The 114,865-nt window shown below is 52.1% G+C and carries 109 protein-coding genes, 2 tRNA genes, 3 rRNA genes and 1 other RNA gene (2 of these 115 running past the window's edge); 61 read left to right on the plus strand and 54 right to left on the minus strand.

Annotated elements, in window-relative coordinates; genetic code table 11:
- From hemE to E2566_RS01330, 5 genes are all read left to right on the plus strand, one after another.
- Nucleotides 1-382: the 3' portion of a uroporphyrinogen decarboxylase gene (hemE, locus tag E2566_RS01310; protein ID WP_107170974.1), read on the plus strand. It extends 683 nt beyond the left edge of the window; 382 of the gene's 1,065 nt are visible here — the last part of the coding sequence; its start codon lies off the left edge, out of view; its stop codon occupies nt 380-382.
- A gap of 15 nt (nt 383-397) precedes the next feature.
- Entirely contained in the window at nt 398-1,087 is a 690-nt protein-coding gene (gene nfi / locus E2566_RS01315) for a deoxyribonuclease V (RefSeq protein ID WP_107170975.1), read from the plus strand.
- 77 nt (nt 1,088-1,164) lie between these two features.
- A complete protein-coding gene (locus E2566_RS01320) occupies nt 1,165-1,755 on the plus strand; it encodes a YjaG family protein (protein ID WP_107170976.1) in 591 nt (196 codons plus the stop codon).
- Between the two features lie 204 nt (nt 1,756-1,959).
- A complete protein-coding gene (gene hupA, locus E2566_RS01325) occupies nt 1,960-2,232 on the plus strand; it encodes a nucleoid-associated protein HU-alpha (RefSeq protein ID WP_005970302.1) in 273 nt (90 codons plus the stop codon).
- 4 nt (nt 2,233-2,236) lie between these two features.
- A complete protein-coding gene (locus E2566_RS01330; RefSeq protein ID WP_107170977.1) occupies nt 2,237-2,923 on the plus strand; it encodes a DUF1481 domain-containing protein in 687 nt (228 codons plus the stop codon).
- Between the two features lie 204 nt (nt 2,924-3,127).
- On the opposite strand, the gene purD is transcribed toward E2566_RS01330, so the two are convergent.
- Nucleotides 3,128-4,414 carry a phosphoribosylamine--glycine ligase gene (gene purD, locus E2566_RS01335; protein WP_107170980.1) on the minus strand — a complete coding sequence of 429 codons (1,287 nt, stop codon included), beginning with the start codon at nt 4,412-4,414 and terminating at the stop codon, nt 3,128-3,130.
- A gap of 17 nt (nt 4,415-4,431) precedes the next feature.
- Nucleotides 4,432-6,021 carry a bifunctional phosphoribosylaminoimidazolecarboxamide formyltransferase/IMP cyclohydrolase gene (purH, locus tag E2566_RS01340; RefSeq protein ID WP_107170979.1) on the minus strand — a complete coding sequence of 530 codons (1,590 nt, stop codon included), beginning with the start codon at nt 6,019-6,021 and terminating at the stop codon, nt 4,432-4,434.
- Nucleotides 6,022-6,626: 605 nt separating this feature from the next.
- Here purH and E2566_RS01345 point away from each other — a divergent pair.
- From E2566_RS01345 to rrf, 5 genes are all read left to right on the plus strand, one after another.
- Nucleotides 6,627-8,164, plus strand: a 16S ribosomal RNA gene (locus tag E2566_RS01345).
- A gap of 73 nt (nt 8,165-8,237) precedes the next feature.
- A tRNA-Ile gene (locus E2566_RS01350) sits at nt 8,238-8,314 on the plus strand.
- Nucleotides 8,315-8,356: 42 nt separating this feature from the next.
- A tRNA-Ala gene (locus E2566_RS01355) sits at nt 8,357-8,432 on the plus strand.
- A 217-nt stretch (nt 8,433-8,649) separates the two neighbouring features.
- Nucleotides 8,650-11,553: ribosomal RNA gene (locus tag E2566_RS01360) — 23S ribosomal RNA — on the plus strand.
- A gap of 133 nt (nt 11,554-11,686) precedes the next feature.
- Nucleotides 11,687-11,802: ribosomal RNA gene (rrf, locus tag E2566_RS01365) — 5S ribosomal RNA — on the plus strand.
- The 16S, 23S and 5S rRNA genes sit together here with 2 tRNA genes alongside, the layout of an rRNA operon.
- 275 nt (nt 11,803-12,077) lie before the next feature.
- Here the strand turns inward: rrf and E2566_RS01370 are convergent.
- The 6 genes from E2566_RS01370 to E2566_RS01395 form a co-directional block, all read right to left on the minus strand.
- Nucleotides 12,078-12,839, minus strand: a complete 762-nt coding sequence (locus E2566_RS01370; protein WP_107170691.1) for an amino acid ABC transporter ATP-binding protein — start codon at nt 12,837-12,839, stop codon at nt 12,078-12,080.
- An 8-nt stretch (nt 12,840-12,847) separates the two neighbouring features.
- The gene (locus E2566_RS01375; protein WP_107170692.1) at nt 12,848-13,942 is read right to left on the minus strand and encodes an amino acid ABC transporter permease; all 1,095 of its coding nucleotides are present in this window, start codon (nt 13,940-13,942) and stop codon (nt 12,848-12,850) included.
- A gap of 9 nt (nt 13,943-13,951) precedes the next feature.
- A complete protein-coding gene (locus tag E2566_RS01380) occupies nt 13,952-15,130 on the minus strand; it encodes an amino acid ABC transporter permease (RefSeq protein WP_107170693.1) in 1,179 nt (392 codons plus the stop codon).
- A gap of 66 nt (nt 15,131-15,196) precedes the next feature.
- The gene (locus E2566_RS01385) at nt 15,197-16,222 is read right to left on the minus strand and encodes an amino acid ABC transporter substrate-binding protein (protein WP_005975324.1); all 1,026 of its coding nucleotides are present in this window, start codon (nt 16,220-16,222) and stop codon (nt 15,197-15,199) included.
- A gap of 344 nt (nt 16,223-16,566) precedes the next feature.
- Nucleotides 16,567-17,232, minus strand: a complete 666-nt coding sequence (locus E2566_RS01390; RefSeq protein ID WP_039498201.1) for an amino acid ABC transporter permease — start codon at nt 17,230-17,232, stop codon at nt 16,567-16,569.
- 89 nt (nt 17,233-17,321) lie between these two features.
- A complete protein-coding gene (locus E2566_RS01395) occupies nt 17,322-18,089 on the minus strand; it encodes an amino acid ABC transporter substrate-binding protein (protein ID WP_107170694.1) in 768 nt (255 codons plus the stop codon).
- 294 nt (nt 18,090-18,383) lie between these two features.
- Between E2566_RS01395 and E2566_RS01400 the strand changes: the two genes are divergently transcribed.
- Together E2566_RS01400 and E2566_RS01405 are read left to right on the plus strand one after the other, a co-directional pair.
- Nucleotides 18,384-19,529 (plus strand): endonuclease/exonuclease/phosphatase family protein, encoded by a 1,146-nt coding sequence (locus tag E2566_RS01400; RefSeq protein ID WP_107170695.1) that lies wholly within the window; start codon nt 18,384-18,386, stop codon nt 19,527-19,529.
- A gap of 67 nt (nt 19,530-19,596) precedes the next feature.
- Nucleotides 19,597-19,998 (plus strand): ASCH domain-containing protein, encoded by a 402-nt coding sequence (locus E2566_RS01405; RefSeq protein ID WP_107170696.1) that lies wholly within the window; start codon nt 19,597-19,599, stop codon nt 19,996-19,998.
- Nucleotides 19,999-20,234: 236 nt separating this feature from the next.
- Here E2566_RS01405 and E2566_RS01410 read toward each other — a convergent pair whose 3' ends face one another.
- Both E2566_RS01410 and E2566_RS01415 read right to left on the minus strand, forming a co-directional pair.
- Nucleotides 20,235-20,705 carry a type II toxin-antitoxin system death-on-curing family toxin gene (locus E2566_RS01410; protein WP_107170697.1) on the minus strand — a complete coding sequence of 157 codons (471 nt, stop codon included), beginning with the start codon at nt 20,703-20,705 and terminating at the stop codon, nt 20,235-20,237.
- Nucleotides 20,705-21,100, minus strand: a complete 396-nt coding sequence (locus E2566_RS01415; protein ID WP_107170698.1) for a type II toxin-antitoxin system Phd/YefM family antitoxin — start codon at nt 21,098-21,100, stop codon at nt 20,705-20,707. The genes E2566_RS01410 and E2566_RS01415 overlap by 1 nt, the downstream gene beginning before the upstream one ends.
- Before the next feature lie 58 nt (nt 21,101-21,158).
- Here E2566_RS01415 and E2566_RS21750 point away from each other — a divergent pair, with 58 nt between their 5' ends.
- On the plus strand, nt 21,159-21,344 hold the full coding sequence (locus E2566_RS21750) for a hypothetical protein (RefSeq protein ID WP_107170699.1): 186 nt from the start codon (nt 21,159-21,161) through the stop codon (nt 21,342-21,344).
- A 120-nt stretch (nt 21,345-21,464) separates the two neighbouring features.
- Here E2566_RS21750 and fis read toward each other — a convergent pair whose 3' ends face one another.
- From fis to E2566_RS01445, 6 genes are all read right to left on the minus strand, one after another.
- A complete protein-coding gene (gene fis / locus E2566_RS01420; RefSeq protein ID WP_005975342.1) occupies nt 21,465-21,761 on the minus strand; it encodes a DNA-binding transcriptional regulator Fis in 297 nt (98 codons plus the stop codon).
- A 23-nt stretch (nt 21,762-21,784) separates the two neighbouring features.
- Nucleotides 21,785-22,750, minus strand: a complete 966-nt coding sequence (dusB, locus tag E2566_RS01425) for a tRNA dihydrouridine synthase DusB (protein ID WP_107170700.1) — start codon at nt 22,748-22,750, stop codon at nt 21,785-21,787.
- Between the two features lie 357 nt (nt 22,751-23,107).
- A complete protein-coding gene (locus tag E2566_RS01430; RefSeq protein ID WP_107170701.1) occupies nt 23,108-23,842 on the minus strand; it encodes a carbonic anhydrase in 735 nt (244 codons plus the stop codon).
- 184 nt (nt 23,843-24,026) lie between these two features.
- Complete coding sequence (gene prmA, locus E2566_RS01435; RefSeq protein ID WP_107170702.1) at nt 24,027-24,911, minus strand: 50S ribosomal protein L11 methyltransferase; 885 nt, start codon at nt 24,909-24,911, stop codon at nt 24,027-24,029.
- Nucleotides 24,912-24,928: 17 nt separating this feature from the next.
- Nucleotides 24,929-26,380: a sodium/pantothenate symporter gene (panF, locus tag E2566_RS01440; protein ID WP_107170703.1), complete on the minus strand. Its 1,452-nt coding sequence runs from the start codon at nt 26,378-26,380 to the stop codon at nt 24,929-24,931.
- Nucleotides 26,370-26,612: a YhdT family protein gene (locus E2566_RS01445; protein WP_010681541.1), complete on the minus strand. Its 243-nt coding sequence runs from the start codon at nt 26,610-26,612 to the stop codon at nt 26,370-26,372. The genes panF and E2566_RS01445 overlap by 11 nt, the downstream gene beginning before the upstream one ends.
- Before the next feature lie 675 nt (nt 26,613-27,287).
- Between E2566_RS01445 and E2566_RS01450 the strand changes: the two genes are divergently transcribed.
- The 7 genes from E2566_RS01450 (at nt 27,288) to E2566_RS01480 (ending at nt 34,580) form a co-directional block, all read left to right on the plus strand.
- Nucleotides 27,288-27,716: a TOBE domain-containing protein gene (locus tag E2566_RS01450; protein WP_107170704.1), complete on the plus strand. Its 429-nt coding sequence runs from the start codon at nt 27,288-27,290 to the stop codon at nt 27,714-27,716.
- A gap of 269 nt (nt 27,717-27,985) precedes the next feature.
- Nucleotides 27,986-29,023: an ABC transporter substrate-binding protein gene (locus tag E2566_RS01455; RefSeq protein ID WP_107170705.1), complete on the plus strand. Its 1,038-nt coding sequence runs from the start codon at nt 27,986-27,988 to the stop codon at nt 29,021-29,023.
- Nucleotides 29,020-30,015 (plus strand): FecCD family ABC transporter permease, encoded by a 996-nt coding sequence (locus tag E2566_RS01460; RefSeq protein ID WP_107170706.1) that lies wholly within the window; start codon nt 29,020-29,022, stop codon nt 30,013-30,015. The genes E2566_RS01455 and E2566_RS01460 overlap by 4 nt, the downstream gene beginning before the upstream one ends.
- Complete coding sequence (locus tag E2566_RS01465; protein WP_107170707.1) at nt 30,012-30,770, plus strand: ABC transporter ATP-binding protein; 759 nt, start codon at nt 30,012-30,014, stop codon at nt 30,768-30,770. Before E2566_RS01460 ends, E2566_RS01465 begins: the two co-directional genes overlap by 4 nt.
- A 55-nt stretch (nt 30,771-30,825) precedes the next feature.
- The gene (locus E2566_RS01470) at nt 30,826-31,647 is read left to right on the plus strand and encodes a class I SAM-dependent methyltransferase (RefSeq protein ID WP_107170708.1); all 822 of its coding nucleotides are present in this window, start codon (nt 30,826-30,828) and stop codon (nt 31,645-31,647) included.
- Complete coding sequence (gene modD, locus E2566_RS01475; RefSeq protein WP_107170709.1) at nt 31,644-32,492, plus strand: ModD protein; 849 nt, start codon at nt 31,644-31,646, stop codon at nt 32,490-32,492. Before E2566_RS01470 ends, modD begins: the two co-directional genes overlap by 4 nt.
- A 96-nt stretch (nt 32,493-32,588) precedes the next feature.
- Entirely contained in the window at nt 32,589-34,580 is a 1,992-nt protein-coding gene (locus tag E2566_RS01480; RefSeq protein ID WP_107170710.1) for a TonB-dependent receptor plug domain-containing protein, read from the plus strand.
- 73 nt (nt 34,581-34,653) lie between these two features.
- On the opposite strand, the gene accC is transcribed toward E2566_RS01480, so the two are convergent.
- The 6 genes from accC to acuI form a co-directional block, all read right to left on the minus strand.
- Nucleotides 34,654-35,997 (minus strand): acetyl-CoA carboxylase biotin carboxylase subunit, encoded by a 1,344-nt coding sequence (gene accC, locus E2566_RS01485; protein ID WP_095701277.1) that lies wholly within the window; start codon nt 35,995-35,997, stop codon nt 34,654-34,656.
- An 11-nt stretch (nt 35,998-36,008) separates the two neighbouring features.
- Entirely contained in the window at nt 36,009-36,476 is a 468-nt protein-coding gene (accB, locus tag E2566_RS01490) for an acetyl-CoA carboxylase biotin carboxyl carrier protein (protein ID WP_107170711.1), read from the minus strand.
- Between the two features lie 24 nt (nt 36,477-36,500).
- Entirely contained in the window at nt 36,501-36,953 is a 453-nt protein-coding gene (gene aroQ, locus E2566_RS01495) for a type II 3-dehydroquinate dehydratase (protein ID WP_107170712.1), read from the minus strand.
- 254 nt (nt 36,954-37,207) lie between these two features.
- Nucleotides 37,208-37,807: a protein-methionine-sulfoxide reductase heme-binding subunit MsrQ gene (gene msrQ, locus E2566_RS01500; RefSeq protein WP_107170713.1), complete on the minus strand. Its 600-nt coding sequence runs from the start codon at nt 37,805-37,807 to the stop codon at nt 37,208-37,210.
- A gap of 36 nt (nt 37,808-37,843) precedes the next feature.
- The gene (gene msrP / locus E2566_RS01505; protein ID WP_107170714.1) at nt 37,844-38,845 is read right to left on the minus strand and encodes a protein-methionine-sulfoxide reductase catalytic subunit MsrP; all 1,002 of its coding nucleotides are present in this window, start codon (nt 38,843-38,845) and stop codon (nt 37,844-37,846) included.
- A gap of 504 nt (nt 38,846-39,349) precedes the next feature.
- A complete protein-coding gene (gene acuI / locus E2566_RS01510) occupies nt 39,350-40,327 on the minus strand; it encodes an acrylyl-CoA reductase (NADPH) (protein WP_107170715.1) in 978 nt (325 codons plus the stop codon).
- Nucleotides 40,328-40,612: 285 nt separating this feature from the next.
- On the opposite strand from acuI, the gene csrD reads away from it, so the two are divergent.
- From csrD to tldD, 8 genes are all read left to right on the plus strand, one after another.
- A complete protein-coding gene (gene csrD, locus E2566_RS01515) occupies nt 40,613-42,550 on the plus strand; it encodes an RNase E specificity factor CsrD (RefSeq protein WP_107170716.1) in 1,938 nt (645 codons plus the stop codon).
- A 316-nt stretch (nt 42,551-42,866) separates the two neighbouring features.
- Nucleotides 42,867-43,910 carry a rod shape-determining protein MreB gene (mreB, locus tag E2566_RS01520; RefSeq protein ID WP_107170717.1) on the plus strand — a complete coding sequence of 348 codons (1,044 nt, stop codon included), beginning with the start codon at nt 42,867-42,869 and terminating at the stop codon, nt 43,908-43,910.
- A gap of 163 nt (nt 43,911-44,073) precedes the next feature.
- Nucleotides 44,074-45,057 carry a rod shape-determining protein MreC gene (mreC, locus tag E2566_RS01525; protein ID WP_107170718.1) on the plus strand — a complete coding sequence of 328 codons (984 nt, stop codon included), beginning with the start codon at nt 44,074-44,076 and terminating at the stop codon, nt 45,055-45,057.
- Nucleotides 45,054-45,542: a rod shape-determining protein MreD gene (gene mreD, locus E2566_RS01530; protein ID WP_107170719.1), complete on the plus strand. Its 489-nt coding sequence runs from the start codon at nt 45,054-45,056 to the stop codon at nt 45,540-45,542. The genes mreC and mreD overlap by 4 nt, the downstream gene beginning before the upstream one ends.
- A gap of 8 nt (nt 45,543-45,550) precedes the next feature.
- Nucleotides 45,551-46,144, plus strand: a complete 594-nt coding sequence (locus E2566_RS01535) for a Maf family protein (RefSeq protein WP_107170720.1) — start codon at nt 45,551-45,553, stop codon at nt 46,142-46,144.
- Complete coding sequence (gene rng / locus E2566_RS01540; RefSeq protein ID WP_005975412.1) at nt 46,134-47,603, plus strand: ribonuclease G; 1,470 nt, start codon at nt 46,134-46,136, stop codon at nt 47,601-47,603. The genes E2566_RS01535 and rng overlap by 11 nt, the downstream gene beginning before the upstream one ends.
- A gap of 41 nt (nt 47,604-47,644) precedes the next feature.
- Entirely contained in the window at nt 47,645-51,475 is a 3,831-nt protein-coding gene (gene yhdP / locus E2566_RS01545; protein ID WP_107170721.1) for an AsmA2 domain-containing protein YhdP, read from the plus strand.
- A gap of 56 nt (nt 51,476-51,531) precedes the next feature.
- Nucleotides 51,532-52,977, plus strand: coding sequence for a metalloprotease TldD (tldD, locus tag E2566_RS01550; protein WP_107170722.1), 1,446 nt, complete (start codon nt 51,532-51,534; stop codon nt 52,975-52,977).
- 78 nt (nt 52,978-53,055) lie between these two features.
- Here the strand turns inward: tldD and E2566_RS01555 are convergent, their stop codons facing one another.
- From E2566_RS01555 to aaeR, 3 genes are all read right to left on the minus strand, one after another.
- On the minus strand, nt 53,056-53,649 hold the full coding sequence (locus E2566_RS01555; RefSeq protein WP_107170723.1) for a hypothetical protein: 594 nt from the start codon (nt 53,647-53,649) through the stop codon (nt 53,056-53,058).
- A 9-nt stretch (nt 53,650-53,658) separates the two neighbouring features.
- Entirely contained in the window at nt 53,659-53,997 is a 339-nt protein-coding gene (locus E2566_RS01560; RefSeq protein WP_107170724.1) for a hypothetical protein, read from the minus strand.
- 111 nt (nt 53,998-54,108) lie between these two features.
- A complete protein-coding gene (aaeR, locus tag E2566_RS01565) occupies nt 54,109-55,044 on the minus strand; it encodes an HTH-type transcriptional activator AaeR (protein WP_107170725.1) in 936 nt (311 codons plus the stop codon).
- A gap of 332 nt (nt 55,045-55,376) precedes the next feature.
- Between aaeR and aaeX the strand changes: the two genes are divergently transcribed.
- The 3 genes from aaeX to aaeB are packed head-to-tail and all read left to right on the plus strand — an operon-like array spanning nt 55,377 to nt 58,553.
- Nucleotides 55,377-55,580 (plus strand): p-hydroxybenzoic acid efflux pump operon protein AaeX, encoded by a 204-nt coding sequence (gene aaeX / locus E2566_RS01570; RefSeq protein WP_005975424.1) that lies wholly within the window; start codon nt 55,377-55,379, stop codon nt 55,578-55,580.
- Between the two features lie 7 nt (nt 55,581-55,587).
- Nucleotides 55,588-56,553, plus strand: a complete 966-nt coding sequence (gene aaeA / locus E2566_RS01575) for a p-hydroxybenzoic acid efflux pump subunit AaeA (protein WP_107170726.1) — start codon at nt 55,588-55,590, stop codon at nt 56,551-56,553.
- Nucleotides 56,554-56,564: 11 nt separating this feature from the next.
- Nucleotides 56,565-58,553: a p-hydroxybenzoic acid efflux pump subunit AaeB gene (aaeB, locus tag E2566_RS01580; RefSeq protein WP_107170727.1), complete on the plus strand. Its 1,989-nt coding sequence runs from the start codon at nt 56,565-56,567 to the stop codon at nt 58,551-58,553.
- Between the two features lie 67 nt (nt 58,554-58,620).
- On the opposite strand, the gene E2566_RS01585 is transcribed toward aaeB, so the two are convergent.
- From E2566_RS01585 to yjgA, 3 genes are all read right to left on the minus strand, one after another.
- The gene (locus E2566_RS01585; RefSeq protein WP_107170728.1) at nt 58,621-58,944 is read right to left on the minus strand and encodes a type II toxin-antitoxin system RelE/ParE family toxin; all 324 of its coding nucleotides are present in this window, start codon (nt 58,942-58,944) and stop codon (nt 58,621-58,623) included.
- A gap of 5 nt (nt 58,945-58,949) precedes the next feature.
- The gene (locus E2566_RS01590) at nt 58,950-59,210 is read right to left on the minus strand and encodes a type II toxin-antitoxin system Phd/YefM family antitoxin (protein WP_107170729.1); all 261 of its coding nucleotides are present in this window, start codon (nt 59,208-59,210) and stop codon (nt 58,950-58,952) included.
- A 171-nt stretch (nt 59,211-59,381) separates the two neighbouring features.
- Nucleotides 59,382-59,933 (minus strand): ribosome biogenesis factor YjgA, encoded by a 552-nt coding sequence (gene yjgA / locus E2566_RS01595; RefSeq protein WP_107170730.1) that lies wholly within the window; start codon nt 59,931-59,933, stop codon nt 59,382-59,384.
- 296 nt (nt 59,934-60,229) lie between these two features.
- On the opposite strand from yjgA, the gene pmbA reads away from it, so the two are divergent.
- The gene (gene pmbA / locus E2566_RS01600; RefSeq protein ID WP_107170731.1) at nt 60,230-61,570 is read left to right on the plus strand and encodes a metalloprotease PmbA; all 1,341 of its coding nucleotides are present in this window, start codon (nt 60,230-60,232) and stop codon (nt 61,568-61,570) included.
- A 101-nt stretch (nt 61,571-61,671) separates the two neighbouring features.
- Here pmbA and rnk read toward each other — a convergent pair whose 3' ends face one another.
- The 12 genes from rnk to E2566_RS01660 form a co-directional block, all read right to left on the minus strand.
- The gene (rnk, locus tag E2566_RS01605; RefSeq protein WP_107170732.1) at nt 61,672-62,082 is read right to left on the minus strand and encodes a nucleoside diphosphate kinase regulator; all 411 of its coding nucleotides are present in this window, start codon (nt 62,080-62,082) and stop codon (nt 61,672-61,674) included.
- A gap of 162 nt (nt 62,083-62,244) precedes the next feature.
- Complete coding sequence (gene npr / locus E2566_RS01610; RefSeq protein ID WP_107170733.1) at nt 62,245-62,517, minus strand: PTS phosphocarrier protein NPr; 273 nt, start codon at nt 62,515-62,517, stop codon at nt 62,245-62,247.
- A gap of 31 nt (nt 62,518-62,548) precedes the next feature.
- A complete protein-coding gene (gene rapZ / locus E2566_RS01615) occupies nt 62,549-63,406 on the minus strand; it encodes an RNase adapter RapZ (RefSeq protein WP_012822088.1) in 858 nt (285 codons plus the stop codon).
- Between the two features lie 154 nt (nt 63,407-63,560).
- Nucleotides 63,561-64,034, minus strand: a complete 474-nt coding sequence (gene ptsN / locus E2566_RS01620) for a PTS IIA-like nitrogen regulatory protein PtsN (RefSeq protein WP_107170762.1) — start codon at nt 64,032-64,034, stop codon at nt 63,561-63,563.
- A gap of 96 nt (nt 64,035-64,130) precedes the next feature.
- Entirely contained in the window at nt 64,131-64,418 is a 288-nt protein-coding gene (gene hpf, locus E2566_RS01625; protein WP_005975449.1) for a ribosome hibernation promoting factor, read from the minus strand.
- A 23-nt stretch (nt 64,419-64,441) separates the two neighbouring features.
- Entirely contained in the window at nt 64,442-65,875 is a 1,434-nt protein-coding gene (gene rpoN / locus E2566_RS01630) for an RNA polymerase factor sigma-54 (protein WP_107170734.1), read from the minus strand.
- Nucleotides 65,876-65,924: 49 nt separating this feature from the next.
- Complete coding sequence (lptB, locus tag E2566_RS01635; RefSeq protein ID WP_107170735.1) at nt 65,925-66,650, minus strand: LPS export ABC transporter ATP-binding protein; 726 nt, start codon at nt 66,648-66,650, stop codon at nt 65,925-65,927.
- A 3-nt stretch (nt 66,651-66,653) separates the two neighbouring features.
- Nucleotides 66,654-67,226 carry a lipopolysaccharide ABC transporter substrate-binding protein LptA gene (gene lptA / locus E2566_RS01640; RefSeq protein ID WP_107170736.1) on the minus strand — a complete coding sequence of 191 codons (573 nt, stop codon included), beginning with the start codon at nt 67,224-67,226 and terminating at the stop codon, nt 66,654-66,656.
- The gene (lptC, locus tag E2566_RS01645; RefSeq protein ID WP_107170737.1) at nt 67,207-67,773 is read right to left on the minus strand and encodes an LPS export ABC transporter periplasmic protein LptC; all 567 of its coding nucleotides are present in this window, start codon (nt 67,771-67,773) and stop codon (nt 67,207-67,209) included. Before lptC ends, lptA begins: the two co-directional genes overlap by 20 nt.
- Complete coding sequence (gene kdsC / locus E2566_RS01650) at nt 67,770-68,336, minus strand: 3-deoxy-manno-octulosonate-8-phosphatase KdsC (protein WP_107170738.1); 567 nt, start codon at nt 68,334-68,336, stop codon at nt 67,770-67,772. Before kdsC ends, lptC begins: the two co-directional genes overlap by 4 nt.
- A gap of 19 nt (nt 68,337-68,355) precedes the next feature.
- Entirely contained in the window at nt 68,356-69,447 is a 1,092-nt protein-coding gene (gene kdsD / locus E2566_RS01655; protein ID WP_240618661.1) for an arabinose-5-phosphate isomerase KdsD, read from the minus strand.
- A gap of 57 nt (nt 69,448-69,504) precedes the next feature.
- On the minus strand, nt 69,505-70,470 hold the full coding sequence (locus E2566_RS01660; RefSeq protein WP_107170739.1) for a calcium/sodium antiporter: 966 nt from the start codon (nt 70,468-70,470) through the stop codon (nt 69,505-69,507).
- Between the two features lie 393 nt (nt 70,471-70,863).
- Between E2566_RS01660 and mlaF the strand changes: the two genes are divergently transcribed.
- The 7 genes from mlaF to murA all read left to right on the plus strand — a co-directional run bounded on the left by mlaF (nt 70,864) and on the right by murA (nt 75,715).
- On the plus strand, nt 70,864-71,676 hold the full coding sequence (gene mlaF, locus E2566_RS01665) for a phospholipid ABC transporter ATP-binding protein MlaF (protein ID WP_107170740.1): 813 nt from the start codon (nt 70,864-70,866) through the stop codon (nt 71,674-71,676).
- A 7-nt stretch (nt 71,677-71,683) separates the two neighbouring features.
- Entirely contained in the window at nt 71,684-72,466 is a 783-nt protein-coding gene (gene mlaE, locus E2566_RS01670) for a lipid asymmetry maintenance ABC transporter permease subunit MlaE (RefSeq protein ID WP_107170741.1), read from the plus strand.
- Nucleotides 72,467-72,470: 4 nt separating this feature from the next.
- Entirely contained in the window at nt 72,471-73,037 is a 567-nt protein-coding gene (gene mlaD / locus E2566_RS01675; protein ID WP_107170742.1) for an outer membrane lipid asymmetry maintenance protein MlaD, read from the plus strand.
- A gap of 12 nt (nt 73,038-73,049) precedes the next feature.
- Entirely contained in the window at nt 73,050-73,679 is a 630-nt protein-coding gene (gene mlaC / locus E2566_RS01680; RefSeq protein WP_107170743.1) for a phospholipid-binding protein MlaC, read from the plus strand.
- A gap of 13 nt (nt 73,680-73,692) precedes the next feature.
- Nucleotides 73,693-73,983, plus strand: a complete 291-nt coding sequence (gene mlaB / locus E2566_RS01685; RefSeq protein ID WP_104212728.1) for a lipid asymmetry maintenance protein MlaB — start codon at nt 73,693-73,695, stop codon at nt 73,981-73,983.
- Nucleotides 73,984-74,117: 134 nt separating this feature from the next.
- Nucleotides 74,118-74,372: a BolA family iron metabolism protein IbaG gene (gene ibaG, locus E2566_RS01690; protein WP_039304057.1), complete on the plus strand. Its 255-nt coding sequence runs from the start codon at nt 74,118-74,120 to the stop codon at nt 74,370-74,372.
- A gap of 80 nt (nt 74,373-74,452) precedes the next feature.
- Nucleotides 74,453-75,715, plus strand: coding sequence for a UDP-N-acetylglucosamine 1-carboxyvinyltransferase (murA, locus tag E2566_RS01695; protein ID WP_107170744.1), 1,263 nt, complete (start codon nt 74,453-74,455; stop codon nt 75,713-75,715).
- 107 nt (nt 75,716-75,822) lie between these two features.
- Here the strand turns inward: murA and degS are convergent, their stop codons facing one another.
- The 3 genes from degS to zapG form a co-directional block, all read right to left on the minus strand.
- Nucleotides 75,823-76,920, minus strand: a complete 1,098-nt coding sequence (gene degS, locus E2566_RS01700) for an outer membrane-stress sensor serine endopeptidase DegS (RefSeq protein ID WP_107170745.1) — start codon at nt 76,918-76,920, stop codon at nt 75,823-75,825.
- Between the two features lie 133 nt (nt 76,921-77,053).
- Entirely contained in the window at nt 77,054-78,424 is a 1,371-nt protein-coding gene (degQ, locus tag E2566_RS01705) for a serine endoprotease DegQ (protein ID WP_107170746.1), read from the minus strand.
- Nucleotides 78,425-78,672: 248 nt separating this feature from the next.
- On the minus strand, nt 78,673-79,077 hold the full coding sequence (zapG, locus tag E2566_RS01710; protein ID WP_005975485.1) for a Z-ring associated protein ZapG: 405 nt from the start codon (nt 79,075-79,077) through the stop codon (nt 78,673-78,675).
- Nucleotides 79,078-79,292: 215 nt separating this feature from the next.
- Here zapG and zapE point away from each other — a divergent pair, with 215 nt between their 5' ends.
- The 5 genes from zapE to sspB all read left to right on the plus strand — a co-directional run bounded on the left by zapE (nt 79,293) and on the right by sspB (nt 83,010).
- Nucleotides 79,293-80,459, plus strand: coding sequence for a cell division protein ZapE (zapE, locus tag E2566_RS01715; protein WP_107170747.1), 1,167 nt, complete (start codon nt 79,293-79,295; stop codon nt 80,457-80,459).
- Between the two features lie 236 nt (nt 80,460-80,695).
- Nucleotides 80,696-81,124, plus strand: coding sequence for a 50S ribosomal protein L13 (gene rplM, locus E2566_RS01720; protein WP_005975488.1), 429 nt, complete (start codon nt 80,696-80,698; stop codon nt 81,122-81,124).
- Nucleotides 81,125-81,139: 15 nt separating this feature from the next.
- Nucleotides 81,140-81,532, plus strand: coding sequence for a 30S ribosomal protein S9 (gene rpsI / locus E2566_RS01725; RefSeq protein WP_107170748.1), 393 nt, complete (start codon nt 81,140-81,142; stop codon nt 81,530-81,532).
- A 327-nt stretch (nt 81,533-81,859) separates the two neighbouring features.
- Entirely contained in the window at nt 81,860-82,501 is a 642-nt protein-coding gene (sspA, locus tag E2566_RS01730) for a stringent starvation protein SspA (RefSeq protein WP_005975503.1), read from the plus strand.
- A 5-nt stretch (nt 82,502-82,506) separates the two neighbouring features.
- Complete coding sequence (gene sspB, locus E2566_RS01735) at nt 82,507-83,010, plus strand: ClpXP protease specificity-enhancing factor (protein ID WP_107170749.1); 504 nt, start codon at nt 82,507-82,509, stop codon at nt 83,008-83,010.
- Between the two features lie 74 nt (nt 83,011-83,084).
- On the opposite strand, the gene E2566_RS01740 is transcribed toward sspB, so the two are convergent.
- Nucleotides 83,085-83,858 (minus strand): (S)-acetoin forming diacetyl reductase, encoded by a 774-nt coding sequence (locus E2566_RS01740; RefSeq protein ID WP_012822108.1) that lies wholly within the window; start codon nt 83,856-83,858, stop codon nt 83,085-83,087.
- Between the two features lie 373 nt (nt 83,859-84,231).
- On the opposite strand from E2566_RS01740, the gene E2566_RS01745 reads away from it, so the two are divergent.
- The gene (locus tag E2566_RS01745) at nt 84,232-84,645 is read left to right on the plus strand and encodes a GFA family protein (protein ID WP_107170750.1); all 414 of its coding nucleotides are present in this window, start codon (nt 84,232-84,234) and stop codon (nt 84,643-84,645) included.
- Nucleotides 84,646-84,712: 67 nt separating this feature from the next.
- On the opposite strand, the gene E2566_RS01750 is transcribed toward E2566_RS01745, so the two are convergent.
- Nucleotides 84,713-86,131, minus strand: a complete 1,419-nt coding sequence (locus E2566_RS01750) for a glutamate synthase small subunit (protein ID WP_107170751.1) — start codon at nt 86,129-86,131, stop codon at nt 84,713-84,715.
- Nucleotides 86,132-86,140: 9 nt separating this feature from the next.
- The gene (gene gltB / locus E2566_RS01755) at nt 86,141-90,601 is read right to left on the minus strand and encodes a glutamate synthase large subunit (protein WP_107170752.1); all 4,461 of its coding nucleotides are present in this window, start codon (nt 90,599-90,601) and stop codon (nt 86,141-86,143) included.
- Between the two features lie 651 nt (nt 90,602-91,252).
- Between gltB and mnmL the strand changes: the two genes are divergently transcribed.
- The 5 genes from mnmL (at nt 91,253) to E2566_RS01780 (ending at nt 97,910) form a co-directional block, all read left to right on the plus strand.
- Nucleotides 91,253-92,182: a tRNA modification radical SAM protein MnmL/YtqA gene (gene mnmL, locus E2566_RS01760; protein WP_107170753.1), complete on the plus strand. Its 930-nt coding sequence runs from the start codon at nt 91,253-91,255 to the stop codon at nt 92,180-92,182.
- A 119-nt stretch (nt 92,183-92,301) separates the two neighbouring features.
- Nucleotides 92,302-94,671 (plus strand): aerobic respiration two-component sensor histidine kinase ArcB, encoded by a 2,370-nt coding sequence (gene arcB / locus E2566_RS01765; RefSeq protein ID WP_107170754.1) that lies wholly within the window; start codon nt 92,302-92,304, stop codon nt 94,669-94,671.
- Nucleotides 94,672-95,158: 487 nt separating this feature from the next.
- The gene (gene elbB, locus E2566_RS01770) at nt 95,159-95,812 is read left to right on the plus strand and encodes an isoprenoid biosynthesis glyoxalase ElbB (RefSeq protein WP_107170755.1); all 654 of its coding nucleotides are present in this window, start codon (nt 95,159-95,161) and stop codon (nt 95,810-95,812) included.
- Complete coding sequence (gene mtgA, locus E2566_RS01775) at nt 95,809-96,543, plus strand: monofunctional biosynthetic peptidoglycan transglycosylase (protein ID WP_107170756.1); 735 nt, start codon at nt 95,809-95,811, stop codon at nt 96,541-96,543. The genes elbB and mtgA overlap by 4 nt, the downstream gene beginning before the upstream one ends.
- A gap of 71 nt (nt 96,544-96,614) precedes the next feature.
- Nucleotides 96,615-97,910, plus strand: coding sequence for an alginate lyase family protein (locus tag E2566_RS01780; protein WP_107170757.1), 1,296 nt, complete (start codon nt 96,615-96,617; stop codon nt 97,908-97,910).
- Nucleotides 97,911-98,016: 106 nt separating this feature from the next.
- Here E2566_RS01780 and dolP read toward each other — a convergent pair whose 3' ends face one another.
- The 4 genes from dolP to E2566_RS01800 are packed head-to-tail and all read right to left on the minus strand — an operon-like array spanning nt 98,017 to nt 101,604.
- A complete protein-coding gene (gene dolP / locus E2566_RS01785; protein ID WP_107170758.1) occupies nt 98,017-98,589 on the minus strand; it encodes a division/outer membrane stress-associated lipid-binding lipoprotein in 573 nt (190 codons plus the stop codon).
- A gap of 11 nt (nt 98,590-98,600) precedes the next feature.
- Nucleotides 98,601-99,191 carry a DnaA initiator-associating protein DiaA gene (gene diaA / locus E2566_RS01790; protein WP_005975525.1) on the minus strand — a complete coding sequence of 197 codons (591 nt, stop codon included), beginning with the start codon at nt 99,189-99,191 and terminating at the stop codon, nt 98,601-98,603.
- Between the two features lie 41 nt (nt 99,192-99,232).
- Nucleotides 99,233-99,589 (minus strand): YraN family protein, encoded by a 357-nt coding sequence (locus tag E2566_RS01795; protein ID WP_205543243.1) that lies wholly within the window; start codon nt 99,587-99,589, stop codon nt 99,233-99,235.
- On the minus strand, nt 99,586-101,604 hold the full coding sequence (locus tag E2566_RS01800) for a penicillin-binding protein activator (protein ID WP_107170760.1): 2,019 nt from the start codon (nt 101,602-101,604) through the stop codon (nt 99,586-99,588). Before E2566_RS01800 ends, E2566_RS01795 begins: the two co-directional genes overlap by 4 nt.
- A gap of 62 nt (nt 101,605-101,666) precedes the next feature.
- Between E2566_RS01800 and rsmI the strand changes: the two genes are divergently transcribed.
- The 5 genes from rsmI to ygiD all read left to right on the plus strand — a co-directional run bounded on the left by rsmI (nt 101,667) and on the right by ygiD (nt 104,985).
- Complete coding sequence (gene rsmI, locus E2566_RS01805) at nt 101,667-102,554, plus strand: 16S rRNA (cytidine(1402)-2'-O)-methyltransferase (protein WP_107170761.1); 888 nt, start codon at nt 101,667-101,669, stop codon at nt 102,552-102,554.
- Between the two features lie 25 nt (nt 102,555-102,579).
- Nucleotides 102,580-102,958, plus strand: an RNA gene (gene rnpB / locus E2566_RS01810) — RNase P RNA component class A.
- Nucleotides 102,959-103,488: 530 nt separating this feature from the next.
- Entirely contained in the window at nt 103,489-103,743 is a 255-nt protein-coding gene (locus tag E2566_RS01815) for a type II toxin-antitoxin system Phd/YefM family antitoxin (protein WP_039282788.1), read from the plus strand.
- On the plus strand, nt 103,733-104,020 hold the full coding sequence (locus E2566_RS01820) for a type II toxin-antitoxin system RelE family toxin (RefSeq protein ID WP_107170910.1): 288 nt from the start codon (nt 103,733-103,735) through the stop codon (nt 104,018-104,020). Before E2566_RS01815 ends, E2566_RS01820 begins: the two co-directional genes overlap by 11 nt.
- A gap of 179 nt (nt 104,021-104,199) precedes the next feature.
- Nucleotides 104,200-104,985 carry a 4,5-DOPA-extradiol-dioxygenase gene (ygiD, locus tag E2566_RS01825; RefSeq protein WP_107170911.1) on the plus strand — a complete coding sequence of 262 codons (786 nt, stop codon included), beginning with the start codon at nt 104,200-104,202 and terminating at the stop codon, nt 104,983-104,985.
- Nucleotides 104,986-105,191: 206 nt separating this feature from the next.
- Here the strand turns inward: ygiD and E2566_RS01830 are convergent, their stop codons facing one another.
- The 3 genes from E2566_RS01830 to tolC form a co-directional block, all read right to left on the minus strand.
- Nucleotides 105,192-106,352 (minus strand): glutathionylspermidine synthase family protein, encoded by a 1,161-nt coding sequence (locus E2566_RS01830; protein WP_107170912.1) that lies wholly within the window; start codon nt 106,350-106,352, stop codon nt 105,192-105,194.
- 11 nt (nt 106,353-106,363) lie between these two features.
- Entirely contained in the window at nt 106,364-107,032 is a 669-nt protein-coding gene (locus E2566_RS01835) for a DUF1190 family protein (protein WP_107170913.1), read from the minus strand.
- A gap of 281 nt (nt 107,033-107,313) precedes the next feature.
- Nucleotides 107,314-108,708, minus strand: a complete 1,395-nt coding sequence (tolC, locus tag E2566_RS01840) for an outer membrane channel protein TolC (protein ID WP_107170914.1) — start codon at nt 108,706-108,708, stop codon at nt 107,314-107,316.
- A gap of 338 nt (nt 108,709-109,046) precedes the next feature.
- Between tolC and nudF the strand changes: the two genes are divergently transcribed.
- From nudF to E2566_RS01870, 6 genes are all read left to right on the plus strand, one after another.
- Nucleotides 109,047-109,679, plus strand: a complete 633-nt coding sequence (nudF, locus tag E2566_RS01845; protein ID WP_107170915.1) for an ADP-ribose diphosphatase — start codon at nt 109,047-109,049, stop codon at nt 109,677-109,679.
- Nucleotide 109,680: 1 nt separating this feature from the next.
- Complete coding sequence (locus E2566_RS01850) at nt 109,681-110,115, plus strand: DUF1249 family protein (RefSeq protein ID WP_069704158.1); 435 nt, start codon at nt 109,681-109,683, stop codon at nt 110,113-110,115.
- Nucleotides 110,116-110,221: 106 nt separating this feature from the next.
- Entirely contained in the window at nt 110,222-111,049 is an 828-nt protein-coding gene (cpdA, locus tag E2566_RS01855) for a 3',5'-cyclic-AMP phosphodiesterase (RefSeq protein WP_107170916.1), read from the plus strand.
- Entirely contained in the window at nt 111,049-111,630 is a 582-nt protein-coding gene (gene yqiA / locus E2566_RS01860; protein ID WP_010297435.1) for an esterase YqiA, read from the plus strand. Before cpdA ends, yqiA begins: the two co-directional genes overlap by 1 nt.
- Before the next feature lie 84 nt (nt 111,631-111,714).
- Nucleotides 111,715-113,610 carry a DNA topoisomerase IV subunit B gene (parE, locus tag E2566_RS01865; protein ID WP_107170917.1) on the plus strand — a complete coding sequence of 632 codons (1,896 nt, stop codon included), beginning with the start codon at nt 111,715-111,717 and terminating at the stop codon, nt 113,608-113,610.
- Between the two features lie 42 nt (nt 113,611-113,652).
- Nucleotides 113,653-114,549 carry a LysR family transcriptional regulator gene (locus E2566_RS01870; RefSeq protein ID WP_107170918.1) on the plus strand — a complete coding sequence of 299 codons (897 nt, stop codon included), beginning with the start codon at nt 113,653-113,655 and terminating at the stop codon, nt 114,547-114,549.
- A 40-nt stretch (nt 114,550-114,589) separates the two neighbouring features.
- Here E2566_RS01870 and E2566_RS01875 read toward each other — a convergent pair whose 3' ends face one another.
- Nucleotides 114,590-114,865 carry the 3' portion of an NAD(P)H-dependent oxidoreductase gene (locus tag E2566_RS01875; RefSeq protein WP_107170919.1) on the minus strand. 306 nt of this gene lie beyond the right edge of the window, so the window shows 276 of its 582 coding nt (coding positions 307-582); its start codon lies beyond the right edge, outside the window; its stop codon occupies nt 114,590-114,592.

Raw genomic sequence — 114,865 nt, forward strand, 5'->3', positions numbered from 1 at the left:
TAAGATTGTTGATGGTTTACTGCGTGAGAATGAAGGTCGCCGTGTGCCAGTGACGCTCTTCACCAAGGGCGGAGGGCAGTGGCTAGAGGCGATGGCTGAAACAGGTTGTGATGCGCTGGGGCTGGACTGGACGAGTGACATTGCTGATGCACGCCGTCGTGTAGGCGATAAAGTCGCGCTACAGGGAAATATGGACCCCTCAATGTTATATGCCGATCCGGCACGGATCGAACAGGAAGTGGCATCGATCCTCTCTGGGTTTGGACAAGGTAACGGACATGTTTTCAATCTGGGCCATGGTATCCATCAAGACGTGCCGCCAGAGCATGCGGGCGTTTTTGTTGAGGCGGTACATCGGTTATCTCGCCCTTATCACGCATGATTCACGGGAGGTGGTGTGATTGATACACAAAAGTTGCGGGCTGAACAGTTGGCTCGCGCTTCTGATGTGATTCGGCACGACGATTTACCTTTTGAGCAGCCCGCGTTTATCGCGGGTGCGGATGTTGGTTTTGAGCAAGAAGGTTCGGTAACTCGCGCCGCCATTGCGGTAATGCGTTATCCTTCGTTGGAGCTGGTAGAATATAAGATTGCGCGTATCAGTACGACGATGCCCTATATCCCCGGTTTTCTTTCGTTTCGTGAATGCCCAGGGCTGCTTGCCGCGTGGGCGTTGCTTGAACAGAAACCGGATCTGCTGTTTGTTGATGGGCATGGGATTTCCCACCCGCGTCGTCTCGGCGTTGCCAGCCATTTTGGCCTGCTTGTTGACGTTCCCACGATTGGCGTAGCGAAAAGTCGGCTTTGTGGCCGGTTTGAGCCGCTGGCGGAGGGCGTCGGTAGCCAACAGCCGTTACTGGATAAGGGCGAGCAAATTGGTTGGGTATGGCGCAGCAAAGCGCGCTGTAATCCACTGTTTGTGGCAACAGGGCATCGGGTCAGTCAGGATAGTGCATTGCACTGGGTACAATGTTGTATGCGCGGCTACCGTTTACCGGAGCCGACCCGTTGGGCTGATGCTGTCGCATCGAATCGTCCCGCATTTGTGCGTTGGCAGCGGCTGCAAGCGGCTAGCGTATTGTCGTAAAACTTTAGGAATTCAGGCATAGGGCGTCACTGTGATTTCAGGTACACTGCCGTCCGTCGCCGTTAATGAGCATAAAAATGTTACGTAACCCCATTCATTTACGTCTGGAAAAGCTGGCGAGCTGGCAACATGTCACTTTCATGGCATGTCTTTGTGAACGTATGTATCCAAATTACCACGAGTTTTGTCGTCAAACAGAATTCGGAGACGCGATGGTTTACCGCCGCATTCTCGATTTGGTATGGGAAACATTGGTTGTTAAAGATGCGAAGGTTAACTTCGATAACCAGTTGGAAAAGCTGGAAGAAGCGGTTCCCACCGCGGAGGATTACGATCTTTACGGCGTTTATCCGGCTATCGATGCCTGTATCGCACTGGGCGAACTGATTCATTCGCGTTTAAGCGGTGAAACGCTGGAACATGCGATAGCTATCAGTGAAGCGTCTATCCGTACGGTTGCTATGTTGGAAATGACGCAGGCTGGCAAAGAAATGACCGACGACGAGCTAAAGGTTTTGCCTGCGATTGAAGAAGAATGGGACATCCAATGGGAGATTTTTCGCCTGTTGGCGGCCTGTGAAGAACGCGATATTGAGTTGATCAAAGGGCTCCGTTCCGATCTGCGCGAGGCCGGAAGTAGTAACATCGGGATAAATTTGCATCAATAACGCGATAAAACGTGATTTAAGGCCTGAAATGGCCTGTCTTAAGGCTTCACATTCGCACCCTGTCTGGTCTACATTTGGGGGGCGTAAAAAAAGTGGCTGTCGGTGCGTGTATGCAGGAGAGTGCTACTACACCCTAAAATGGGAAAGGGCATATCCGTCGCACTCGATGCTTAGCAAGCGATAAACACACTGTAAGGATAACTTATGAATAAGACTCAACTGATTGATGTAATTGCGGACAAAGCTGATCTGTCAAAAGCACAGGCTAAAGCAGCTCTGGAATCAACTTTGGCGGCAATTACCGAGTCTCTGAAAGAAGGTGATGCAGTACAATTAGTTGGTTTTGGTACGTTTAAAGTCAACCATCGTAATGAGCGCACTGGCCGCAACCCACAAACCGGTAAAGAAATCAAAATTGCTGCTGCCAACGTGCCAGCGTTTGTTTCTGGCAAGGCTCTGAAAGACGCTGTTAAATAAGCTCATGCCGGTTAAAAGTTTAAGCAGAGGGGCGGTTTCGCCCCTTTTGCTTTTACGCCGTTTATGTGGCGCAGGCCTCGTAATTACCGCTGTGGTGGCCTGCAGTAACCGCGCCGCGCCGCCGGAAGAGTTCTCCAGCGGTTACGTTGCCGATCGCGGTATTGTGCGTATCTGGCGTAAGGATGATGCGCAGAATACGACGGCGCTGGCCACCGTATACAACCCGCTTCAGGGCAATGCTCTGGTAGTGACCCGCTATACGTTCCAGCAGGATAAGCTACGCGAGATTCAGCGTAATCAGCTCGGGACGCAAAAAGAAGATATGCGCTTACGCTTTGCTGAAGATGGAACTGTCAGCTTTATGCAGCGGCAACTTGCCGAAAGGCGTGAATCAGTTTCCGATGATGATGTTGCGCTCTACCAGTTTGATGCTAAGCGCATGCTGGAATTGAGCGATGTCCTGCGTGCAGGCAAGGTGATGCTAAAGCAAGGGAAATGGCTGGAAGGGCAGGTTCAGTCCTGTGATGGCACTGTGGTACGCCCTGACTTTGACAACGATTCGCGTGAATGGATTGCGCAGCAAAAATCTCATGCCACGCGTCCGCTCAATGTAGCGTGGTTGGAAGCACCCGAAGGAACGCAGCTATTGCTGGTGGTGGAGGATGATGTCTGCCAATGGCAGCCTAAATAGCTATACCCGTCATACTTCAAGTTGCATGTGCGTTGGCTGCGTTCACTCACCCGAATCACTTACTTGAGTAAGCTCATCGGGATTCCCTCTCTCGCCGCCTTCCTGAAACTCGAATTATTTAGGGTATATAAAACTGACTATAAAAAACCCGGATTTCTCCGGGCTTCAGTATTTATCCGATAATCGTTATCGGATCATCGTTTATCAGGCTTGCTCGCGCTCAATGGCACGGTAGCCGATGTCTTTGCGACAGAATACGCCTTGCCACTGAATACCTGCGGCTATTTCATAAGCACGTTGTTGCGCTTCTGCAACGGTATTACCCAATGCAGTGACGCACAGTACTCGCCCGCCGTTGGTAACGACATTAATACCATTCAGTTTGGTACCAGCATGGAAGACTTTGCCATCTTCAGCATCCTGCTGCGGTAAACCAGAAATCACATCGCCTGTATTGTAGTCAGCCGGGTAACCTCCTGCGGCCAATACCACCCCCAGAGACGGACGCTCATCCCAGACTGAATCTTTCTGATCCAATGTGCCGTCACAGGCTGCCAGACACAGTTCCACCAAATCGGAGCGCAGGCGCAGCATGATTGGCTGTGTTTCTGGATCGCCAAAGCGACAGTTGAATTCGATCACTTTTGGTTGACCATCGGCAGAAATCATCAGGCCGGCATACAAGAAACCCACATAGGTATTTCCCTCAGCAGCCATGCCGTTCACGGTCGGCCAAATCACCTGATCCATTACACGCTGGTGGATCTCATCGGTCACGACGGGGGCTGGTGAATAAGCGCCCATTCCACCGGTGTTCGGGCCCGTATCTTTATCCCCAACGCGTTTATGATCCTGACTGGTTGCCATCGGCAGCACGTTCTTGCCGTCCACCATAACGATGAAGCTGGCTTCTTCACCATCAAGGAACTCTTCCACCACGATACGGTGTCCAGCATCGCCGAATGCATTACCTGCCAGCATATCCTGAACGGCGTTTTCCGCTTCCTGCAACGTCATTGCGACAATCACGCCTTTGCCCGCGGCTAATCCGTCTGCCTTGATGACGATAGGTGCACCTTTGCTGCGTACATAGGCCAGTGCCGGTTCCACTTCGGTGAAGTTCTGGTATTCCGCTGATGGGATGTTATGGCGTGCCAGAAAATCTTTAGTAAAAGCTTTCGAGCCTTCTAGCTGTGCTGCACCTTGCGTTGGGCCAAAGATTTTTAGGCCTGCACTCTGGAACGCATCCACAACACCGATAACTAATGGTGTTTCTGGACCAACGATAGTTAAATCGATGTGGTTTTCCTGTGCAAAGGCGACTAATGCTGGAATATCGGTTGCGGCGATATCAACGTTGGTCAGTGCTGGTTCAAGTGCAGTGCCCGCGTTTCCTGGAGCAACATAAACCTGTTTCACCAGCGGTGACTGTGCCGCTTTCCAGGCCAGCGCGTGTTCGCGCCCACCATTACCAATTACTAAAATATTCATTTCGGTCAGCTCCAGAATTAATGGCGGAAGTGGCGCATGTCGGTAAAGATCATCGCAATGCCGTGTTCGTTGGCGGCAGCAATAACTTCATCATCACGAATAGACCCGCCCGGTTGGATCACACAGGTAATGCCAACGGCTGCGGCAGCATCAATACCATCACGGAATGGGAAGAACGCATCAGAGGCCATAGCAGAACCTTTTACTTCTAGCCCTTCATCGCCCGCTTTGATTCCGGCAATTTTCGCTGAGTAAACGCGGCTCATCTGACCGGCACCTATCCCGATGGTCATGTTGTCGCGTGCGTATACAATTGCATTAGATTTAACGAATTTAGCCACTTTCCAGCAGAAAAGGGCATCGCGTAACTCCTGTTCGCTTGGCTGGCGCTCGGTCACGATACGCAGCTGAGATGCATCGACCATACCCAGATCGCGATCCTGTACCAGCAAACCACCGTTGACGCGTTTGAAATCCAGAGCCGGAACGCGTTGCTGCCAGCTACCGCTGGTCAGGACGCGTACGTTTTGTTTGGCTGCGGTAACCTTCAGTGCGGCATCACTGGCAGATGGCGCAATAATGACTTCGACAAACTGACGGCTGATGATGGCCTGTGCCGTTTCTTCATCTAGTTCGCGGTTGAAGGCGATAATGCCGCCGAATGCAGATGTCGGGTCGGTTTTATAGGCGCGTTCGTAGGCATCAAGAATTGAGCCGCCAATCGCTACGCCACACGGGTTCGCGTGTTTAACGATAACGCAGGCTGGTTCGGCAAATTCCTTCACGCACTCCAGCGCCGCATCGGTATCGGCGATGTTGTTATAAGACAGCGCCTTGCCTTGTAACTGTATAGAAGTGGCGACCGAGGCCTCATGAATATTCTCTTCTATATAGAAGGCTGCTTGCTGATGACTATTCTCACCGTAGCGCATGTCCTGCTTTTTGATGTAGTTCAGGTTCAGCGTACGTGGGAAGTGGCCCGATGGTTTATCGGTTTCACCGTGGTAAGGCGGAACCAGTGCGCCAAAGTAGTTGGCAATCATACTGTCGTAAGCGGCGGTGTGTTCGAAGGCTTTAATCGCTAAATCGAAACGGGTTTCGTAGGTCAATGAGCCTTCGTTGGCGTCGATTTCATTAATAATAGCGCTGTAGTCGCTGCTCTTGACCACGATAGCCACATCTTTATGGTTCTTGGCGGCGGAGCGGACCATCGTCGGGCCGCCGATATCGATGTTCTCAACGGCATCTTCTAATGTGCAGTTCTCACGGGCGACGGTCTGAGCGAACGGATACAGATTCACAACGACGATATCAATCGGCTCGATGTCGTGCTGCGCCATGATCGCATCATCCCGATCGCGTCGTCCCAGAATGCCACCATGCACTTTCGGGTGCAGGGTCTTTACTCGCCCATCCATCATTTCCGGGAAACCGGTGTAGTCGGAGACTTCTGTCACGGCTAAGCCAGCATCAGCCAGCAAACGGGCGGTTCCACCAGTAGAAAGGAGCTCAACGCCACGATGGGACAGAGCTTGAGCAAATTCGACAATACCTGCTTTGTCAGAAACGCTGAGCAGAGCGCGGCGAATTGGACGACGTTGTTGCATGATGATGTTATCCCCTGGATTTGGGTAGTCAGTAAAGAACGGTATGTGAATATCGTCTTTGTTAGAGCAATGATTGCGGAATAAAGAGAAATATTCAGTTAGCGTTCGCCAAAACACGACGATTTTGAACGCGGTGAATTGTAGCGAAAACGTTTGCGTGATGCTCGTCAATTTTTGAGTTGAATGCTTTCTGTGGATAAGTTTGTGCAAAAATAGGTATAAGGCGGGGTTTTGCTGTGGAATGCAGCAAACAGTCATTTTTCTTTAAAATACCTATTGCGGCAGGTCGAGAAGTCCCTATAATGCGCCTCCATCGACACGGCGCTGTGAACACACAACCGGGTCGATAAAGAAAGAGAAAACGCTTTAAAATAAACGTTGACTCTGAAGGTGGAAAGCGTAAAATACGCCACCTCGCGAAGCGGTTAAGGCCGCAACGCACTGCTCTTTAACAATATAATCAGACAATCTGTGTGGGCACTCACAAGACCGTATCTTAACGATATAAAAAAGTCTTGAAGAGTGAACAACAGTAAATTCATTACGAATAAACAGTTTTAATTCTTTGAGCATCGCTGACGAGTTCAGCAAATCAAACAAATCTTAAATTGAAGAGTTTGATCATGGCTCAGATTGAACGCTGGCGGCAGGCCTAACACATGCAAGTCGAGCGGTAGCACAGGGGAGCTTGCTCCCTGGGTGACGAGCGGCGGACGGGTGAGTAATGTCTGGGAAACTGCCTGATGGAGGGGGATAACTACTGGAAACGGTAGCTAATACCGCATAACGTCTTCGGACCAAAGAGGGGGACCTTCGGGCCTCTTGCCATCGGATGTGCCCAGATGGGATTAGCTAGTAGGTGAGGTAATGGCTCACCTAGGCGACGATCCCTAGCTGGTCTGAGAGGATGACCAGCCACACTGGAACTGAGACACGGTCCAGACTCCTACGGGAGGCAGCAGTGGGGAATATTGCACAATGGGCGCAAGCCTGATGCAGCCATGCCGCGGTGTGAAGAAGGCCTTCGGGTTGTAAAGCACTTTCAGCGGGGAGGAAGGCGGTGAGATTAATACTCTCATCGATTGACGTTACCCGCAGAAGAAGCACCGGCTAACTCCGTGCCAGCAGCCGCGTAATACGGAGGGTGCAAGCGTTAATCGGAATGACTGGGCGTAAAGCGCACGCAGGCGGTCTGTTAAGTTGGATGTGAAATCCCGGGCTTAACCTGGGAACTGCATTCAAAACTGACAGGCTAGAGTCTTGTAGAGGGGTAGAATTCCAGGTGTAGCGGTGAAATGCGTAGAGATCTGGAGGAATACCGGTGGCGAAGGCGGCCCCCTGGACAAAGACTGACGCTCAGGTGCGAAAGCGTGGGGAGCAAACAGGATTAGATACCCTGGTAGTCCACGCTGTAAACGATGTCGATTTGGAGGTTGTGCCCTTGAGGCGTGGCTTCCGGAGCTAACGCGTTAAATCGACCGCCTGGGGAGTACGGCCGCAAGGTTAAAACTCAAATGAATTGACGGGGGCCCGCACAAGCGGTGGAGCATGTGGTTTAATTCGATGCAACGCGAAGAACCTTACCTACTCTTGACATCCAGAGAATTTGCTAGAGATAGCTTAGTGCCTTCGGGAACTCTGAGACAGGTGCTGCATGGCTGTCGTCAGCTCGTGTTGTGAAATGTTGGGTTAAGTCCCGCAACGAGCGCAACCCTTATCCTTTGTTGCCAGCGAGTAATGTCGGGAACTCAAAGGAGACTGCCGGTGATAAACCGGAGGAAGGTGGGGATGACGTCAAGTCATCATGGCCCTTACGAGTAGGGCTACACACGTGCTACAATGGCGTATACAAAGAGAAGCGACCTCGCGAGAGCAAGCGGACCTCATAAAGTACGTCGTAGTCCGGATTGGAGTCTGCAACTCGACTCCATGAAGTCGGAATCGCTAGTAATCGTAGATCAGAATGCTACGGTGAATACGTTCCCGGGCCTTGTACACACCGCCCGTCACACCATGGGAGTGGGTTGCAAAAGAAGTAGGTAGCTTAACCTTCGGGAGGGCGCTTACCACTTTGTGATTCATGACTGGGGTGAAGTCGTAACAAGGTAACCGTAGGGGAACCTGCGGTTGGATCACCTCCTTACCAAGAAGATGTGCGTTAAGTGAAGTGCTCACACAGATTGTCTGATGAAAATAACGAGCAGAAATACCTTAATAGGCTTGTAGCTCAGGTGGTTAGAGCGCACCCCTGATAAGGGTGAGGTCGGTGGTTCAAGTCCACTCAGGCCTACCAACTCTTCCATGAGTGGTATCTAAGGTAACTGTAAGTAGCGATGGGGTTATAGCTCAGCTGGGAGAGCGCCTGCCTTGCACGCAGGAGGTCTGCGGTTCGATCCCGCATAGCTCCACCATAACTACTCGTTATGATAAAAAAACATCAGAGTGTACCTGTTTGGGTGCACTGCGATGTTTTGCTCTTTAACAATCTGGAACAAGCTGAAAATTGAAACATGACAGCTGAACATGCATGACGGCCTTCGGGTGTGTCGTGGTGAATCAGTCTGTCAATGAGTCTCTCAAATAATCGCAGCGCGATGATGAATCGAAAGAGACATCTTCGGGTTGTGAGGTTAAGCGACTAAGCGTACACGGTGGATGCCTAGGCAGTCAGAGGCGATGAAGGGCGTGCTAATCTGCGATAAGCGTCGGTAAGCTGATATGAAGCGTTATACCCGACGATACCCGAATGGGGAAACCCAGTGTGTTTCGACACACTATCATTATGTGAATACATAGCGTAATGAGGCGAACCGGGGGAACTGAAACATCTCAGTACCCCGAGGAAAAGAAATCAACCGAGATTCCCCTAGTAGCGGCGAGCGAACGGGGAGGAGCCCAGAACCTGAATCAGTTTGTGTGTTAGTGGAAGCGTCTGGAAAGTCGCACAGTAAAGGGTGATAGTCCCGTACACAAAAATGCACAAGTTGTGAGTTCGATGAGTAGGGCGGGACACGTGACATCCTGTCTGAATATGGGGGGACCATCCTCCAAGGCTAAATACTCCTGACTGACCGATAGTGAACCAGTACCGTGAGGGAAAGGCGAAAAGAACCCCGGCGAGGGGAGTGAAATAGAACCTGAAACCGTGTACGTACAAGCAGTGGGAGCCTACTTGTTAGGTGACTGCGTACCTTTTGTATAATGGGTCAGCGACTTATATTCTGTAGCAAGGTTAACCGAATAGGGGAGCCGCAGGGAAACCGAGTCTTAACTGGGCGTTAAGTTGCAGGGTATAGACCCGAAACCCGGTGATTCAGCCATGGGCAGGTTGAAGGTTGGGTAACACTAACTGGAGGACCGAACCGACTAATGTTGAAAAATTAGCGGATGACTTGTGGCTGGGGGTGAAAGGCCAATCAAACCGGGAGATAGCTGGTTCTCCCCGAAAGCTATTTAGGTAGCGCCTCGTGAATTCATCTTCGGGGGTAGAGCACTGTTTCGGCTAGGGGGTCATCCCGACTTACCAACCCGATGCAAACTACGAATACCGAAGAATGTTATCACGGGAGACACACGGCGGGTGCTAACGTTCGTCGTGAAGAGGGAAACAACCCAGACCGCCAGCTAAGGTCCCAAAGTCATGGTTAAGTGGGAAACGATGTGGGAAGGCATAGACAGCCAGGATGTTGGCTTAGAAGCAGCCATCATTTAAAGAAAGCGTAATAGCTCACTGGTCGAGTCGGCCTGCGCGGAAGATGTAACGGGGCTAAACCATGCACCGAAGCTGCGGCAGCGACGCTTAGGCGTTGTTGGGTAGGGGAGCGTTCTGTAAGCCGTTGAAGGTGGCCTGTGAGGGTTGCTGGAGGTATCAGAAGTGCGAATGCTGACATAAGTAACGATAATGCGGGTGAAAAACCCGCACGCCGGAAGACCAAGGGTTCCTGTCCAACGTTAATCGGGGCAGGGTGAGTCGACCCCTAAGGCGAGGCTGAAAAGCGTAGTCGATGGGAAACAGGTTAATATTCCTGTACTCGGTGTTACTGCGAAGGGGGGACGGAGAAAGCTAGGTTATCCGGGCGACGGTTGTCCCGGTTTAAGCGTGAAGGTGGATGACTTTGGTAAATCCGGGTCATCGTTAACACTGAGGCGTGATGACGAGTCACTACGGTGATGAAGTAACCGATGCTACGCTTCCAGGAAAAGCCTCTAAGCTCCAGGTAACATCAAATCGTACCCCAAACCGACACAGGTGGTCAGGTAGAGAATACTCAGGCGCTTGAGAGAACTCGGGTGAAGGAACTAGGCAAAATGGTGCCGTAACTTCGGGAGAAGGCACGCTGATGGTAGGTGAAGTGACTTGCTCATGGAGCTGAAATCAGTCGAAGATACCAGCTGGCTGCAACTGTTTAATAAAAACACAGCACTGTGCAAACACGAAAGTGGACGTATACGGTGTGACGCCTGCCCGGTGCCGGAAGGTTAATTGATGGGGTCAGCCGCAAGGCGAAGCTCTTGATCGAAGCCCCGGTAAACGGCGGCCGTAACTATAACGGTCCTAAGGTAGCGAAATTCCTTGTCGGGTAAGTTCCGACCTGCACGAATGGCGTAATGATGGCCAGGCTGTCTCCACCCGAGACTCAGTGAAATTGAACTCGCTGTGAAGATGCAGTGTACCCGCGGCAAGACGGAAAGACCCCGTGAACCTTTACTATAGCTTGACACTGAACCTTGAGCCTTGATGTGTAGGATAGGTGGGAGGCTTTGAAGCGTGGACGCCAGTCTGCGTGGAGCCAACCTTGAAATACCACCCTTTAATGTTTGATGTTCTAACGTGGACCCGTAATCCGGGTTGCGGACAGTGTCTGGTGGGTAGTTTGACTGGGGCGGTCTCCTCCCAAAGCGTAACGGAGGAGCACGAAGGTTAGCTAATCCTGGTCGGACATCAGGAGGTTAGTGCAAAGGCATAAGCTAGCTTGACTGCGAGTGACAGCTCGAGCAGGTGCGAAAGCAGGTCTTAGTGATCCGGTGGTTCTGAATGGAAGGGCCATCGCTCAACGGATAAAAGGTACCCGGGGATAACAGGCTGATACCGCCCAAGAGTTCATATCGACGGCGGTGTTTGGCACCTCGATGTCGGCTCATCACATCCTGGGGCTGAAGTAGGTCCCAAGGGTATGGCTGTTCGCCATTTAAAGTGGTACGCGAGCTGGGTTTAGAACGTCGTGAGACAGTTCGGTCCCTATCTGCCGTGGGCGTTGGAAGATTGAGAGGGGTTGCTCCTAGTACGAGAGGACCGGAGTGAACGCACCACTGGTGTACGGGTTGTGATGCCAATTGCATTGCCCGGTAGCTAAGTGCGGAAGAGATAACCGCTGAAAGCATCTAAGCGGGAAACTTGCCTCGAGATGAGTCTTCCCTGGGCACTTGATGCCCCTGAAGGGCCGTTGAAGACGACGACGTAGATAGGCTGGGTGTGTAAGCGTAGCGATACGTTGAGCTGACCAGTACTAATGACCCGAGAGGCTTAACCTTACAACACCGAAGGTGTTTTGGTGTGATGAAAGACTCATAGAGAACGATATTCAGCTTGTTCGAAGATTGGTTCTGATGGTTGTGCGATACAAAAGAAAAGTAGAGCATAACGGTTGGAATGAAACAGAATTTGCCTGGCGGCGATAGCGCGGTGGTCCCACCTGACCCCATGCCGAACTCAGAAGTGAAACGCCGTAGCGCCGATGGTAGTGTGGGGCTTCCCCATGTGAGAGTAGGGAACTGCCAGGCATCAAACAAGTGGAAAGCCCTCGTCGAAAGACGAGGGCTTTTTGCTATGGGAGTTTTGGGTGCTTAGGAGATCGTATTTACGTATCTCTGTCGCTATCCGCTGATAGTCTGATGCATGCGACTATGCAAAGACGGTTTTTGGGGAAGTAGAAAGCTGTTTTCTCTCCAATGATTCGGTATGAATGACCGTCTGCCTCGCACAGTGTAACCGTGAGAACTATCATAATGCGATGAAGGGGAAAACCTGCGCAGATACGCAGGCTGATTGTTCTGGATTAGTGCAGGATCTGCGAGAGAAATGACTGTGTGCGTTCTGATCGAGGGCTAGAAAAGAAGATATCCGGCGGCGCTTGTTCCACGATCTCGCCCTGATCCATAAAGATCACCCGGTCAGCGACGGTTTTCGCGAACCCCATTTCGTGCGTTACACACAGCATCGTCATTCCATCTTGTGCCAGTCCCAGCATGGTATCTAGCACTTCTTTCACCATCTCAGGGTCCAGTGCGGACGTCGGTTCGTCGAACAGCATAATCTTGGGCTTCATGCATAGAGAACGCGCAATTGCCACGCGCTGCTGTTGGCCTCCAGATAGCTGTCCCGGAAATTTATGGGCATGCACTGCTATGCGTACTCGTTCCAGATAGTGCATTGCTATTTCTTCCGCTTCTTTCTTCGGCATATGTCGTACCCAGCATGGCGCAAGTGTGCAGTTCTGCAATACGGTTAAGTGTGGGAATAGATTAAAGTGCTGAAACACCATGCCGACTTCAGTACGAATTTTTTCGACATTGCGTAAATCGTTATTCAATTCAATACCATCAACAACAATCCGCCCTTGCTGATGTTCTTCGAGATGATTAATACAGCGTATGGTGGTTGATTTCCCCGAGCCGGAAGGACCGCACAGCACAATGCGTTCCCCTTGTCTGACCTGAAGATTAATGTCTTTAAGCACATGAAATTGCCCGTACCACTTATTCACATTTTCTAAGGTAATCATGTGATCGGTTGATTGAGTTAATGCAGTCTGATTCATGGATGGCCTCAGTGTGACTTGTGTCCGGTGTTAAAACGACTTTCCAGATATTGGCTATAGCGCGACATGCTGAAACAGAAAATCCAGTAGACCATGGCAGCAAAAACGTAACCTTCTGTAGACATCCCCAGCCAGGTGGGGTCGACCGTCGCCTGTTGGATGCTGCTGAATAGATCGAAAAGGCCGATGATGATCACCAGACTCGTGTCTTTAAAGAGAGAAATAATGGTATTCACCAGACCTGGGATAACCATTTTCAGCGCTTGCGGGAGGATGACCAGCCCCTGCATGCGCCAATAGCCTAAGCCCAGGGATTCAGCGGCTTCGTACTGCCCTTTAGGGAGCGCCTGCAAGCCACCGCGAACCACCTCGGCGACATAAGCAGATTGGAATAAAATCACGCCAACTAATGCCCTTAGCAGCTTGTCGATTGTGGTGCCTTCCGTTAAAAACAGCGGCAGCATCACGGATGACATAAAAAGCACGGTGATGAGCGGTACGCCACGCCAAAATTCGATGAACACGACGGAAAGCATACGAACAATCGGCAGTGTGGAACGGCGACCTAATGCGAGCAATATGCCAAGTGGTAACGCACCGGCGATACCCACGGCGGCGATGATCAACGTCAACGTTAAGCCGCCCCACTGATAGGTTTCTACTCTGCTGAGCCCACCAAAACCACCGTAAAGCAGCCACCAGGCGATGAGTGGGTAAGCCACTGTCCAGACGGCAATGTAACGCCCGCGATAGGGAATGGTTTTCAGGAACATCGGTAGGATACTGAGCAGCCCGATAGCGAGTGCAAAGTTAATGCGCCAGACTTCCGTTGCCGGATACAGTCCATACATGAAATGACCAAATCTGGCATGAATGAAGACCCAACAGGCGCCATCACGCGTACAGTCATTACGAGTTGTGCCAATCCAGTTAGCCTGAAAGATTGCCCAGTTGAGCAGCGGTGGTATGGCAACCCACAATAGCCAGAGGCAAAACAGTGTTAACAGGCTATTGCCAATACTGGAGAAGAGATTATGCCGCGCCCACTGCATGGCTCTGAACAGAGGCGACTGACGGTCTTGCGTATAATGTTTTATCGTCATTACGTCCTCTTAGCGTTCGACTAACGCGATTCTTCGGTTATATAGATTCATCAGCAGCGAAATCAGCAGGCTGATAATGAGGTAGACCGACATGGTAATGGCGATGGTCTCAATGGCCTGACCGGTCTGATTCAGCACCGTTCCCGCGAACAGCGACACCATATCGGGATAGCCAATCGCGGCAGCCAGCGACGAATTCTTCACAATATTGAGGTACTGGCTGGTTAGTGGCGGAATGATGACCCGCAGCGCCTGCGGAAGGATGACTTTGCGCAGCGTAACGGGATTCGGTAAGCCGAGAGAACGTGCCGCCTCATGTTGACCGTGGGAAACCGATTGGATACCAGAACGAATAATCTCGGCGATAAACGATGAGGTGTAGACCGACAGGGCGACAGTCAATGCGGCTAGTTCAGGGATCAACACCATACCACCGCGGAAATTAAACCCTTTTAATTCCGGCACATCCCAGTGAAAAGCGGGGCCGGAAATCAGATGGCTGAGTGTACACAGGACAAGCAACAAACCCAACGTCAGCGGCCAGGTTCTACGCACCTGACCAGTTAACGCGTGATAGCGCTGATTACGCCGAAAGACAACCCATGTCACCACGAGCGTGATCAACAGAGAAAGCAAAAACGCAGCGGTGCCTGGCCCCATCTCAGGGGATGGCAGATAAAAACCTCGGTTGCTGAGAAACGCGATATCAAATGCACTGATGGACTGGCGCGGGCCCGGTAGATTTCGCAGTACGGCAAAATACCAGAAAAAGATTTGCAATAGCGGCGGGATATTACGAAATATCTCGATGTAAATGTTGGATATTTTCCGTAGTAGCCAGTTGTCGGATAGTCGTGCGAGACCAATGGTAAAGCCGAGAATAGAAGCGAATACGATGCACAATGCCGAAACCAAAAGCGTGTTGAATAGACCGACAAGAAACACGCGGGCGTAGGTATCGCCTTGTTGATAGTCAATCAGGTGCTGGACGATGCCAAAGCCGGCGCTTTTATTCAGGAAATCGAAGCCAGAGGTGATGCCCCTCTGTGCCAGATTGGTCACGGTGTTGTGCAACAGGTAAGCCGCGACAGCCAATACCGCGATAACAACGATAATTTGATACAGCCAGGCGCGCACCGCTGGATTAGTCAGTGATAAATCACCTTTTACGGTTGGGCGTTGTAGCATGCTGAAACCTCGAAACGGGGGTACTGAGGGGCGCAGCGATCTACTGCGCCCAGGTTTTTCTGATAATTAACGTACCGCTGGCGCGTACTGGATACCGCCTTTGTTCCACAGTTCGTTCAGGCCGCGCTTAATTTTCAACTCGCTGCCCATACCGACATTACGCTCGAAGATTTCGCCGTAGTTGCCGACCTGTTTGATGATTTTGAACGCCCAGTCGTTTGGTAATTTAAGATCTTTGCCGTAGCTGCCTTCATGACCCAGTAGATGAGACATATCTGGCGTGGTAGGTTTTGCTGCCAGCTGGTCGACGTTTTTCGAGGTCACACCCATTTCTTCGGCATTCAACATAGCGAACAGCGTCCAGCGGACGATAGAGAACCACTCTTCATCGCCACGGCGTACTACCGGGCCCAGCGGCTCTTTAGAGATGACTTCTGGCAGGACGATGAATTCGGCAGGTTTGCTCAGCTTGATGCGCAGTGCGTACAGCTGTGACTGATCTGATGCCAGCGTATCGCAACGGCCAGACTCCAGCGCTTTGGCACTTTCATCAGAGCGATCGAACGTGACGGGGGTGTACTGCATCTTATGAGTCTTGAAGTAGTCTGCGACGTTCAGCTCAGTATCGGTTCCAGCCTGAATACAAACGGTTGCACCATCCAGTTCTTTGGCGCTGGTTAAGCCCGCTTTGTTATGCGTCAGGAAGCCAATACCGTCGTAGTAGGTGACGCCAGTAAAGAGCATACCCATGCCGCCATCACGAGAAGAGGTCCAGGTGGTGTTGCGCGACAGCACATCCACTTCACCGGATTGCAGTGCGGTGAAGCGTTCTTTCGCCGTCAGCGGCGTGTATTTAACTTTATTGGCATCACCGAATACGGCGGCAGCAAGGCCGCGGCACACGTCAACATCAATACCGGAGTATTTGCCGCTGGCGTCTGCATAGGAAAAACCGGGTAAGCCATCACTGATACCGCATTGTACAAATCCTTTCTTCTGAATCGCATCTAGCGTTGCACCAGCATGGGCTTGATTGATTGCGGCAAAGAGCGACGCGCCAGCAACCAGAGTAGAAATCACTATTCTTTTCATAATCATCCTAGCGTCTAAAGTTATTTGCTGTTTTTGAAGTACACAATAAAGGTGCACCTTACCTGTCTGTCGGGATGCCGACGTGAGCAGAGCGAAGCAAATAAAATGCCAATTTTTTATTTGCTTGATAATGAAGACGAAAAGGAAGGGTTATTGATCTAAGTGGGTAATTCTAATTGGGTATGTGCGCACCGTAATAAATGCAAAGAGGCCGGTGCGCCCTCTTTTAGTGCGTCAAAATGGAGATCGTGAAGCGTCTTCAGGTTTGCCTGTTGAGCAGGGAGAGTCTGGGAACACGGTAATGTCATCAGCCCAGCGGATGGCGTGGGCTGATGCGGGAGGTGTTAGTGCGTGATGTGACGCTGATAATACTTTTCGAGCTTAACCTGTAGCTGGCTCAGCACGGTGCTGAACATCAGATAAATTAGCGCAGCCTCGACATACAGAATCAGAGGTTCGTAGGTCACGGAAACGATGCGCTGAGCGGATAAGAACATCTCCGGCACGGTAATGACAGCGGCCAGCGACGTATCCTTGATTAAGGAAATAAACGTATTGGAGAGAGGAGGCAGCGACACGAAAACGGACTGCGGGAAGATGACCCAGCGAATCGCCTGTCTGCCATTCATGCCGAGAGAATAGGCGGCATTCCATTGGCCTTTCGGGACAGACAAAATGGCCCCGCGGACGATCTCCGAGCTATAGGCTCCCACGCTGATGGTGAAACCAATGAGTGCAGCAGGGAAGGCATCCAGCGTAATCCCCGCACTGGGCAGCCCATAAAAAATCAGGAAAAGCTGCACCAGCAACGGTGTGCCACGGATAACCCAAACGTAGAAATCACCCAGCCATTTCAGCGGCTTGGGGCCATAGAGGCGAACCAGCGCGATGAGAATGCCGAGAGCTAGGCCAAAGATAAAAGACAGGATAGCCAGAGGGACGGTAAATTTCAGTCCCGCAGAGAGCAGGCTCCAAAAGGAGTCTGCCATGAGTTGTAGCCAAGGCGGCATGAAAACGAGCTCCGATAACGGTATGCGCTAACCACAGAGCGCGCCAGTGATCATCATCTTGATGGCAGCGCGCTCTGATAACAGTGCGATTATTGAGAAACATCCTCCCCGAAGTATCGCACAGATATCGTTTTATAGGTGCCGTCCGCTTTGATTTCATCCAGAGCTTTATTCAATGCTTCCACCAGTGTTGCCTGGTTTTTGCGCACCAGAATCGCGGAAGGTTCGCCGTCTTTTGAGGTCGCGGCAATCTTCACGTTGGCATCCGGCTTATGCTTTTTGAAATCCAGAAATGACAGGTTGTCGTTTAACGTGGCGTCAGCACGGCCGCTGAGTACCAGATCCAGAGACTGGTTAAAACCGTCCGTCGGCACAATGTCTGCACCGTAGCTGGTGGCTTGCTTAGAGTAATTACTGGTCAGGCTCTGAGCCGCTTTTTTGCCTTTCAGATCGCTGAAATCTTTGAGGGTGGTGTTATCGCCACGGACAACCAGCACCGCCTTGGAATCGATATACGGCTTGGAGAAATCATACTTGGCCTGACGCTCTTTGGTTACGCCAACCTGATTGATGACGGCATCGTAGCGCTTGGCATCGATACCGGCGATTAACCCGTCCCAACGCCCTTCAATAAACTGGGCTTTCACGCCGAGCTTTTCTGCCACTGCACGGCCAATATCCACATCGAAACCAACCAACTGGCCTGACTTATCATGATAGGTGTAAGGCGCATAGGTGCCTTCTGTGCCGATCTTGAGAACGCCTGCGGACTTGATGGCGCTAAGGTCATCGGCATGAGCGAATACGCTGGTAGCAAGCAGGGCGCTGGTCAGTAAAGCAAAACGTATTTTTTTCATTATGAATTCCTGTGAGTGGTATGCAGCGATGTGCTTATAACTTTTGTTAATAATGAATCTACGCGACAACACATCTGTTTATAAATCACGTTGTGTGATGATTTATATCAGAAGTGAATATAGTCCTGAACGTAGTTTGTAGTGAATATAGTGCTCTTGCTCGGTTTTAACCATCTTGTGCGAGAGAACGATAGAAAAAGTCTGCTGCTGCCGTAAATGTTACCCTGCTGTCACAATCGGCTTCTATCCTCAAAGGACATCATTGCTTTTGCCACTACCCAGCAGGAGATAACAATGAAGATCCGTATCGCCAGCTATAACGTCGAGAACCTGTTCCACCGTAGCGCGATTCTCAACCTCCCCGATTCCCGGCAGATTGACGCTTTATTGCAGCAGGTCAGGCAGCTTCAGCATCTTCTTGAACAGCCCCAATACGACGATGCGCTGAAAGATCAGGTGTTCCGCCTTTCTATCGCACTGCGCCCTTATATTGATATTCGCACCGACGCGGGCACGCTGGGGCGATGGAAAAAGGAGGGCGCCGGCACAGGATTCCAGATTAATAAAAGCTGCCGGGGACGCGGGGATTGGATCGGCGAAATCGTGTTTAAGGCGCAGGAGTTCAGCAGTCAGCAGCGTAAGAATACGGGCAAGATTATCACCCTGCTTAACGCCGACATCCTGTGCGCCGTTGAAGTTGAAAACATGGATGTCCTGCGTGATTTCAACAATCAGGTGCTGAGGGACGATAAATTCAGCCAGTTCGTGATGATCGACAGCCCGAACGATCCGCGCGGTATTGATGTCGCTTGCCTGACGCGCTATCGGATTGCCCAGCTCCGCACGCATATTTTTGATGCCGGGAAGCGTTTCGATCCCGTCTTTAGTCGAGATTGTCTCGAAGTGACGCTGGATGCTGGCCTCAAACAGCCGATTTATATTCTGTGTAACCATTTCAAAAGCCAGAGCGGTCAAACTGAAGAAGAACGACAGCGTGGGGCGGAGAAGCGCCGCGATCAGGCCGAACGCGTCGCGGAGATTGTGCAACAGACTTACGATCTCAAGAAGGATTACGTGGTCATTCTCGGCGATTTGAACGAGGATTCGTCAAACCTCTGGCACAGCTTGGCTCCGCTGTTTTCCCTGTCAGATTTGCATCCCGTTATTGACCCTGAACGCCCGGAAAAAGAGCGCTACACCTACTATTTCGCTGGTGGCAAGAAGGGCGCGCGGTTAAATCAGCTGGACTACATTTTCCTTTCTGCACCGCTGCATCAGGCGGTTGTGGAGTGGGGCGTCGAGCGTCGGGGGATTTATAATATCGATAAGATTGCCGCCAAAGAGGGCGCGGAACCCGTTACGCCGCTACCGGAAGTCACCTCATGGGACACGGCGGCGTCCGACCATGCCGCGCTCTGGGTAGACGTGGATATTACCTGATGGCCGCTTTATGGCTATCATGGCGTGAGAACACAGAGCAATCATAGCCATATAACAGAGGAAGATGATGAGTAAGCAAGGATTAGAGCAATACCCAGACGCGCTACGCTGGTCATTTGGCGACAGCCCCGCGCTGGCGGATGAGCTGCTGCAACTGGTACTCGAAGGGCATAAAACCGCAACCTGTAGCTCGTATCACGCGTTTAAAAACGAGGAAACGCCACAGGTCGGCGATTACAACATCGTTCTGGACGGTGCCGGACAGCCTTCCTGCGTGATTCGAACGCGTTCGTTAACGCTCGTGCGCTACTGCGATATTACCGCTGAGATGGCAGCGAAAGAAGGCGAAGGGGATAAAAGCCTGGCTTTCTGGCGCGAAGGCCATCAGAGGTATTTTGAAAGAGAAGGCACCTTCGCCCCGGATATGCTGCTGGTGTTCGAAGAGTTTGAGCTGGTCGAGGTGTTTTGATTCTGGGTCGGCGACTGCTTAGTCTGGCTGTGTTTTATTGATACATCTAGACTACCCGTGACAAACGACATATTAGGGGCGGTTCAGGCGTTTAATGGGTTAGCTAGCCAACATTGTATCAATCAAACGAAGTGTCTTTACACGCTTCGCTGCAACGTTCAAACAGAGAAGTACGCCGACTCAACAAACCGCCTAGGGGTAGTTGAGTCGGTGTGTTTCGTGAATTTTTGCGTACACTATTCTTCAGATAGTGGAGACTGTAAGGGAAGCAGGTAGTCAGAATCATAATCATCCATGAGATCATTTCTGTAGGACGATAATAATCGTAATGCGAAACTGGTCTGTTCAAGGTTTGCTTCATCCATCGCGGCAAATACCGTGAGTTTTACCAGTTCATAAGACTGATTCAGATCGTACGATCTGGCTTCAGGATCGTCAGCAATTTCAGGATCTATGTTCATCAGCAAAAAAATAGCTGCGGCCTGAAATGCGGTCCTTTTGTTTGCATCATTAAAAGCATGAGCTTTAGCAATGGCTATTAGGTAAAGAGCCGCAAGTTTAAAAATATCGTTGCATGACTCGTAGAAATGTAAGTTCTCGACTCTTGAAAGTGCTCCACCCAACCTGTTTCTGTCAGGAGGACCGCTACTAGCCAATGTATCTTGTTGAATTTCAATTACCTGGTCCATAGTGAGAAATTCAAACATTATTTGTCTCCGAGTATTTTTATGACACCCGCATGTCGTTTTTGTGTTCTCGTTTTTGCCTCGACAAAACTTAATTTTTTGGGCTGCGATACTGTTTGTCTTTTTTCATAATGCTCAGTACTGCTACCTCGGCGGGTACTTCCACTTGTAGATACAAAGAGAGTCCTGGGCGTTGGGAATACCGGCACCTCTTCGCCAGTCTTAACTCGGCTACTCCCTCTGGGAGTAGAAGAATACGCACCAGCGCTTTCCTCTGGGAAGCCTGCGATCTGGTTCCCCTGCAACTCGAGATCGGGTTTACCTCGCTGAGTAACAATAAAATCTACACCATTACGAAGTTCATCAAGAACCTCGGTCAGATGTTCACGCATGTAGGTATAGGTTATCGATTTCATAAAAATTCCGACGCAGCAAATTTGTACATGTACAGATTAGCAAAAGGAATGCTCTTGCATAAGCTTGTGCCACCCAAAACGCACATTTACTACATTGAAATGGCCGCTGGCTTACGCCATTGTTGAATTGGACAACCCAGAATCGAAAGAGATTTTAACGTTCGTGTTAGCGGAACGGCTAGATAACTTGCACAGGCTCTTTCATGCGTCGGAAACCGATAAAGCAGAAGGGATGAGTCATTAACAACGAATTCCTCATCTCGCAGACGAAATAGCTCAGGTTGCCACGCAAATAGACGGCAAAGAAAAAGGCGCTTAACCCAAGAGGTAAAGCGCCTTTTTTCAAATGCTTAACTGATTAGTATCAGTTCATGCCGTATTTTTTCAATTTCTTACGCAGAGTACCGCGGTTGATGCCCATCATCAGGGCAGCGCGGGTTTGGTTACCGCGGGTGTATTGCATCACCATGTCCAACAGTGGCTGTTCAACTTCAGCCAATACCAGCTCATACAGGTCACTTACATCCTGACCGTTCAATTGAGCAAAATAGTTCTTCAGTGCCTGTTTAACCGAGTCGCGCAGGGGTTTTTGGGTTACCTGAGCCTGAGAGTTTACAGTGGAAACGGTCAGTACGTCAGAATTCACGCGTTGTTCGAACATAGTTCTGTCAGCTCTTTTTCTGTTTACGCAAGATTTTCAAAATATGCCTTCAACGCCTCCAGCTGCTCGCTGGCATCCTCAATGGCGTTGAATGTGCGCCTAAACTGGTCGTTTGGGGCATGCTCCTGGAGATACCAGGATACGTGCTTACGAGCAATACGAAATCCCTTGCCTGGACCATAAAAGTCGTGCAATTCCCGTATATGCTCGATCAACAAGCGCTTGACCTCTGCCAACGGCAGTGGTGCCAGCAACTCCCCTGTGTCCAGATAATGCTGGATTTCCCGAAAGATCCAGGGTCTTCCCTGAGCGGCTCGTCCTATCATCAGGGCGTCAGCCCCGGTGTAGTCAAGAACCGCTCTGGCTTTATGCGGGTCTGTAATGTCGCCATTCGCAATAATAGGAATGGAAACGGCCTGCTTAACTGCCCGAATGCTGTCGTATTCCGCGGAACCATTGAACAGGCACGCACGGGTGCGTCCGTGAATAGTTAACGCCTGAATGCCACAGTCTTCAGCCAGTTTGGCAATTTCTACACAGTTGCGGTGCTCTGGTGCCCAACCGGTACGGATCTTCAGTGTCACCGGTACGTCTACCGCTTTCACCACCGAAGAGAGGATCTGTTTGACCAAATCCGGATACTGCAACAATGCAGATCCTGCCATCTTGCGGTTCACCTTCTTCGCCGGGCAGCCCATATTGATGTCAATGATCTGCGCGCCGGAATCAGCGTTGATTCTCGCTGCCGCCGCCATCTCATCGGGGTCACAACCGGCAATCTGCACGGCCCTGATACCCGGTTCATCGCTATGAACCATTCGCAAACGCGACTTGTCTGAACGCCACACTTCCGGGTTGGAAGAAAGCATTTCAGACACGGTCATTCCAGCGCCCATCGCATGACAGAGTGCTCTAAATGGGCGATCGCTAATACCAGCCATTGGGGCTGCTATCAAACGATTGGTAAGCTGAAATTGTCCAATGTGCATAGACAAAAATTGACCATACTGTGCCTGCAAGGGCGCGTATATTACGCATTTTTTACGTCAGATGAAAGGCCAAACTTTGACCAATTTACAGCTATCGATCAATGAAAATGCAGTTCGTAGAAGCATATGAAAATATTATTCATATTTAACAGTATGTTATGTTTTTGTGTCGATTTTTTGCTCTGTAAAATATTCATCTGCTTACAGAATTTTATCTGTAAGCGTGGTCGTTTTTACTGGAGATACAACAGGCTAGCAATGCTTTATCAGTGAAATACGTTGGTGAATGCGGCAAAAAAGGGCATCAATTTAACCGAGGCTGGCCAGTAGATGCTCTGACCAGCCTCGCGGAATCGTTTAATGGATGATGATTCGGCCATTAAGCGGCTGTATGGGGCGGTTATTGGCGTGATGCATGACTGAGCTGAACTGATTTATTTGTTCAGCAGAGGCGGTGACGGGATTCTCCAGCACCAGCCAGCGGATGCCTTCTGAGCACGGTGGCGTAGTGAGTGACCCACTGAACCGATAGTAGTTTAATGAGGTCGGTAACAGGGCCTGAATTGCAATCGGCGTTTGCACGTCCTCTGCCTGATCGACGTGAGAAGGAATCTGCTGCCATGCCGTGGCTAGCGGTAGATTGGCTGCTCCTTCCTGAAACATCAGCGCAATAACGGTGAGTGCGCCATCTGCGTTTTTATAGACAAAATGGCCTTCCAGTGGAAATTGCTTACCATCAATTTCATTTTCACTCGGTGCGTGAAAGTGGAATTGCTGCAAGGTGAATGTCTCGTTATCCAGCAGCAGCGTATTCCCCGGACCGACGTTCACCTGAATGGTGTGCCCGTTGTTGATAATCTGCTGGGTTCCAGACTGGAAAGCCAACTGTAGGGGATCGTGTTGGGCGTTGAGCGCTTGCCGGATATTGATAGGAGATTGATTTTTCCCCGTCTCACACAGCGAGAAGTCTGGGGAGAGTTTTCCCCAGTGCGCCGGATCGCCGTCGCCTTCGTAGCCCCAGTGAACCGAATCGGCCGCCGATGCGGAAAAGCAGACCGACAGCATCAATGCGATAAAGAGTTTACCTTTCATTTTTCATCCCTTGAAAATAATGATACGGCGTTGTTGAGTGCCGGGCGTAGGTGCGTCCGGTCGCGAGCATCATACGCCAGTTTATTGGGATCAATCGTGAGATATGGCAGGAAGAAACGCGCCCACCGTTGTATAGACGGTGGGCGGGGCTAAAAGGGACGGCTATTAAAAGAGAACGTTATTACTATGCGCGGCGTTGGCCGGTAATGCGGCACCACTCTTCGCGTTCAGCCACCGGATCGAGCGTGAACTTGTCTGCGTAGGCTTCTGTGACGCCTTCAGCTTGTGTCGCCAGTACGCCGGACAGGCCGAGGTGACCACCCGCTTTAGGTAAATCGCTAATCAGCGGTGCCAGTTCGCGCAGCGGGCCTGCAAGGATGTTGGCGACGACGATATCGGCAGACAGGTCGGCAGGTTGGTCTTTCGGCAGATACAGTTCAAGACGCTCGGAGACGCCGTTACGCTGCGCGTTGTCGCGGCTGGCCTGAATCGCCTGCGGATCGATATCAATCCCGATGGCGCGTGCTGCACCCAGTTTTAGGGCGGCAATCGCCAGAATGCCGGAGCCGCAGCCGAAATCGATGATGGTTTTCCCTTCCAGATCCAGCCCGTCGAGCCATTGCAGGCACAGCGCGGTCGTTGGATGGGTACCGGTGCCGAACGCCAAGCCGGGATCGAGCATCACGTTGACGGCGTTCGGGTCAGGAATTTCACGCCAGCTTGGGCAAATCCACAAACGTTTGCCGAACTGCATCGGGTGGAAGTTGTCCATCCACTCGCGTTCCCAGTCTTTGTCTTCCAGTTGTTCGATTTTGTGTTTAAAACCGACGCCCAGCAGCGGTTCTTGCTCTAGCATGGCGATAACGTCATTCATGTCGGTTTCGGCATCGTACAGCGCAATCGCGTCGGTATCGCCCCACAGACGGGTCTCGCCCGGCAGCGGTTCAAACACGGGAGTATCGTGCGTATCCTGAAACGTAACGGATACCGCACCGCTTTCCATCATGGTGTCACCCAGTTGTTCAGCAACTTTTCCTGAGGTGTTTATTTTTAATTGAATCCACGGCATAGCAGTCTCTATTACATTTAAAGTGAAGATGAAGCGGCAACCGGCGCGGGTGGGTTATGACCAAAGCGGTTGCCAATAATAAACGCCATCAGGCTGAGTAACAGCGATGGCACAATCGGGTGATACCCGGCCAGATGAAGATTGAAGCTGGCCAGTAAGGTATAGCAAATAGCGCCGGTGAACATGGCGCTAAGCGCACCCGCAGCGTTCGCGCGTTCCCAATACAGGCCCAGCACCAGCGGCCACAGGAACACCGCTTCCAGCCCGCCAAACGCCAGCAGGTTCAGCCAGATAATCATCTCCGGCGGCCGTAAGGAGGCCAACAGCACCAGTAGCCCCAATAACAAGGTTGTCATGCTGGACAGGATCTTGATGCGACGTTCGTTATGGATCTGCTCAGGACGGACGCTGAGATAGAGATCCTTGATGATCGTGGCAGACGCCTGAAGCAAATGCGCATTAATGTTGGACATGATAGCGGCCATTGGCGCAGCGAGAAAGATCCCAGCGGCCAGCGGCGGTAGTACGGTGACCATTAGCGCCGGTAACACCTGATCGGGAATCGTCAGATTTGGCATCACGGCACGACCCAGCGCCCCAGCCAGATGCATGCCGAGCATCAGGATGCCGATGACGATTGTGCCGATGATAATCCCTCGGTGCAGCGCTTTGCTGTCGCGATAAGAGATGCAGCGAACGGCGGTGTTCGGCAGGCCAATAACACCGAAGCAGACCAGCACCCAGAATGAAGCCATAAATGGCATCGACAGAATCCCGCCGCTGCCCTGCGGCGAGACCAGCATTGGGTCGATCTGTTGCAGCTTATCCACTGCGCTGTGCAGGCCGCCAGCGGCATAGATTACGCCGACCAGCAGGATGACGGTGCCGATCAGCATCACAATGCCCTGCATCGCATCATTCAGCACGCTGGCGCGGAAGCCGCCAAACGTGGTGTACAACGCAATAGTGACGCCGAAAATCAGCAGGCCGATGTCGTAAGGAATGTTAGCCGCGGTTTCCAGCAGGCGTGCGCCGCCGATGAATTGCACGGCCATGGCACCGATAAACGCAACCAGCAGGCTGATACTTGCAAACCACACCAGCAGCGGACTGTTGTAGCGGGCGTACAGCATGTCATTCAGCGTGATGGCATTGTAGCGCCGCGCCAGAATGGCGAATTTTTTCCCCAGAATGCCCAGTGACAGCAGCATGGTGGGAAGCTGGATCATCGACAGCAGCACCCAGCCCAGCCCGTATTTATACGCGGCACCCGGCCCGCCGATAAAGGAGCTGGCGCTGACGTAAGTACCGATCAACGTCATTGCCAGAACAAACCCACCCATTGAACGGCCGCCGAGGAAGTATTCGTTAAGAAAGTTGCCCGCCTGACGGCGACGGTATGCATAGACCGACAGTCCGAAGACCAGCAGTAAATAGCCAATCAGCGGCAATAAAATTTCAATTTGCATCATCACTCTCCAGTGAGATATCGCGGAAAATGACGCGCACCATTAGCCAGCACAGCAGCGTAAACACGAGCGGCAGCAGCAGGCAGGCCATCTCAAACCAGTGTGGAAGGCCGGTGATCCCTTGTGTGTTGTCTGGCAAATAGGCGGCAAGCACCCAGGCCACTAAATAAACCAGCGTCAGGCCAAAAGCCCAGCGGGCCTCTTTGTGCGCCTGAGGAAAGCGTGTATCCATGTTCTGCTCCACCGTGAATGGGAGAATGGGTATCGTTATGAACGTCGTGATGACGAAAGCGGGAATTTTACGGCATGTGGGCCAATTGACTAGTAAGAATTACGCCATACGCGTAAAAGTCAGTTGCAGAGTACTCAGCATTTGGTGAAAAAAATGCTTTATCAGGATGAGCCAAAAAGCAGTGCGGCATGGCATATCATCGTTTAAGCATTGAGATGCACGGGGTGACCACAGGGGGGAGGCGACCTCCCCCTGTGTTTCCCCTAACAACGGACTTAAGTGACTCATATTAGGAATACCGCTTCCTTATTTCGGCAATATCACCGATCGATAAGAGCGGAAATAGAAGATGTCTCGCCACAGAATAATACTAAGGGAGTATGTGATTTGTTGATATTGAGGTAATTGGCGAATGATGGAAGTAGCATCGCATAATTTTCTCAGGGGAAAGCATACTATGCCGCTATTATTTCCCCTTCTGGTACGACAACGCTGAATATTGGTGATGTGAAAGCGAAATAATAGCCGAATCAACCCCATCGACGATGCTGCACATTATGTTGCTTATGTATCGGTGGATATAAAAATCAGGTGATTCATCATGTCGTGGCTTCCCGCTATCTGTGCGGCATGGTGTCTGCCGTCTATGTTAAAGATGAACCAAAAGGAGTCGTTATGTCAGTTTCAGCAAGAAATCAGCTTTCGGGTGTTGTGTCTTCTATTGTTGAAGGTGCAGTAAACAATGAAGTCGCATTGACGCTGGAGAGCGGAGATAAGTTAACGACAGTCATTACACGGACCAGCTGTGATTCGATGGCGTTGGCTGTCGGCAAGCCCGCCATTGCGTTGGTGAAAGCGCCTTGGGTTATTTTGGCATCAGCCGAATGTGGCTTGAATTTTTCTGCTCGCAACCAGTTTCACGGTAAGGTGAGTTCTGTCACTAAAGGTGCCGTAAACTCAACGGTACAACTGGTTACCAGTGGTGGTTTGACGCTGACCTCAACCGTGACCAATGAAAGTCTGGAAGAGATGAACATTGAGGTGGGCAGTGAATTGATCGCATTGGTGAAGGCTTCCAGCATTATTCTGGCTACCCGGAAATAATTACTGCTTTCTTTAGCGAAGCATATCGTGCTTAGCCGATAAACAACCGACGGATACGGATTTATCGGCTTATTCTTCCCCTCAGATTATTTACCCCTTCTTGCCTGTTCCCTTTATATCTTGATAAAACGCACCGTATTTATCGTTCTGATTATCAACATTGGGTAGCGCTGGAAATGTGATCCGGGTGATTGACCCTGAATTTAGTGTGTGGATAATATCGATATATAAAAAAATATATAACGTTGTTGTTTAACACAGGGATCATCATGGGAATGAACAGACGGACTTTCTTGTCGTATCTGGCGACACTTTCTGCTTTGCCTCTTTTACCTGCCTCTTTTGCATATGCGTTTGACCGGATTGCTGGGCGGTTTGGCCCGGTTCCTGAACCTTCTGATATTCAGCGTGTAATCAGCGCTGGGCCTCCTGCGGATCTGCTGTTACTGGCGTTGGCACCGGAAAAACTGCTGGGTTTTTCATCGTTTGATTTGTCGGGTGAGACGGGGGCTCTGTTTTCTGAAACTGTGCGTCGATTGCCGCGTTTGGGGCGCTTATCGGGTCGAGCGAGTACGTTATCGCTGGAAAAATTATTAACGCTGAACCCCGATATTATTATTGATTGTGGAAGTGCCGATGAAACGTATCGCTCATTGGCACAGAGAACCTCGCAGCAGACCGGTGTGCCTTACGTGCTGGTGGATGGCGGCCTTCAGGATACGCCTACACAGCTCAGGCAGGTGGGGCAGCTATTGAATGTCACGACGCGGGCGGGACTGCAGGCGCAGTTTGCCGATGCTATTTTGCAGCGTGCAAATGCTTACCGTACCAATGCTCAAACTGAGAAGCCGCGCTTCTATTTCGCTCGTGGGGCTATGGGGCTGGAAACCGGATTGCGTGGCTCTCTCCACACCGAAGCGGTGGAACTGCTGGGTTTTGAGAACGTCGCTACCGCAGGAGAATTAAAAACGCTGACTCAGGTGTCGATGGAGCACATTCTGCGGTGGAACCCGGATCTTATCATCACGCAGGATGTGCAGAGCTATCAGAATATTACGCACTCGGAGCAATGGCAGAGCGTGCAGGCGGTTGCACAGCAGCGCGTCATCCTGATGTCCGGCCTGCCGTTTGGCTGGCTGGATGCGCCGCCTGGACTAAACCGACTGCTGGGGCTGTGCCGCTTACAAAGCCATTTTGATCCTGTGGCCGCTCAGCAGCTCAAAAGCGATACCCGAACGTTTTTCCATCTGTTTTACCATACTGATCTGGATGATGCGCAGCTTGAGTTGTTGCTGAGAGTGGCATGAAAAGCCATACCATTACTCTGGTACTGGGGGTTTTGCTCATCGGCAGTGCGCTGCTCGCGTTAGCGGTGGGGCACTATTCCCTCTCAGTGCATGAAATCCTGCAAATTATCGCTGCTCCACAGGGAACGGTGTCGATCGATCCACGTAAAGTGACCGTGTTCTGGAACATTCGCGTGCCGCGCATGCTGGCGGCGCTGCTGATTGGTGCCGGGTTAGCCGCAGCGGGGGCGGCCTATCAGGGGATGTTTCGTAATCCGCTGGTTTCCCCCGATATTCTTGGCGTCTCTGCGGGGGCTGGCGTAGGGGCAACATGTGGGATTTTCCTTGGCTTACCGATGCTGTTTATTCAGCTTCTGGCGTTTGCTGGCGGGCTGGGAGCGGTGACGCTGGTCTGCCTAATTGCTCGTATGGCGAAGCGGCACGATCCCATATTGGCACTGGTTTTAGTGGGAATGGCGATCGGCGCATTAGGCGGCGCGGCGATCGCGCTGATCAAGATCCTAGCCGATCCCTATACTCAGTTACCGTCGATTACCTTCTGGCTATTGGGCGGACTCTCTGCCACCACCGTTCAAGATTTGAAGGTTGCAGCGATATTGATTGTGCTTGGTCTGGCTCCGCTTATTTTACTGCGCTGGCGCATGAATCTGTTGAGCCTGCCGGATGAAGAAGCCCGCACGCTGGGAGTGAATATCCTTTATACGCGGCTGTTATTCATTTTTGCGGCGACGTTAATTACCGCCAGCGCGGTGTCAATTGCGGGAATCATCGGGTGGATAGGGCTGGTGGTGCCGCACATCTGCCGTTTGATCGTCGGAGACAATTTCAATCGGCTATTGCCAGTTTCTATTGCCGTTGGGGCACTGCTGCTGTTATTCACCGATACGCTGGCACGTACGCTGGCTGCGATTGAACTGCCGCTAGGCATTCTGACATCGTCCATCGGTGCGCCCTTCTTCCTGCTCCTGCTGTTGAGGGGGGAAAGAGCATGACGGGCAGCAGCCTCGCTACGCTTCAGGCGGTTAGCGTCGGATATGGTCGCACCGTTGTGAACCGCGACATCTCTTTTTCACTGCCATCCGGGCAGATTACCTGTTTGCTGGGCACCAATGGCAGCGGCAAAACCACCCTGATGCGCACCCTGTTGGGCTTGATTCCTGCCTTTTCCGGCCAGATACACATCGCCGAAAAACCCATTGGCGCATGGTCTGCCAAAGCGCTCGCACAGGTCGCGGCCTATGTGCCTCAGGCGCATGACTCCCCTTTTGCCTTTCGCGTGCTGGATATGGTGCTGATGGGATGTCACCCCCGTTTGTCGCTCTTCTCCACGCCCGGAAAACGTGAGATAGCGAGTGCTGAAGCGGTGTTATCACAGCTCGGTATTTTGTCGCTGAGCCAGCGTTCATACGCGACGCTGAGCGGGGGAGAGCGGCAGCGCGTAATGATTGCCCGTGCGTTAGTACAGCAGCCTGCGCTGATGGTGATGGACGAACCGGCGGCCAGTCTGGATTTTGGCAATCAGATTCGATTATTGGCACACATCAAGCGGCTTAAAGAAAGCGGTATCGCGGTGCTGATGTCTACGCACCATCCTCAGCATGCGCGAGCCGTGGCGGATAACGTGGTCTTGCTGCACCCCGGTGCGGGTACAGAACAGGGAACCCCGGACGCTCTGCTGACGCCAACGAGGCTCGCGGCACTGTACGGCGTAAAAGAAGCGGATATTCACGCCCATTTCCGTACCTGATGTCCTGCACATGCAGGCAAATGACATCGAATAAAAGAGAAGTCAGGAAGAAAATATGATTATTGATGAGATTGATTTTTCAGCACTTTATCAGGCACATATGGCACGAGCCGCCAGAACGGCTAAGACCCCTGAACATTGGGATAAGCGTGCAGAAAACATGGCAATAGAATGTGCGGGGCCACGCGATCCGTATCTGGATCGGTTCATCGCCAACATGGATTTTTCGGAGGCTACAACGCTACTGGATGTGGGATGCGGGCCGGGGTCGGTATGCCTGAATGTGGCGTCGCGATTTGAACAGGTTTACGGCATTGATTACAGCGAGGGCATGCTGGACGTGGCGCGTCGTCGGGCAGAGGCGATGGGGATCGGGAATGCGTCATTTGCTCACCGTGCTTGGGAAGATGATTGGGCGGATTTGCCCGACTGCGACATTGTGGTGGCGTCGCGATCGACGCTGGTCATGGATCTGGCGGCCGCACTCTACAAGCTGAATCAGAAAGCCCGCTTGCGGGTGTATACCACCCACACGGTTTCCCCTACGTTTGTCGATCCTCGCATCTCGGCGGCTATCGGGCGAACGTCGACATCGCTACCGAACTACATCTATGCCGTAAATATGCTCTATCGCATGGGTATTCACGCCAATGTGAGCTTTATTCGCGGGCAGAATTGCCAAAGGCATGCCGAAACATTTGAACGTTTTGCGGAAGGTGTGGCTTGGTCATTAGGCAAGCTGAATGAAGAGGAAATACAGCGCCTGAGAATCTATTACGATAAGCACCAACATGATGATATTCCGCTCGTTTCGCCGACAAGGGATTGGGCGTTTGTCTATTGGGATGTCGTGCCACATGCGGAGTTTACGCGATGATTTACATCCCGGATTCGTACCTTGACCAACTCCTGCTGGAAGATCTTCAGTATGGCGATTTAACTACCCGTGCGTTGGGAATTGGGCAAGAGGAAGGGGAAATCACGTTTTTCCATCGTCAGGGGGGATGTGTCAGCGGAATGCCGGTGGCGGAACGTTTACTGCAGCGGTTGGGATTAAGAGTGACGTATGGCGTTCAGGAAGGCGCTCGCGTGCAGCCCGGCGAAGCGGTGCTTGCCGCAACGGGAAAAGCTGCCGCGTTACATCAAGGGTGGAAGGTCACGCAGAACGTGCTGGAATGGTGCTGCGGCGTCAGCGAGTATCTGTATCAAATGAAGGCCATTTATACCCGCGAGGTTCCATCTGGGCAGATTGCCTGTACGCGTAAACTTATTCCGGGCACGAAACAGCTCTCGGTCTTGGCCGTGCTAGCTGGGGGCGGGATTGTGCACCGTTTGGGCTGTGCAGAAACGGTGCTGTTATTTACGAACCATCGTCGTTTTTTGCCGAATCAGGACGATTGGGCTGTCCATGTTGCCCAACTACGCCACGCGGCACCGGAGAAAGCCATCATCGTGGAAGTGGATCATCCCGATGAGGCGATACTGGCGCTCAGCGCCGAGCCCGACATTCTACAGCTTGATAAGTTTACGCCTGAACAGGTGATCGCCACGCTGTCTTACGCTGCCGACCATGCGCCCGCATGTAAGGTGTCTGCGGCGGGAGGAATCAACCTGCAAACGGTTCAACGCTATGCTGAAACCGGTGTTGCTCTGCTGGTCACGTCTGCGCCTTACCACGCACCCTCTGCCGATATTCGTGTCGTTTTAACGCCAAAACGTTAACGCCATCTTCCTGAAAGCCCGGATGACGGGAAGTTGCGACACCTATCGTTATGTAAATTTTTATACAGCAATATGTTTTTTTAAGGGAACAATGTCATGCAAATAAAAAAATTAAGTTGGTTGTTGTCCGCCAGTTTATTACCTATCTCTTGTGCGTACGCCGTCTCTGGTGGTGCGGTTGAGAAGACGAAGGATAAAGACGTGATGACGGTGTGGAGCAGTCCGGTTGCGGCGACTAACGATATCGTGAATCAGGAACAGATTAACCAGCTAAATCGACGCAATGTGGCGGAAGCGCTGAATATCGTGCCGGGCGTGACGCTACAAAAGTCAGGCGGGCGCAGTGAGCAACAGGTGAAAGTTCGTGGCTTTGATAGCCGGCAGGTGCCGGTTTTTCTCGACGGCGTGCCGATTTATGTTCCCTACGACGGGAACCTGGATCTTGGCCGTTTTCAGGCTTCCGATCTGGCGGCGGTGGAAGTGTCTAAAGGATATACCTCACTGTTGCAGGGTCCGAATCAAATGGGGGGCGCGATTAACCTGACGACGCTGCGGCCGAAAAAAGAGCTGGAAGCGAACGTGCGTTTGAATCAGGGCTGGGCGCGCGGGCGTGACAATGCGCATAACATGGATGCGTCGTTTGGCGGAAAAAACGATATGGGATTCTTCCAGATTAGCGGCAGTCGTCAGAAGCAGCGGTTTACCGGATTGCCTCACGGGGTTGATAACCCGATTGCCGGTAGCGAAGGTCAGCGGATGAATTCTGGCAACGATGACAAACGCGGCATGCTTAAGGTCGGGTTTACGCCGCGAGAATCCGATGAATATACGTTTACCTACATCAATCAGGAAGGTGAGAAGAATACGCCACCTTATGCAGGCAACAGCGGTCAGTCAGGACGCTATTGGCAATGGCCGGACTACAACAAAGAAAGCTATTACTATCAGGGCACCACAACGCTAAGCGACAGAATGACGCTGAAAAGCCGCTTCTATCACGATGAATTTGAAAATACCTTGCTGATGTATAAAACGCTGGCGGATTTCAAAAATAAGAGTGGTAACTATAGCCACTATGCCGATTTCAGTAATGGTGCGGGGCTGCAATTAGGGATTGATATGCGCGAACTGGATTTGCTGTCGTTCGCCGTACACTGGAAAGATGACGTGCATCGTGAGAAAGGGGCGATTAACGCGCCATACGATCGCTATAAGGACCGTACCTGGTCGATGGCCAGCGAATACCAATGGAATGTGTCCGATAAGCTGGATGCAGTATTTGGCGTCAGTTATGACTGGCGTGACAGCAAACAGGGATTGAAGCATGAGAAAAACGGTGCACTAACAAATTATGACCAAAACAATCAGGATGCCTTTAACTGGCAGATGATGACGAAATACCGCTTCGATAATCGCGATGAGCTACAATTATCGCTGTCTGAACGCAGCCGTTTCCCTACGCTGAAAGAGCGTTATACCACCTCTAAGCCAGCCAAAAATCAGACCGCATTGGTTAATCCAAACTTAACGCCAGAGCGTGCGCAAAACCTTGAGCTGAACTATCGCGGGGGCTTGACCGAGGGCTGGGGCTACGATGCCAGCGTGTACTACAACCGGGTATCAAATGCGATTCTGTCACATAACATTACGCCGAGTTTGATCCAAAACCGTAACAGCGGCCGGGTGGATTATTACGGCATGGATCTGGGTATTCACGGCGATGTCAAAGATTGGCTAACTGTCGGGGTTAACTATGGGCTGATTCATAGCGATGTGAAACGTAAAGAAATCGGCAACATTGTGGATCTGCCGAAGCATAAGATATTTGCCTGGGCAACGATCACGCCTTTCGAGCCGCTTAGTATTACGGTGATGGAAGAAGCGCGTAGCTGGGGATTCAATAATTCAGATAATAACGATAAAACGCGAGGATTTGCGGTGACCAATGTGCGTGTGGATTATCGGCTGGGTGCTGGTTTTAGCGTGAATGCATCGGTCAATAATCTGTTTGATTCGGCTTACGCTTATCAGGAAGGCTATGTTGAGGAAGGGCGTAACTACTGGTTAGGCGTTGCTTACCAGTATTAATTCCCGAAGGCATATATACCCTAAATAACAAAAGGCCAGCATAAGCTGGCCTTTTGACTCGATTGCGCAGTATTTACTGCAAGCCGAGTTTCTTCTCCAGATAGTGGATGTTCGTGCCACCTCTCTGGAAGTTTTCGTCGCTCATGATCTTCATCTGAAGTTCGATGTTGGTTTTGATGCCATCGATGATCAGTTCAGCCAGCGCGTTCTTCATACGGGAAATTGCGATTTCGCGCGTTTCACCGTATGTGATCAGCTTGCCGATCATGGAATCGTAATACGGCGGTACGGTATAACCCGCGTAAATATGTGATTCCCAACGGACACCAAAGCCACCCGGCGCGTGGAAACGCGTGATTTTACCCGGGCTTGGCAGGAACGTATTCGGGTCTTCCGCGTTGATACGGCATTCTACCGCATGGCCGCGAACCTTAACGTCTTTCTGCTTGATCGACAGCGGCTGACCGGCAGCAATACGCAGCTGCTCTTTGATCAGGTCCACGCCGGTAATCATTTCGGTGACCGGATGCTCTACCTGAATACGGGTGTTCATTTCAATGAAGTAGAACTCACCGTTTTCGTACAGGAACTCAAACGTACCCGCACCGCGATAGTTGATATCGATACAGGCTTTGGCACAGCGATCGCCGATATTGCGGCGCAGCTCGTCCGTAATGCCCGGTGCTGGCGCTTCTTCCACCACTTTCTGGTGGCGACGTTGCATGGAGCAGTCACGTTCGGCCAGATAGACGGCGTGTCCCTGACCATCGGCCAGAATCTGAATTTCCACGTGGCGTGGGTTTTCCAGATATTTTTCCATGTAAACCATGTCGTTGTTGAAAGCCGCTTTGGCTTCAGCACGGGTCATGTTGATGGATTGTTCCAGCTCTTTGTCGCTGCGCACGACGCGCATACCACGACCACCGCCGCCGCCAGAGGCTTTGATGATGACCGGATAGCCGATGCGTTTTGCATGAACACGGTTAGCGTCCATGTCGTCGGTCAGAGGGCCATCAGAACCTGGTACGGTTGGAACACCCGCTTTTTTCATGGCGGTGATGGCTGACACTTTGTCGCCCATCAAGCGAATCGTGTCGGCTTTCGGGCCGATGAAGATAAAGCCAGAGCGTTCAACCTGCTCGGCAAAATCCGCATTTTCGGACAGGAAACCGTAACCAGGGTGAATCGCGACGGCACCCGTGATTTCCGCAGCGGAAATAATCGCTGGGATATTCAGATAGCTTTTTGTTGACGGTGCCGGGCCGATACACACGGTTTCGTCCGCCAGCAATACGTGTTTCAAATCGCGATCCGCACTGGAGTGAACGGCGACGGTTTTGATGCCCAGTTCTTTACAGGCACGCAAAATACGCAGCGCAATCTCTCCGCGGTTAGCGATAACGATTTTATCTAGCATGATAAGCCTCGTTATTCGATGACAACCAGTGGCTCGTCAAATTCAACCGGCTGACCGCTTTCGACCAGAATGGCTTTAACCACGCCTGATTTGTCGGCTTCGATCTGGTTCATCATTTTCATGGCTTCGACGATGCACAGGGTATCGCCAACGTTGACGTGCTGACCCACTTCCACAAATGCTTTAGCATCCGGGCTTGGGGTGCGATAGAAGGTTCCAACCATTGGAGAACGAACGATGTGTCCACTGATGGCAGCCGGTGCGGCAACAGCTTCCACTGGCGCTGGTGCAACGGCGGCGGCCAGAGCAGGCTGTGGCTGCATCATTGGCGTAGCATAGGCCTGTTGCATCATCGGGTAGTTAACCGCTGCTGGGGCACGACTGATACGTACTGATTCTTCACCTTCAGAAATTTCCAGTTCGGCGATGCCGGACTCTTCAACCAGTTCGATCAGTTTTTTGATTTTACGAATATCCATGGATGTGGTTCCGTACTCTTTTGTTTAATTGGAAGTTGACAGGCGTTTTACCGCCGTCTGTAAAGCATACTGATAACCATCTGCCCCCAGGCCACATATCACGCCGACCGCAACATCAGAAAGATAGGAGTGATGACGGAAAGGCTCACGTGCATGCACGTTGGACAGATGAATTTCGATAAACGGAATCGAGACCGCCAGCAAGGCATCACGCAGCGCAACGCTGGTGTGGGTGAATGCCGCCGGGTTAATCAGAATGAAGTCTGTGTTTCCTCTGGCCTGATGGATGGTATCGATCAGAACATGTTCCGCGTTGGATTGCAGATGGGAAAACTTCACGTTCAATGCCTGCGCCTGAGTTTCCAGTTCGCGGACAATGTCTGCTAGCGTCGTCTTACCGTATTTGTCGGGCTCTCGGGTTCCTAGCAGATTCAGGTTTGGACCGTTCAAGAGCAAAATGTGAAACTTTTCTGCCATTGTGCTGCTATCTCCCGCGATTGACCAAGATTGCCAAAACCGTGTCGCACAAAATAGCGCGAAGCTATTCGTTTGTCACCTTTCGTGATGCAAATTGTCCGACCCGAGAAAGTAAAGTCGTGCATTATAACCATATCGTGGCAATTCGCAGCTAAATACTGGTCTTATCTGCGGAGATATTCCTGCACCAAGGCGTGAAACAGCGTCAGTTTTACTGCGGCTCACAATCGGCTTTTCCTGTGCTAGCGCGGCGTTTAGCGCCACCATTGGCGAAATTTCTTATAACGGAACAGCAGCAATATCAGCGCCGCGAGCGCATACAAAATAGGCTGCGGTGAGAGCGTTTTAACTGACCAAAGATAGTGGATAGGCGCAAGGATGGCGACTAAATAGACGCAATTATGCAATTTTTGCCATTGCGATCCCAACTTGCGCATCATTATCTGTGGCGACGTCACGGCCAGCGCCAGCAAAATCAGCCAGCTTATGACCCCCAGTGTTAAATACGGGCGGGATATCAGTTCTTTACCCAACAACGCCAGATGGTTCAGACCCAGTTCCAGCAACGCATAACTTACCAGATGTAACGTCGCCCAGAAAAAACACCATAGTCCGAGGAGACGGCGGCAGCGAATCAATAGCGGCTGCTTGCCGTAGCGTGCCAGTGGCGTGACTAACAGCGTCGCCAGCAGCAACTTTAGCGCCATTCTGCCGGTAAAGTGCTGGATATCTTTGGCAGGGTCGGCGCTGAACCACCCCTGATCGACCGACAATATCAACCACAGCAGCGGCAGAAAACCTGCCAGATGGAGTAGCACTTTTAGCCGATTAATATGTTGTAAAGTCAGTCTCATACTGAGGTGAGTTCCTATCCCGGCAAGATGTTATGGCTAAAAATTGTCGCGCAAATTCAGGCCGCGATACAGCGAAGCGACCTGTTCTGCGTAGCCGTTAAACAGCAGCGTGGGTTGACGCTCAACGTTAAGTAAGCCACCGGAACCGATGACGCGCTCTGTGGCCTGCGACCAGCGCGGGTGATCCACATGGGGGTTAACGTTGGCATAGAAACCATATTCGTCCGAGGCCGCCAGATTCCATGTGCAAGGGGGGCGCTCACGAGTGAACCGGATATGTACGATGGATTTGATGTTTTTGAAGCCGTATTTCCACGGCGTGACTAAGCGGATGGGGGCACCGTTTTGCGGCGGCAGTGTCTTGCCATAAACCCCAACGGCCAGCAGCGCCAAGGGGTTCATGGCCTCATCCAGCCGCAGCCCTTCTACATAGGGATAATCCAGCCCGCCGCCCATGAAGCGATCTTTTTGCCCTGGCATCTGTTCCGGGTCGTAAAGCGTCTGAAACGCCACGTAGCGCGCATTGCTGGTGGGGTCGGCGAATTTAATCAGCTTAGCCAGCTCAAACCCAACCCATGGAATAACCATTGACCACGCTTCTACGCAGCGAAAACGGTAGATTCGCTCTTCCAGCGGGAAGCGTTTTAGCAAATCGTCGATATCCAACGTGAGTGGTTTGGCGACATCGCCGTCTATTTTGATGGTCCAGCCTTCTGTTTTTAGCCCGCCAGCATTGGCTGCGGGATCGGCTTTATCCAAGCCGAATTCATAGAAGTTGTTATAGCCCGTGACCTTATCTTCCGGTGTGAGCGGCAGATCGAGTTTCCAGTCGGCAGGTTGGCTAAATGTGAGCGGTTTACCCGGCGGTGCTTTGGGTTTATCACTGCCTTTAAACCAGGCCAGCAGGTCAGCCTGTGCGGAAAGCGGCAATGCGAGCGCTGCCGCAGAAATACCCAGCGCTTTTAAGACGCGCCGACGCTGATAGAAGAGGGATTCCGGGGTAACGTCGGCTTCCGTGAACTTGCGATGTTTTTGCATGTGAACTCCCGCCAGTCATTATTATTGTTGACGCAAAGTGGCGTTTTTACTGCTTGCCGTTCACTTAGTTACATACTCTAAATAATTCGAGTTGCAGGAAGGCGGCAAGCGAGGGAATCCCGATGAGCTTACTTAAGTAATTGATTCGGGTGAGTGAACGCAGCCAACGCACATGCAGCTTGAAGTATGACGAGTATAGATGAATTGCGGTAGAAACCGCGGTAGGAGAGAGGAAATACTTTTTTGCAGGGTGTAACAGCGCTCGAGATTACTGATAATGCGTTGAGCGATGATAATGGATAGATCGTAAAGACGCTGTAAATACATCCATGTACGCTCGAGCCGCGCAGATATGAATCTCATCCCTGAGATTCACCCTTTCAGGGCCGTCGCAAGCGACGTTCAAAGGCGTTCCTGACACCTTTGTCCCTGTCGCGGACGCTTTACTCTTCTATTCCATTATCACCGTTTTCGTTCCGCAAATTAATACGTCAACGAAATGCGTTAGCTGATTTTCACCAGCGTGCGGCCAGTGACTTTGTTTTCCAGCAGCGCAGCGGCGGTGGCTGGTACGTCTTCCAGCCCGATTTCCTGCGTGACTTGCTGATAAAACGACTCAGGCAGGATGGTAGCCAGACGCTCCCACGCTTGCTGGCGGCGAGCAAGCGGTGCCATTACGGAATCCACGCCTTGCAGGCGAACATTGCGTAAAATAAATGGCATCACGGTCGTTGGCAGCGCAATACCGCCAGCCAGACCACATGCAGCAACTGTTGCGTTGTAGTCCATCTGTGCCAGCAGCGTTGCCAGCACGTTGTCGCCGACGGTATCAATTGCGCCAGCCCAGCGTTGTTTTTCCAATGGGCGAGGCGTTCCACTGAATTCACTGCGATCCAGCACCTGTTTGGCGCCCAGTTTTTTCAGATAATCGGTATTATCAGCACGGCCGCTGACGGCGGTTACCTGATAACCTAGCTCTGCAAGCAGGGCGACAGCGGTACTGCCAACGCCGCCGCTGGCACCCGTCACAATAATGTCGCCGCTTTCTGGTGTCACGCCGCCATCTTCTAGCGCCATCACGCACAGCATCGCGGTAAAGCCTGCTGTGCCAAGGATCATGGCATTACGCGCATCCAGAGAAGCAGGGAGCGGCACCAGCCAATCACTTTTCACACGTGCTTGCTGTGCCAAACCACCCCAGTGGTTTTCACCCACGCCCCAACCGGTCAGGATGACAGGCTGGCCGACGGTAAACCGATCGCTGTCGCTGTGCCCTACAGTACCGACAAAATCGATCCCTGGAACCATCGGGAAATTACGAATAATTTTGCCTTTGCCTGTAATGGCAAGCGCATCTTTATAATTAATGCTGGACCAACTTATATCGACCGTCACGTCCCCGGCGGGAAGCTGCTCTGCGTCAATCTCGCGAATCTGAGCGTGGGTCAGTCCGTCTGACTGTTCAAGAACTAAAGCCTGCATGGGCTATCTCCTGTGGCAGGATTAAAATGGGGAAGTCATTAACGACTATATACCCGTCATACTTCAAGCTGCATGTGCGTTGGCGTCGCTTAGTTACCCGAATCACTTACTTGAGTAAGCTCATCGGGATGCCCTCGCTCGCCGCCTTCCTGCAACTCGAATTATTTAGGGTATAGTTATTACAGGTACTCTTTGTTAATAAAGGTACTATGTTGCTTGCCTATGCGAACTGATAAAAAACAACAAACTCGCAGAAATGACAATTATTTGGAATAGGACGCAGGGATGGGATTTACGACCAGATTCTCGATACTCGTGGTATTGCTGACGGCGCTCGCCATTTTTCTTATGCTTTTCAGTAGCATATTTAGCCTCTGTTACTATAGCCAGTCGCGAACGGAGCAACAGCTGCGTGAGGTCACGGCCAGTATCGATCAGGCGTTATTAGTGCAATCGCCTGAAAATATCCAGTATTGGTTGCCGGGGATGATGAAAACGGCGGGTATTGTCGTGCTGGAGATCCAGGATAACGACGCTACCCTCTATTCAATACAGTTGCCTGAGGCCAGTTGGGAACGCACGCATCTCTATCATGAAGTCGAATTCCCGCTGATGCATCATTTGAACATGACGATCGCCTTAAAATATGTCGACCCACTGATTGGTTTACCGCGCTTTGTGGTGTCTACCCTGTCGGTTTTGTTGGCCGCTGGCGTGATGCTCCTGATGCTGTACTTCTCCATCCGCTGGCTCCGCCAGCAGACTGCCGGACAGGAAGAGTTGGAAAAGCGTGCGCAGCGTATTCTCAAAGGCGAACGTGAATCAGTGATGCAGGGGTCGGTACGTGAATGGCCCGTCAATACTAGCGGGGCTCTCGATCAGCTGTTGTCCGATTTAGTGGAAGCGCGTGAGGAACGCGGGCGGGTCGATACCTTAATCCGCGCCTTTGCCGCACAGGATGCTGAAACCGGACTGAGTAATCGTCTGTTTTTTGACAACCAACTGACCACGCAGTTGGAAGATGGTGAAGAAGTGGGGACTCACGGTATTGTAATGATGATCCGCGTGCCAGATTTTGAAACGTTGCAGGAGACGCATGGTGATAACAATCTCCTTCAGGAATACCGCTTTACGTTAGTCAACCTGCTGTCGACGTTTGTCATGCGTTATCCCTCCGCACTGCTGGCACGTTATTTCAGCAGCGATTTCACCGTATTACTCCCTCACAGTACGTTAAAGGAAGCCAATGCGATTGCCACGCAACTGGTGAAAGCTATTGATATTCTCCCTGCTTGTCCACTTATCGATCGGGAGGAGGTTCTTCACATTGGTATTTGCGCCTATCGCGGTGGGCAAAGTGCTGAGCAGGTCATGGAAAGTGTGGAGGACGCGACGCGTAATGCGGTATTGCAGGGCGGTAACAGCTGGTGCGTGTTTGACAGGCAGGTGCCGGATAAAGGGCGTGGCAGCGTGAAATGGCGAACCTTGCTGGAACAAACGTTGGCGCGTGGCGGGCCGCGGCTGTATCAGAAGCCTGCTGTCACCAAAGAAGGGGTTGTGCATCATCGTGAAATGATGAGTCGGATTTATGACGGAGAACAGGAACTGCTCGCCGCAGAGTACATGCCTTTGGTTCAACAGTTGGGGTTGGCGACCAGCTATGATCGCCAACTTGTCGCTCGTATTGTTGATTTGTCGGCGAACTGGCCCGGAGAAACGCTGGCTTTACCGGTAAGTGTGGACTCACTTTTGCAAAAGCCTTTCTTGCGCTGGCTGAAAGAAATATTGCTGCAATGTCCGAAAACGCAGCGGCAGCGCATTTTATTTGAACTTGCTGAGGCCGATGTTTGTCAATATATCGGTCGCCTGCGCCCGGTTCTTACTGTAATCCTGGGATTAGGCTGTCGCCTGGCGGTAACGCAGGCGGGTCTGACACTGGTTAGCACGACGTATATTAAGTCGCTGCCCGTGGAGGTCATCAAGCTTCATCCCGGTTTGGTACGCAGTCTTGAGCGTCGCCCGGAAAATCAGCTTTTTGTGCAAAGTTTGACCGAGGCCTGTAAAGGCACGCAAACCCGTGTGTTTGCTGCTGGTGTGCGTACCAAAGAGGAGTGGCGGATGCTGCTGGGCAAGGGGGTTTATGGCGGGCAAGGCGATTTTTTTGCCGCATCAGTCCCCGTAACGGATGAGCTGAAAAAATATTCACCGCAGCATCGTGTTTAGTATAAACGTCCTGTTCAAATTGACGTAGAATGAGGCGTTTGTTAAATCGGTTAGTGTGTGCTTACGTTAGCGCCAATCCGATTAAATGTTAGATTTTATGTCCTGTGTTAGTGCAATTCTGTCGGGTAGACAGGGGTAAAATGCCTTGCTGCCTGAGGAGACGGCATTCTGTGTCTTCTCCCTGATGCCGACGTGCGCAACGCAGACTTATTTTTCACCGAAGCAGAGCCTTTTCGTGCCTTGTCGCTGCTTCGTGTGGTTGGTAAAGTAGGCGGATTTATTTTTCGCCCCCAGCTTGCAGGATTATCCTTTAGTTATGTTTAAGAAATTTCGTGGCATGTTTTCCAACGACTTGTCCATCGACCTGGGTACCGCCAATACCCTAATTTATGTTAAAGGGCAGGGCATCATACTGAATGAACCCTCTGTGGTTGCGATCCGTCAGGATCGTGCTGGTTCCCAAAAAAGCGTGGCAGCAGTAGGCCATGATGCCAAGCAGATGCTGGGCAGAACACCTGGGAATATCGTGGCGATTCGCCCGATGAAAGATGGCGTTATTGCCGATTTCCAGGTCACGGAAAAAATGTTGCAGCACTTCATCAAGCAAGTGCATAACGACAGCTTTATGCGTCCAAGCCCGCGTGTATTGGTGTGTGTGCCGGTCGGTGCGACACAGGTTGAGCGCCGCGCCATTCGCGAATCTGCGCTGGGTGCAGGTGCCCGTGAAGTGTTCCTGATCGAAGAGCCGATGGCGGCTGCGATCGGTGCTGGTATGCCAGTATCTGAAGCGACGGGTTCCATGGTAGTGGATATTGGTGGTGGTACGACGGAAGTTGCGGTGATCTCGCTGAACGGCGTGGTGTACTCCTCTTCAGTGCGTATTGGCGGTGACCGCTTTGATGAAGCGATCATCAACTACGTTCGTCGTAACTATGGTTCACTGATCGGTGAAGCGACGGCAGAACGTATCAAGCATGAAATTGGCTCTGCTTATCCGGGCGACGAAGTGCTTGAGATTGAAGTGCGCGGCCGTAACCTTGCAGAAGGTGTTCCACGTGGGTTCACGCTGAACTCCAATGAAATTCTGGAAGCGTTGCAAGAGCCGTTGACGGGTATCGTCAGCGCAGTCATGGCCGCGTTGGAACAGTGTCCGCCAGAACTGGCTTCCGACATTTCCGAGCGCGGTATGGTGTTAACCGGCGGCGGTGCGCTACTGCGTAACCTGGATCGTTTGCTGATGGAAGAAACTGGCATTCCGGTTGTGGTGGCTGAAGATCCGCTGACCTGTGTTGCCCGTGGTGGCGGCAAAGCGCTGGAAATGATCGACATGCACGGTGGCGATTTGTTCAGCGAGGAGTAATCCTGTCTGGAAAAAGGGGGGACCGGATGGATGAACGCCTGCGTTTTTCATCTCTCGTGGTTACCCCTTTTTTATTTGCCTGTAGCCCTATGGGGCGCTGCTTTGTGACGTTAAAAATCGCCAGGAGCGATTTGAGGTTGCTGTCGAGGAATACGCAAACTTTATGAAGCCGCTTTTTAGCAGGGGGCCTTCCCTGCAATTACGACTTTTTCTTACTGTCGTTACCGCGATTGTCGTGATCGTTGCGGACAGTCGGCTCGGTTCGTTCGCCAAAATCAGAACGTACATGGATACCGCCGTCAGCCCATTCTACTTTCTGGCAAATGGGCCGCGTCAGGCTCTAGACAATATGTCTGCGTCGCTGGCCACTCGTGAGCAATTAGGCCTTGAAAATACCGCGCTGCGTCAGGAACTGTTGATGAAAAACAGTGACCTTTTGCTGCTAGGCCAGCTCAAGCAGGAAAATGCACGGCTACGCGAACTGCTGGGCTCTCCGTTGCGTCAGGATGAGCAGAAGATGGTCACGCAGGTGATGTCCGCCGGAACCGACCCTTACAGCGATCAGGTCGTGATTGATAAAGGTCAGACGAACGGCGTGTATGAAGGGCAACCGGTCATTAGCGATAAAGGCGTGGTGGGTCAGGTTGTGGCGGTTGGCCAGTTTACCAGCCGGGTTTTATTGATTTGTGATGTTTCCCACGCGTTGCCGATTCAGGTGCTACGCAATGATATCCGCGTGATTGCCGCTGGTAATGGTTGTACCGATGATCTGCAACTGGAGCATCTGCCTAATAATACCGATATCCGAGTGGGCGACGTGTTAGTCACATCGGGTCTGGGCGGGCGTTTCCCTGAAGGGTATCCGGTCGCGGTGGTGTCATCGGTCAAAGCGGATACGCAGCGAGCTTATACGATAATTCAGGCTCGCCCGACGGCAGGGTTACAGCGTCTACGTTATCTATTGCTGCTGTGGGGCGTGGAAAATAACGCCAATACGTCGCTGCCGCCAGCGGAAGTGCATCGGGTTGCCAATGAGCGCCTGATGCAGATGATGCCGCAGGTGTTACCTTCACCTGATGAAATGGGGCCGCCGCTTCCACCTGATATCGCTGCGCCCACTGCCGAGTCGCCGAGAGGTCGCCAATGAACCGTTATCGCAGGCATGGCAACTGGATTATCTGGCTGTCTTTTCTGATCGCTATGGTGTTGCAGATTATGCCGTGGCCGGATGAAATCTACATGTTTCGCCCCTCTTGGCTGACGCTGTTTCTTATTTACTGGGTTATGGCATTGCCGCATCGGGTCAATGTCGGGACAGGATTTATATTGGGTCTGATTATGGACCTGATTCTTGGGTCTACACTGGGAGTACGGGCGCTGGCGTTGAGCATTGTTGCTTATCTGGTGGCCTTTAAATTCCAGCTGTTCCGTAATATGGCGTTATGGCAGCAGGCATTAATTGTCATGCTACTGTCGCTGTTGATGGATCTCACGGTGTTCTGGGCGGAATTTTTAGTTATTAATGTCTCTTTCCGACCGGAAACGCTCTGGAACAGCGTCGTTGATGGGGTACTCTGGCCGTGGCTGTTCCTGCTGATGCGTAAAATTCGTCGTCAGTTTACTGTGCAATAAGGTGATTCATGACCCTGCTTTATCTGGCTTCCGCTTCTCCCCGTCGTCGCGAACTGCTTACGCAGCTCGACATTCCTTTTGCTGTGCTGAATGCGGCGGTGGAAGAACAGCGTTTACCGGAGGAAGCGGCGGACGTTTACGTTCGGCGTCTGGCGCATGAGAAAGCGGCCGCAGGCGTCGCGATTGCACCGTTAGATTTGCCCGTGCTGGGGGCAGATACCATCGTAGTGCTGAACGGTCAGGTATTGGAAAAACCGCACGACGAAACCCACGCGGCAGAGATGCTGAGCCAGCTGTCTGGGAAACAACATCAGGTGATGACTGCCGTCGCGCTGGCAGATAAAGACGATATCTTGAGTTGTCTGGTGATAACCGATGTTACCTTCCGTCCGCTTTCGTCGCAGGATATCGAGCGATACATTGCCAGCGGTGAGCCGATGGATAAAGCCGGGGCTTACGGTATTCAGGGCAAAGGTGGGTGCTTTGTCCGGTCGCTTAACGGGAGCTATTACGCGGTGGTTGGACTACCGTTGGTAGAAACTCACGAACTATTCAGTAATTTTGCTGCGTTGCGGAGTGCAAGAGGAAAACATGACTGCTGAGTTACTGGTAAACGTTACACCGTCAGAAACGCGCGTTGCCTATATCGACGGCGGCATTCTGCAAGAAATTCACATTGAGCGTGATGCGAAACGCGGCATTGTCGGTAACATTTATAAAGGCCGCGTGAGTCGCGTTCTGCCAGGCATGCAGGCGGCATTTGTGGATATCGGTCTGGATAAAGCGGCATTCCTGCACGCGTCCGATATTATGCCGCACACCGAATGCGTTGCTGGTGACGAACAGAAGAATTTTCACGTCCGTGATATCGCCGAACTGGTGCGTCAGGGACAGGATCTTATGGTTCAGGTGGTTAAAGATCCGCTGGGAACCAAAGGCGCGCGTCTGACGACCGATATCACGCTGCCATCGCGCTATCTGGTGTTTATGCCCGGAGCCTCGCACGTTGGTGTTTCACAGCGTATTGAGAGCGAAGCGGAACGCGAGCGCTTAAAGAAAACGGTCGCGGAGTATTGTGATGATGACGGCGGTTTTATCATTCGCACCGCTGCGGAAGGGATCGGTGAAGAAGAACTTTCGCAGGATGCCGCGTTCCTGAAGCGTCTGTGGGGCAAGGTCATGGAGCGCAAAAAACGCAACCAGACCAAATGTAAACTCTACGGCGAAGTGGCGCTCGCGCAGCGAATTTTGCGTGATTTCGCCGGTGCGGCGTTGGATCGTATTCGGATTGACTCCCGACTGACGTATGAAGCGCTGCTGGAATTTACTTCCGAATATATCCCGGAGATGACCCGCAAACTTGAACACTATGCGGGCAAACAGCCGATTTTTGACCTGTTTGATGTGGAAAATGAGATTCAGCGTTCACTGGACAGAAAGGTTGAATTGAAGTCCGGTGGCTACTTGATCATCGACCAGACAGAAGCGATGACGACCGTTGACATCAACACGGGAGCATTCGTTGGTCACCGCAATCTGGATGAAACCATTTTCAATACCAATACGGAAGCGACGCAGGCGATTGCGCGACAACTGCGACTGCGTAACCTCGGCGGCATCATCATTATCGATTTCATCGATATGAATAACGAAGATCATCGTCGGCGGGTGCTGCATTCACTGGAGCAGGCGCTGAGTAAAGATCGGGTCAAAACCAGTATTAACGGCTTCTCTCAACTAGGATTAGTTGAGATGACGCGCAAACGCACGCGTGAGAGTATCGAACACGTGTTGTGTCACGAATGCCCGACCTGTCATGGTCGTGGTACGGTGAAGACGGTAGAAAGCGTCTGCTATGAAATCATGCGTGAAATCGTGCGCGTCCACCACGCTTATGACACCGACCGTTTCCTCGTCTATGCCTCACCCGCTGTCGGGGAGGCGCTAAGAAGTGAAGAATCGCACGCGTTAGCTGAGGTTGAAATTTTCGTCGGTAAACAGGTTAAAGTACAAATCGAACCCCTGTATAGCCAGGAGCAGTTTGACGTCGTAATGATGTAAATTCGTGCGCTCGTCGTCGGCGACGAAAGAAGGAGAAATTAGTGAGGCGACTGCCCGGAATACTCGTCATCACGGGTGCCACGCTTGTCGTGATGGTTGCGCTGTTAGTCAGCGGCTTAAGACTAGTGCTGCCACAGCTCGATCATTTTCGGCCACAACTGGTGACCTGGGCGCAGTCTGCTGCTGGCGTCCCGCTCGAAATCGGCTCAATGACGGGGCGTTGGGAATCCTTTGGCCCCACGTTGGAAATTGAAAAATTTCGCACGTCGCTGCCGGAATCAGACTGGCAGGTTGAGCGCATTACGCTGGCACTGGATGTGTGGCAGTCGCTGTTGCACGGGCGCTGGCAGTTTCGCGATCTCACGTTTCATCAGTTAAAGCTCGATCTTAATAGCCAATTTAACGGGCAAAAGCAGGATAGCAAACTGATGGAGTCAGGGAAGGTCAGCGATCTTTTCCTGCGCCAGTTTGACCACTTTGACCTGCGCGATAGCCAGATTACCTTTCTTACCCCTTCCGGTTCCCGAGCGGAGCTGAGTATTCCTCAACTGACCTGGTTGAACTCCGACAAACGGCATCGTGCAGAAGGTTTGATCAGCCTGTCGAGCTTTAACGGCCAGCATGGCGTGGTGCAGATGCGCATGGATTTGCACGATGAACGGGGGTTGCTTGGCAACGGCACGTTCTATCTGCAAGCGGACAATATCGATATGAAGCCGTGGCTCAGCCGCTGGATGAAAAGCAATACCGGGCTGGAAAGTGCTGATTTTAGTCTGGCGGCGTGGCTCAATGTCCGTGATGGTGGTATCCACAGTGGTGATGTGCTCCTCAATCAGGGGACGGCAAGCTGGGGCGAAGGTAGCGATGCACATCGCCTGAATGTCGATGACATGACGCTGCATGTTAGTCGTCAGGAAAACGGCTGGCAGGTGGAGGTTCCTGAGTTGAATCTGGCAACGGATGGCATCGCCTGGCCGAAAGGCCGGCTCTCCGCGCTCTGGCTGCCAAAAAATGAACACATGCTGGGGCCCGATCGGCAGGAAGAGCTACGCATTCGAGCCAGTAATCTGGCGCTGGAGCGGGTAAGCACGCTGCTTCCACTGTTGTCCGGTACGACGCCAGCTTTGAAAGCGCACTGGGATGAACTGCAACCGAAGGGCACATTGAATGCCGTTGCCGTCGATATCCCTCTGCAACAGCCAGAGAGAAGCCGCTTTCACGCCAATTGGCAGGATGTAAGCTGGAAGCAGTGGAAACTGCTGCCAGGAGTCGATCACTTTTCCGGTTCTGCGCGCGGTAGCGCCGAACGTGGCCAGGTTAGCGTCGCATTAAAACAGAGCACGTTGCCCTATGTGGATATGTTCCGCGCGCCGCTTGAAATCAAGCAGGCCAGCGGCACGATAGACTGGCGTGACGACGATCAGGGGCTGGCGCTCTGGAGCCATGGTCTGGATGTGCAGGCGAAATCACTGTGGGCTAACGGTGATTTCCGCTATGAACAGCCTACCAAGCAAGAACCGAAGCTGGATATTCTGGCTGGCATCCGGCTGACCGATGCGGCGGATGCCTGGCGCTATTATCCCGAGTTGTTTATGGGCACCGAGCTGGTGGACTACCTGAGCGGTGCGCTGAAAGGCGGCCGTGTCGATAACGCCACGCTAATTTTTGCCGGTAATCCGCAGCATTTCCCGTTTATGCACAACGAAGGCCAGTTTGAAGTCTGGGTGCCGGTGAAAGAGGCCACCTTTGAGTTTCAGCCTGGCTGGCCTGCGCTGACGCCGCTGGATATCAATCTGGATTTTGCCAACAACGGTCTGTGGATGTTTGCGCCGCAAACCTGGCTAGGTAAGGTGGCAGGCAAAAATATTAGTGCAGTCATTCCCGATTATGAAAAAGAGATGCTGCTTATTGATGGTGAACTGGATGGTTCAGGGCCTGAAGTGGGCAACTATTTTCATCAGACGCCGCTGAAATCCTCGCTGGGTACGGCACTGGATGAGCTGAAAATTGGCGGGCCGGTGAAAGGCACACTGCATCTGGATATTCCGCTTGTTGGTGATGATGTCCGCGCCAGTGGCGATATTACGCTAAACAATAACAGTCTGTACATCAAACCGTTGGATACCACGATTAAGAATCTCACGGGTAAGTTCCGCTATGAAAACGGCAATTTACGCAGTGAAACGCTACAGGCAAATTGGCTGAATCAGCCGATGGCAGTCAACTTCACAACAGAAGAGCAAGCGAAGGCTTTTTTGGTGAATGTAGGATTGCAGGGTGAGTGGCAACCCGCGCTATTGCCCGGTTTACCGGCATCGGCAAGCAAAGCGCTGTCCGGCACGGCAGGCTGGAAGAGTACGGTTGCTGTCAACCTGCCGCACTCGGGTAAAACCACCTACAATGTTGATGTACAGGCTGATTTAAACAAAGTAAGCAGTCACTTACCTAACCCGCTAACTAAGACAACTGGCGAGAGTTTACCTCTAGAGGTAAAAGCCAGCGGTGACTTAAATGGTTTTACTATGCAGGGACGGCTGGGTAAGGACAACCACTTCAATAGCCAATGGCTGCTGAAAGGCGATAACGTGACGCTGGCACGGGCAAGCTGGCAAAATGCGGCAACGGCAGCGCCTGAATTGCCAGAAGATGCCGCGCTGGTGCTCGATCTTCCGCCATTGGATGCTGAAAGCTGGCTGGGGCTTTTGCCATCTCTGCGTACCTCGGCGTCAGTGGAAGGGAAAAAAGCGCGGAGTTCTCTTCGTTTCCCTGAAGTGGTGACGCTGCGGACGTCCGAGCTGCAACTGTTGGGACAGCAGTGGCACGATCTGGAAATTACGCGCAAAAATACGCTTGGCGGCAGTGAAGTGCAGGCGAAAGGACGCGAAATTGACGGAACGGTTGCGATACCTAATCGTGGCATGTGGCGCAGCGACATCAATTATCTCTACTACAATCCTCAATGGAAAGGGAATGAAGCGACCAATCCGGTGGCTCTGGCGGAGAAAAAATCGCCGCTGAACGATCCGAGCATCAGCTTTGAAGACTGGCCGTCGCTGGCGGTGAACTGCCGCCAGTGCTGGATTATCGGGCAGAATATGGGGCGTATTCAGGGAACGCTACTACCAGAAAAGGAAAAACTAACGCTGACGGACGGCCTCATTGATACAGGTAAGGCTCGCCTGACGGTCAACGGTACCTGGCAGGAAAACGCAGAAGGCGTACGGACCGCGCTAAAAGGCCGTCTGACGGGGGAGAGTCTGGAGCAGAATGCTAACTGGTTTGGTGTCGATTCACCGCTGAAGGCCGGTTCTTTCGATGTGGATTACGATCTGTATTGGCGTGGTACACCTTGGGCGCCGGATATTGCCAGCCTGAGTGGGATATTGCACACACGCATTGGCAAAGGTGAAATTGCCGAAGTGGGCGCCGGTCAGGCAGGGCAACTGCTGCGTTTATTGAGCTTCGATGCGCTGATGCGTAAGCTGCGGTTTGATTTTAGCGATACGTTTGGTCGGGGGTTCTATTTCGACTCGATTCGCAGTACTGCATGGATTAAAGACGGCGTGCTGCATACTGATGATATGCTGATCGACGGGCTGGAGGCGGATATCGCGATGAAAGGCGATCTCGACCTCGCTAAGCGACAGGTCAATATGGAAGCAGTTATCGCCCCGGAAATTTCTGCGACGGTGGGTGTGGCGACCGCATTTGCTGTCAATCCGGTTATAGGGGCCGCGGTGTTTGCTGCCAGCAAAGTGCTGGCGCCGCTATGGAACAAGATTTCGCTGATTCGCTACCAGATTTCCGGTAGCCTCGATCAGCCAAAGATTCAGGAAGTGCTGCGTGAGCCGAACAAGAAGAAAGGCGAATAATGCCGTTAGGGCAGCGCAGTATACTCAGCCGATTATCTGATAAAGAGTGAAAAACTATGAGCCTTTCGTTTGTCAGTGAGCAGTTACTCACCGCCAATAAATTGAATCTTGACGATCTCGCCGCTGTGCTGGGGTCGCTTAATGAGCGTCGTCTGGACTATGCCGATCTCTATTTCCAGTCCAGCTACCATGAATCTTGGGTACTGGAAGATCGCATCATTAAAGACGGGTCTTACAATATCGATCAGGGCGTGGGTATCCGGGCGATTGACGGTGAAAAGACCGGGTTTGCGTATGCCGATCAGATCACGTTGAATGCATTACATCAGAGTGCGCAGGCAGCACGCAGTATTGTACGGGAACAGGGCACTGGAACGGCGCATACGTTGGGTGAAGTGTCACATCGTGCGCTCTATCCGACGTTGAATCCGCTGGATAGTCTGACGCGTGAGGATAAAATTGCACTGTTGCAACGTGCGGATACGGTTGCTCGTGCTGCGGATACGCGGGTGCAGGAAGTGTCAGCGAGCCTGACTGGCGTGTATGAACTGGTGCTGGTGGCTGCGACCGATGGCACGCTGGCGGCGGATGTGCGTCCACTGGTGCGTCTGTCAATCAGCGTGCTGGTTGAAGCTGAAGGTAAACGTGAGCGCGGTAGCAGCGGCGGCGGCACGCGTGGCGGCTATGCGTATTTCTGGGAAGTGACGGACGGCGAACCGCGCGTCGATGCGTGGGCGAAAGAAGCTGTGCGCATGGCGCTGGTTAACCTGTCGGCGGTGGCCGCACCCGCAGGGCCGATGCCTGTAGTGCTAGGCGCAGGCTGGCCGGGCGTGTTGCTGCATGAAGCGGTGGGTCACGGCTTGGAAGGTGATTTTAACCGTCGCGGTACGTCAGTGTTCAGCGGGCAGATGGGTAAACTCGTCGCGTCAGAGCTGTGTACGGTGGTGGACGATGGCACGTTGAGCGGACGTCGCGGCTCTCTCTCAATGGACGATGAAGGCGTTCCGGGGCAGTACAATGTCCTGATTGAAAACGGTATTCTTAAAGGCTACATGCAAGACAAGCTGAATGCTCGCCTGATGGGCGTTGCGCCGACGGGCAACGGTCGCCGCGAATCTTATGCGCATCTGCCGATGCCGCGTATGACCAACACCTATATGCTGGCTGGCAAATCCACGCCGGAGGAGATTATCTCCAGCGTCGAATATGGCCTGTATGCGCCAAACTTTGGCGGGGGTCAGGTGGATATCACCTCTGGCAAGTTCGTCTTCTCGACGTCCGAAGCGTACCTGATCGAAAAAGGTCGTATCACCACGCCAGTCAAAGGTGCGACGCTGATTGGCTCTGGCATTGAAGCGATGCAACAGATCTCTATGGTCGGCAACGATCTAGAGTTGGATAAAGGCGTCGGTGTGTGTGGTAAAGAAGGGCAAAGCCTGCCAGTCGGCGTGGGTCAGCCTACGCTGAAGCTGGAAAGCCTGACCGTTGGCGGCACGGCGTAGTTTGCTCTGATCCTCCTTTAAAACCGCGCTTTATGAGCGCGGTTTTTTTCTTGGGTTGTGAGGTAATGGAGTAAAAAATCAGGAAACCGCGGCAATAATCGACTTGAGCTGCTGGATGTGTATTTCATCTCGCTGTACCAAGACGTCTTCCTTAATTTTGAGAACAATGCCTTTTAACAGGTCTGTTGTGCTGGAGATGTTTGTCGCGGCTTTTAGTTCGTCGATGTCTGCCGCGACATGTCTGCCTTTAAGAGAAAGACGTTTCTCGGATTTTCCTTTTGCCAAATCACTTTGCAGAAAACGCGGGATATCTTGTGCTGCTATGCGGTCGGCCGCCAGTGTATGAAGATAGTATTTCATCAGAGTGGGAATAAAATCGGGCTCGCCACCTAATTCGCAACTTGCCAGATTCAGGATGTCTATCATGTGCGCAGGGACTCTGCTTTCCAGCGCCTTACGCTGTACATCCAGCGCTTTCTTAATCATGGGCGTAGACTGATGGGGAATGGTGGCAACATTCCCGCAGCGATTGCAAACGCCAACCAAAACCTGTCTCACCACGCCACTGTTGTCGCTGAATGGGACGTCTTTAAGCTGAAATGTCGCAGTTTCAAGTGACTGGCATGTGTTACAGATAATGGACTGTGTATCGCCGACTTTGAAAATTTTCATGTCATCGCCTCAATGGTGGACGCTAATAAAGACACAATCCGGCTCGGTAAAATACCATTTGATATACCACGGTATTCCCCGATGGCGGCAACGGATGATATGAACATCAATATGCGCTGCAAAATGATGGGGTGAAGACGCGTAGGATGTCCCCGCAGATTGATAAATAATATCAATGAGTTCTGTTATTGATGCTTGCCCAGTTGCCAGCAAGTTCTTCGTACTGATGTTCCCTCTGGCTTCATGCAACACATTACCCGACTGCAAACAGACAATAAGCTGCTTTTTGGCATCCTTGAATCCCATCCCTTCACCCATATTGTACGAATTTATTCGTACGTCATCCATGTGATTTTTACTTTCTTGAACGAAAGAAAGAGGTATAACGCACGAATGGTGGTATGGGGATGTGTTTTGTATGAAAGAGGGAAACGCCTCGCATTTTCCTCTTTGCACAACCTATTTTTTTTCCTCGCCATGGTCTTGCCGATAGCCTTGATACGTCAGGGCGACGTTTTTGAAGTATTCCGTCATGTAGTTAATGCAGACCTGTACTTTTAGCGGCAGGTTGTCTTTGCGAGTGTAGAGCGCGTAGACCGGGCGCGGGTCGGAGTGGTAGCGATTGAACAGAATCTCGATTTCGCCGCGCTTGATCTCGTCCACGATCCACATCAGCGGAACGTATGCGATGCCCGCTCCGGCCTTGAGCCAGCGTACCAGCGTTTGTGGGTCGTTAGTGACAAAACGCCCTTGTGGCGTGACGCGGGTCGAAATGCCTTCCGGTGCGATTAGTTCAAATTCGCTGTCGGGCCGTACGCTGTATTCCAACCAGGAAAAGTTCACCATATCTGCTGGCTTATCCGGTGTGCCGTGCTGCGCCAGATAGCTTTTCGCGGCGCAAACTACCATCGGCATCGAACCTAAGCGTTTCGAAAACAGGCTGGAATCCTGTAGCGCACCGACGCGAATGACGATATCCAATCCGTCGGCAATCAGGTCGGGAGCGGGAATCCCGGTGACCAGATTGACGGACAAACCGGGATATTCCTTCAACATCTCCGCAGTCATAGTGGACAACACATTCTGTGCCATGGTGGACGAACTACCAATGCGCAGCGTGCCGATCGGCGTGTTGTTGAAGGCATAAAGCTGTTCATGAACCTCATGTGCTTCATGCAGCATGCGACGGCAGCCGTGATAGTAAATCTTCCCCGCCTCCGTCAGCCCAATACTGCGCGTACTGCGGTTAAGCAGCTTAATTTGTAGTTCATCTTCAAGCTTGGTGACGGTCTGGCTGACGGCGGATACGCTCATCTGCAACTGGCGAGCGGCGGCGGTAAAAGAACCAAATTCCACCACGCGGGCAAATACCGACATACTCTTTAGTCTTTCCATTATTCACTCTGGCTTAAAAGTGATTTAGATCACACTATGTAGATAAGGTGATAATAAGCAGCCATAATATAGCCTATCCGGTGGTGCCGGGTGGAACATTGTCTGCTCAGGGTCCTCAATGATTATAATTATTTACTCAATATAAGTAATACGCTGATTTCCCATCGTTAGTCATCGCTACTCATCAGTTTAACGCTATCTCATTCGCTGGCAGCCAGCCTGCGGGATGAAGCGCTTTTGTCTATGCTGAACGTCAGTATCAGACAACATAATTTACCATCCGGTAGCGAACCTGCGCGCTACCGCTACCTAATAGAAAAAAGGAAAAGAGGATGAGTTCACTCCCGGTTATGGTGCTGTTCGGTCTGTCATTTCCCCCCGTATTTTTTGTGTTGCTGGTGTCATTGACCCTATTTTTTGTCGTGAATCGCCTGCTGCAACCAACGGGGATCTATGACTTTGTCTGGCATCCGGCGCTGTTTAACAGCGCGCTGTTCTGCTGCTTGTTCTATTTACTGTTCCGTTACGGCCTGTGAGGCATCTGTGAAAAATTTCTTTTTAACCTTGTTTAGGCAGCAGGCCGTGCTGATAAAAAAACTGAGCCGTGTTGTCATCACGCTGGTGGTTGTGCTGTGTGCGATTGTGGCCATTTTCCGTGTTTGGGCGTTTTATACCGAATCGCCCTGGACGCGTGACGCTAAATTTACTGCGGATGTGGTGGCAATCGCGCCGGATGTCAGCGGCTTATTGAGCGATGTTCGCGTGACGGACAATCAACTGGTGAACCAAGGCGATGTGCTGTTTGTCATCGATCAGCCGCGTTACCACCAGGCTGTTGCGCAGGCGGAAGCCGATGTTGCTTACTATCAGGCGCTGGTAACCGAAAAACGTCGGGAGTCAGGACGTCGTGCGCGGCTGGGCGTCAGCGCGATGTCACAGGAAAATATCGATCAGTCTAGCAATGCGCTAGAAACCGCAACACACCAGCTTGCTAAAGCGCAGGCGGTATTGTCGCTGGCGAAACTGGAGTTGGAGCGCACCGTGGTACGCGCCCCTGCCGACGGTTGGGTGACCAACCTGCATGTGCAGAGCGGTGAATTTATCGAACGTGGTAATACGGCAGTGGCGCTGGTGAAGAAGGATTCGTTTTACCTGCTGGCGTACATGGAAGAGACCAAACTTGAAGGTGTCCGCCGCGGCTATCGTGCGGAAATCACGCCGCTGGGTAGCGAAAAAATATTTTACGGTACGGTCGATAGCGTGGCGGCTGGGGTAAATAACAGCAGCAATAGTGCGAATACGAAAGGCCTGGCTAACGTAGATTCCAATCTGGAGTGGGTGCGTTTGGCACAGCGCGTGCCGGTAAAAATTCGTCTCGATCGGCAAATGGGTGACCTCTATCCGGCTGGTACCACGGCGACCGTGGTGATTACCGGCGAGCAGGTCAACAATGATAAAAAACCGTCACCGCTCATTCGCCTGCTTTATCGCCTGCGTGAGTTTGGCTAAGTGAGGCGATGATGAAAACTGCGTCGTTGACCCGCCCCATGTTCTTTACGACACCGAAATTTGCACGCCTTCGCTTTGCTTTCAAACTGAGTTTTGCGATTGTGCTGTCCCTGTTTCTGGGGTTCCATCTCCAGTTAGAAACCCCACGTTGGTCGGTGCTGACGGCGGCAATTGTCGCTGCTGGCCCGGCATTTGCCGCAGGCGGTGAACCGTTCTCCGGTGCGATTCGCCATCGTGGCATGCTGCGTATTGTTGGGACTTTTATCGGCTGTATTGGCGCACTTGTCATCATTATTGCCACCGTTCGTGCCCCTGTGGTAATGCTGATGTTGTGCTGTATTTGGGCAGGTTTCTGCACCTGGGTATCCTCGCTGGTTAAAGTTGAAAACGCCTATGTATTCGGGCTGGCAGGCTATACCGCACTGATTATTATTGTGTCGACGCAGGGGACGCCGCTGTTGACGCCGCAGTTCGCTGTGGAGCGCTGTAGCGAGATTGTGCTGGGCATCGTCTGCGCCATTCTGGCTGATTTACTGTTCTCTCCCCGTTCGATCAAGCAGGATGTTGACCGCAGTATCGGCGAATTATTAGTGGATCAGTATCGGTTACTGCAACTCAGCATGAGCGAGACGGAGAAAGAAGCGATAGATGCGGCATGGCACGCGCTGGTGCGCAAAACGACTGCGCTAAACGGCATGCACAGCAGCCTGATGCTGGAGTCCTCGCGCTGGCAGAATAGCAATCGCCGCTTAACGTCGCTGCATACGCAATCGCTCACGATGATTACACAGGCGTGTGAGACCTACCTGATTTTGCAGGACGTACCGACTCCCGTAAAAAGTAGCCTGAAACGGGTGTTAGATCAGCCCGTTGAGTCATTCCGTGATGTGCATTGCCGTGTGAAAGCATTGCGCCATCTGATCGCGCTTGACAGCCGTGACGTGCCGCCTACGCTGGTCAGTTGGGTAGGGGCTGCAACGCGCTATCTGCTATTGGCGAAAGGGGTGCAGACCAACGGGCGTATCACGGCGATTGAAGCTGACGTGCTGAACAGCGATGTTGAAGTTAAAGCGCCATCAGCCGAAACCCATCATGCCATGATCAACGGCTTACGTACCGGCGTGGCGACGGCGCTGGGTTGCCTGTTTTGGCTCAGTACCGGCTGGACCTCTGGCAGCGTGTGTATGGTGATGATTGCGGTGGTGACGTCGCTTGCCATGCGGTTGCCGAATCCACAGATGATGGCGAAAGATTTTCTGTTTGGGACGATCTACGCGCTGCCGCTGGGTGCGCTGATGTTTATGTTTATCATGCCATCAACGCAGCAAAGTATGCTGTTGCTATGCCTAAGCTTGGGGGCGATGGCTTTCTTTCTTGGTCTTGAAGTACAAAAGCGTCGGCTGGGCTCGCTGGGGGCATTGGCCAGTACAATCAATATTCTGGTACTGGATAACCCGATGACATTCAACATTAGTCAGTTTCTGGACAGCGCGATCGGCCAGATCATCGGTTGTTTTCTGGCGTTGATGGTGATCCTGCTGATCCGGGATAACACCAAAGCACACACGGGGAGAACGCTACTAAACCGCTTTGTGTATGGCGCGGTTTCGGCGCTGACGACTAACACGACGCGGCGCAAGGAAAATCACTTGCCAGCGCTATACCAGCAGCTGTTCCTACTGCTGAGCCGCTTCCCTGATGACATTGCCAAGTATCGCCTCGCGCTGTGGCTGATCATCATGCACCAGCGTCTGAGAACGCTGGATATTCCGCAAAATACAGCACTGTCTGCCTTTCATCGTCAAATTCGTGCGACGGCGGAGCAGGTGATTTCAGCCCGACGCGATAGCACACGTAGTCGCTATTTCACGCAGCTGTTGGATGAGCTTGAACGCTATCAGCAGATGCTGACAGAACAACAGCTTCCCACGAGTGTGACTGCGCCAGTAGGGCGATTAACTGGGATTTTACGTGATTATCAGCATGCGCTAAGTAACTAACATTGGGGGAGACGGTACGAGCAGGGCGCTATTTATGTGATGAGTTTCATTCAATAGTGAATGTTATTTATTGAATTAAAAGCCTTTTGAATAGATGAGTCCTGAAGTCCCTTCTGGTGTTGATAAACAGATGAATCAGAACGATGTTGTCGTCAAATTCGTACACCACTCTTGTTTGTCTGACCAGTATGTATTTGACATTTGTGACGCCAAGTTCTTTCAGCTCGTCAATATCGCTGCCACTTTGAGGTGTTTGCTTAATGCGCTGGATGGCCACTTTGTATTCTGCATTGATCGTGTTCCATACAGAATCGCCAAATTTTGCTCTGACATATTGCTTAATGTCTTTGAGTTCTTCCTTGGCACTGTCAAGAATGACAATGTTTCTCATCGCTATCAGTCGTCCATTTCATCCAAAAAAGATTCAGCATCGGAATATTTACCTTCCATAAACGCTTTTCGCCCCAATGCTAACAGCTTCAGCAAAGCAAATGTTTCTTGTTGTTTTTCATATTCCGTGATGTCCATCACCACCATTTTAGCTTCACCATTTTGGGTGATAATAATGGGCTCAGGGTTGACCGCGAATTCCTTGACGATCTCCGCCGCATTGGATTTTAGGTAGGTGATAGGTTTGATTTGCTCTGCAAGGGACATGATAATTCCTTGGTTTCTTTTTGTACATAATACGACTTTTGGACAGAATACGAACCGAATTCTACCCTGTCAAGAAATTACCCGATGGTGCAAGAAAGCCGAAATATCTCTCATAGCGAGTATTGATAAAGCGTGGGATGAGTGAGCCATGCCCTCATCCCGCGATTGTCGTTAGTCTTTGGTTTCAGCCAGTTCACGCAGATATTGGAAGATCTGACGGGCGGATTTCGGCGGCTTGTTTGCCGCTTTCTCTTTCTGCGCATTGCGCACCAGAGAACGCAACTGCTGACGGTCAGCATGTGGGTACAGTGCCAGGATCTCTGGAACCACATCGTCCCCTTCGGTAATCAGGCGGTCGCGCAGCTGTTCCAGTTTGTGGAACAAGGCTACCTGCTGATTGTGACGATTATTTAGCTTATCCAGCGCGGTTTGGATCGGTTCTGGATCGCGGGCGCGTAGTAGCTTACCAATGAGCTGTAGCTGACGACGACGGCCTTCTCTCTTGATCCGCTGTGCCAATTCCACCGCTGCACGCAGATCGTCGTCCAACGGAATCTTCTCCAGGGCGTTTTTTCCCAGCTCAACCAGCTCCGCACCGAGATCTTTCAGTGCTTCAGCATCGCGCTTTATTTCGCTTTTGCTGACCCAGATAATTTCATCATCTTCGTCGTCTTCTTGATTATCCGGGACGTCATTCAGCCAGTCTTCGGGTTTTTGTTTCATGGTTGGCTCCTAAAAAGTGTCCAGGAGCAATGCTTAACGCGATGCGTAGCGGCTCCGGGATGGTGAACAGCGTGCCCACCAGAAAAAAAGAGGCTGATACTAACAGGTTTGGGCTTTGTGCGAAATTGTCCGTAGATCCTGTTAGACTAGAAAGCATTATGCTACACCATTTTATGCTCGTCATACTTCAAGTTGCCTATGCGTTGGCTGCGCGAAGTATAGAGAGTATACGCCCCTTTTGTGCTCGTTGCGGGGATGATGATGGTGAGCTTTCTTCCACTCATTATGGCAGAACAATGACGATAACTACTCAGGTTGCAGAGCAGCGTAAAGCGCTGGAACTCGCGGTTGCTCAGGCACTGGAACTGGCGCGTGCCGGTTCTGATGCGGCAGAGGTCGCGGTGTCAAAAACGACGGGCATTAGCGTCAGTACCCGTTATGGTGACGTTGAAAATGTTGAATTCAACAGCGATGGTGCGTTGGGCATTACGGTTTATCACCAACAGCGTAAAGGCAGCGCATCGTCTACCGATCTTAGCCCGGATGCGATAGCCCGTACTGTGCAGGCCGCGCTGGATATCGCGCGTTATACCTCAGTCGATCCTTTCGCTGGCCCTGCGGATCGCGATCTTCTGGCGTTTGACGCGCCGGATCTGGATCTGTTCCATCCAACTGAGTTGGATGCGGATCGCGGCATTGAATTAGCCGCTCGTGCAGAGCAGGCTGCATTACAGGCTGACAAGCGTATCACTAACACTGAAGGCGGCAGCTTTAACAGTCACTACGGCGTTAAGGTGTTTGGCAATAGCCATGGCTTGCTAAAAAGCTACTGCTCCAGCCGTCATTCCATGTCCAGCTGCGTGATTGCCGAAGTGAATGGTGATATGGAGCGGGATTATGCCTATACCGTTGGCCGTGCGCTGGATGATTTGCTGAGCCCTGAATGGGTGGGCGAAGAGTGCGCACGCCGGACGTTATCCCGTCTGTCACCGCGTAAACTGCCGACTATGCAGGCACCGGTGATGTTTTCTGCGGAAGTGGCGACAGGCCTGTTTGGTCACTTAGTCGGTGCCATCAGCGGCGGCAGCGTTTATCGTAAATCTACCTTCCTGCTGGATAAACTGGGTCAGCAGATTCTGCCGGAGTGGCTGACGATTGAGGAACTGCCGCACTTGCTAAAAGGGCTGGCTTCTACGCCATTCGACAGCGAAGGTGTGCGGACGCAGGCGCGTGAAATTGTGAAAGCAGGCGTGTTGCAGACGTGGCTGATGACGAGCTACTCCGCACGTAAGTTGGGGATGCAGAGCACCGGCCACGCGGGCGGCATCCACAATTGGCGGATTGCCGGACAAGGTTTAGATTTCAACGGCATGTTGAAACAGATGGGTAAAGGCCTACTGGTGACCGAACTGATGGGGCAAGGTGTGAGCGGTGTGACGGGAGATTATTCTCGTGGGGCATCTGGCTTCTGGGTCGAAAACGGTGAAATTCAGTATCCGGTCAGCGAGATTACGATTGCGGGCAACCTGAAAGATATGTTGCGCAATATTGTGACGGTGGGGAACGATATCGAAACCCGGAGCAATATCCAGTGTGGTTCCGTGTTGCTGCCTGAAATGAAGATCGCAGGGGAATAAGCTTACTCTGCGCGAGTAACCGTCGCCGTCGGCAGTGTCCGACGGCTGTTACTCTATGCCTTTATCAGCATGCATTTATAGCAGAGTAGCACCTTGCTGATTTAGCGGTGGTACTCGCCTGCGGCTTCTGGCTGATAGAGTAGTTCTACTACTTCAATTCGCGTTTCTTCACCGTTTGGCAATTTCCAGGCGATCGTGTTTCCCACATGCATTCCCAATAGTGCTGCGCCCAGCGGAGCCATCACCGACAGCGGTTCTTGACTGTCCTTCACCGCGGCTGGATACACCAGTGTGCGGATATGCTCTTCATTGGTATTCAGATCGCGGAAACGCACCCGACTATTCATGGTGACGACATGTGAGGGAATCGATGCTGAAGGCAAAATTTCTGCCCGATCCAGTTCCTCATTCAACGCCTGTGCGATATCGCTGTCCGCAAAGGCGGGCTGCTCCAATAACTTATCCAGACGTTCTGCATCCAATTCACTGATTGTCAGGTTAGGTTTCGTCATACTCCTCTCCAGTTGGTATTTTCAGATGATATAAAAATTACCCCCCGCTCCCAGAGGAGCAGGGGGTATAAGAAAATATTATGATTTATGTAGGTAGATAGTAGGAGGTTCGGAAGGGAAAGTGAAGCACTAAGGTGTACTGATAGCCAGCTAAGGAAATCGCTAGTCTTCGTCGAACCCAGCTTCAAATAGCTTGATGACGGCAGCCAGTGCCTGATCTTCATCTGGGCCAGTCGCTTCTACCTCAATGAGACGCCCTTTCGCCGAGTCCAGCATCAACATGGCAATCACGCTGCTGGCTTCGGCTTCGGTGCCGCTGTCATTACGTAGTATCACTTCCGCATCAAAGCTCTGCACCAATTCGAACAACTTCATCGCTGGACGAGCGTGCATACCGAGCTTGTTTTTGATTTCAACCGTTTGCCGGACTGTCATGGGTTACCTGGCTGTACTGGTTTGCCGACTATCACGAGGGTTTACGTTTTTCCAGCGTACGGTGGCGTGACTGTACGTTTTTACCGCGTGAGCGGAAATAGTCTGCCAACTGTTCAGCGACGTAAACCGAACGGTGCTTACCGCCAGTACAGCCAATGGCGACGGTCAGGTAGCTACGGTTATTGGTTTCCAGCATCGGCAGCCACAGTTCGAGATAGCTACGAGTCTGGTAGATAAAGTTGTGCACTTCGGTATGTCGGTCGAGGAAGGACGCAACGGGCTTGTCTAGACCGGTCATCGGACGCAGTTTCGGGTCCCAGTGCGGGTTCGGCAGGAAACGTACGTCAAAGACGTAATCCGCATCGATAGGAATACCGTGCTTAAAGCCGAACGATTCGAACACCATCGTAAGCTCGCGTTCCCGCTTGCCGAGCAGCCGTGTACGCAGCATTTCGGCCAGTTCGTGCACCGACATCTCTGAGGTGTCGATAATCAGATCGGCGCGCGAACGCAGCGGTTCCAGCAGGTCGCTTTCTTCATCAATCGCGCTTTCCAACGACAGATTCTTGCTGGACAGTGGGTGCAGGCGGCGGGTATCGCTATAGCGACGGATCAGCGTGTTGCGATCGGCGTCCAGAAACAGCAACTGAGGCGAGAAGCTTGATGGCAGTTGCTCCATGGCATGCTCGAAGATCTCTGGAGATTCCGGCATATTGCGCACGTCAATGCTGACTGCGGCAGAAATATTACGAGCCGCAAGCGTATTTGCCAGTTCTGGCAGAAGAACCACTGGTAGATTATCTACGCAGTAGAACCCCATATCTTCCAATGCGCGCAGGGCGACAGATTTTCCTGATCCTGAGCGACCGCTGACAATCATCAGTACCATCTGACGACTCCCCTCTGGCAACGTGATGGCGAATTTTCATTGCCATGATTTTTATGATGTATCGCTAAAAAATGACGGCTTAGCGCACGGATTGCAAGCATTCTCTCGTTCTACTGCGAATAGCCCGTCATCGTGAGTATGACGATCGTCTGGTTTAACCCGCTTCCGTCATAATCTGGTACAGCTCTTCATCGCTTTGCGCCGCGCGTAGGCGTCGGCAAACCGTTTTATCCGCCAGTCGTTTGGCAACAAGCGACAGGGTATGCAAATGGGTTTTACATTGTTCCGCTGGAACCAGCAAGGCAAAAAGCAGATCAACAGCCTGATTATCAATAGCATCGAAAGCGATCGGTTGCTCTAACTGGATGAAAACACCGATGGCACCCAGCGCATTATCGTCTTCCAGCTTACCGTGAGGAATGGCAATGCCGCCGCCGATTCCCGTGCTGCCCATCCGCTCCCGGGTCAGGATGGCATCAAAGATAATCTGCGAGGGAATGTTAAGCTGCCTGGCGGCCAGCTCGCTGATAATTTCCAATGCCCGTTTTTTACTCTGGCAGTGGACGGTGCTTCGGGTGCACTCAGGACGTAACACGGTGCTGAGTTGCAATACGGGATCGTGGCTCATTTTATTTTCACTTAACGACGCTTTCACTTCTGGTGATCCCACGCCATCCGTCGGATAGCGTGGGTTTGTTCCTTTACCAAATGGCAAAGGAGAAAATTAGTGCTGCTTGAGCTTATCTTTATGCTTATTGAGCTGTCTTGCCAGCTTATCAATCAATAAATCTATCGCGGCGTACATATCTGCCGCCTCGGAGGTTGCATGCAGCTCCCCACCATTAACATGGAGCGTGGCCTCGGCAATTTGCTGAACTTTTTCCACTCTCAATACCACATTGACCTGATTAATCCGGTCAAAATACTGCTCTAATTTGGCAAATTTGCCATTTACAAAATCACGCAGTGGTTCAGTGATCTCGATGTGGTGTCCGGTAATGTTGAGCTGCATAGTGTCTTCCTTCTCTGTTGAGATCAAATCAGTTGTTTACGCTGATTCGATGGTGGGATAGATAAAGACTCTCGGTATTTTGCGACGGTACGGCGTGCCACGATGATGCCCTGATCGGAGAGCAACGTGGTGAGCTTGCTGTCGCTCAATGGCTTCGCAGGGTTTTCCGCGGCAATAAGCTTTTTCACCAGCGCACGGATTGCCGTTGACGAGGCTTCTCCGCCGCTATCGGTATTAACGTGGCTGGAGAAGAAATATTTTAGCTCAAAAATGCCGCGCGGGCTGTGCAGGAACTTCTGTGTCGTCACGCGTGAGATGGTGGATTCATGCATATCTACCGCTTGGGCGATGTCTGCCAACACCATAGGCTTCATGAATTCTTCGCCCTGCTCGAAGAAATCCTGCTGCTGTTCGACGATGCAGCGGGTCACTTTCAGCAGCGTGTCATTGCGGCTTTCCAGACTTTTGATGAGCCAGCGCGCTTCTTGCAGGTTACTGCGAATAAATTGCCCGTCGCTGTCGTTGCGCGTGCTGTTACCCAGCGCCGCATATTGCTGATTAATCTGCAAACGGGGAACGCTGTCGGTGTTGAGTTCGACGGCCCAGATCCCCTGAACTTTACGTACCAGCACGTCAGGAATCACGTATTCAGATTCACCGGTGTTGATCGATTGTCCCGGTCGGGGATCGAGCGATTGGATCAGCGCCAGCGCTTCTTTCAGCACCTCTTCTTTTAGACGAGTCACGCGGATCAGGCTGCGGAAATCATGGTTGGCTAACAGATCGAGATGATCGCTGACGATCAGGCGAGCCTCGAGCAAGCGCGGCGTGCTGTTGTCAAATTGGGAAAGTTGCACCAGCAGACAATCACGCAGGTCTCGAGCAGCAACGCCTACAGGATCGAAGCGTTGCACGCGCTTAAGTACGGCTTCGACTTCTTCCAGCGTCACGTCGTCGTCACCGATGCTGTCGAGGATGTCTTCCAGCGGCACCGTCAGGTAGCCAGTGTTGTCCACGGCATCGACAATCGAGGTCGCGATGGCGGCATCGGTATCTGAAAACGGCGTCAGCTCAACCTGCCACATCAGGTAATCCTGAAGCGTTTGCGTGGTTTCACCTTGATAAATTGGCAGTTCTTCGTCGCGATAATCGGTGCCAGTGCCCGACGGCGTGCCCGCGGAATAAATCTCATCCCAGGTGGCATCGAGCGGTAATTCTTCCGGCATGTCCCGTTGCTCGAGGGCTTCACCGGTATCCAGTGAATCGCTGTCTGCCTTTTCGAATGACTCGATTTCGTCGTGCTGATCCGTTTGTTCAAGCAACGGATTGCTTTCCAGCGCCAGTTGAATCTCCTGTTGCAATTCAAGCGTGGACAGTTGCAACAGCCGAATTGCCTGTTGGAGCTGTGGAGTCATGGCCAGTTGCTGGCTAAGCCTGAGTTGCAAACCTTGCTTCATAAATCGCGCTAACGTCCCATAAGTACTGCAAAAAGAAAATATTACCCTATCAGAGTCGGAAGCCTTCGCCCAGATAGACGCGTTTCACCTGTTCATCGGCCAGAATATCGGTCGGTGAACCGTGGGCGATCAGGTTGCCCTGACTCACGATGTAGGCTCGTTCACAGACATCCAGCGTCTCGCGGACGTTATGATCGGTAATCAACACGCCCAGTCCGCTGTCACGCAGATGCTCAATAATTTTTTTAATATCCAGTACGGAGATCGGGTCTACGCCCGCAAACGGTTCATCCAGCAGGATAAATTTTGGGTTTGCCGCTAGCGCACGCGCAATCTCCACGCGGCGTCTTTCCCCACCCGACAGAGATTGTCCCAGACTATCGCTCAAATGAGTAATATTGAATTCTTCCATTAACTCGTTGGCACGATCTTCCTGCTGCTCGGTCGTCAAATCTTTACGGATCTGTAACACCGCCATCAGGTTGCCGTAGACGCTTAAGCGACGAAAAATCGAGGCTTCCTGCGGCAGGTAGCCGATGCCGCGTAAGGCGCGCTCGTGCAGAGGAAGCAGGCTGATGTCGTCGTCATCAATGGCGATGCGTCCTTCATCACGTGGGACGATACCCACGACCATGTAGAATGTTGTGGTCTTTCCTGCACCGTTCGGCCCGAGCAGGCCGACGATTTCACCGGAGTTGACGGTGAGGCTGACGTTCTCCACGACCTTACGGCCTTTGTACGCCTTAGCCAGATTTTCTGCGGTTAATGTTGCCATAACTTATTCAGTGACCCGTGGTTGCGGTTGTTGAGAACGAGAAGGCTGGCTTTTGTTCTCTTTCTCCTGAAGCTGAGAGGGGACTAACACCGTCGTCACGCGTTTTCCTTTATCGCTGGTCGCTTCCATCTGCTGTTGTTTCACCAAATAGGTGATGCGATCGCCTTTGACATTGCTGTCCTGCTGTTCCAGATAGGCATTACCTGTCAGTACCAGAAGGTCTTTGGCCAGCTCATAGCGGATTTTTTGCGCGTGGCCTTTTACCGGCTTGCCGTTATCCTGCATCTGGTAGAACGTCACGGGGTTACCGTAACCTTCCACCACTTCGCTGCCTTGTGCACCCTGTGGACGTGTCACAACGACCTTATCGGCCTTCACTTCAATCGTTCCTTGTTTCACGACAACATTGCCGGTGAACGTCACGGTGTTGCCCTGCATGTCCAGAGATTGCTGGGCTGAATCAATGTGAATAGGCTGGTTGCTATCGCCAGTCACGGCAAAGGCGGAAACGCTGACGGCGAACAGCGAGCTGGCGATCAGGGTGTTACGCATCAGGTTATTGGTTTTGGATTTCATAAGAGGTTTTTACCTTTTCGATCAACTCGGCCGTTTTATTACGCAGATTTCCGCGCATTTTCATTCCGCTTGAGGTAAAGCTGGCGCCGTACAGGATGACTTCATCATCGGAAGCGACGTCCTGCGTGACCAGGTTCACCTGGGCATTATTCGTTGTGATGCGCTGAAGCTGAGTGTCCTTTGTCAGGCTATTCACCTCGACGTGGCCATACAGATAGAGCATCTTGTCTTTTGTCAGCTTGGCGCGATCGGCGCGTACTGACCAGGTTGCAATGCCTTGTTCATTGAACAGCGTGGCAACGGGGGTCGTAAACCAACTCAACTGCTCATCGTTGAAATACTCCGCTTTTTCCGAAATCAGTCTGTAGCTTAGTTTACCCGCAGGGCTGTATACCTGAGTGTTGGTCTTTTCGCTGGTATAGACTGGCACAGTAGGGTCATTTGCATCCGGTGTCGATACGGTGTCGTCATCCGCAATATTCCAGCCGATGAGGATCAATACCAACAGGGCGAGAAAAGCGGTCAGCCAACGCTTGGTTTTACTCATATCGACAACCCTTTGGCATGCTCCAGCTTGTCCTGCGAGAACAGAATCAAATCACACAGCTCACGAACTGCGCCACGGCCACCCGCAATACGGGTGACATAATCCGCGCGCGGTAACAGCAGCGGGTGGGCGTCCGCTACGGCAACGCTCAGACCAACCTGTGCCATCACTGGCCAGTCGATCATGTCGTCGCCGATATAGGCCACCTGATTTGCTGTGACCGACAGTTTATCCAACAGATCGTTGAAGGCCAAAACCTTATCCGATTGCCCTTGATAAAGGTGGTTAATGCCCAGTGTTTTACAGCGATCTTCCAGCAATTTTGCGGAACGCCCGGTAATGATGGCAACCTCAAGGCCAGACGTCAGCAAGCAGCGAATACCATAGCCATCACGGACGTTAAACGCTTTCAGCTCTTCGCCGTGGTTACCCATGTAAATCAGACCATCGGACATCACGCCGTCAACGTCGCAGATTAACAGGCGAACTTCACGGGCTTTATCCAGTACCTGTTGATCGACAGGCCCATAACAGGTATCGGTTTGCGCCCTGGTTTCACTCATTCACAATTATCCTTTCTTTTTAAACCACGCCAGCCCGCAGCATATCGTGCATATGGACAATACCGACCAGACGATCGTTCTCTGCCACCAGCACTGAGGTAATGTGGCGCGACTGCATCAGATTAAGTGCGTCCACCGCCAGCGTTTGCGGTGCAACTCGGATGCCGCCCGCGGTCATCACATCAGCAATGCGCGCGCTGTTCAAGTCAATATTCATGTCGAAGATACGGCGCAGGTCACCATCGGTAAAGATACCCTGAATTTTCATATCCGCTTCGCAGATTACCGTCATACCCAGATTTTTGCGCGTAATTTCCACCAGTGCATCACGCAGCGAGGCATCGTGTGGGACATGGGGAATCTCGTCGCCAGAATGCATGATATCGCTGATACGCAGTAAAAGTTTGCGGCCAAGTGCGCCACCGGGGTGAGAGAGGGCGAAATCTTCGGCAGTAAAACCGCGCGCCTGTAGCAACGCCACGGCGAGCGCATCGCCCATCACCAGCGTCGCAGTCGTGCTGGTGGTAGGAGCCAAACCGAGCGGGCAGGCTTCCTGAGGAACGTGGACGCACAGGTGTATATCCGCCGCTTTACCCATCGTACTTTCTGGTGCGCTGGTCATGCAGATCAGGAACACTTTCTGTCGTTTCAGAACAGGGATCAGCGACAGGATTTCATGGGATTCGCCAGAGTTGGAAATCGCGATCACGACATCGTGCGGCGTTACCATGCCAAGGTCACCGTGGCTGGCTTCGCCTGGATGGACAAAAAAAGCGGGCGTACCGGTGCTGGCGAAGGTTGCGGCAATCTTACAGCCGATGTGGCCGGACTTGCCCATTCCCATCACTACCACTTTGCCCTGACAGTGAAAGATCTTTTTACAGGCGAGCGTAAAATTGTCGTCAATATACTGATCTAATTGCGCAAGCCCATCGCGCTCGATGCTCAGTACCTGCTTGCCTGCCTGCTGGAAATCGAAGTTTGCTGGCAGTTCAGGCCCCTTCTGTTGCGTGTGATCGGATTGTCGTTCGTGATCGGCTTGTGTTGCATGATCGGATAGTGCACGGTCAGACTGCTGTTTTAGATGAGCATCGTGTTCAAACTGTGACATACCAATAGTCCTGATTATGATGAAAAACGGAACCGCATAGTTATGAAAAACAGGTTCTTATGAAAAACAGAACAACACCGTAAGGTAGGCGATAAACGCGCAGCATAATAATGCGCCTGCGCCCTGTCCTATATGGCGTTTTTTGCTGAGGCATAGTGCGGTTAACAACACGCTCGCCGCCAGCATGACCCAATAGTCGCGCTGAAAAACCTGAGGATTCAGTGCGCCCGGCGAGAGTAGTGCGGGTACGCCCAGCACAATTGCAATATTAAAGATGTTCGAGCCAATCAGGTTACCCAGTGCAATATCATCTTCTTTCTTCAACGTCCCGACGATGGCCGTAGCAAGCTCAGGCAGGCTGGTGCCGATCGCCAATATGGTCAGCCCGATGGTCAATTCGCTGACATCGAAGTAACGCGCAATGACGGTCGCGTTATCCACCACCATCCGGGCGGCCATGGGTAAAATAATCATACCGAGAATCAGCCACAGCACGGCAGCCATCTGATTGCTGTCGTCCTGCGGCAGTTCTGCCAACTGTTCACGAGTCAGGCTGTCGCCGCCTTCCCGCTGTGCCTGTTGTGCCATACGAAGTATCAACACCAGACACAGACTGGCGGCGAAGAGCAGCATCATGCCGTCGGCGCGACTCAGGTAGCTATCATGCAGCAAAACGCCACACAATAAAGTGACGGACAACATGAGCGGCAGCTCTCGGCGCAGCAGAGTCGAATGTACTGTGAGTGGGCGAATGAGTGCCGCGCTGCCGAGAATGAGTAAAATATTGGTGATATTGGAGCCGATAACATTGCCGACGGCCATATCGTTTTGATCGTTTAAGGCCGCAGTAACAGAAACGATCAGCTCAGGTAGTGAGGTGCCGAAGCCGACAATAGTGATGCCGATGATAAAAGGCGGTAAGCCGAGAGAACGCGCAAGCACGGCGGCACCGTAGACAAGACGATCGGCACCGTAAACCAGTAATAGCAAACCAACGAACAAGAGTAGTGTTGCAAAAAGCATGCAGCGTCCTTTAATAGGATATATACCCGTCATACTTCAAGCCGCAGGTGCGTTGGCAATACTCGGCTCATTTCTGAGCCTCGCCTTGGCAGGCCGTCTTCCTGCAACTCGAATTATTTAGTGTATAATCACTGGCTTGTTGTCGAATAAGTCAGTATTTCTGGACGAATTTCGCACAAAAAGCCCTTTTCTGTGATGAGTGCTAATTCTGACGGCGCTTGGCGAAAAAGTAAAACCTGTCGCGATAAGTAAAATCAGGTAACGGTTTATGCCGCAATTTTGGACAAGAACTTACGGTAAGTTTTTGTAAAACTCTCACTCTAATGAAAGTCAGCCGTTAGGCTGGAGTGAAAGATGTTCTATAAGCGTACTGATTGGTAAGGAATGGAAATAATGAACCATGAGGCAACTAATCTGGTCGAGATCCGTGGTCTTAGCTTTCGGCGCGGAGAGCGAGAGATTTTTACGGACATCACGCTGAATGTTCCTAAAGGCAAGGTCACTGCGATCATGGGGCCTTCCGGTATCGGTAAAACCACGTTGTTACGCCTGATTGGCGGGCAACTACAGCCAGACAGTGGTGAAATCTGGTTTGATGGCGAGAATATCCCGGTGCTGTCGCGCAGGGAACTGTACAGCGCGCGCAAGAAAATGAGCATGTTGTTTCAGTCCGGCGCGTTATTCACCGATTTGAATGTGTTTGACAATGTCGCCTGGCCGTTGCGCGAACATACCCAACTGCCAGAATCGTTACTGCGTAGCATCGTCATGATGAAGCTGGAAGCGGTGGGGTTGCGTGGGGCTGCTGAGCTGATGCCTGCTGAACTTTCCGGCGGTATGGCGAGGCGGACGGCGTTAGCGAGAGCCATTGCGCTTGACCCGCAACTCATTATGTTCGACGAACCTTTTGTCGGGCAGGACCCGATCACGTTAGGCACGTTGGTGAAGCTGATCGATGAGCTTAATCACGCATTGGGCGTGACCTGCATTGTGGTTTCTCATGATGTACCGGAGGTGATGAGCATCGCCGATTACGCGTATATCGTGGCCGACAAGCGAGTGGTGGCGGAAGGAACGGCAGATCAACTTAGGGCGAATGATGACCCGCAGGTTCGTCAGTTCCTGGATGGCATCGCCGATGGGCCTGTGCCTTTCCGTTTTCCTGCGGGTGACTATAAAGCGTCGCTGCTAGGTTCAGAGGGGTAACGCAGCCATGTTATTACGGACGTTGGCGTCGCTAGGACGTCAGGGAATCTCTACCAGTGCCACGTTTGGGCGCGCTGGGCTGATGCTGTTTAATGCGTTGGTGGGTAAACCCGAATTTAAAAAACAGTGGCCGCTGTTGGTGAAACAACTTTACAGCGTTGGCGTGCAGTCTCTGCTTATCATCATGGTTTCTGGCCTGTTTATCGGCATGGTGTTGGGGTTACAGGGCTATATCATCCTGACAACGTACAGCGCCGAGGCTAGTCTGGGCATGATGGTGGCGCTGTCGCTGCTGCGTGAACTTGGCCCGGTGGTGACGGCACTGTTGTTCGCCGGACGGGCGGGCTCTGCGCTGACGGCGGAGATTGGGCTGATGAAGGCAACTGAGCAGCTCTCCAGCATGGAGATGATGGCGGTCGATCCACTGCGCCGCGTTGTCGCGCCGCGCTTCTGGGCGGGGCTAATCAGCATGCCGCTGCTGGCGGTGATTTTTGTCGCTGTGGGGATCTGGGGAGGCGGGCTGGTCGGTGTGGACTGGAAAGGTATCGACAGTGGTTTCTTCTGGTCTGCCATGCAGGGCGCGGTTGACTGGCGTCAGGATGTGCTGAACTGCGTGATTAAAAGTATCGTATTTGCGATTACCGTGACCTGGATTGCACTGTTTAACGGCTATGACGCGATCCCGACGTCTGAGGGGATCAGCCGTGCAACGACACGAACCGTCGTGCACTCGTCGTTAGCAGTACTGGGATTGGATTTTGTGCTGACAGCACTGATGTTTGGGAACTGAGTCGATGCAAACAAAGAAAACTGAAGTCTGGGTTGGTGTGTTTATGTTGATCGCGCTGGCTGCCATTCTTTTTTTATGCCTAAAAGTGGCCGATCTAAAATCGATCGGCAGTGAGCCAACGTACCGCTTGTACGCGACGTTTGACAACATTGGCGGGTTAAAAGCGCGTTCTCCGATCAGAATTGGCGGTGTGGTCATCGGTCGCGTAGCGGATATCTCTCTGGATGAGAAAACGTATCTGCCACGCGTGGCGATGGATATTCAGCAGCGTTACGATCATATTCCCGATACCAGCTCTCTGGCTATTCGTACCTCTGGCTTGCTGGGTGAACAGTATCTGGCATTGAACATGGGCTTTGAAGATGAAGAGATGGGCACGACGATTTTGAAGGACGGTGGTGTGATTCAGGACACCAAGTCCGCGATGGTGCTTGAAGATCTCATCGGTCAATTCCTATATAAGAGCGGCAGCAATAGCGAGGATAATGCTAGTCAATCGGGTACGGTGACGGGTGCCGATCCTACGGCAACGCCTGAGCACAGCAACGAACCTGTTCCTTCACATCCATAAGAGGATATCTGCATGTTTAAACGTTTACTGATGGTGGCTTTACTGGTGGTCGCGCCATTAGCCAACGCGGCGGATCAAACGAACCCTTATCGTTTAATGAATGAAGCGGCGGAAAAAACCTTTGATCGTTTAAAAAACGAGCAGCCAAAAATCAAGCAAAGCCCTGATTATTTACGTACTGTCGTGCGTGAAGAGCTGCTGCCATATGTACAGGTGAGATACGCCGGTGCGCTGGTTCTTGGCCGTTACTACAAAGACGCGACGCCAGCACAGCGTGATGCCTATTTCAAAGCGTTTGAAGCCTATCTGGAGCAGGCTTACGGCCAGGCTCTGGCGATGTATAACGGACAGAGCTATCAAATCGCCCCTGAACAGCCGCTGGGCAATGCTGATATCGTTTCCATTCGCGTCACGATTGTTGATAACGGTGGCCGCCCGCCGATACGCCTGGATTTCCAATGGCGTAAGAACAGTAAAACCGGTAACTGGCAGGCGTATGACATGATTGCTGAAGGTGTCAGCATGATCACCACTAAGCAGAACGAATGGGCGTCAATACTGCGTCAGAAAGGCGTTGATGGTCTGACTCAACAGCTGGAATCCTCGGCGAAGCAGACAATTACGTTGGATCAGAAAAAGTAATTTGGGTACGAACATGGCGAACGCATTGAACTGGCAGGCGCAGGAATCAACGCTGGCATTAACGGGCGATCTCGATCGTGAAACGCTGTTACCGTTCTGGCAACAGCGTGAATCGCTGCTAGCGGGTAAAACCACGCTGGATGTGTCAGGACTAAACCGTGTTGATTCTGCCGGGTTGGCATTGCTGATGCACGTTTATCAACAGCCGTCGTCGAGCGGAGAGATAACGATTGTTGGTGCCAGCGATCGGTTAAAAACGCTCATTGCGCTCTATAACCTGAATGAAATCATTCCTGTGTCTTAAGCGGTAACGCCGGCTACCGGATTCGCCCCTTTAGGCATCGTCTGAAGGGGTGTATTCTTTGTTTAAGATAGCGTCATATTCATCTAAGATACCCCCCTGTAAATCATCTCCCCCTGACATAGAAATCGAGAGCGATGGAAAATAACGAAATTAAAGACGTGCTGATGAACGCATTAGCGCTGGAAGAAGCCCATGTTTCTGGTGATGGTAGCCATTTTCAAGTCATCGCGGTGGGCGGACTTTTTGCTGGAATGAGCCGAGTCAAAAAACAGCAGGCTGTTTATGCGCCGCTGATGGAGTACATCGCGGATAACCGTATTCATGCATTGTCGATCAAGGCTTATACGCCGGAAGAGTGGCAGCGCGACCGTAAACTGAACGGTTTCTAAGGGTTCCCCGTACGAGTGGGGATAAACTGCCGGTATCAGTGTGACGAAATATTGAATTAAGACATTGAGATACAAAGACTATGGATAAATTTCGTGTTCAGGGGCCAACTCGCTTAGCGGGGGAAGTGACCATTTCCGGCGCCAAGAACGCTGCGTTGCCAATCCTATTCGCTGCGTTACTTGCAGAAGAACCGGTCGAAATTCAGAACGTACCGAAACTGCGTGACATCGACACGACTATGAAGTTACTCGGTCAGTTGGGGGCGCGTGTTACACGCAATGGTTCCGTTCACGTGGATGCCAGCGAGGTTAACGTGTTCTGCGCGCCGTACGATCTGGTGAAAACCATGCGCGCCTCTATCTGGGCGTTGGGGCCGCTGGTGGCGCGTTTCGGGCAGGGACAGGTCTCGCTGCCCGGCGGCTGTGCAATTGGCGCACGCCCAGTAGATCTGCATATTTACGGCCTTGAACAGCTTGGGGCGCAGATCGTTCTGGAAGAAGGCTATGTGAAAGCCACGGTTGATGGCCGCCTGAAAGGCGCGCACATCGTGATGGACAAAGTGAGCGTCGGCGCCACGGTCACTATCATGAGTGCAGCAACGCTGGCCGAAGGCACCACGATTATTGAAAACGCGGCGCGTGAGCCAGAGATTGTTGATACGGCAAACTTCCTGAATACGCTGGGTGCGAAAATTAGCGGTGCAGGCAGCGATAAAATCACTATTGAAGGCGTCGCACGCTTGGGCGGCGGTGTGTATCGCGTTGTGCCCGACCGTATTGAAACCGGGACATTTCTGGTCGCGGCTGCGGTATCTCGCGGTCAGATTATCTGCCGTAATACCCGTCCTGATACGCTGGATGCGGTATTGGCGAAGCTGCGTGAAGCAGGCGCGGAGATTGAAATCGGCGAAGACTGGATTAGCCTGGATATGCACGGTAAGCGTCCGAAAGCGGTTACCGTTCGCACGTCACCGCATCCTGGGTTCCCGACCGATATGCAGGCGCAGTTCAGCCTGCTGAACCTGGTCGCAGAAGGAACGGGTGTGATTACCGAAACTATCTTTGAAAACCGCTTCATGCATGTGCCTGAGCTTATCCGTATGGGCGCACAGGCGGAGATCGAGAGCAATACCGTGATTTGCCACGGCGTTGATAAGCTGTCGGGAGCACAGGTGATGGCGACCGACTTACGGGCGTCGGCCAGTCTGGTATTAGCGGGTTGTATTGCGGAAGGCGTGACGACGGTGGATCGTATTTATCATATCGATCGTGGCTATGACCGTATCGAAGATAAGCTGCGTGGCTTAGGTGCGAACATCGAGCGTGTTAAAGAACACGAATAAGCGCTTCACCCGTTTTCTCTTCAAATGATCTCCATCAGCCGGGTGGTTTCCCACCCGGTTTCTTATTTACCTGCTGATACTGTTTTATCAAGTAGCCTTGGATGCCGCTATTGGGTAGGGAATTCCTGAATCGTCATTTGTAGCGTGATTTGTTTGTTATCGCGCTCAATCGTGACGGGAATAACGGTGCCGGGAGGTATTTCCGAAACCTGTTCCATGGTTTCGATAATCGAGCGCGCGGGCTTATTGTTGACGCTAACAATGACGTCTTCAATGCGGATACCCGCTTTATCCGCCGGACCGCCGGGATCGATGGTCTGGACGAGAATGCCGGTCAATCGACCCTGAGCTCCGCGATTGTTGGCTAACGTGCTGTTCTCAATATTTTCGAGCTGTACACCGTTGATGCCAATATAGCCGCGAACCACACGGCCATCGCGAATCAGTTTACCCATCACTTTGGTAGCCAATGCGACGGGGATCGCGAAGCTAATGCCTTCCGGCGTTTCGCCATTGCTGCTTTTATCAAAAGAGAGGGTATTAATACCAATCAATTCACCGAGCGTATTGACCAGCGCCCCGCCAGAGTTTCCGTGGTTAATTGACGCATCAGTTTGCAGCAGATTTTGGCGTCCTACCTGGCTTCTTTGTTGGCCGTAAGTGCTGAGGCTGACGCGGCCAGTGGCGCTAATAACGCCCTGTGTGACGGTTTGCCCTAGGTTATAAGGGTTACCGATCGCCATGACGACATCACCAACGTGTGGGATACGGTCTGGATTCATGGGAATGACGGGCAGATTGACGCCATCAATTTGCAACACAGCCAGGTCTGTCAGGGTATCGGAACCGATCACGCGGGCTTCGTACAGCCGGCCATCTGACAGCTCGATCTGGATTTGTTGCACGTTATTAATCACATGCTTATTGGTTAAAATATACCCTTTGTCATTCATGATGACGCCAGAACCCAGAGGATGAATGGCGACTTCATTGGGTTTTTCCGCATTGGCAACCCGATTATAAATATTAACCACAGCAGGAGCCGCACGGTTGACGCCTTGATGGTAGCTTACGGGCGAGCCATCAGTGTTTCTGTCATTGCTTTTCAGAAACGACGTGCCAGATCCGATAAACGGCAGTACGGCCAGAATAATTCCGGCGACAAGGGCACCAAATAGTGCTGAACGTAATAATTTAGCAAGCATGGCCGTGAGTTACTGTGGAAAGGGAGATAAGGGGAGGATATCACGAGAAGTTCGGACACCGCATGACTCGGTGTCCGATTTTTTATGGCGTGTCATCTCTGGCCGGTTAGGCTGTCGTAAAAACGACGAACGATTAACGTAGCAGCAGATAGATTGTTTCTTCACCTCGGACGATATTCAGCGCCAGAACGGACGGTTTCGCTTCCAGCAGCTTGCGCAACTGCGTGATGTTTTCAATACGCTCGCGGTTTACGCCGATGATGATATCGCCTTTTTGCAGGCCAACCTGCGCTGCTGGCGTGTCCTTGGTGACGTTATCAATCTGTACGCCTTTGCTGCCGTCTTTCAGTTGACCATTCGTCAGGGAAGCGCCCTGTAATGACGGTGAAAGCGTTTCGGCGCTGGTTGATTCCGATGTGCTGTTATCCAGCACGACGGAAACTTCCTGTGGTTTTCCATCACGCAGCAGGCCGATTTTCACGGTCTTGCCCGGCGCAGTGGTGCCAACTTTGGCCCGCAGTTCAGCAAAGCTGCTGATGGGTTTGCCATCCATCGTTGTCAATACGTCGCCTGCCTTGATTCCGGCTTTGGCCGCGGCGGATTTCGGTAAGACTTCGCTGACGAAAGCACCGCGCTGGGCATCGACGTTGAACGCTTTCGCCATTTCGGACGTCATCTCGCTGCCTTTAATACCCAGCAGCCCGCGCTTAACTTCGCCAAATTCAACCAACTGCTGCGCCAGATTCTGGGCCATGTTGCTGGGGATGGCAAAACCGATGCCGATATTTCCGCCGCCCGGTGCCAGAATCGCGGTATTAATACCGATCAGTTCGCCGTTGAGGTTAACCAGCGCACCGCCGGAGTTACCACGGTTAATGGAAGCATCGGTCTGGATGAAGTTTTCCAGCCCTTCAAGATTCAGGCCGCTACGCCCCAGTGCGGAGATAATGCCGGAGGTCGCCGTCTGGCCGAGGCCAAATGGGTTACCAACGGCAACGGCAAAGTCACCGACGCGCAACTGATCGGAATCCGCCATTTTCACGGAGACCAGATTTTTGGCGTCATTCAACTGGAGCAGGGCGATATCGGTTTGCTCGTCACGACCGATCAACTTAGCATCGTATTCACGGCCATCATTAAGCTGGACGCGGATTTTATCGGCGTTATTGATAACGTGATTGTTGGTGAGCACATAGCCTTTTGCTGCATCAATAATCACGCCGGAGCCCAGCCCTTCAAACGGACGAGAATTTTGTTTGTCCGTTGGGAAGTTTGGGCCAAAGAAGAACTTGAACTCTTCTGGTACGCGCTGACGCTGTACCTGTGTACCTTCAACATGCACGCTGACGACGGCTGGTAAGACTTTTTCCAGCATCGGGGCCAGACTTGGCGTTTGTTGTCCTTGAACCACGGCAGGCAGCGCAGCATTCGCTGCGGGAAGCGTGGACAGGGTCAAACCTATACTCATTGCCAGTGCACTAAATAATAATGACGTTTTTTTCATTGTTATTAACTCTCTCACGGCCTGCGGATGAATAAAACGATGATATATAAACTTAAAGACACGGTGAAGAGTCAGACTGACGATCAATGTGTAAAGTTCACTGCTGTTTCGTCAGCAGATTGTAACTATCGCTGTTTGTGGAGCGTGCTCGGGTGATGGCAGCCTGCGGTGTACGTCTTAATAAGCGTAGAACAAGAGAAGGGAAAGCGTGAGGCCAGAAAGCCTCACGCTTAAGGTAATTGAATGAATTATTTGCGAATCGGGCGCTCGCCGCGAAGCAAACCTGACGCACCATCGGAATAATCGCGTGGTGGCATGTTCACCGGTGCCTGATCGTTATCCGCTTCTGACTCGGTCAGACGGTATTTAAACGGATTATCCTGGCCGGGAACGTTAGGTAACAGGTTATTGGAGCTTTTCGCCATGTGTTGATAAAGCTGACGATAGTCATCCGCCATGTTGTCCAACAGCTCCGCGCTGCGGGCGAAGTGTCCAACCAATTCCTGACGATAGTCTTCCAGTTCGGTTTTGCTTTTCTCCAGCTCATTTTGCAGGACCTGCTGTTGCCGCAGCTTACGGTTACCAAAGCGCATGGCGACAGCACCAATAATAATACCGACAACTAAACCTATCAGCGCATACTCCCAAGTCATAATAGCTCCTATTTTGACGTCGTTGTCCCGTAGGGTTTTTCACTTAATAATAGTCACTATAACCGTTAACCTTGCCTGAGTGGAATCCTGATGCTCGATGACTGAGGGGAATGTTGACCTATCGCAGACATCAAGGTTGTTAACTGCGACGATTACGGCTTAAATCGACGGCAACACACAGCAAAACACGACTAACTTTTTTCTCAGGGATTGCGATGGCTACTCCACAGAGCATTCGGCAGCAAAAAACAAGGCAGCAAACCACCCCCTTGGCGCTTTACCAGCAGGCGCTTGCTGCCGGTGAATATCAACCGGATGAGGTACAACAGCAAACGGTTGTGCGCCTGGATACGATACATCAGGCGCTCTGTGAGCGTGCGACGGATGACGGTACGGGGACATCCGGTCGTGCAGGGAAATGGCGTCGCTGGCTGGGGCTGAGTGATAAACGTGAGTCTGCCCCAGTTCAAGGACTGTACATGTGGGGCGGTGTTGGGCGTGGTAAAACCTGGCTAATGGATATGTTTTTTCATAGCTTGCCCGCCGAGCGCAAGATGCGCCTGCATTTCCATCGCTTTATGCTACGTGTGCATGAAGAACTGAACCAGTTTCAAGGGCAGGAAAATCCGCTGGAAAAAGTGGCCGACGGTTTTAAAGCGGAAACCGACGTGTTGTGTTTCGATGAATTCTTCGTCTCTGATATCACCGATGCAATGCTGCTGGCCGAACTGCTGCGCGCGCTGTTTGCCCGCGGCATTGCGCTGGTGGCGACATCAAATATTCCGCCAGACGATCTCTACCGCAATGGATTACAACGCGCCCGTTTTCTTCCTGCTATTGCGCTGATTAAACAGCACTGTGAAGTACGTAATGTCGATGCGGGTATCGATTATCGCCTGCGTACGCTGACACAGGCGCACCTTTATCTCTCGCCGCTGAATGAGGAAACGAGTGCGGCAATGCAACTGATGTTTACGCGGTTGACCGGGAAGCCATGGCAGACGCCGGGGCCGGTGTTGGAGATCAACCATCGTCCATTAACGACACTTGGTGTAAGTGACGGCGTGCTGGCCGTTGATTTCCACACGCTGTGTACCGAGGCGCGGAGCCAGAACGATTACATCGCGCTGTCGCGCCTCTACCACACGATGCTGTTGCACAATGTGACGGTGATGGAAACGAAGGAAGAGAACACCGCCCGCCGTTTTCTGGCATTGGTGGATGAATGCTACGATCGGCGTATTAAGCTCATTATCTCTGCACAGGCACCGATGTTTGATATCTATCAGGGAGAGCACCTGAAATTTGAATATCAGCGCTGTTTATCCCGTTTGCAGGAAATGCAAAGCGAAGAGTACCTACGGCAGCCGCATTTGGCGTAACACCGGCTACGGTTTTTCGTCATTTGCGTGTGAAAAAAGGTCGATTTTTGAGAATCACTTCTCTATAATCTTGCGACCCCACGTTACAACAAAGTTTTTTTCCCAAAAACTTTATAGTGCCGGCAATGGCTATTCGAAGGGGTAGGTTTGCTGGACTTGATGGTCGTGTGAGCCTCAACTGTTTTCGAGCGTTTGGGTGTTCACCAACGTGTAACTAATTATTGGGTAAGCTTTTAATGAAAACTTTTACAGCTAAACCAGAGACCGTAAAACGTGACTGGTACGTTGTTGATGCGAACGGTAAAACTTTAGGCCGTCTCGCTACTGAACTGGCTCGTCGTCTGCGCGGCAAGCATAAAGCGGAATACACCCCGCACGTTGATACGGGTGATTACATCATCGTTCTGAACGCTGACAAAGTTGCTGTAACTGGCAACAAGCGTACTGACAAGATTTATTATCATCACACCGGTCACATCGGTGGTATTAAACAAGCGACCTTTGAAGAGATGATTGCCCGCCGTCCTGAGCGTGTGATTGAAATCGCGGTTAAAGGCATGCTGCCGAAGGGCCCGTTGGGTCGTGCTATGTTCCGTAAACTGAAAGTTTACGCGGGCACCGAGCACAATCACGCGGCACAGCAACCGCAAGTTCTGGACATTTAATCGGGATTATAGGCAATGGCTGAAAATCAATACTACGGCACTGGTCGCCGCAAAAGCTCCGCCGCTCGCGTGTTCATCAAACCGGGCAACGGTAACATCGTTATCAACCAGCGTAGTCTGGAACAGTACTTCGGTCGCGAAACTGCCCGCATGGTAGTTCGTCAGCCGCTTGAACTGGTCGACATGGTTGGGAAATTAGATCTGTACATCACCGTTAAAGGTGGTGGTATCTCTGGTCAGGCTGGTGCGATCCGTCACGGTATCACCCGCGCTCTGATGGAGTATGATGAGTCTCTGCGTGGCGAACTGCGTAAAGCAGGTTTCGTTACCCGTGATGCTCGTCAGGTTGAACGTAAGAAAGTCGGCCTGCGTAAAGCACGTCGTCGTCCTCAGTTCTCCAAGCGTTAATTTCTGGCTGCTTTGCAGCGAAATCAATGCGAAAAACCCGGTGCTTGTCACCGGGTTTTTTATGCCTAAAAATAAATTTCCTCGAAATATACGCTTTACTTTCCGTATGTTAACGATGAAATTGTGCTTATACCCCCACAAAACGAACAAAATCTGATAAGCTATTCGCCGATTTTATGCCCGTGTGCCAACTGTCGTCGCTGTTTGAAACGACGTATTTTTTCAGGTGATGTTTACACATTGGCGAGCAAAATTTCGAATAGCGGTTTGCAGATTCCCCATTGCACGGCTATTCGCCGTATTTTCTCGATAAACTTGGAGGTTTTCATGGCTGTCGCTGCCAACAAACGTTCGGTAATGACGCTGTTTTCTGGTCCATCCGACATTTTTAGCCATCAGGTCCGCATCGTATTGGCGGAAAAGGGTGTGAGTGTCGAGATTGAACAGGTGGACATGGATAATCTGCCTCAGGATCTTATTGACCTCAATCCTTATGGTTCTGTGCCGACGTTGGTCGATCGCGAACTGACGCTCTATGAATCACGTATTATCATGGAGTATCTGGATGAACGTTTTCCTCATCCGCCGTTAATGCCTGTCTATCCGGTTGCGCGCGGTAACAGCCGCCTGATGATGCACCGCATTGAGAGCGACTGGTATTCTTTGCTGAAGAAAATTACGCACGGTAGCGCTCAGGAAGCGGATGCGGCACGTAAGCAATTGCGTGAAGAGTTGCTGGCCATTGCCCCGGTGTTCAATGAAGCGCCTTATTTCATGAGCGAAGAGTTCAGCCTGGTGGATTGCTATCTGGCTCCACTGCTGTGGCGTCTGCCGCAGTTAGGTATTGAACTGAGTGGTTCGGGCGCGAAAGAGCTGAAGGGCTACATGACACGCGTCTTTGAGCGTGATGCGTTCCTGGCTTCCCTGACGGAAGTGGAACGTGAAATGCGTTTGCAAACCCGAGGTTAAACTGTATGGCGTTGTCTCAACTGTCTCCGCGTCGTCCGTATTTATTACGCGCCTTTTATGATTGGTTGCTGGATAACCAATTAACGCCTCATCTGGTAGTCGATGTCACTCTGCCAGATGTTATGGTGCCGATGGAGTTCGCCCGTGACGGCCAGATTGTGCTGAATATCGCACCACGTGCTGTTGGCGGCCTTGAGTTAGCTGATGACAGCGTTCGTTTCAATGCTCGTTTTGGCGGCGTACCGCGCCAGGTTTATGTGCCGATGGCGGCCGTAATGGCGATTTATGCCCGTGAGAATGGGGCTGGAACGATGTTTGAGTCCGAACCTGCTTACGAAGCCGCTGGCGAGTATGAGGACTTTCAGGAAGGTGCACCTTCTTCAGGGGCAGTCATGTCGATTGTCGATAGCTCGCCTGATTCTGAAGCACCTGAAGATGGCTCGGGTTCTGATGACGAACCGCCACAGCCGCCTAAAGGTGGCAGACCCTCGCTACGGGTCGTGAAGTAATCTGTTTCTAAGGGCACCGCAGAGGTGCCCTTTTCTATACCTGTCTTACTGCACGCTACAGTTAGTCAGTTGTGTTAATTGAACACCATTCCGCCATCAATGAGTAACGACTGTCCTGTCATATAGTCAGAATCGTGGCTGGCCAGATAGGAGACGCATGCGGCGACATCTTCCGGCTCGGACAGGCGACCCAGTGTGATGCGCTTGGCAAACTCTTCCGTTGCATATCCACGCGGTTTCCCTGCTGACTCAGAGATCTTCCGATCGATTTCATCCCACATCGGCGTTTTTACAATACCCGGACAGTAGCCATTGACCGTGATGCCCAGTGGCGCTAAATCTCGTGCGGCAGTTTGCGTTAATCCCCGAACCGCGAATTTACTCGAACTATAGACGGCGAGTTCAGGATTGCCCACGTGTCCAGCCTGTGAACAGGCATTGATGATTTTGCCTCCGTGCCCCAGAGATTTGAAGGCATCGAGAGCCGCCTGAATACCCCAGATAACGCCTTTGACGTTGATGTTGTAAACGCGATCGATGACTTCTGGCGTGATATCTTCAATCAGGGTTGAGGGAGCAACACCGGCGTTATTGACGATGACGTTAAAGTCACCAAAGCGTTTTTTGGTTTCTGCGACGGCAGTGAACACTGCCTCACGATCTGCGACGTCGGCCTGTAATGCGATGGCTTGTCCGCCGGATTTTTCGATTTCCTGCGCCACACTACGCGCAGTTTCTTGGTTATAGTCCACAATGGCGACGGCAAACCCGTCCTTCGCCAATCTGAGAGCAATCGCGCGGCCAATTCCCTGACCAGCCCCTGTTACAAGTGCCACTTCGGTTGTCATATTTACTCCTTAATGAAATCCAATCTCAATAAAGACAAGTAAATGCCGGAGACAAGTGTACGCTTTTATCGTGATGCTGAAGGATTTATTACGAAAAGTTCTTTAAAACTAAGTGGAAAGTTAAAGTTTTTATTGGACTTTCTGGTGTTATCTTTCGAAGGGAGTGGGGCGGTTGCCATTGGCTGATATAGCGCAGCTTACTTCCGCGTCTGAACACGACGTTTAGGGAAAGGTAGAGTGAAAATGGGGCACTGTCCGACTTCCTGAAAATAAGGGAAAGCGCGTAGATAACCTATGCTATAACCGAAACTGGCGGTGATATCCCTTGTTAGGATATTGCGATTTGAGCGCACAGAAAATCAGGAGAGGATCTATGCATCAAGGTCGTTGTTTATGTGGCGGCGTAACGATTTCCACGACGCATTCGGTCAGTGACGTTGCTGCCTGCCATTGTGGAATGTGCCAGACGTGGGGCGGTGGGCCGCTCATGGCAGTTGAATGTACCGATCCGGCGATTGAGATAGAAGGCGAGGAGAACATTACGGTCTGGCAGTCATCGGAATGGGCTGAGCGCGGTTTTTGCCGCATATGTGGAACACATCTGTTCTACCGACTGCGCGGTGGTGATGTCTACCATATTCCGGCAGGTTTTTTTGCTGATGAGACGGATAAAACGCTGATATCGCAGATTTATATTGATAAGAAACCGGGCTATTACTCATTTGTCGAGAAGACGCCAACGCTGACTGAGCAGGATATTATCGCGCTTTATGCAGGTAAAGATTGAATACTGAGATTACGTCGGAAAAAAGAAAAGGGCAGCTAGCGCTGCCCTTAAGAGGAGTGGGTCGTTCTTACACTTCCAGATAGTTCATGATGCCGTCAGCGGCTTTACGGCCTTCTGCGATGGCGGTAACCACCAGATCGGAACCGCGTACTGCATCGCCGCCCGCAAAAATTTTCGGGTTGCTGGTCTGGAAGGCGTTATCGCAGCTTTCCGGTGCGACAATGCGACCTTGGTCGTCCAGCTTGACGTCATGTTCTGCCAGCCACGCCATTTTGTGCGGACGGAAACCAAACGCCATGATGACCGCATCGGCTTCCAGTACGTGCTCGGAACCCTCTACAATTTCAGGACGACGACGTCCGTTGGCATCCGGCGCACCCAGTGCGGTACGCGCCATTTTCACGCCGCACACTTTGCCAGCGCCGTTGATCTCGACGCTTAACGGTTGCAGGTTGAATTTGAACTCGACGCCTTCTTCACGCGCGTTTTTCACTTCGCGTTTGGAACCCGGCATGTTCTCTTCATCGCGACGATAAGCACAGGTAACGTGCGTTGAACCCTGACGAATCGAGGTACGCACGCAGTCCATTGCGGTGTCACCACCTCCCAGCACCACAACGCGTTTACCTTGCATGCTGACGTAAGGTTCGTCTGCTGCGGCTTCAAAGCCCATCAGTTGCTTGGTATTGGCGATCAGGAATGGCAGAGCATCGTAGACACCCTGAGCGTCTTCATTGTCCAATCCGCCACGCATAGACTGATAGGTGCCGACGCCGAGGAAGACGGCATCGTACTCGTCCAGCAGCGCTTTCATCTGCACGTCTTTGCCGACTTCGGTGTTCAGACGGAATTCGATGCCCATCTCGGTGAAAATCTCACGACGTTTCACCATTACCTCTTTTTCCAGCTTGAAAGAGGGGATACCGAAGGTCAGCAGGCCACCGATCTCAGGGTGACGATCGAAAACCACGGCCTGTACGCCACTGCGTGCTAGCACATCGGCACAGGCCAGCCCAGCAGGGCCAGCGCCGATGATAGCGACGCGTTTACCGGTCGGTTTGACGTTGGCAACGCTCGGCTTCCAGCCCATTTCGATCGCTTTATCATTGATATAACGTTCGATGTTGCCGATGGTGACCGCGCCGAACTCATCATTCAGCGTACAAGACCCTTCACACAGACGATCCTGCGGGCATACGCGGCCGCAGACTTCCGGCAGACTGTTAGTCTGGTGCGATAACTCAGCCGCTTCGATAATGCGGCCTTCGTTCGCCAGCTTCAGCCAGTTCGGGATGTAGTTGTGTACCGGACATTTCCATTCACAGTAAGGGTTTCCGCATGACAGGCAGCGATCTGCCTGTGCTTTGGACTGGCTTTCTGAGAACGGCTCGTAGATTTCAACAAATTCAATTTTACGAATCTTCAGCGGTTTCTTGGGCGGATCAACGCGCTGTAAGTCGATAAACTGGTAAACATTCTGACTCATGATGACCTCTTACTGCGCCTGAACCCGCAGCTCGGCTGCGGAACGACTACGGTGACCCAACAATGCCTTCACATCACTTGACTTCGGTTTCACCAGAGCAAACTTCGGTGCCCAGGTCGGCCAGTTAGCGAGGATCTCTTCTCCGCGGTGTGAACCGGTATTCTGTACATGCTCGGTGATCAGGCCACGAAGATGTTCTTCATGGATAGCCAGTTCTTCGACATCCAGCACTTCCACCAGTTCCGGGTTAACGCGTTTGCGGAATTCACCGTCTTCATCCAGCACGTAGGCGAATCCACCGGTCATTCCTGCGCCAAAGTTCACGCCGGTACGACCCAGTACGCAGACGATCCCGCCTGTCATGTATTCACAGCCGTTATCGCCGATGCCTTCTACCACGGTGATACAGCCGGAGTTACGTACGGCGAAACGCTCACCTGCACGGCCCGCGGCAAACAGCTTACCGCCGGTAGCGCCGTAGAGGCAGGTGTTACCGATGATGCTGGCTTCGTGGCTGCGGAAGGCAGAACCGACTGGAGGACGCACGGAGATACTGCCGCCCGCCATGCCTTTGCCCACGTAGTCGTTGGCATCACCGGTTAATTTCAGTTCCACACCGCCGGCGTTCCAGACGCCAAAGCTCTGTCCTGCGGTACCGGAGAAGTGCGCTTTAATTGGATCGCCTGCCAGCCCTTGATCGCCATGTTTCTCGGCAATTGCACCGGACAGCGTCGCGCCAACAGAACGATCGGTGTTGCGGATATCGAAGTAGAGCGCTTTACCCTGTTTCGCATCGATGTGCGACTGTGCCTGTGCCAGCAGCTCTTTGTTCAACAAGCCTTTATCGAACGACAGATTGCTTTCAGTGCAGTACAGCGCTTTGCCCGGCTGAGGCTGTGCCGCGTGCAGCAGCGGTGACAGATCCAGCTTGTTCTGTTTCGCACTGAAACCGTCCAGCTCAACCAGCAAGTCGGTACGACCAATCAGATCCACCAGACGGCTAACGCCCAGTTCTGCCATCAGCACGCGGGTTTCATGCGCGATGAAGTGGAAGTAGTTGGTTACACGCTCAGGCAGACCGTGGTAGTGATCGCGGCGCAGCTTCTCATCCTGCGTTGCAACACCGGTTGCACAGTTATTCAGGTGACAGATACGCAGGTATTTACAGCCCAGCGCAACCATTGGTCCGGTGCCGAAGCCGAAGCTTTCTGCACCCAGAATTGCCGCTTTGACGATATCCAGACCGGTTTTCAAGCCACCGTCCACCTGAAGGCGGATTTTGTGACGCAGACCGTTGGACACCAGTGCCTGCTGCGTTTCAACCAGACCGAGTTCCCATGGGCAGCCCGCGTATTTCACGGAGGACAGTGGGCTGGCACCTGTGCCGCCATCGTAGCCAGCGATGGTGATCAGGTCGGCATAAGCCTTGGCAACGCCCGTGGCGATAGTACCGACGCCCGGTTCGGACACCAGTTTTACCGAAATCATCGCTTTCGGGTTGACCTGCTTCAGATCGAAAATCAGCTGCGCCAGATCTTCGATAGAGTAAATATCGTGGTGCGGCGGTGGTGAAATCAGCGTTACACCCGGCACGGAATAGCGTAGACGAGCAATGTACGGCGTGACTTTATCACCCGGTAACTGGCCGCCTTCGCCCGGCTTCGCACCTTGTGCCACTTTAATCTGAATCACATCGGCGTTAACCAGATAGGCTGGCGTCACACCAAAGCGGCCAGAAGCAACCTGCTTGATACGGGACACTTTATTCGTGCCGTAACGCGCGGGATCTTCACCACCCTCACCGGAGTTGGAGAAACCGCCCAGCCCGTTCATCGCTTCTGCCAGCGATTCATGCGCTTCAGGGCTGAGTGCACCGATGGACATGGCCGCGGTATCGAAACGTTTGAACATTTCAGAAGCCGGTTCAACGCTGTCGATAGCAATGGCTGCGCCTTCTTGCGGTTTCAGCGCCAGCAGGTCGCGTAACGTCGCCGCTGGGCGCTCGTTAACCAGTTTGGCGTATTGCTCGTAATCGCTGTATTCACCCGTTTTTACTGCGGTTTGCAGCGTGGTGACGACATCAGGGTTGTAGGCATGATATTCGCCGCCGTGAACAAACTTCAGCAGACCGCCCTGTTCCAGCGTTTTGCGCTTCAGCCAGGCACGCTTAGACAGGTTCAACAGATCCTGTTCGAAGTCGCTGTAGTTTGCCCCGCCGATGCGGCTGACGACGCCCAGGAAGCATTGCGTCGACACGTCTTTATGCAGGCCCACAGCTTCAAACAGCTTGGAACAGCGATAAGACGCAATCGTCGAGATGCCCATTTTGGACATAATCTTGTACAGGCCTTTATTGATGCCGTTACGGTAGTTCAGCATCACGGCACGATAAGGTTTGTCGATGGTGTGGTTATCCACCATCCGCGCCAGCGTTTCGTAAGCGAGGTAAGGATAAATAGCCGTCGCACCAAAGCCTAACAGTACGGCAAAGTGGTGCGGGTCGCGTGCACTGGCAGTTTCCACAATGATGTTGGCATCACAGCGCAGGCTCTTTTCCACCAGACGGCGCTGAACGGCACCGACGGCCATTGGCGCAGGGACTGGCAGGCGAGATTCGCTAATGCCACGGTCGGACAGCACCAGCAGCACAGCACCGTCTCTGACTTTGCTTTCTGCTTCGTCACACAGTTTTTCGATGGTCTGTTGCAGCGTTTGCTGCGACGGATCAAACGTCAGATCCAGCGTGTCGGCGCGATAGTGCAATTCATCCTGCGACGTCAACTGTGTGAAGTCGGAGTAAAGCAGGATCGGCGATTTAAAGCTCAGACGGTGAGCCTGACCTTCCGCTTCACAGAAGACGTTCATTTCACGACCAATGCTGGTCGCCAGCGACATCACATGTGCTTCGCGTAGCGGATCGATCGGCGGGTTGGTGACCTGCGCGAACTGCTGACGGAAGTAGTCATAAATAATGCGTGGACGGCTCGACAGCACGGCGAACGGCGTGTCGTCACCCATGGAACCGGTCGCTTCCTGACCATTTTCACCCAGCACGCGGATAACCTGATCCAGCTCTTCGCTGCTGTAGCCGTACTGTTTCTGGTAGGTTTCCAGCAGCTCGTTGTCGAATTCACGGCTACCGACCTGATCGTCTGGCAACTCTTCAAACGGCACCAGACGCTTAACGTTTTTCTCCATCCACTCTTTATAAGGATGGCGGCTTTTCAGATCGTTATCGGTTTCGGCAGAGTGCAGAATGCGGCCGCTGCGAGTGTCGATCACCATCAGTTCGCCTGGACCAACGCGTCCTTTTTCAACTACCTCATCCGGCTGATAATCCCAGATACCCACTTCAGACGCGCAGGTGATCAACTTGTCTTTGGTGATGACATAGCGTGCGGGACGCAGGCCATTACGATCCAGGTTACAGGCGGCATAGCGCCCGTCGGACATCACGATACCGGCTGGGCCATCCCACGGTTCCATGTGCATGGAGTTAAAGTCGAAGAATGAGCGCAGCTCAGGGTCCATGTCCGGGTTGTTCTGCCAGGCTGGTGGAACCAGCAGGCGCATGGCGCGGATGATATCCATCCCGCCGCTCAGGAACAGTTCTAGCATGTTGTCCAGCGAGCTGGAGTCGGAGCCGGTTTCGTTAACGAACGGCGCGGCATCCTGCAAATCTGGAATCAACGGGGTTTTGAATTTGTAAGCACGTGCGCGCGCCCATTGACGGTTACCGGCGATGGTGTTGATCTCACCGTTGTGCGCCAGATAGCGGAATGGCTGCGCCAGCGGCCAGCGCGGCACGGTGTTGGTTGAGAAGCGCTGGTGGAACAAGCAAATTGCTGATTCCATACGCAGATCGGCCAGATCGAGGTAGAAGCGTGGCAGATCTGCTGGCATGCACAGACCTTTATAGATCGTCACCAGATTGGAGAAACTACAAACGTAGAACTCTTTGTCTTCGATACGCTTTTCGATACGACGACGCGCCATGAACAGGCGGCGTTCCATATCACGTTGACGCCAGCCTGCCGGGGCGTTAACGAAAATTTGCTCAATACGTGGCATGGATGACAGGGCTATTTCACCCAGGACATCCGGGTTGGTCGGAACTTCACGCCAGCCCAGTACCGACAGCGTTTCGTTCTGCAACTCTTCTTCTACAATCCGACGTGTGGCACGAGCCAGATCTTCGTCTTGATTGAGAAACATCATGCCAACGGCGTAGTTTTTGGCTAAACGCCAGCCGTGCTCTTCTGCCACCAGGCGAAAGAAACGATCGGGCTTCTGAAGTAACAAACCGCAGCCGTCGCCAGTCTTGCCGTCAGCAAGGATTGCGCCACGGTGCTGCATGCGTGCAAGTGCGTGAATAGCGGTACGCACTACTTTATGGCTCGGCTCACCTTCTATATGGGCGATTAGTCCGAAACCACAGTTATCTCTCTCTTGGGATGCATCGTACAACATATTAGTGAACCTCCCCAGGCTCTGTGTGACTCTCACAACCTACTGCGAGAAAGCACCGTGGCGTTGAGCGGCTAGTATTACGCTCTCTTCTTCGGCCTCTCGTGACGGTCTCACAAGTGGTAAATGACTTGTTTTTAGAGGGAGTCTTCATTTACTGCATAAATATGACGAATCATGGACCCGTCAGGAAAGCTTCCAGCGGATTCCCAAATTAGCGAGAAACCCTGTTCAGGTCAAATACCAGTGCAAAATGTGCTGATAAGCGATAATTTTTAGTTATACGTATGAAACATAATGATTTTTTTAGAAAAACTATCGCGGGAAATGAATATGGGATTTAATTGAAGTGTGAGCTGTATCACTATACAAAAGCGTAAGAACCCTTATCCATGCTACGTTATTTCTGCGTTGTAGAATATTCTGCTGTATATGGCTACTTTTAGATTTAATGAAACTATTTTTAAGTATTGCTTCATCTTTTCATCAGGCATGCCTACGAGATAAGAAAAATTAATTGGCACAGACGTGAGTTTATTTTCACTAAAAGCGAATAAAAATGCATTTCATTGGCATGTGTGTGATTGATCGCGGTCATCGCGAAGGGGGCAAGAGAAAGGTAGTCTGCTGTTCCTCAAGGGAGCAGGTTAGAATATGCAATTGCAAAAATTAATCAATATGTTTGGCGGAAATCTTCAACGCCGCTATGGCGAGAAGATCCACAAGCTGACACTGCACGGCGGGTTTAATTGTCCCAACCGTGATGGCACGCTGGGGCGGGGCGGTTGTACGTTCTGTAATGTCGCTTCGTTTGCCGATGAGCAGATGCAACAACGCAGTATTGCGCAGCAGCTGGAAGCACAGGCGGGAAAGGTGAATCGGGCCAAGCGCTATCTGGCCTATTTTCAGGCTTATACCAGTACTTATGCCGAAGTTCAGGTACTGGAGAGTATGTATCAGGAAGCGTTGAAGCAGGCTGAGATGGTGGGGCTTTGCGTGGGGACGCGCCCCGACTGTGTGCCAGATGCCGTACTGGATTTATTGTCCCGCTATCACGACCAGGGTTATGAAGTTTGGCTGGAACTCGGGTTGCAAAGTGCCTGTGACAAAACGCTACACCGTATTAATCGTGGGCATGACTTTGCCTGCTATCAGGAAACCACCCGCCGCGCGCGTGAGCGCGGCTTGAAGGTGTGTAGTCATCTGATTGTCGGTTTACCGGGAGAAGACGCCCAGTGCTGCCTATCGACGCTGGAGCAGGTCGTTGAGACCGGGGTGGAAGGCATTAAGCTTCATCCTCTCCATATCGTAGAAGGCAGCACGATGGCGAAGGCCTGGCGCGTCGGAAGGCTGCCCGAATTAGCCTTGGATCGCTACGTGGAAACGGCAGGAGAGATGATTCGCCATACGCCGCCTGACGTGATCTATCACCGCATTTCCGCCAGCGCCAGACGCCCGACCCTGCTGGCCCCGCTCTGGTGTGAAAATCGCTGGACGGGCATGGTAGAGCTGGATCGCTATCTGCAAACACACGGTGTACAGGGTTCCGCACTGGGCGCACCTTACCGGTACGATGGCGTTTGATGCGTCAAAAGAGACGGGCAGTAGAAGCCGGTATTTCATGTTGTGAATCTACGAGGCAGCGCCGTATAAACCGCTATTTTACGTTATGATGCGCGGGTGGGTGTCTAAGGGAAATCGCTATGAAGCAAATTCGTCTGTTGGCTCAGTACTATGTTGATTTAATGGTAAAACTGGGGCTTGTCCGTTTTTCACTGCTGCTGGCCTCGGTATTGGTGCTGCTGGCGATGGTGGTGCAAATGGCGGTCACCCTGCTGCTCAGTGGGGAAGTCGAAAATATCGACGTTGTCCGCTCTATTTTCTTCGGGCTGCTGATTACGCCCTGGGCCGTTTATTTTCTCTCTGTGGTGGTGGAGCAGCTTGAAGAGTCGCGTCAGCGGCTATCGAAGCTGGTCGCGAAGCTGGAAGAGATGCGCCATCGCGATCTGGAACTGAATGTGCAGCTTCAGGAGAACATCGCACAGCTCAATCAGGAAATCGCCGATCGTATCAAAGCGGAAGAGGCTCGTGTGCTGGTGATGAGCCGCCTCAAAGAAGAGATGTCCCGCCGTGAACAAGCGCAAATTGAGCTGGAGCAGCAGTCTGCGCTGCTGCGTTCGTTCCTCGATGCCTCGCCGGATCTGGTTTACTACCGTAACGAAGATAAAGAATTCTCCGGCTGCAACCGCGCGATGGAACTGCTGGTGGGTAAAAGCCAGAAGCAGCTTATTGGCCTGACGCCGCAAGATGTTTACGCCCCCGACATTGCCGAGAAAGTCATGGAGACGGACGAGAAAGTGTTCCGCCATAACGTTTCTCTGACCTATGAACAATGGTTGGTTTATCCCGATGGGCGTAAAGCCTGTTTTGAGCTGCGCAAAGTGCCGTTTTATGACCGGATGGGCAAACGGCACGGGTTAATGGGATTTGGACGCGATATAACGGAGCGTAAGCGTTACCAGGACGCGTTAGAGAACGCCAGTAGGGAGAAGACCACTTTTATCTCAACTATCAGCCACGAGCTTCGTACGCCGCTTAATGGCATTGTCGGGTTAAGCCGTATCCTGCTGGATACGCAACTTGACCCTGAGCAGCAAAAATACCTGAAAACTATCCACGTCAGCGCGATTACGCTGGGCAATATCTTTAACGACGTGATTGAGATGGATAAACAGGAGCGCCGCAAGGTGCAACTGGATAATCAACCGATCGATTTCACTGGCTTTTTGGTGGATCTGGAAAACCTCGGCGGCCTGCTGGCGGAGCCGAAAGGCCTGAAGCTGATTATGGATCAGCACCAGCCTCTGCCGCAGAAAGTGATTACTGACGGCACGCGCCTGCGGCAGATTCTGTGGAATCTGCTCAGTAACGCGGTGAAATTCACGCCGAAGGGTGAGAACGGCGAAAAGGGCGAAATTGTGGTGCGCGTCTGGCATGAAAAGGGCGATCGCCTGCGCTTCGAGGTTGAAGATTCAGGGATGGGCATCCCGGCCGATGAATTGGAAAAAATCTTCGCCATGTATTATCAGGTCAAAGACCAGCACGGCGGGAAACCCGCAACGGGGTCGGGAATTGGTCTGGCGGTGTCGAAGCGTCTGGCACAGAACATGGGGGGAGATATTCATGTTTCCAGTACGCAAGGTAAGGGCTCCTGCTTTACCCTGACCGTCATTGCGCCGAGCGTTGATGAGGCGGGAAGCAACCTTGAAGACGATGATGACATGCCGCTACCCGCGCTGCATGTTCTGTTGGTGGAGGATATCGAGCTGAATGTGGTGGTGGCGCGTTCGGTGCTGGAGAAACTGGGTAATAGCGTGGATGTCGCGATGACCGGGCAAGACGCGCTAGATATGTTCGATCCCGATGAGTTCGATCTGGTATTGCTTGATATTCAACTGCCGGATATGACCGGGCTCGACGTGGCGCGTCAGCTACGTTCGCGTTATGCCAACCGTAACATGCCGCCGCTGGTGGCGCTGACGGCGAATGTGCTGAAAGATAAACGCGAATATCTGGATGCGGGTATGGATGACGTGCTCAGCAAACCGCTGTCGGTGCCTGCGCTGACGGCCGTCATCAAACAATTTTGGGATAACCACACGGTGTGGACGGAAAACCCCGTAGCTGAGGAAGGTGATGAAATGGAAAAAGCAAAAGAAGACCTGCTGGATATTCCGATGTTGGAACAGTATCTGGATTTGGTGGGGCCGAAATTAATTCATCAGAGTCTGGAGATGTTTGAACAGATGATGCCGGGCTATCTGGCGATTCTGGATTCCAACATGACGGCGCGCGACCAGAAAGGTATTACGGAAGAAGGACACAAAATTAAAGGGGCGGCGGGTTCCGTTGGGTTACGGCACCTGCAACAGATTGCCCAGCAGATTCAGACTTCATCGCTACCGGCATGGTGGGATAACGTGCAGGAATGGGTCGATGAGCTGAAGCATGACTGGCGTCATGACGTTCAGGTACTGCGTGATTGGGTAGCAAAAGCAGAAAAAGAGTCCTGATTCAGTTTGCTGTGGCCACAAGGATGTGGCGAGTAACGCGGTTAGAAATTTTTTCGTGTCACAGGATATTATGCGAAAAATGCAGGGCAACGTTAGATTGAGTGGTGTTTACGATTGAAGAGGGATGGAGAATGCGGGGCTTTGCACGTTTTCATACGGTAGAAAAAAATGACCCCGACCGAAGCCGGGGTGCGCGAATTATGCGCCAACACCAGGGAAAACATGCACCTGCATTTAGATCTCAGGGTTTGTAAACTCGCAAGTGCGGATATTCGTGTCTTTAACGTATCTTAACTACAACAACTTACAACAGTAACTGAAGAACTTACAACAACAAGTAAACCCCAAGTACTGTACATCTTCATCAAGCAACAAAATAGCAAATGTGGAAATCTTTGTTACAAGAATCATTAAAATGTGTGATGTAGATTAGTGTTTGTCAATTAAAAAATCAATTAGTTGATGTAATGAAATGAAGGAAAAGATGATGAAACGAGTCGGCATTGTCCTTAGTGGCTGTGGTGTTTATGACGGTTCCGAGATTCATGAAGCCGTGTTGACGTTACTTGCACTGGATCGCGCGGGTGCACAGGCAGTTTGCTTTGCGCCAGATAAGCCGCAATTACAGGTGGTTAATCATCTGACCGGTGACGTAACTGGTGAGAATCGCAACGTTTTAGCAGAATCAGCACGGATCGCCAGAGGAAAAATCCAGCCGCTTTCTACCGCGAATGCACAAGATTTAGATGCGTTGATTGTGCCGGGAGGTTTTGGCGCGGCAAAAAATTTAAGCGACTTTGCCATGCAGGGATCGGCCTGCCAGATCGATGAAACGCTGCAACTGCTCACACGGGAAATTTATAAGCAAAGTAAACCAATTGGTTTTATTTGCATCTCGCCTGCGTTGTTGCCGACGATCTTGGGGGTACCCGTTCGTGTAACTGTTGGTAACGATATCGATACCGCTGAAGCTGTCGAAGAAATGGGTGGCATCCACGTTGTTTGTCCAGTCGATGATATCGTAGTGGATGAGGAGCATAAAATCGTGACGACACCAGCCTATATGCTGGCTAACTCCATCAGCGAAGCGGCGCAAGGTATTGATAAGCTTGTTGCTCGCGTATTGGCTCTCACCGAATGAGGTGGAACCGAAAACGTGGAGGCTTGCTCGCGTGGCTTAAGCGTCTGATTGTTCGGAGTGTATTAGCTGTTGTCGGGGCGTGGCTTGCTGGCATCCTGCTGTTCTCTTTCCTGCCAGTGCCGTTTTCCGCAGTGATGGTCGACAGGCAGCTCAGCGCATGGCTGAAAGGCGAATTCTCCTATGTTGCCCATTCGGATTGGGTTGCTATGGACGATATCGCACCGGAAATGGCGCTGGCGGTGATGGCGGCAGAAGACCAAAAATTTCCTCAGCATTGGGGTTTCGATGTTGATGCGATTGGTCAGGCATTGAAACACAACGAACGCAACACGCAGCGGATTCGCGGGGCGTCTACGTTATCGCAGCAGATGGTGAAGAATCTGTTTCTGTGGGATGGGCGTAGCTGGGTGCGTAAGGGCCTTGAAGCGGGCATTACCACCGGGGTGGAGCTGGTCTGGACAAAACGGCGGATTCTTACGGTGTACCTGAATATCGCCGAGTTTGGTCCTGGGATTTTTGGCGTGGAGGCCGCTGCCAGACGTTATTTCAATAAGCCTGCCAGCAGGCTGACAGCAAGTGAATCTGCCTTGCTGGCGGCGGTGCTGCCGAACCCCATTCGCTTTCGTGCGAATGCGCCCTCCAGCTATGTCATTCAACGCCAGCAGTGGATTTTGCGCCAGATGCGACAGATGGGCGGTGATGCGTTTTTGCGAGATAACAATCTGAATTAATCAGGCTTACACGTTTAGTATACCGAGAATTTTTTGCGCTAACGTTCGTGTTTTCGACATCAGGAGAAAGTATGCGGTTACGTTATTGGTCAGGTTTACTGGTTGCATTGTGTTGTGTGGTTTCCGTTGCCCGTGCGGACGCGGAGCCCAAAGCGTCACCCCCCGATAATCCCTACGCCTTCTTGCAGCAGCCCCAGCTATCCGTAGTAAAACAGCAACTTCAGCAGAAAACGGAAAAGCCGCAGACGCGAATGGCGTACGAGCAACTTATTTCGGAAGCCGATCGTGCGCTGAAAAGTGCTAACCCTAGCGTGACGGAAAAAAAATCCACGCCACCCAGTGGTTCAAAGCATGATTATTTGAGCCTCAGCGCCTACTGGTGGCCCGACCCCGACAAAGCTGATGGTTTACCTTGGATTCGTCGTGATGGGCAGGTAAACCCTGCCAGCAAGGATGAAGAGACGGATGGGGTGCGGTTGGCTAAATTCACGGCTCAAACGCAGGCATTGACGCTGGCGTGGTATTTTTCGGGCAAACAGGCGTATGCCGATAAAGCCATATCGATGATCCGTACTTGGTTTATCGACCCTGCTACGCGTATGAACCCTAATCTCGATTTCGCGCAAGGCGTGCCGGGTATCGCGCCGGGTAGAGGATCGGGCGTGTTGGACGGACGCTATTTTTCCACCCGGATCGTCGATTCGCTGATTATGCTGCGTCAGGCACCGGGCTGGACGACGCAGGATGAGCAGCAGATGCAGAAATGGATGAACGATTATCTGCACTGGCTGCAAACCAGCAAACTGGGGAAAAAAGAGGCAACGGCCAAGAATAATCACGGTAGCTGGTATACCGTACAGGTCGCGGGCATCGCGTGGTATCTGGGGAAAATTGACGTGGTGAAATCCATGGCGCAATTGCAGCGGGAAAAGTTGGATCACCAACTGCAACCAGATGGTGCTCAGCCGGAAGAATTGGCGCGTACCCGTTCCTTCCATTACAGCTATTTCAACCTTCAGGCGATAACGGATATGGCTACTCTGGCTTCCCGTGTCGGGGAGAATATTTGGCAATATCAAACGCCGAAGGGAAGCAGTGTGATAAAGGCGCTGGATTTTATGGCACCGTATTTGGATGAAAACAAAGCGTGGCCGCGCAAGACAATGGACAGGCAAAGCAGTCGCCTTATCCCGCTGCTATTGCAGGCAGAGCGTGGTTTGAAAACGCCGCGTTACCAGATGCAAATCAAGCAAGCGGGTTTTGCTGAATTGCTCATGGGTGAGGCTGACGCGCGGGATAAAGAACAGGGCCATATCAGTGTTGAAACCCGCCGTGCGCTCTGGCTGCTGAATCCTGTAATACCTTGATCCTATTAACTCCTGATTCTATCGGGGGAAAATATACCGCCATCGCACAGAAATAAAAAAACCGCTGATGAGTACATCAGCGGTTTTTGTTCGTAGACGCGTCGCGTTATTGCAGGTAGGTAAAGGCGGTCGTGACGTGTTTAACACCACTAACCTTACTGGCAATTTCTGCGGCGGAGGTGCCTTCACGCGGTGTCACCAAACCTAACAGGAAGACTTCGCTGTTTTCCGTGGTGACTTTTACGTTAGAGGATTTAACCGTGTCACTAGCCAAAATTTGTGAGCGAACTTTGGTGGTGATCCAGGTATCCAGAGAGGCGGTTCCCATTGAAACCGGGGTGCCTTGACGTATTTCGTTATAGACTTCGGCTGCACCTTCCACGCCGAGGGCGATTTGCTTAGCCCGGCTCGCCATCTCTGTGCTTGGAGCCTGCCCGGTTAACAGTACTTTCCCTTGATAAGCCGTCGCAACGATACGAGCCTCTTTTTTCAACTGCTCGTCTTTGCTGATTGCATTCGTCACGCGGACTTCCAGTGTGCCATCGTCAACCTGCGTGCCGACGGTACGCGGGTCAGTGGCCGTCTTGGTCGCCACGGCACTGCCAACTGCGACAACCCCGACACAGCCTTGTAGCAGCAGGGCGATAGACAGCACGGCAAATGCAGAACTTATCCTCATGTAGTGCTCCTTCAATCGTTCTGGTGTGGAAAAAGTGTGTTATCAATCAAATCGCACAGGCAATTTACTGTCAACATGTGCATTTCCTGAATACGGGCGCTGCGGTGTGACGGGATGCGAATCTCCACATCCTGCGGCCCGAGCAACCCGGCCAGTTCTCCGCCATCGTACCCGGTCAAAGCGACAATCGTCATGTCGCGGGTAACGGCAGACTCTACGGCTTTCACAATATCGCGGCTGTTGCCACGGGTTGAAATTGCCAGTAGTACGTCGCCAGCCTGACCTAATGCTCTGACTTGTTTGGCATAGACCTCTTCATGCAAGCGGTCATTCGCTATCGCAGTTAAGACCACATTATCTGCATTTAGTGCGATGGCGGGTAAGCTGGGGCGCTCTGCTTCAAAGCGGTTAATCATGCTGGCGGCAAAATGTTGCGAATTGGCTGCCGATGTTCCGTTACCGCAGCACAGAATTTTGTTACCGTTTAGCAGAGATTGCACCATCGCAATCGCACCTCGGGAAATGGCGTCAGGCAAGGCTTCTGCCGCTGCAATCTGCGTTTGAATACTCTCAGTAAAACAAACTTTTATTCTATCCAGCACGTTGAGTTAACCTACGTAAATTGAAATCCATCAAGGATGTATTATCCCTGTGCAGCAAAGGCATTGGGGAGCCAGTTGAACTCTTTGCCCGTAATGGCCAGCACGTCAAAACGGCAATCTACCGTGTCAAAGCTGGCTCCTTGCTGCGCCAACCACACGGCGGCGGCATGCAGTAACCGCTGCTGTTTGTGGCGAGTGACGCTGGCTGCTGCATCGCCAAAATGCGCGTTGCGCCGATAGCGTACTTCGACAAACACCCAGATATGGCGATCGCGCATGATCAAATCCAGCTCGCCGCCGCGTAGCGTAACATTCGCGGCGGTGAAGGTTAGGCCCGCGCGTTCAAGATAGCGCCGAGCCTGTTGTTCGTAAACTGCGCCAGCCGCTCGTTGATTCAGAGAACAGGTACCAACTGACCCTGACGGTATTGTTGCCAAGTGAGCTGCCGGTTGATAGTACAATCTGGTCCTGCGCTTAACATACCTGTTGCACCGGGGATCTGGTGGCCCGGAATCTGGCGCATTTCGCCAAAGTGGCTGGCGAGCGTCCAGGCATCCATCCCCATGGCATACAGGCGGACTAACGAGTAATCGTTTTTAAACTGGCTACTGACCTGCTGCATCAATGCCGGGTTCGCGCCTGCGAGCAGTGGAATATCGCTGAACTGCAAACCTTCCATTTCGAGGCGGAAGTCAGGGCCTAACCCTGCCTGGAAGCTACGTGAGCTGGCATAGAGCGCAGGGCGAGCGCGTGATGTCGTGCGCATGTCGATCATTGGCTTAATCAGCGCCAGCTCGTCTGGCGTGGCGATGATATAGACCGCATCAATATTACCACTGACGGAGGAACTGACCGTTGGTTGAACCTGTGATGGGATGGTCAGGCCGCCAATGGTCGTGCCCGTTTGTGTTTGTTGCTGCGAAACGTTAACGGGTTGGCCGCTCAGGCTTAAGCCCGCGCCGCTATTGATAGCCTGTTTTAACTCCGCCGTGTTGCCAAAACGCTGTTGCAAAGAACTGGTGCCGCTTTGTTGGTTCCAGGCCTGAGCGAAGGCATTGACGATACGGTCACCCAGCGCGCCGCGAGGGGCTAAGACCAGCGGCTGCTGTTTACCCTGCTGATGGATAAACTTAGCTGCGTCTCTGGCTTCATCTTCTGGGGAGAGCGCGAAATAGCAAATGTTAGGGCTATTTTCGACGTGTTCCGGCTGGTTCAACGCCAAAATATTCAGCGGCGACTGGCTGCTTGCCAACTGATCCACTTCATTTTTCAGCAGTGGGCCGATAACCAGCGATGCACCATCCTGCTGTGCTTGAGTGAGAATATTAGCCAGCGGTTGTGAAGAGGTGTCATACACTTTGACCGGAAGCGAACCGGACAATCCCGCGCTTGTCGGTTGTGCTTCGGGCGCAGGTGTCGTTGATGCGACCGCCTGATCGCTGTATGGCGCAGGTGATTGAGCACCCTGTCCATCCGATGATGGCGTTACCTGCCCGTCTTGCGTGGTGCCTGTTGCCGGTGCGGCAGGCGCAGATACGGGGGCAGTGGCTATCTGGCCATTTTTTGCTGCGTTAAAACCTTGCTGGATCGCATTGGCAAAAACCTGCGCCTGGCCGTTAAGCGGTAACAGCAGCGCGATGCTGTTGACAGACGACGGCTGATAGTTGATGACCTGATTTAACTGCGTAGGTAGCGTTTTCGCAGCAGGGTGATGCGGATAACGCGTCTGCCAATCCTGAATGGCGCTCTGTAACTGGTCAGGGGACTCGCGGTTGTTCTGATAATTACTTAGCAAATCCACCCAGCCCTGAAGCACGTTTTCATTCGCGTTAATCAACAGCGCCCCAGACTCCTGCGGTGACATTTGCATCAGCGTCAGCCAGGTTTGATCGAGATTCATCTGGTGTTCGTCGCCTTTCAGCAACGGCTCCTGCGCGATATAGGTCCGCAGTAGCTCAATGGAAGGACGCCCTTGCGCTGTTTTGATTTGTATCTGGTAATAGCGCTGTTTCTGCTGATCGGAAAGTGCACCGATATCAAGCTGGCTCAGCGCTGCCTTGGCCGCCTCCATATTGTTCTGGGTGACGGACAGTTCCGCACTGAGCAGTTGCTGTTCTTGTTTTTGCGCTGCACTCAGTTTTTCTGGCAGCGCGTTGAACTGCTGGCTTGCCTGAGGGGCTTTCCCTTCCTGTAGCAGAGAACGAATAGCAAGTAATTGCCAGTCAGCCTTGTTATTATCGCTACTTTGCTGCATCTGTTGCAGATAATAATCAGATGATGCGTCGGCTTTGCCCTGAACCTCGGGTGGTGGGCTCTGCGGTGCGTGACTTGGACAGCCTGCGAGAAACAGTGCCGCTAACAAAACAGGGATAACACGCCCTGCCTGGGTACGGACGAAATGAAAAGGAAGCATACTGTATCCAGTGATTTTTTTTTGAAGATGCTCAATATTAAATCGGCAACCCGGATGAAACAATGAATCAAGACCAACAAGCAGATATTTCTGCATCTACCCTTTACATTGTCCCCACGCCAATCGGTAATCTGGGCGACATCACGCAGCGTGCGCTAGCGGTATTGGCGAGCGTTGATCTGATCGCCGCAGAGGATACCCGCCATACCGGCCTGCTGTTACAACATTTTGCGATTAATGCGCGGCTGTTCGCATTACACGATCACAACGAACAACAAAAAGCGGATGTGCTACTGGCTAAATTGCAGTCAGGGCAAAGCATCGCGCTGGTTTCAGATGCGGGCACGCCGCTGATTAACGACCCCGGTTACCATTTGGTTCGACGCTGCCGTGAAGCAGGCGTTCGCGTGGTGCCACTGCCGGGTGCCTGCGCGGCGATAACGGCGCTCTCTGCGTCCGGCCTGGCGTCTGATCGCTTTTGCTATGAAGGTTTTCTGCCCGCCAAAACTAAAGGGCGCAAAGATAAGTTGCGTGAGCTAGAGGAAGAAACCCGCACGCTGATTTTCTACGAATCCACACATCGTCTTTTGGACAGTTTGCAGGATATCAGCGAGGTGCTGGGAACTGAGCGTTATGTGGTGCTCGCGCGTGAAATCACCAAAACCTGGGAATCGATTCACGGCGCACCTGTAGGTGAATTGCTGGCCTGGGTAAAAGAAGATGAGAATCGCCGCAAAGGGGAAATGGTGCTGATTGTGGAAGGGCATCAGATTGATGACAGTGCGCTCTCTTCTGAAGCACTGCGCACGCTAGCGCTATTGCGTGCTGAATTGCCGCTGAAGAAAGCGGCGGCGCTGGCGGCTGAAATTCACGGCGTGAAGAAAAACGCACTTTACCGCTATGGGCTGGAGCAAGAAGGCGATAGTGGTGAATCTGGGGATGACAAATAGGGTAATTTCCCCTATTATCCGCGCCGGAGTTGACCAGACAGTCGCCGCTTCACTGCCGTCCCTTTCGGGGGAGACAGGTGGAGGGGAGGAAAGTCCGGGCTCCATAGGGCAGGGTGCCAGGTAACGCCTGGGAGGCGCAAGCCTACGACTAGTGCAACAGAGAGCAAACCGCCGATGGCCCACGCAAGTGGGATCAGGTAAGGGTGAAAGGGTGCGGTAAGAGCGCACCGCGCGACTGGCAACAGTTCGTGGCACGGTAAACTCCACCCGGAGCAAGGCCAAATAGGGGTTCACATGGTACGGCCCGTACTGAACCCGGGTAGGCTGCTTGAGCCAGTGAGTGATTGCTGGCCTAGATGAATGACTGTCCACGACAGAACCCGGCTTAACGGTCAACTCCCTTCATCATAAAACCCCGCTTCGGCGGGGTTTTGCTTTATAGGGACAGGCAAGATGAATAACTGTCCACGACGCTTTTTATGAAAGAAAGCGGCTTAACGGTCAACTCCCTTCATCATAAAACCCCGCTTCGGCGGGGTTTTGCTTTATAGGGACAGGCAAGATGAATAACTGTCCACGACGCTTTTTATGAAAGAAAGCGGCTTAACGGTCAACTCCCTTCATCATAAAACCCCGCTTCGGCGGGGTTTTGCTTTATAGGGGCAGGCAAGATGAACGACTGTCCACGACGCTTTTTATGAAAGAAAGCGGCTTAACGGTCAACTCCCTTCATCATAAAACCACCGCTTCGGCGGGGTTTTGCTTTATGGGGCAGGCAAGATGAATGACTGTCCACGACGCTTTTTATGAAAGAAAGCGGCTTAACGGTCAGTGTGAAGTGATGCTTAGGAAATACTATAATGAGTGCTTTTAAAAGTGCTATTATTAGTGTGTTTAAGTCGCCTTTGACTAACCGAATTGAGTGAATGAAATTATGGCTTTCAACATCCTAACTAACACAGCCGCCAGTATTACTGAGTTGAAACGTGACCCGATGGGGACGGTTCGGGCTGCTGAAGGTGAAACTATCGCTATACTGAACCGGAATGAGCCGGCGTTCTACTGTGTGCCTCCTGCTGTATTCGCCTATTTAATGGAACTGGCTGAAGATGCAGAGCTGGGGCGTACCGTTGATGATCGGATGTCAGAGCTAGCTGACGCGGAAGAGATTTCGCTCGATGATCTATAAGTTAAAATTTGTGCCTTCTGCAATGAAGGAATGGAAAAAGCTAGGGCATCCTGTCCGGGAACAGTTCAAGAAAAAGCTGGTTGAGCGTTTGGAAAACCCTCGTGTTCCTTCAGCCCAGCTTCATGGCCGTAAAGACCAGTATAAAATTAAACTTAGGTCCGCTGGCTACAGGCTGGTGTATTTGGTCCAGGATGAGGCCATTACTGTGATGGTTATGGGAGTTGGAAAGCGCGAAGGTAGCCAGATTTATTCTGATACGAAAGGTCGCTCTGCTTAATCTGGTCTTTTGCGAGTCCCATCCCTTGTCGGTAGTTTTTCTTGCCGTGTGCCATGCCTTTCAAATTAATTGATGTACTTCATCACATAACTCTGACTTTTTCTGTGTCATAAAGCGCGTAAAGTAACGTCATTGCGTGCGGCTAGCACGTTCGCTGACATCTTTCAGAGGATATGACTATGAACAACACTTCCCGGATGCCTGCACTGTTCCTCGGCCATGGTAGCCCGATGAACGTGTTGGAAAGCAATGCGTATACTCAGGCATGGCAAACGCTGGGTGAGACGCTACCACGTCCGAAGGCGATTATTGCGGTTTCTGCCCACTGGTATACCCGTGGTACGGCCGTGACGGCGATGGAGAATCCACGCACCATTCATGACTTTGGTGGCTTCCCGAAGGCGCTGTTTGATACACAGTATCCGGCACCCGGCTCACCTGAGTTAGCGGCGAGAATCCAGCAGGTGCTGGCTCCGCATCCCGTTACCGCCGATCACAGCCAATGGGGTTTGGATCATGGTTCCTGGGGCGTGCTGATCAAGATGTACCCGAATGCGGATATTCCCGTTGTGCAACTGAGCGTAGACGGCACGCAGCCTGCTGAGTATCACTACGAGCTAGGGCGCAAGCTGGCGGCACTGCGTGATGAAGGCATTATGATTGTCGCGAGCGGCAACGTGGTGCATAACCTGCGGATGGTGAAATGGGATGGCGACGCGGAGGCATATCCGTGGGCGATATCATTCAATCAATTTGTGCGTGATAACCTGGCCTATCAGGGCAACGACCATCCGTTGGTTAATTTTATGCAGCACGAAGGGGCTGCGTTATCCAACCCGACTCCTGACCATTACCTTCCATTGCTCTATGTTCTGGGAAGCTGGGATGGTCGAGAAGCCATCAGCATTCCAGTTGATGGGCTTGAGATGGGATCGCTAAGTATGCTGTCGGTACAGGTGGGGTAACCGACTCTTTGCTTTAGAAATGAAGAAGGCACGGTTTTCACCGTGCCTTCTATACTCGTCATACTTCAAGCTGCATGTATGTTGGCTGCGCTTAAATCTGCTCCCGGCAGATTTGTCACCCGAATCACTTACCTGAGTAAGCTCATCGGGATGCCTTCTCTTGCCGCCGCCATGCAACTCGAATTATTTAGAGTATATTTTTCTGCTTAATCCAGAATGGTATGCGGATAGAAGCGCGAGAGATCCTGAGTGATCAGCGCGCGATCTTCACGTACGCCGATACCGCAAGGCTGATCGTCTACCAGCCAACTGCCAATTAGCGTATAGCTGTCGCCAAATTTCGGTAGCGGGTGATACTGCTGGATAATCATGCCTTCTTCGCCATAAGGGCCGTCGGCTGATGCTATCTCTTTCCCGTTTTCGATGATTTGGATGTTCGCCCCTTCACGTGAAAACAGTGGCTTGATGACGTAGCTGTCTAGCTCGGGGTGTTCATCTTCCGCAAAGTAGGCGGGAAGCAGGTTGGGGTGATTGGGGAACATTTCCCACAGCATCGGCAGTAGCGCTTTATTGGAAATGATGCTTTTCCAGGCGGGCTCCAGCCAGCGTACGCCAGCATCTTCCAGCTTGGTGGAAAACATTTCGCGCAGCATGAATTCCCACGGATACAGCTTGAACAGGTTACTAATTATCTGATTTTCGGGATCGGTAAACTGACCTTTTTCACCGAGACCGATTTCTTCAATGTACAGAAATTCGCTCGGCAGGCCTGCTTCCAGCGCACAGTCCTGAAGATATTGCACCGTACCGCGATCTTCTTCCGTATCCTGACAGCAAGCGAAGTGCAGCAAGCCAAAGCCGTGATTCAGCTTCAGCTCCTCAAAACGTTCAATCAGCTTTTCCTGAATGCTGTTGTACTGGTCTGAATTCTGCGGCAACTTCCCAGCGTTGATTTGATCTTCCAGCCAGAGCCATTGGAAAAAAGCGGCTTCGTACAACGACGTCGGTGTATCCGCATTGTTTTCCAGCAGCTTGGCTGGGGATTTGCCGTCATAGGCCAAATCGAGACGTGAATACAGCGAAGGCTGATGGGTACGCCATGAGTGTCTGACGAATTCCCAGGTGTGTTTGGGAATGCGGAATTTGGTGAGCAGCGTGTCGCTGCTGACGACTTTTTCCACCACTTGCAGACACATTTGGTGCAGCTCTGCTGTCGTTTCTTCCAGCTCTTCTATTTGAGCCAGCGTGAACTGGTAGTAAGCCTCTTCGCTCCAGTAGGGCTCGCCGTACATGGTGTGAAAACGAAAACCAAACTCGGTCGCTTTTTCCTGCCAGTCAGGACGCGCAGTAATATCTATCCGCTTCATTCGATACGTCCTCAGCCGCCCATACTGCGGGAAGAGCTGGAGTTTGAACTAGCGCTGCTACGCTGCATGCTGGTTTGCTTGGCGACGGTTTCACCAAAACCACCGCGCGTAATGGTGGATGTCGTTGCAGGCTTCGGTGCGAGTGCGGTTTTAGGCACCGTCATGGTACGGCCTGTCGTCGCGTTGCCGTAGTTTTTGCCAGCAGCATCAACGAATTTGCCGTTAGCCGGGCTGGTGGGGGATTTTGAACTGAACAACGGCTGCTGTGTGAAACCAGCCCCGCCACTCATCATTCGACCCATCATGTAACCCGCCATCAGCGGCATCCAGGACATCCCACCGCCCTGTTGCGATTCTGCTGCCATACCTGCCTGTGCAGGGGCTTGGGTACACTGTGCTTCACCGAATTCTGCTACGCAATCTTCTTTTGTCGCGTATTTGGGTGCCGTTTTTTCCGCTTCTTTTAATGCATTATTGTATGCGGTGGTGCATTGGGCAGCCATTGACGGGTTAGCTGACGAACAGTCATCCGCATTCTGGTAGAGGGAGACGGTTTCATCGGTTTGTTCGCAGCCCGCGAGGAAAAATACAGCGCTGACGGCTAAGGCAACAGGTGCCAGACGGTACGTTCGCCATTCCTTGCGGAACGTTTCCTGATTAATATTTTTTGTACGTTTCATTGTGTTTATCCCAGAGCAAAGTGTCACGATTAATGACAAATATGTGTCGCTAAGAATAGGGGAACGTTGCCTGAATTTAAAGCGCCAATGGTATGAATGGCCGCAACGAGCGGACTCTTTACGTTGTTATACACTCTGTTGTGCGACGTTTCGCTTTATAGCGTACGTGACAACTTCAGCATTCCGGTGCAGTCACCTTCTTCTGTGGGGAAAGCGTAGGCATGAAAAAGGGGGAACGGTGGTTCCCCCTTGTATCGGATAGTGGCTAGCGCCGCTACGGATTAACGCTGCGTTGAGGCAGTCGTCGTCTGCGGGGCACTGTTGTCCGTTACGGTAGGCGTGGTTGATACTGGTTGACCCAGTGACGCATTCAACGCTTGCAGATCGTTTTCATTCAGCGTGCCCTGAGCGGACTTAATGTTTAACTGGTTGATCAGATAATCATAACGTGCGCTAGAGAGTTGCTGTTTGGCGTTATACAACGTGGTGGTGGCATCCAGGACGTCAACGATGGTACGTGTTCCTACCTGATAGCCCGCTTCCATTGCATCCAGAGAGCTTTGTGCAGACACTTCAGCCTGTTTGTAAGCGTTGATGCTGCTAATGGAAGCAGAGATGTTGTTGAACGATGAACGAACAACTTGGATCACAGAACGGTGCGCACTTTCCAGCAGCTCACTGGAGCTGACATAGCGGTGCTGTGCCTGCTTCACCTGAGAGTTGGTGATACCGCCGTTGTACAGCGGAAGCGTAAAGTTGATACCCACTCGGTGCTGTCCAGCGTCTGAATCGTTAAACGAATTACCACTCTGCGTTCTTGAGCCTGAATAGCGGGTATCGCTCACACCCGTCGATGCGGTGAGATCCAGTGTCGGCATATAGCCCGTTTCGGATGAGCGAATTTGCTCACGAGCCAAATCCTGGCTTAAACGTGCGGACAACAGGTTCAAGTTGCGGCTTTCCGCTTCTTTCAACAGATTGTTGACGGCTTCAGGTTTCTGAGTCGAAAAACGCTCGATGTTCAGGCCCGCTAACTGCGGATAGAAATTGCCAGTAATCTGGCGTAGTGATTCCAGTGCGTTGTCCAGCGTATTACGCGTCAGAACCTCATTAGCCAGCACGCTGTCATACTGCGCACGGGCGTTCTGGACATCGGTAATCGCAACCAGACCCACGTTGAAGCGCTGCGTCGTTTGGTCTAGCTGACGATAAATTGCCTGTTTCTGAGCGCTGATATAGGACAAAGAGTCAATCGCGCGCAGCACATTGAAATAGGCGGTCGCCGTGTTCAGCATCAGATTTTGCTGTGCCGTCTGGTACACGACGTCTTCGATACCGGCTTGTTTTTCTTGCAGCGTCAGCGCACGCCATTTGGACATGTCGAACAGCGTCTGGGTCAGTTGTAATGACGCGCTTTTCTCATTGCTGTTGACGCCATTACTGTCACGGTAGCCCTTGTTATAGGTATAACCCGCGTTGATCCCCAACTGCGGCAGTAACGGGCTGCGAGCTTCGTTGATTCTTTCAAACGCGGCTTCACGCGTTGCCGCAGAGCTGCGTAAATCTGGGTTGGTGCTTTTTGCCTGCTGGTAGACCTGTAACAGGTTTTCCGCCTGACTCATGGCGCTAAAACCACCCAGGCTCAGACCAATAAGAAGAGGGAGCAATTTCTTCATTTGCATTCCTTGTTGTGCAGCAATCTCGCTATGGTAGCGCTGTCTGTAGACGAATAATTGTCGATTCTATCAGAATCTGCCAATAGGATAAGGTAGCTGAACGTGCCATCTTTCAGCGCAATACGTCCGAAAGGTCAGGTAAATTGACCCTTTGGGTGATTCAGTGCGACGTTTTGTTGTTCAGTAAGATACCGAAAAGCGATGCGGTGTGCGGGTATAACCCTCGGTTTCGCTGACGTCACGCCTAATAAATGCTCAAAAACAATGATGAGTATAATGACAGTGGGTTCCGCCCTACAATACCGGATTCCATGAATACTTGTTACAGGAGTGCAGCTATGGTGTCTTCCGTGTCCGGCCCCGTTACTTTCACCAAAGATGATGTAGAAATTATTGCACGTGAAAAACTGTATGACGGTTTTTTTTCGCTGGAGCGTTACCGTTTCCGCCACCGCCTGTTTAATGGCGGTATGAGCGGTGAAGTCAGCCGTGAGATCTTAGAGCGTGGTCACGCCGTCGTGCTGCTGCCTTACGATCCGGTACGGGATGAAGTGGTACTGATAGAACAGATTCGTATTGCGGCCTATGACACCAGTGCGTCTCCCTGGCTGTTTGAGCTGGTGGCTGGCATGATTGAGCCAGGAGAAAGTCACGAAGAGGTGGCACGGCGTGAAGCGGAAGAAGAAGCAGGATTAAGGGTTGGCCGCTGCCGACCGATAATCAACTATCTTGCCAGTCCCGGCGGTACCAGTGAACGTCTGGCCGTGATGGTGGGCGAAGTGGATACACGTACGGCGAAAGGGATTCACGGTCTGGCGGAAGAAAACGAAGATATCCGCGTGCATGTGGTGAGCCGAGAACAAAGTTATCAATGGGTTGAGGACGGTATCGTTGATAACGCTGCATCTGTCATTGCCTTGCAATGGTTAGCGTTGCACCATGAAGAACTGAAACGTACGTGGGTGGATTGAATTGATGAAACGTTATACCCCGGATTTCCCAGCCATGATGAGGCTATGTGAAACTAACTTCATGCAATTGCGGCGTTTGCTGCCAAAAATTGATGAAGTTGGTGAAATCGCGGTTTATCACGTCAATAATGCGGTCTATCAACTGACGATTCTTGAATCTACTCGCTATACGTCATTGGTTGAGATTAAGCAGACGGCACCTGCTGTCAGCTATTGGAGTCTGCCAATGATGAGCGTTAGGCTGTATCATGATGCGTTGGTTGCGGAAGTGTGTGCCAGCCAGCAGATCTTTCGCTTCAAAGCACGTTATGATTATCCTAATAAGAAGTTACACCAACGTGACGAAAAGCATCAAATTAATCAGTTTCTTGCTGATTGGCTAAAGTATTGTTTGGCGTATGGTTCGATGTCGATACCGGTTTTTGATACCCAATAGATTTCAATGTGCAGGAAAGTGGCCGTCGAGCCATAAGGGAAACCAACGTACTCTGCAATTTGAAAGATGACGGGTAGAGACAGATTTACGTAACCAAGGACACCATTTGGAAAGCCTGTTGACACTGCCTGTGGCGAGTGGCGCCAGAGTCAGGATTTTACAAATAACAGATACCCATCTTTTTGCGGGCGAGCATGAAACCTTGCTGGGTATCAACACCTATCGTAGCTATCACGCTGTGCTGAATGCCATCAAGGTTCGGCAGGATGCGTTTGATTTGATTGTGGCGACGGGCGATTTGGCGCAGGATCATACGCTGCAAGCCTATCACCATTTCTCACGCGGGATTGCACAGATCCCAGCCCCTTGCGTGTGGCTTCCGGGTAACCACGATTTCCAACCCGCGATGGTCGATGCGCTGGCTGATGCCGGTATTGCGCCGTCCAAGCATGTACTGCTGGGCGACAAATGGCAGATCATCTTATTGGATAGCCAAGTGTTCGGCGTACCGCACGGTGAACTGAGTGAATACCAGCTTGAATGGCTGGAGCGTAGCCTGAAAAGTCAGCCTGACCGCTTTACGTTACTGCTGCTGCACCATCATCCTCATCCTTCCGGCTGTACCTGGCTCGATCAACACAGCTTGCGCAACGCCCATAATCTGTCTGCGGTACTGGATCGCTATCCGAAGGTGAACACCGTGCTGTGTGGGCATATTCATCAGGAGATGGATTTTGACTGGCATGGTCGACGTTTGCTGGCAACGCCGTCGACCTGCGTACAGTTCAAACCGCACTGTACTAATTTCACTATTGATGACGTGGCACCGGGATGGCGCTATTTGGATCTGCTGCCGGATGGTCGTCTGGAAACTGAAGTCTATCGCCTGTCGGGCAGCGAATTCCTGCCTGATATGGATTCGGACGGTTACTAATGCCTACGCTTCTTTATCTTCATGGCTTCAACAGTACGCCACAGTCGGCGAAAGCCACGGCGCTGAAAACGTGGCTGGCAGAGCAGCATCCTGAAATTGACATGGTGATTCCACAGCTTCCGCCTTATCCGGCGGAGGCCGCCGAGATGATGGAATCGTTGATTATGGAGCGGGCGGGGCGTCCGGTGGGCATTGTTGGTTCTTCCCTCGGTGGTTATTATGCCACTTGGCTATCCCAGTGTTTTATGCTGCCTGCCGTGGTGGTGAATCCTGCGGTGAAGCCGTTTGAACTGTTGCTGGACCATCTGGGTGAATACCAGAACCCCTACACCGGCGAACAATATGTGCTAGAGTCTCGGCACGTGTACGATCTGAAGGTCATGCAGGTTGACCGGCTGGAATCGCCGGATTTGCTCTGGCTGCTGTTGCAGACGGGGGATGAGGTTCTGGACTATCGTCAGGCAGTCGCGTATTACACGGCCTGCCGTCAAACTGTGGAGTCAGGGGGCAATCATGCCTTTGTTGGATTTGAGCACTTTTTCACACCGATTGTGAATTTTTTAGGGCTCACGACAGACTGAACCGCCGCATATGCATTGAAAAACGAATCGCCGAAAGCGGTTTGTTAAACACCATTCACTGAACTCAAAGAATTAACGCAAACTATGGCTCAATCAAGTTATAACGCTGATGCGATTGAAGTACTCAGCGGACTGGAACCGGTGCGCCGTCGTCCGGGAATGTACACCGATACCACGCGTCCTAACCATCTGGGACAAGAGGTCATAGATAACAGCGTTGATGAAGCGCTGGCGGGCCATGCGCGCCGTATTGATGTGATTCTGCACGCCGATCAGTCGCTAGAAGTCATTGATGATGGCCGTGGGATGCCGGTGGATATCCACCCGGAAGAGGGCGTGCCCGCCGTTGAGCTGATCTTGTGTCGTCTGCATGCGGGTGGCAAATTTTCGGGTAAAAACTATCAGTTTTCGGGCGGTTTGCATGGCGTAGGGATTTCCGTGGTGAACGCCCTGTCTACCCGTGTTGAAGTCACCGTTAAGCGTGACGGCCAGGTGTATGACATCGCGTTTGCAAACGGCGATAAAGTACAGGAACTCACCGTAACGGGGAGCTGTGGACGTCGTAACACCGGTACGCGTGTGCATTTCTGGCCGGATGAGACATTCTTCGACAGCCCCCGTTTTTCCGTATCCCGTTTGACGCACCTGCTGAAGGCCAAAGCGGTCTTATGCCCCGGTGTGGAAATCATCTTCAAAGATAAAGTTAATAATACCGAACAGCGCTGGTGTTATCAGGATGGTCTGAACGACTACCTGTGCGAGGCGGTAAATGGCCTGATCACGCTGCCAGAAAAACCGTTTCTGGGCTCGATTACCGGCGAGACTGAAGCCGTAGACTGGGCGCTGCTCTGGCTGCCGGAAGGCGGTGAACTGCTGACGGAAAGCTACGTCAACCTTATTCCGACGCCAATGGGCGGGACGCACGTGAACGGCCTGCGTCAGGGGCTGCTGGATGCGATGCGTGAATTCTGCGAATTCCGTAATATTCTGCCGCGCGGTGTGAAGCTGAGCGCAGATGATATCTGGGAACGCTGTGCCTACGTGCTGTCGGTAAAAATGCAGGAGCCGCAGTTTGCCGGGCAGACTAAAGAACGCCTCTCTTCTCGTCAGTGTGCCGCATTTGTGTCCGGCGTCGTGAAAGACGCATTCAGCCTGTGGCTGAATCAGAACGTGCAGGCTGCGGAACAGCTGGCTGAGCTAGCCATTTCCAGCGCTCAACGCCGTATGCGTGCTGCCAAAAAAGTCGTGCGTAAAAAGCTGACTAGCGGGCCGGCGTTGCCGGGCAAGCTGGCGGATTGTACCTCGCAGGATCTTAACCGGACGGAATTGTTTCTGGTCGAAGGGGACTCGGCGGGCGGTTCGGCGAAACAGGCGCGCGAACGTGAATTCCAGGCGATCATGCCGTTGAAAGGTAAGATCCTGAATACCTGGGAAGTCTCCTCCGATGAGGTGCTGGCGTCGCAGGAAGTACACGATATCTCAGTCGCGATCGGTATCGATCCCGATAGCACCGATCTCAGCCAACTGCGTTACGGTAAGATCTGTATTCTGGCGGATGCGGACTCCGATGGTTTGCACATCGCGACACTGCTGTGCGCGCTGTTTGTCCGCCACTTCCGGGCGCTGGTTCAGGGCGGACACGTTTATGTCGCGATGCCGCCGTTGTACCGTATCGATCTGGGCAAAGAAGTTTACTACGCGCTTGACGAAGAGGAAAAAGCGGGCGTGCTGGAACAGCTTAAGCGCAAGAGAGGCAAGCCTAACGTACAGCGCTTTAAAGGTCTGGGTGAAATGAATCCGTTGCAGCTGCGTGAAACCACGCTGGACCCGAACACTCGTCGTCTGGTGCAGTTGACCATCAACGACGAGGATATGGATCAGACGATGGCGATGATGGATATGCTGCTGGCGAAGAAACGCTCGGAAGATCGTCGCAACTGGCTGCAAGAGAAGGGTGACAAGGCGGAGATCGAAGTATAACGTCTTGCTCAGGTACCTCATCGACGGCAGGTATATTCGCGTATGAAAGTCACGCTTGAGGAACTTCAGGCTTTTGTCGTTGTGATCGAAATGGGCTCGATCACGGCGGCAGCGGAACAGCTTGGGCAAACCACATCGGGGATCAGCCGGGCGTTGCGGCGTCTGGAGGACAAACTGGGTACAACCTTGCTGCATCGTACTACGCGACGTCTCTCGCTTTCCGAAGAAGGCACGATGTTTCTTGAACACGCCCGTGGTGTGATTCACGCGGTGGAACATGCTGAAGAGCAGGTGTTGCTGCGTCATGAGCAGCCGAGCGGGCGGTTACGGATCAACTCGGCTTCCGCATTTATACAGCATGTGATTGTACCTCTGGTGCCGGAATTTCGCCGCCGCTATCCAAAAATCATTCTTGAACTCAACACGGATGATTTCATCATCGATCTGCTGGAACAGCATATCGATATCGCCATTCGCATTGGTACGCTTAAAGACTCCACCATTCATGCGCGGCCGCTCGGATCAAGCAAACTGCGCATTGTCGCCAGTCCTGAGTATCTGCAACAGCACGGAACACCCACGACGGTCGAGTCACTCGCTGACCATCTTTGCCTGGGATTTACTCAGGTAGAGTCGCTGAACCACTGGCCGCTTCGGCATGGGCTTCAGGACTTTTATCCCATTACGCCAGCGCTGTTGGCATCAAATGGTGAGATATTGCGCCAGCTTGCGCTACGAGGCGAAGGGATTGTGCGTATGTCTACCTTCCTGATTCGGGACGATTTGGCGGCGGGGCGACTGGTGCCGATCCTTACCGAGGAAACGGTGGAAGCCAGTCTGCCAGTTTATGCGGTGTATTATCGCAATAGCCAACTGGCGGCACGTATTAGCTGTTTTCTTGATTTTATGAGCGAGAAGCTCACGGAAAACCCGCTGTGAAGCGTGATTCACAGCGGTACCGAAGCGCGTAAATCACCGATTAGGCAAAGAGTTCGTCCAGATGCTGACGGTAGTTTGCAAGATAAGCAGGGACGTCCGGTGCCTTTATCACATCATTGCAGATGAAGGTCGGCAGTGGGGATAGCCCGATAAACTGGTTAGCTTTGTGGAACGGCAGATAAACTCCGTCCACCCCGACACCGTGGAAGAACTGATCGGGATCGTCAAAGGCTTCCAGCGGCGCATTCCACGTCAGAGACAGCATATATTTGCGGCCTTGTAATAGCCCACCAGAACCGTATTTCTTGCTGGCATC

Origin of the sequence: Pectobacterium punjabense (assembly GCF_012427845.1) — a bacterium.
Lineage (GTDB): Bacteria > Pseudomonadota > Gammaproteobacteria > Enterobacterales > Enterobacteriaceae > Pectobacterium > Pectobacterium punjabense.

Bases quoted from the DNA above. Each gene is read 5' to 3' on its own strand.
- rsmI (WP_107170761.1), top strand. From the start codon at position 101,667: ATGAATCAAGACCAACAAGCAGATATTTCTGCATCTACCCTTTACATT.
- E2566_RS01380 (WP_107170693.1), bottom strand. From the start codon at position 15,130: ATGCTACAACGCCCAACCGTAAAAGGTGATTTATCACTGACTAATCCA.
- E2566_RS01395 (WP_107170694.1), bottom strand. From the start codon at position 18,089: ATGAAAAAAATACGTTTTGCTTTACTGACCAGCGCCCTGCTTGCTACC.
- mreC (WP_107170718.1), top strand. From the start codon at position 44,074: ATGAAGCCGCTTTTTAGCAGGGGGCCTTCCCTGCAATTACGACTTTTT.
- purD (WP_107170980.1), bottom strand. From the start codon at position 4,414: ATGAATATTTTAGTAATTGGTAATGGTGGGCGCGAACACGCGCTGGCC.
- mtgA (WP_107170756.1), top strand. From the start codon at position 95,809: ATGAGGTGGAACCGAAAACGTGGAGGCTTGCTCGCGTGGCTTAAGCGT.
- ygiD (WP_107170911.1), top strand. From the start codon at position 104,200: ATGAACAACACTTCCCGGATGCCTGCACTGTTCCTCGGCCATGGTAGC.
- lptC (WP_107170737.1), bottom strand. From the start codon at position 67,773: ATGAGTAAAACCAAGCGTTGGCTGACCGCTTTTCTCGCCCTGTTGGTA.
- prmA (WP_107170702.1), bottom strand. From the start codon at position 24,911: ATGCCGTGGATTCAATTAAAAATAAACACCTCAGGAAAAGTTGCTGAA.
- E2566_RS01470 (WP_107170708.1), top strand. From the start codon at position 30,826: ATGATTATTGATGAGATTGATTTTTCAGCACTTTATCAGGCACATATG.
- rpsI (WP_107170748.1), top strand. From the start codon at position 81,140: ATGGCTGAAAATCAATACTACGGCACTGGTCGCCGCAAAAGCTCCGCC.
- csrD (WP_107170716.1), top strand. From the start codon at position 40,613: ATGGGATTTACGACCAGATTCTCGATACTCGTGGTATTGCTGACGGCG.
- mnmL (WP_107170753.1), top strand. From the start codon at position 91,253: ATGCAATTGCAAAAATTAATCAATATGTTTGGCGGAAATCTTCAACGC.
- accB (WP_107170711.1), bottom strand. From the start codon at position 36,476: ATGGATATTCGTAAAATCAAAAAACTGATCGAACTGGTTGAAGAGTCC.
- panF (WP_107170703.1), bottom strand. From the start codon at position 26,380: ATGCAAATTGAAATTTTATTGCCGCTGATTGGCTATTTACTGCTGGTC.
- rnk (WP_107170732.1), bottom strand. From the start codon at position 62,082: ATGACGAAACCTAACCTGACAATCAGTGAATTGGATGCAGAACGTCTG.
- mlaD (WP_107170742.1), top strand. From the start codon at position 72,471: ATGCAAACAAAGAAAACTGAAGTCTGGGTTGGTGTGTTTATGTTGATC.
- E2566_RS01445 (WP_010681541.1), bottom strand. From the start codon at position 26,612: ATGGATACACGCTTTCCTCAGGCGCACAAAGAGGCCCGCTGGGCTTTT.
- degQ (WP_107170746.1), bottom strand. From the start codon at position 78,424: ATGAAAAAAACGTCATTATTATTTAGTGCACTGGCAATGAGTATAGGT.
- E2566_RS01390 (WP_039498201.1), bottom strand. From the start codon at position 17,232: ATGCCGCCTTGGCTACAACTCATGGCAGACTCCTTTTGGAGCCTGCTC.
- E2566_RS01410 (WP_107170697.1), bottom strand. From the start codon at position 20,705: ATGTTTGAATTTCTCACTATGGACCAGGTAATTGAAATTCAACAAGAT.
- elbB (WP_107170755.1), top strand. From the start codon at position 95,159: ATGAAACGAGTCGGCATTGTCCTTAGTGGCTGTGGTGTTTATGACGGT.
- sspA (WP_005975503.1), top strand. From the start codon at position 81,860: ATGGCTGTCGCTGCCAACAAACGTTCGGTAATGACGCTGTTTTCTGGT.
- nudF (WP_107170915.1), top strand. From the start codon at position 109,047: ATGGTGTCTTCCGTGTCCGGCCCCGTTACTTTCACCAAAGATGATGTA.
- E2566_RS01820 (WP_107170910.1), top strand. From the start codon at position 103,733: ATGATCTATAAGTTAAAATTTGTGCCTTCTGCAATGAAGGAATGGAAA.
- ptsN (WP_107170762.1), bottom strand. From the start codon at position 64,034: ATGAGCCACGATCCCGTATTGCAACTCAGCACCGTGTTACGTCCTGAG.
- dusB (WP_107170700.1), bottom strand. From the start codon at position 22,750: ATGCACATTGGACAATTTCAGCTTACCAATCGTTTGATAGCAGCCCCA.
- rpoN (WP_107170734.1), bottom strand. From the start codon at position 65,875: ATGAAGCAAGGTTTGCAACTCAGGCTTAGCCAGCAACTGGCCATGACT.
- acuI (WP_107170715.1), bottom strand. From the start codon at position 40,327: ATGCAGGCTTTAGTTCTTGAACAGTCAGACGGACTGACCCACGCTCAG.
- tldD (WP_107170722.1), top strand. From the start codon at position 51,532: ATGAGCCTTTCGTTTGTCAGTGAGCAGTTACTCACCGCCAATAAATTG.
- E2566_RS01830 (WP_107170912.1), bottom strand. From the start codon at position 106,352: ATGAAGCGGATAGATATTACTGCGCGTCCTGACTGGCAGGAAAAAGCG.
- msrP (WP_107170714.1), bottom strand. From the start codon at position 38,845: ATGCAAAAACATCGCAAGTTCACGGAAGCCGACGTTACCCCGGAATCC.
- mlaF (WP_107170740.1), top strand. From the start codon at position 70,864: ATGAACCATGAGGCAACTAATCTGGTCGAGATCCGTGGTCTTAGCTTT.
- lptA (WP_107170736.1), bottom strand. From the start codon at position 67,226: ATGAAATCCAAAACCAATAACCTGATGCGTAACACCCTGATCGCCAGC.
- mlaE (WP_107170741.1), top strand. From the start codon at position 71,684: ATGTTATTACGGACGTTGGCGTCGCTAGGACGTCAGGGAATCTCTACC.
- E2566_RS01430 (WP_107170701.1), bottom strand. From the start codon at position 23,842: ATGAAAGGTAAACTCTTTATCGCATTGATGCTGTCGGTCTGCTTTTCC.
- hupA (WP_005970302.1), top strand. From the start codon at position 1,960: ATGAATAAGACTCAACTGATTGATGTAATTGCGGACAAAGCTGATCTG.
- sspB (WP_107170749.1), top strand. From the start codon at position 82,507: ATGGCGTTGTCTCAACTGTCTCCGCGTCGTCCGTATTTATTACGCGCC.
- E2566_RS01320 (WP_107170976.1), top strand. From the start codon at position 1,165: ATGTTACGTAACCCCATTCATTTACGTCTGGAAAAGCTGGCGAGCTGG.
- E2566_RS01745 (WP_107170750.1), top strand. From the start codon at position 84,232: ATGCATCAAGGTCGTTGTTTATGTGGCGGCGTAACGATTTCCACGACG.
- fis (WP_005975342.1), bottom strand. From the start codon at position 21,761: ATGTTCGAACAACGCGTGAATTCTGACGTACTGACCGTTTCCACTGTA.
- E2566_RS01750 (WP_107170751.1), bottom strand. From the start codon at position 86,131: ATGAGTCAGAATGTTTACCAGTTTATCGACTTACAGCGCGTTGATCCG.
- E2566_RS01535 (WP_107170720.1), top strand. From the start codon at position 45,551: ATGACCCTGCTTTATCTGGCTTCCGCTTCTCCCCGTCGTCGCGAACTG.
- E2566_RS01385 (WP_005975324.1), bottom strand. From the start codon at position 16,222: ATGAAAAGAATAGTGATTTCTACTCTGGTTGCTGGCGCGTCGCTCTTT.
- murA (WP_107170744.1), top strand. From the start codon at position 74,453: ATGGATAAATTTCGTGTTCAGGGGCCAACTCGCTTAGCGGGGGAAGTG.
- arcB (WP_107170754.1), top strand. From the start codon at position 92,302: ATGAAGCAAATTCGTCTGTTGGCTCAGTACTATGTTGATTTAATGGTA.
- E2566_RS01450 (WP_107170704.1), top strand. From the start codon at position 27,288: ATGTCAGTTTCAGCAAGAAATCAGCTTTCGGGTGTTGTGTCTTCTATT.
- gltB (WP_107170752.1), bottom strand. From the start codon at position 90,601: ATGTTGTACGATGCATCCCAAGAGAGAGATAACTGTGGTTTCGGACTA.
- E2566_RS01740 (WP_012822108.1), bottom strand. From the start codon at position 83,858: ATGACAACCGAAGTGGCACTTGTAACAGGGGCTGGTCAGGGAATTGGC.
- E2566_RS01585 (WP_107170728.1), bottom strand. From the start codon at position 58,944: ATGAGAAACATTGTCATTCTTGACAGTGCCAAGGAAGAACTCAAAGAC.
- mreB (WP_107170717.1), top strand. From the start codon at position 42,867: ATGTTTAAGAAATTTCGTGGCATGTTTTCCAACGACTTGTCCATCGAC.
- E2566_RS01460 (WP_107170706.1), top strand. From the start codon at position 29,020: ATGAAAAGCCATACCATTACTCTGGTACTGGGGGTTTTGCTCATCGGC.
- E2566_RS01835 (WP_107170913.1), bottom strand. From the start codon at position 107,032: ATGAAACGTACAAAAAATATTAATCAGGAAACGTTCCGCAAGGAATGG.
- mlaC (WP_107170743.1), top strand. From the start codon at position 73,050: ATGTTTAAACGTTTACTGATGGTGGCTTTACTGGTGGTCGCGCCATTA.
- parE (WP_107170917.1), top strand. From the start codon at position 111,715: ATGGCTCAATCAAGTTATAACGCTGATGCGATTGAAGTACTCAGCGGA.
- msrQ (WP_107170713.1), bottom strand. From the start codon at position 37,807: ATGAGACTGACTTTACAACATATTAATCGGCTAAAAGTGCTACTCCAT.
- E2566_RS01780 (WP_107170757.1), top strand. From the start codon at position 96,615: ATGCGGTTACGTTATTGGTCAGGTTTACTGGTTGCATTGTGTTGTGTG.
- degS (WP_107170745.1), bottom strand. From the start codon at position 76,920: ATGCTTGCTAAATTATTACGTTCAGCACTATTTGGTGCCCTTGTCGCC.
- E2566_RS01400 (WP_107170695.1), top strand. From the start codon at position 18,384: ATGAAGATCCGTATCGCCAGCTATAACGTCGAGAACCTGTTCCACCGT.
- E2566_RS01560 (WP_107170724.1), bottom strand. From the start codon at position 53,997: ATGGATGACGTACGAATAAATTCGTACAATATGGGTGAAGGGATGGGA.
- modD (WP_107170709.1), top strand. From the start codon at position 31,644: ATGATTTACATCCCGGATTCGTACCTTGACCAACTCCTGCTGGAAGAT.
- E2566_RS01465 (WP_107170707.1), top strand. From the start codon at position 30,012: ATGACGGGCAGCAGCCTCGCTACGCTTCAGGCGGTTAGCGTCGGATAT.
- yjgA (WP_107170730.1), bottom strand. From the start codon at position 59,933: ATGAAACAAAAACCCGAAGACTGGCTGAATGACGTCCCGGATAATCAA.
- yqiA (WP_010297435.1), top strand. From the start codon at position 111,049: ATGCCTACGCTTCTTTATCTTCATGGCTTCAACAGTACGCCACAGTCG.
- E2566_RS01375 (WP_107170692.1), bottom strand. From the start codon at position 13,942: ATGACGATAAAACATTATACGCAAGACCGTCAGTCGCCTCTGTTCAGA.
- E2566_RS01455 (WP_107170705.1), top strand. From the start codon at position 27,986: ATGGGAATGAACAGACGGACTTTCTTGTCGTATCTGGCGACACTTTCT.
- E2566_RS01555 (WP_107170723.1), bottom strand. From the start codon at position 53,649: ATGAAAATTTTCAAAGTCGGCGATACACAGTCCATTATCTGTAACACA.
- dolP (WP_107170758.1), bottom strand. From the start codon at position 98,589: ATGAGGATAAGTTCTGCATTTGCCGTGCTGTCTATCGCCCTGCTGCTA.
- purH (WP_107170979.1), bottom strand. From the start codon at position 6,021: ATGCAACAACGTCGTCCAATTCGCCGCGCTCTGCTCAGCGTTTCTGAC.
- tolC (WP_107170914.1), bottom strand. From the start codon at position 108,708: ATGAAGAAATTGCTCCCTCTTCTTATTGGTCTGAGCCTGGGTGGTTTT.
- pmbA (WP_107170731.1), top strand. From the start codon at position 60,230: ATGACGATAACTACTCAGGTTGCAGAGCAGCGTAAAGCGCTGGAACTC.
- zapE (WP_107170747.1), top strand. From the start codon at position 79,293: ATGGCTACTCCACAGAGCATTCGGCAGCAAAAAACAAGGCAGCAAACC.
- aroQ (WP_107170712.1), bottom strand. From the start codon at position 36,953: ATGGCAGAAAAGTTTCACATTTTGCTCTTGAACGGTCCAAACCTGAAT.
- E2566_RS01815 (WP_039282788.1), top strand. From the start codon at position 103,489: ATGGCTTTCAACATCCTAACTAACACAGCCGCCAGTATTACTGAGTTG.
- hpf (WP_005975449.1), bottom strand. From the start codon at position 64,418: ATGCAGCTCAACATTACCGGACACCACATCGAGATCACTGAACCACTG.
- E2566_RS01330 (WP_107170977.1), top strand. From the start codon at position 2,237: ATGCCGGTTAAAAGTTTAAGCAGAGGGGCGGTTTCGCCCCTTTTGCTT.
- npr (WP_107170733.1), bottom strand. From the start codon at position 62,517: ATGACAGTCCGGCAAACGGTTGAAATCAAAAACAAGCTCGGTATGCAC.
- mreD (WP_107170719.1), top strand. From the start codon at position 45,054: ATGAACCGTTATCGCAGGCATGGCAACTGGATTATCTGGCTGTCTTTT.
- E2566_RS01870 (WP_107170918.1), top strand. From the start codon at position 113,653: ATGAAAGTCACGCTTGAGGAACTTCAGGCTTTTGTCGTTGTGATCGAA.
- E2566_RS01370 (WP_107170691.1), bottom strand. From the start codon at position 12,839: ATGAATCAGACTGCATTAACTCAATCAACCGATCACATGATTACCTTA.
- rapZ (WP_012822088.1), bottom strand. From the start codon at position 63,406: ATGGTACTGATGATTGTCAGCGGTCGCTCAGGATCAGGAAAATCTGTC.
- E2566_RS01660 (WP_107170739.1), bottom strand. From the start codon at position 70,470: ATGCTTTTTGCAACACTACTCTTGTTCGTTGGTTTGCTATTACTGGTT.
- E2566_RS01590 (WP_107170729.1), bottom strand. From the start codon at position 59,210: ATGTCCCTTGCAGAGCAAATCAAACCTATCACCTACCTAAAATCCAAT.
- rng (WP_005975412.1), top strand. From the start codon at position 46,134: ATGACTGCTGAGTTACTGGTAAACGTTACACCGTCAGAAACGCGCGTT.
- lptB (WP_107170735.1), bottom strand. From the start codon at position 66,650: ATGGCAACATTAACCGCAGAAAATCTGGCTAAGGCGTACAAAGGCCGT.
- aaeX (WP_005975424.1), top strand. From the start codon at position 55,377: ATGAGTTCACTCCCGGTTATGGTGCTGTTCGGTCTGTCATTTCCCCCC.
- zapG (WP_005975485.1), bottom strand. From the start codon at position 79,077: ATGACTTGGGAGTATGCGCTGATAGGTTTAGTTGTCGGTATTATTATT.
- aaeR (WP_107170725.1), bottom strand. From the start codon at position 55,044: ATGGAAAGACTAAAGAGTATGTCGGTATTTGCCCGCGTGGTGGAATTT.
- rplM (WP_005975488.1), top strand. From the start codon at position 80,696: ATGAAAACTTTTACAGCTAAACCAGAGACCGTAAAACGTGACTGGTAC.
- aaeB (WP_107170727.1), top strand. From the start codon at position 56,565: ATGAAAACTGCGTCGTTGACCCGCCCCATGTTCTTTACGACACCGAAA.
- kdsC (WP_107170738.1), bottom strand. From the start codon at position 68,336: ATGAGTGAAACCAGGGCGCAAACCGATACCTGTTATGGGCCTGTCGAT.
- mlaB (WP_104212728.1), top strand. From the start codon at position 73,693: ATGGCGAACGCATTGAACTGGCAGGCGCAGGAATCAACGCTGGCATTA.
- kdsD (WP_240618661.1), bottom strand. From the start codon at position 69,447: ATGTCACAGTTTGAACACGATGCTCATCTAAAACAGCAGTCTGACCGT.
- E2566_RS01405 (WP_107170696.1), top strand. From the start codon at position 19,597: ATGAGTAAGCAAGGATTAGAGCAATACCCAGACGCGCTACGCTGGTCA.
- E2566_RS01480 (WP_107170710.1), top strand. From the start codon at position 32,589: ATGCAAATAAAAAAATTAAGTTGGTTGTTGTCCGCCAGTTTATTACCT.
- E2566_RS01800 (WP_107170760.1), bottom strand. From the start codon at position 101,604: ATGCTTCCTTTTCATTTCGTCCGTACCCAGGCAGGGCGTGTTATCCCT.
- ibaG (WP_039304057.1), top strand. From the start codon at position 74,118: ATGGAAAATAACGAAATTAAAGACGTGCTGATGAACGCATTAGCGCTG.
- accC (WP_095701277.1), bottom strand. From the start codon at position 35,997: ATGCTAGATAAAATCGTTATCGCTAACCGCGGAGAGATTGCGCTGCGT.
- E2566_RS01415 (WP_107170698.1), bottom strand. From the start codon at position 21,100: ATGAAATCGATAACCTATACCTACATGCGTGAACATCTGACCGAGGTT.